The organism is Nocardioides sp. Soil805, assembly GCF_001429625.1.
GTDB lineage: Bacteria > Actinomycetota > Actinomycetes > Propionibacteriales > Nocardioidaceae > Nocardioides.
In genome coordinates this window covers 451,037-564,877 of sequence record NZ_LMSU01000001.1, presented here as the reverse complement: position 1 = coordinate 564,877, position 113,841 = coordinate 451,037, and the positions used below count along the sequence as shown (strand labels likewise).

At 72.7% G+C, this 113,841-nt stretch carries 108 protein-coding genes (2 of these 108 only partly in view); 70 read left to right on the top strand and 38 right to left on the bottom strand.

Annotated elements, in window-relative coordinates:
* The 6 genes from ASG94_RS02820 to ASG94_RS02795 form a co-directional block, all read left to right on the top strand.
* A protein-coding gene (locus tag ASG94_RS02820) for a ribonuclease HII (RefSeq protein ID WP_056926248.1) crosses the window boundary here: on the top strand, positions 1-126 show its final stretch. It extends 600 nt beyond the left edge of the window; the window shows 126 of its 726 coding nt (coding positions 601-726); its start codon lies off the left edge, out of view; it ends in the stop codon at positions 124-126.
* Positions 123-431: a DUF2469 domain-containing protein gene (locus tag ASG94_RS21575; protein ID WP_056885608.1), complete on the top strand. Its 309-nt coding sequence runs from the start codon at positions 123-125 to the stop codon at positions 429-431. Before ASG94_RS02820 ends, ASG94_RS21575 begins: the two co-directional genes overlap by 4 nt.
* A gap of 156 nt (positions 432-587) precedes the next feature.
* Positions 588-986 (top strand): YraN family protein, encoded by a 399-nt coding sequence (locus ASG94_RS02810; protein ID WP_056926247.1) that lies wholly within the window; start codon positions 588-590, stop codon positions 984-986.
* Positions 986-2,578 carry a YifB family Mg chelatase-like AAA ATPase gene (locus tag ASG94_RS02805; RefSeq protein ID WP_056924895.1) on the top strand — a complete coding sequence of 531 codons (1,593 nt, stop codon included), beginning with the start codon at positions 986-988 and terminating at the stop codon, positions 2,576-2,578. The genes ASG94_RS02810 and ASG94_RS02805 overlap by 1 nt, the downstream gene beginning before the upstream one ends.
* Positions 2,575-3,750 (top strand): DNA-processing protein DprA, encoded by a 1,176-nt coding sequence (dprA, locus tag ASG94_RS02800; RefSeq protein WP_056924894.1) that lies wholly within the window; start codon positions 2,575-2,577, stop codon positions 3,748-3,750. Before ASG94_RS02805 ends, dprA begins: the two co-directional genes overlap by 4 nt.
* Positions 3,743-4,690 (top strand): tyrosine recombinase XerC, encoded by a 948-nt coding sequence (locus tag ASG94_RS02795; protein WP_082623889.1) that lies wholly within the window; start codon positions 3,743-3,745, stop codon positions 4,688-4,690. Before dprA ends, ASG94_RS02795 begins: the two co-directional genes overlap by 8 nt.
* 25 nt (positions 4,691-4,715) lie before the next feature.
* Here ASG94_RS02795 and ASG94_RS02790 read toward each other — a convergent pair whose 3' ends face one another.
* Positions 4,716-5,348 (bottom strand): M23 family metallopeptidase, encoded by a 633-nt coding sequence (locus ASG94_RS02790; RefSeq protein ID WP_235537103.1) that lies wholly within the window; start codon positions 5,346-5,348, stop codon positions 4,716-4,718.
* 483 nt (positions 5,349-5,831) lie between these two features.
* On the opposite strand from ASG94_RS02790, the gene rpsB reads away from it, so the two are divergent.
* The 8 genes from rpsB (at position 5,832) to ASG94_RS02750 (ending at position 12,004) form a co-directional block, all read left to right on the top strand.
* Positions 5,832-7,037 carry a 30S ribosomal protein S2, sunset domain variant gene (gene rpsB, locus ASG94_RS02785; protein ID WP_082623887.1) on the top strand — a complete coding sequence of 402 codons (1,206 nt, stop codon included), beginning with the start codon at positions 5,832-5,834 and terminating at the stop codon, positions 7,035-7,037.
* Between the two features lie 48 nt (positions 7,038-7,085).
* Positions 7,086-7,898, top strand: a complete 813-nt coding sequence (tsf, locus tag ASG94_RS02780) for a translation elongation factor Ts (protein ID WP_056924893.1) — start codon at positions 7,086-7,088, stop codon at positions 7,896-7,898.
* A gap of 184 nt (positions 7,899-8,082) precedes the next feature.
* Positions 8,083-8,799 carry a UMP kinase gene (gene pyrH / locus ASG94_RS02775; RefSeq protein WP_056924892.1) on the top strand — a complete coding sequence of 239 codons (717 nt, stop codon included), beginning with the start codon at positions 8,083-8,085 and terminating at the stop codon, positions 8,797-8,799.
* A 65-nt stretch (positions 8,800-8,864) separates the two neighbouring features.
* Positions 8,865-9,419 carry a ribosome recycling factor gene (gene frr, locus ASG94_RS02770; protein WP_200958061.1) on the top strand — a complete coding sequence of 185 codons (555 nt, stop codon included), beginning with the start codon at positions 8,865-8,867 and terminating at the stop codon, positions 9,417-9,419.
* A 14-nt stretch (positions 9,420-9,433) separates the two neighbouring features.
* Positions 9,434-10,300: a phosphatidate cytidylyltransferase gene (locus ASG94_RS02765; RefSeq protein WP_235537102.1), complete on the top strand. Its 867-nt coding sequence runs from the start codon at positions 9,434-9,436 to the stop codon at positions 10,298-10,300.
* Positions 10,301-10,321: 21 nt separating this feature from the next.
* A complete protein-coding gene (locus ASG94_RS02760) occupies positions 10,322-11,095 on the top strand; it encodes a sugar nucleotide-binding protein (RefSeq protein WP_235537209.1) in 774 nt (257 codons plus the stop codon).
* Entirely contained in the window at positions 11,092-11,637 is a 546-nt protein-coding gene (locus ASG94_RS02755) for a histidine phosphatase family protein (RefSeq protein ID WP_056924888.1), read from the top strand. The genes ASG94_RS02760 and ASG94_RS02755 overlap by 4 nt, the downstream gene beginning before the upstream one ends.
* 4 nt (positions 11,638-11,641) lie before the next feature.
* Positions 11,642-12,004, top strand: coding sequence for a hypothetical protein (locus ASG94_RS02750; protein WP_056924887.1), 363 nt, complete (start codon positions 11,642-11,644; stop codon positions 12,002-12,004).
* A 13-nt stretch (positions 12,005-12,017) separates the two neighbouring features.
* Here the strand turns inward: ASG94_RS02750 and glpK (ASG94_RS02745) are convergent, their stop codons facing one another.
* Both glpK (ASG94_RS02745) and ASG94_RS02740 read right to left on the bottom strand, forming a co-directional pair.
* Entirely contained in the window at positions 12,018-13,523 is a 1,506-nt protein-coding gene (gene glpK, locus ASG94_RS02745) for a glycerol kinase GlpK (protein WP_056924886.1), read from the bottom strand.
* A complete protein-coding gene (locus ASG94_RS02740; RefSeq protein ID WP_082624058.1) occupies positions 13,520-14,278 on the bottom strand; it encodes an IclR family transcriptional regulator in 759 nt (252 codons plus the stop codon). The genes glpK (ASG94_RS02745) and ASG94_RS02740 overlap by 4 nt, the downstream gene beginning before the upstream one ends.
* 165 nt (positions 14,279-14,443) lie before the next feature.
* Here ASG94_RS02740 and ASG94_RS02735 point away from each other — a divergent pair, with 165 nt between their 5' ends.
* The 4 genes from ASG94_RS02735 (at position 14,444) to rlmN (ending at position 19,858) form a co-directional block, all read left to right on the top strand.
* Positions 14,444-15,277 carry an MIP/aquaporin family protein gene (locus ASG94_RS02735; protein ID WP_056924884.1) on the top strand — a complete coding sequence of 278 codons (834 nt, stop codon included), beginning with the start codon at positions 14,444-14,446 and terminating at the stop codon, positions 15,275-15,277.
* A 66-nt stretch (positions 15,278-15,343) separates the two neighbouring features.
* Complete coding sequence (gene glpK / locus ASG94_RS02730; RefSeq protein ID WP_056924883.1) at positions 15,344-16,861, top strand: glycerol kinase GlpK; 1,518 nt, start codon at positions 15,344-15,346, stop codon at positions 16,859-16,861.
* Positions 16,862-16,944: 83 nt separating this feature from the next.
* The gene (locus ASG94_RS02725; protein WP_056924882.1) at positions 16,945-18,660 is read left to right on the top strand and encodes a glycerol-3-phosphate dehydrogenase/oxidase; all 1,716 of its coding nucleotides are present in this window, start codon (positions 16,945-16,947) and stop codon (positions 18,658-18,660) included.
* A 61-nt stretch (positions 18,661-18,721) separates the two neighbouring features.
* Positions 18,722-19,858 (top strand): 23S rRNA (adenine(2503)-C(2))-methyltransferase RlmN, encoded by a 1,137-nt coding sequence (gene rlmN / locus ASG94_RS02720; protein WP_056924881.1) that lies wholly within the window; start codon positions 18,722-18,724, stop codon positions 19,856-19,858.
* Positions 19,859-19,912: 54 nt separating this feature from the next.
* Here the strand turns inward: rlmN and ASG94_RS02715 are convergent, their stop codons facing one another.
* Positions 19,913-21,016: an LOG family protein gene (locus tag ASG94_RS02715; RefSeq protein WP_056924880.1), complete on the bottom strand. Its 1,104-nt coding sequence runs from the start codon at positions 21,014-21,016 to the stop codon at positions 19,913-19,915.
* A gap of 45 nt (positions 21,017-21,061) precedes the next feature.
* Entirely contained in the window at positions 21,062-21,970 is a 909-nt protein-coding gene (locus tag ASG94_RS02710; protein ID WP_082623886.1) for a serine protein kinase RIO, read from the bottom strand.
* Positions 21,971-22,152: 182 nt separating this feature from the next.
* Between ASG94_RS02710 and ASG94_RS02705 the strand changes: the two genes are divergently transcribed.
* From ASG94_RS02705 to ASG94_RS02680, 6 genes are read left to right on the top strand one after another with little or no spacing between them, the layout of a single operon-like run.
* The gene (locus ASG94_RS02705) at positions 22,153-23,580 is read left to right on the top strand and encodes a M1 family metallopeptidase (RefSeq protein ID WP_056924879.1); all 1,428 of its coding nucleotides are present in this window, start codon (positions 22,153-22,155) and stop codon (positions 23,578-23,580) included.
* The gene (locus ASG94_RS02700; protein WP_056924878.1) at positions 23,577-24,284 is read left to right on the top strand and encodes an AMP-binding protein; all 708 of its coding nucleotides are present in this window, start codon (positions 23,577-23,579) and stop codon (positions 24,282-24,284) included. Before ASG94_RS02705 ends, ASG94_RS02700 begins: the two co-directional genes overlap by 4 nt.
* Positions 24,285-24,309: 25 nt before the next feature.
* Positions 24,310-25,416 (top strand): 1-deoxy-D-xylulose-5-phosphate reductoisomerase, encoded by a 1,107-nt coding sequence (gene dxr, locus ASG94_RS02695; protein ID WP_056924877.1) that lies wholly within the window; start codon positions 24,310-24,312, stop codon positions 25,414-25,416.
* On the top strand, positions 25,413-26,771 hold the full coding sequence (locus tag ASG94_RS02690) for a M50 family metallopeptidase (RefSeq protein WP_056924876.1): 1,359 nt from the start codon (positions 25,413-25,415) through the stop codon (positions 26,769-26,771). The genes dxr and ASG94_RS02690 overlap by 4 nt, the downstream gene beginning before the upstream one ends.
* Before the next feature lie 30 nt (positions 26,772-26,801).
* Positions 26,802-27,965, top strand: a complete 1,164-nt coding sequence (gene ispG, locus ASG94_RS02685; protein ID WP_056924875.1) for a flavodoxin-dependent (E)-4-hydroxy-3-methylbut-2-enyl-diphosphate synthase — start codon at positions 26,802-26,804, stop codon at positions 27,963-27,965.
* The gene (locus tag ASG94_RS02680) at positions 27,965-28,762 is read left to right on the top strand and encodes a transglutaminase-like domain-containing protein (RefSeq protein WP_056924874.1); all 798 of its coding nucleotides are present in this window, start codon (positions 27,965-27,967) and stop codon (positions 28,760-28,762) included. Before ispG ends, ASG94_RS02680 begins: the two co-directional genes overlap by 1 nt.
* A 120-nt stretch (positions 28,763-28,882) precedes the next feature.
* On the opposite strand, the gene ASG94_RS02675 is transcribed toward ASG94_RS02680, so the two are convergent.
* Positions 28,883-29,812: a transglutaminase family protein gene (locus tag ASG94_RS02675; RefSeq protein ID WP_056926244.1), complete on the bottom strand. Its 930-nt coding sequence runs from the start codon at positions 29,810-29,812 to the stop codon at positions 28,883-28,885.
* The gene (locus ASG94_RS02670; RefSeq protein WP_056924873.1) at positions 29,809-32,334 is read right to left on the bottom strand and encodes a circularly permuted type 2 ATP-grasp protein; all 2,526 of its coding nucleotides are present in this window, start codon (positions 32,332-32,334) and stop codon (positions 29,809-29,811) included. The genes ASG94_RS02675 and ASG94_RS02670 overlap by 4 nt, the downstream gene beginning before the upstream one ends.
* Before the next feature lie 58 nt (positions 32,335-32,392).
* Here ASG94_RS02670 and ASG94_RS02665 point away from each other — a divergent pair, with 58 nt between their 5' ends.
* Together ASG94_RS02665 and ASG94_RS02660 are read left to right on the top strand one after the other, a co-directional pair.
* Positions 32,393-33,265 carry a GNAT family N-acetyltransferase gene (locus ASG94_RS02665; protein WP_056924872.1) on the top strand — a complete coding sequence of 291 codons (873 nt, stop codon included), beginning with the start codon at positions 32,393-32,395 and terminating at the stop codon, positions 33,263-33,265.
* A 21-nt stretch (positions 33,266-33,286) separates the two neighbouring features.
* On the top strand, positions 33,287-33,658 hold the full coding sequence (locus ASG94_RS02660) for a DoxX family protein (RefSeq protein WP_056924871.1): 372 nt from the start codon (positions 33,287-33,289) through the stop codon (positions 33,656-33,658).
* A gap of 21 nt (positions 33,659-33,679) precedes the next feature.
* Here ASG94_RS02660 and ASG94_RS02655 read toward each other — a convergent pair whose 3' ends face one another.
* Entirely contained in the window at positions 33,680-34,663 is a 984-nt protein-coding gene (locus ASG94_RS02655) for a hypothetical protein (protein ID WP_056924870.1), read from the bottom strand.
* A 151-nt stretch (positions 34,664-34,814) separates the two neighbouring features.
* Between ASG94_RS02655 and ASG94_RS02650 the strand changes: the two genes are divergently transcribed.
* Positions 34,815-36,584, top strand: coding sequence for a proline--tRNA ligase (locus ASG94_RS02650; protein WP_056924869.1), 1,770 nt, complete (start codon positions 34,815-34,817; stop codon positions 36,582-36,584).
* Positions 36,585-36,592: 8 nt separating this feature from the next.
* Complete coding sequence (locus ASG94_RS02645; protein ID WP_235537101.1) at positions 36,593-37,300, top strand: HAD family hydrolase; 708 nt, start codon at positions 36,593-36,595, stop codon at positions 37,298-37,300.
* A gap of 244 nt (positions 37,301-37,544) precedes the next feature.
* On the opposite strand, the gene ASG94_RS21945 is transcribed toward ASG94_RS02645, so the two are convergent.
* Positions 37,545-37,973 carry a ferritin-like domain-containing protein gene (locus ASG94_RS21945; RefSeq protein ID WP_162260778.1) on the bottom strand — a complete coding sequence of 143 codons (429 nt, stop codon included), beginning with the start codon at positions 37,971-37,973 and terminating at the stop codon, positions 37,545-37,547.
* Entirely contained in the window at positions 37,970-38,494 is a 525-nt protein-coding gene (locus tag ASG94_RS21940) for a hypothetical protein (protein ID WP_162260777.1), read from the bottom strand. The genes ASG94_RS21945 and ASG94_RS21940 overlap by 4 nt, the downstream gene beginning before the upstream one ends.
* A 92-nt stretch (positions 38,495-38,586) precedes the next feature.
* Between ASG94_RS21940 and rimP the strand changes: the two genes are divergently transcribed.
* The 8 genes from rimP to ASG94_RS02595 all read left to right on the top strand — a co-directional run bounded on the left by rimP (position 38,587) and on the right by ASG94_RS02595 (position 47,050).
* The gene (rimP, locus tag ASG94_RS02630; RefSeq protein ID WP_056924866.1) at positions 38,587-39,087 is read left to right on the top strand and encodes a ribosome maturation factor RimP; all 501 of its coding nucleotides are present in this window, start codon (positions 38,587-38,589) and stop codon (positions 39,085-39,087) included.
* Positions 39,087-40,067 carry a transcription termination factor NusA gene (gene nusA, locus ASG94_RS02625; protein ID WP_056924865.1) on the top strand — a complete coding sequence of 327 codons (981 nt, stop codon included), beginning with the start codon at positions 39,087-39,089 and terminating at the stop codon, positions 40,065-40,067. Before rimP ends, nusA begins: the two co-directional genes overlap by 1 nt.
* Positions 40,068-40,214: 147 nt before the next feature.
* A complete protein-coding gene (locus tag ASG94_RS02620; RefSeq protein ID WP_056926243.1) occupies positions 40,215-40,508 on the top strand; it encodes a YlxR family protein in 294 nt (97 codons plus the stop codon).
* 176 nt (positions 40,509-40,684) lie between these two features.
* Positions 40,685-43,543, top strand: coding sequence for a translation initiation factor IF-2 (infB, locus tag ASG94_RS02615; RefSeq protein ID WP_056924864.1), 2,859 nt, complete (start codon positions 40,685-40,687; stop codon positions 43,541-43,543).
* A 138-nt stretch (positions 43,544-43,681) separates the two neighbouring features.
* The gene (rbfA, locus tag ASG94_RS02610; RefSeq protein ID WP_056924863.1) at positions 43,682-44,197 is read left to right on the top strand and encodes a 30S ribosome-binding factor RbfA; all 516 of its coding nucleotides are present in this window, start codon (positions 43,682-43,684) and stop codon (positions 44,195-44,197) included.
* Positions 44,194-45,075: a tRNA pseudouridine(55) synthase TruB gene (gene truB, locus ASG94_RS02605; protein WP_268788553.1), complete on the top strand. Its 882-nt coding sequence runs from the start codon at positions 44,194-44,196 to the stop codon at positions 45,073-45,075. The genes rbfA and truB overlap by 4 nt, the downstream gene beginning before the upstream one ends.
* 23 nt (positions 45,076-45,098) lie before the next feature.
* Positions 45,099-46,043: a bifunctional riboflavin kinase/FAD synthetase gene (locus tag ASG94_RS02600; RefSeq protein WP_056924862.1), complete on the top strand. Its 945-nt coding sequence runs from the start codon at positions 45,099-45,101 to the stop codon at positions 46,041-46,043.
* Positions 46,040-47,050: a hypothetical protein gene (locus tag ASG94_RS02595; protein WP_056924861.1), complete on the top strand. Its 1,011-nt coding sequence runs from the start codon at positions 46,040-46,042 to the stop codon at positions 47,048-47,050. Before ASG94_RS02600 ends, ASG94_RS02595 begins: the two co-directional genes overlap by 4 nt.
* Before the next feature lie 90 nt (positions 47,051-47,140).
* Here ASG94_RS02595 and ASG94_RS02590 read toward each other — a convergent pair whose 3' ends face one another.
* From ASG94_RS02590 to ASG94_RS02575, 4 genes are read right to left on the bottom strand one after another with little or no spacing between them, the layout of a single operon-like run.
* Complete coding sequence (locus ASG94_RS02590; protein ID WP_056924860.1) at positions 47,141-47,383, bottom strand: HPr family phosphocarrier protein; 243 nt, start codon at positions 47,381-47,383, stop codon at positions 47,141-47,143.
* Between the two features lie 32 nt (positions 47,384-47,415).
* The gene (locus tag ASG94_RS02585; protein WP_056924859.1) at positions 47,416-49,563 is read right to left on the bottom strand and encodes a PTS fructose transporter subunit IIABC; all 2,148 of its coding nucleotides are present in this window, start codon (positions 49,561-49,563) and stop codon (positions 47,416-47,418) included.
* Positions 49,560-50,513: a 1-phosphofructokinase family hexose kinase gene (locus tag ASG94_RS02580; RefSeq protein ID WP_056924858.1), complete on the bottom strand. Its 954-nt coding sequence runs from the start codon at positions 50,511-50,513 to the stop codon at positions 49,560-49,562. Before ASG94_RS02580 ends, ASG94_RS02585 begins: the two co-directional genes overlap by 4 nt.
* Complete coding sequence (locus tag ASG94_RS02575) at positions 50,510-51,277, bottom strand: DeoR/GlpR family DNA-binding transcription regulator (protein WP_056924857.1); 768 nt, start codon at positions 51,275-51,277, stop codon at positions 50,510-50,512. Before ASG94_RS02575 ends, ASG94_RS02580 begins: the two co-directional genes overlap by 4 nt.
* A 136-nt stretch (positions 51,278-51,413) precedes the next feature.
* On the opposite strand from ASG94_RS02575, the gene ptsP reads away from it, so the two are divergent.
* Positions 51,414-53,093, top strand: coding sequence for a phosphoenolpyruvate--protein phosphotransferase (ptsP, locus tag ASG94_RS02570; protein ID WP_056924856.1), 1,680 nt, complete (start codon positions 51,414-51,416; stop codon positions 53,091-53,093).
* A gap of 210 nt (positions 53,094-53,303) precedes the next feature.
* On the opposite strand, the gene ASG94_RS02565 is transcribed toward ptsP, so the two are convergent.
* Positions 53,304-54,350 carry a zinc-dependent dehydrogenase gene (locus ASG94_RS02565; protein WP_056924855.1) on the bottom strand — a complete coding sequence of 349 codons (1,047 nt, stop codon included), beginning with the start codon at positions 54,348-54,350 and terminating at the stop codon, positions 53,304-53,306.
* A 204-nt stretch (positions 54,351-54,554) separates the two neighbouring features.
* On the opposite strand from ASG94_RS02565, the gene ASG94_RS02560 reads away from it, so the two are divergent.
* On the top strand, positions 54,555-56,543 hold the full coding sequence (locus ASG94_RS02560) for a PTS mannitol transporter subunit IICBA (RefSeq protein WP_056924854.1): 1,989 nt from the start codon (positions 54,555-54,557) through the stop codon (positions 56,541-56,543).
* A 75-nt stretch (positions 56,544-56,618) separates the two neighbouring features.
* Here the strand turns inward: ASG94_RS02560 and ASG94_RS02555 are convergent, their stop codons facing one another.
* Complete coding sequence (locus ASG94_RS02555; protein WP_056924853.1) at positions 56,619-58,763, bottom strand: molybdopterin-dependent oxidoreductase; 2,145 nt, start codon at positions 58,761-58,763, stop codon at positions 56,619-56,621.
* Positions 58,764-58,842: 79 nt separating this feature from the next.
* Here ASG94_RS02555 and ASG94_RS02550 point away from each other — a divergent pair, with 79 nt between their 5' ends.
* The 3 genes from ASG94_RS02550 (at position 58,843) to ASG94_RS02540 (ending at position 60,592) form a co-directional block, all read left to right on the top strand.
* Positions 58,843-59,166, top strand: coding sequence for a PadR family transcriptional regulator (locus ASG94_RS02550; protein ID WP_056924852.1), 324 nt, complete (start codon positions 58,843-58,845; stop codon positions 59,164-59,166).
* Positions 59,163-60,200, top strand: coding sequence for a hypothetical protein (locus ASG94_RS02545; RefSeq protein ID WP_056924851.1), 1,038 nt, complete (start codon positions 59,163-59,165; stop codon positions 60,198-60,200). The genes ASG94_RS02550 and ASG94_RS02545 overlap by 4 nt, the downstream gene beginning before the upstream one ends.
* Before the next feature lie 128 nt (positions 60,201-60,328).
* Positions 60,329-60,592, top strand: coding sequence for a DUF6458 family protein (locus tag ASG94_RS02540; protein WP_056924850.1), 264 nt, complete (start codon positions 60,329-60,331; stop codon positions 60,590-60,592).
* 59 nt (positions 60,593-60,651) lie between these two features.
* On the opposite strand, the gene ASG94_RS02535 is transcribed toward ASG94_RS02540, so the two are convergent.
* The gene (locus tag ASG94_RS02535) at positions 60,652-61,776 is read right to left on the bottom strand and encodes a class I SAM-dependent methyltransferase (protein ID WP_156411388.1); all 1,125 of its coding nucleotides are present in this window, start codon (positions 61,774-61,776) and stop codon (positions 60,652-60,654) included.
* A 182-nt stretch (positions 61,777-61,958) separates the two neighbouring features.
* Between ASG94_RS02535 and rpsO the strand changes: the two genes are divergently transcribed.
* The 3 genes from rpsO to ASG94_RS02520 all read left to right on the top strand — a co-directional run bounded on the left by rpsO (position 61,959) and on the right by ASG94_RS02520 (position 66,143).
* The gene (gene rpsO / locus ASG94_RS02530; protein ID WP_056924848.1) at positions 61,959-62,234 is read left to right on the top strand and encodes a 30S ribosomal protein S15; all 276 of its coding nucleotides are present in this window, start codon (positions 61,959-61,961) and stop codon (positions 62,232-62,234) included.
* A gap of 299 nt (positions 62,235-62,533) precedes the next feature.
* Entirely contained in the window at positions 62,534-64,765 is a 2,232-nt protein-coding gene (locus tag ASG94_RS02525; RefSeq protein WP_200958004.1) for a polyribonucleotide nucleotidyltransferase, read from the top strand.
* A gap of 76 nt (positions 64,766-64,841) precedes the next feature.
* Positions 64,842-66,143, top strand: a complete 1,302-nt coding sequence (locus ASG94_RS02520) for a M16 family metallopeptidase (protein ID WP_235537100.1) — start codon at positions 64,842-64,844, stop codon at positions 66,141-66,143.
* Between the two features lie 940 nt (positions 66,144-67,083).
* On the opposite strand, the gene ASG94_RS21570 is transcribed toward ASG94_RS02520, so the two are convergent.
* The 3 genes from ASG94_RS21570 to ASG94_RS02510 form a co-directional block, all read right to left on the bottom strand.
* Positions 67,084-67,245 carry a hypothetical protein gene (locus tag ASG94_RS21570; protein WP_156411387.1) on the bottom strand — a complete coding sequence of 54 codons (162 nt, stop codon included), beginning with the start codon at positions 67,243-67,245 and terminating at the stop codon, positions 67,084-67,086.
* Positions 67,246-67,498: 253 nt separating this feature from the next.
* Entirely contained in the window at positions 67,499-67,654 is a 156-nt protein-coding gene (locus ASG94_RS21565) for a hypothetical protein (protein ID WP_156411386.1), read from the bottom strand.
* A 33-nt stretch (positions 67,655-67,687) separates the two neighbouring features.
* Positions 67,688-68,203 carry a class I SAM-dependent methyltransferase gene (locus ASG94_RS02510; RefSeq protein ID WP_056924846.1) on the bottom strand — a complete coding sequence of 172 codons (516 nt, stop codon included), beginning with the start codon at positions 68,201-68,203 and terminating at the stop codon, positions 67,688-67,690.
* 91 nt (positions 68,204-68,294) lie between these two features.
* On the opposite strand from ASG94_RS02510, the gene dapB reads away from it, so the two are divergent.
* On the top strand, positions 68,295-69,038 hold the full coding sequence (gene dapB, locus ASG94_RS02505) for a 4-hydroxy-tetrahydrodipicolinate reductase (protein WP_056926239.1): 744 nt from the start codon (positions 68,295-68,297) through the stop codon (positions 69,036-69,038).
* A gap of 109 nt (positions 69,039-69,147) precedes the next feature.
* Positions 69,148-70,779 (top strand): M4 family metallopeptidase, encoded by a 1,632-nt coding sequence (locus tag ASG94_RS02500; RefSeq protein WP_235537098.1) that lies wholly within the window; start codon positions 69,148-69,150, stop codon positions 70,777-70,779.
* Positions 70,780-70,847: 68 nt separating this feature from the next.
* On the opposite strand, the gene ASG94_RS02495 is transcribed toward ASG94_RS02500, so the two are convergent.
* Genes ASG94_RS02495 through ASG94_RS02470 form a run of 6 tightly spaced genes read right to left on the bottom strand, consistent with a single transcriptional unit; the run spans position 70,848 to position 79,392 of the window.
* Positions 70,848-72,614: an L-lactate permease gene (locus tag ASG94_RS02495; RefSeq protein WP_056924845.1), complete on the bottom strand. Its 1,767-nt coding sequence runs from the start codon at positions 72,612-72,614 to the stop codon at positions 70,848-70,850.
* Between the two features lie 31 nt (positions 72,615-72,645).
* On the bottom strand, positions 72,646-74,031 hold the full coding sequence (gene glcF, locus ASG94_RS02490) for a glycolate oxidase subunit GlcF (RefSeq protein WP_082623883.1): 1,386 nt from the start codon (positions 74,029-74,031) through the stop codon (positions 72,646-72,648).
* On the bottom strand, positions 74,031-75,287 hold the full coding sequence (locus ASG94_RS02485; protein WP_056924844.1) for an FAD-binding oxidoreductase: 1,257 nt from the start codon (positions 75,285-75,287) through the stop codon (positions 74,031-74,033). The genes glcF and ASG94_RS02485 overlap by 1 nt, the downstream gene beginning before the upstream one ends.
* Positions 75,287-76,783 (bottom strand): FAD-linked oxidase C-terminal domain-containing protein, encoded by a 1,497-nt coding sequence (locus ASG94_RS02480; RefSeq protein WP_235537097.1) that lies wholly within the window; start codon positions 76,781-76,783, stop codon positions 75,287-75,289. Before ASG94_RS02480 ends, ASG94_RS02485 begins: the two co-directional genes overlap by 1 nt.
* 3 nt (positions 76,784-76,786) lie before the next feature.
* Positions 76,787-77,218, bottom strand: a complete 432-nt coding sequence (locus tag ASG94_RS02475) for a GlcG/HbpS family heme-binding protein (protein WP_056924843.1) — start codon at positions 77,216-77,218, stop codon at positions 76,787-76,789.
* Positions 77,215-79,392: a malate synthase G gene (locus tag ASG94_RS02470; RefSeq protein WP_056924842.1), complete on the bottom strand. Its 2,178-nt coding sequence runs from the start codon at positions 79,390-79,392 to the stop codon at positions 77,215-77,217. Before ASG94_RS02470 ends, ASG94_RS02475 begins: the two co-directional genes overlap by 4 nt.
* Before the next feature lie 161 nt (positions 79,393-79,553).
* On the opposite strand from ASG94_RS02470, the gene ASG94_RS02465 reads away from it, so the two are divergent.
* Positions 79,554-80,321 carry an IclR family transcriptional regulator gene (locus tag ASG94_RS02465; RefSeq protein WP_056924841.1) on the top strand — a complete coding sequence of 256 codons (768 nt, stop codon included), beginning with the start codon at positions 79,554-79,556 and terminating at the stop codon, positions 80,319-80,321.
* 45 nt (positions 80,322-80,366) lie between these two features.
* On the opposite strand, the gene ASG94_RS02460 is transcribed toward ASG94_RS02465, so the two are convergent.
* The 4 genes from ASG94_RS02460 to ASG94_RS02445 form a co-directional block, all read right to left on the bottom strand.
* Positions 80,367-80,666 (bottom strand): AzlD domain-containing protein, encoded by a 300-nt coding sequence (locus ASG94_RS02460; protein ID WP_056924840.1) that lies wholly within the window; start codon positions 80,664-80,666, stop codon positions 80,367-80,369.
* On the bottom strand, positions 80,666-81,370 hold the full coding sequence (locus tag ASG94_RS02455; protein WP_056924839.1) for an AzlC family ABC transporter permease: 705 nt from the start codon (positions 81,368-81,370) through the stop codon (positions 80,666-80,668). Before ASG94_RS02455 ends, ASG94_RS02460 begins: the two co-directional genes overlap by 1 nt.
* 22 nt (positions 81,371-81,392) lie before the next feature.
* Entirely contained in the window at positions 81,393-81,605 is a 213-nt protein-coding gene (locus ASG94_RS02450; RefSeq protein WP_156411385.1) for a hypothetical protein, read from the bottom strand.
* Between the two features lie 109 nt (positions 81,606-81,714).
* Positions 81,715-82,263, bottom strand: a complete 549-nt coding sequence (locus tag ASG94_RS02445; RefSeq protein WP_056924837.1) for a GNAT family N-acetyltransferase — start codon at positions 82,261-82,263, stop codon at positions 81,715-81,717.
* A gap of 137 nt (positions 82,264-82,400) precedes the next feature.
* On the opposite strand from ASG94_RS02445, the gene paaA reads away from it, so the two are divergent.
* From paaA to paaE, 5 genes are read left to right on the top strand one after another with little or no spacing between them, the layout of a single operon-like run.
* Positions 82,401-83,411 carry a 1,2-phenylacetyl-CoA epoxidase subunit PaaA gene (gene paaA, locus ASG94_RS02440; RefSeq protein WP_056924836.1) on the top strand — a complete coding sequence of 337 codons (1,011 nt, stop codon included), beginning with the start codon at positions 82,401-82,403 and terminating at the stop codon, positions 83,409-83,411.
* The gene (paaB, locus tag ASG94_RS02435; RefSeq protein ID WP_056924835.1) at positions 83,408-83,692 is read left to right on the top strand and encodes a 1,2-phenylacetyl-CoA epoxidase subunit PaaB; all 285 of its coding nucleotides are present in this window, start codon (positions 83,408-83,410) and stop codon (positions 83,690-83,692) included. Before paaA ends, paaB begins: the two co-directional genes overlap by 4 nt.
* Entirely contained in the window at positions 83,689-84,519 is an 831-nt protein-coding gene (gene paaC, locus ASG94_RS02430; RefSeq protein ID WP_082623882.1) for a 1,2-phenylacetyl-CoA epoxidase subunit PaaC, read from the top strand. Before paaB ends, paaC begins: the two co-directional genes overlap by 4 nt.
* Positions 84,516-85,028 carry a 1,2-phenylacetyl-CoA epoxidase subunit PaaD gene (paaD, locus tag ASG94_RS02425; protein WP_235537096.1) on the top strand — a complete coding sequence of 171 codons (513 nt, stop codon included), beginning with the start codon at positions 84,516-84,518 and terminating at the stop codon, positions 85,026-85,028. The genes paaC and paaD overlap by 4 nt, the downstream gene beginning before the upstream one ends.
* Positions 85,028-86,083 carry a 1,2-phenylacetyl-CoA epoxidase subunit PaaE gene (gene paaE, locus ASG94_RS02420; RefSeq protein ID WP_056924834.1) on the top strand — a complete coding sequence of 352 codons (1,056 nt, stop codon included), beginning with the start codon at positions 85,028-85,030 and terminating at the stop codon, positions 86,081-86,083. The genes paaD and paaE overlap by 1 nt, the downstream gene beginning before the upstream one ends.
* Here paaE and ASG94_RS02415 read toward each other — a convergent pair.
* On the bottom strand, positions 86,071-86,727 hold the full coding sequence (locus ASG94_RS02415) for an alpha/beta fold hydrolase (protein WP_056924833.1): 657 nt from the start codon (positions 86,725-86,727) through the stop codon (positions 86,071-86,073). The two genes, paaE and ASG94_RS02415, sit on opposite strands and share 13 nt — an antisense overlap.
* Before the next feature lie 44 nt (positions 86,728-86,771).
* The gene (locus tag ASG94_RS02410) at positions 86,772-87,365 is read right to left on the bottom strand and encodes a DUF3043 domain-containing protein (RefSeq protein WP_056924832.1); all 594 of its coding nucleotides are present in this window, start codon (positions 87,363-87,365) and stop codon (positions 86,772-86,774) included.
* 138 nt (positions 87,366-87,503) lie between these two features.
* On the opposite strand from ASG94_RS02410, the gene ASG94_RS02405 reads away from it, so the two are divergent.
* The 5 genes from ASG94_RS02405 to ASG94_RS02385 are packed head-to-tail and all read left to right on the top strand — an operon-like array spanning position 87,504 to position 90,292.
* Complete coding sequence (locus tag ASG94_RS02405; RefSeq protein ID WP_056924831.1) at positions 87,504-88,301, top strand: PspA/IM30 family protein; 798 nt, start codon at positions 87,504-87,506, stop codon at positions 88,299-88,301.
* Positions 88,298-88,576, top strand: coding sequence for a PspA-associated protein PspAA (gene pspAA, locus ASG94_RS02400; protein ID WP_056924830.1), 279 nt, complete (start codon positions 88,298-88,300; stop codon positions 88,574-88,576). Before ASG94_RS02405 ends, pspAA begins: the two co-directional genes overlap by 4 nt.
* A 20-nt stretch (positions 88,577-88,596) precedes the next feature.
* On the top strand, positions 88,597-89,499 hold the full coding sequence (htpX, locus tag ASG94_RS02395) for a zinc metalloprotease HtpX (RefSeq protein ID WP_056924829.1): 903 nt from the start codon (positions 88,597-88,599) through the stop codon (positions 89,497-89,499).
* Complete coding sequence (pspAB, locus tag ASG94_RS02390) at positions 89,499-90,068, top strand: PspA-associated protein PspAB (RefSeq protein WP_056924828.1); 570 nt, start codon at positions 89,499-89,501, stop codon at positions 90,066-90,068. The genes htpX and pspAB overlap by 1 nt, the downstream gene beginning before the upstream one ends.
* Entirely contained in the window at positions 90,065-90,292 is a 228-nt protein-coding gene (locus ASG94_RS02385) for a histidine kinase dimerization/phospho-acceptor domain-containing protein (RefSeq protein ID WP_056924827.1), read from the top strand. The genes pspAB and ASG94_RS02385 overlap by 4 nt, the downstream gene beginning before the upstream one ends.
* A gap of 31 nt (positions 90,293-90,323) precedes the next feature.
* On the opposite strand, the gene nadA is transcribed toward ASG94_RS02385, so the two are convergent.
* Positions 90,324-91,508 carry a quinolinate synthase NadA gene (gene nadA, locus ASG94_RS02380; protein WP_056924826.1) on the bottom strand — a complete coding sequence of 395 codons (1,185 nt, stop codon included), beginning with the start codon at positions 91,506-91,508 and terminating at the stop codon, positions 90,324-90,326.
* 104 nt (positions 91,509-91,612) lie between these two features.
* Here nadA and ASG94_RS02375 point away from each other — a divergent pair, with 104 nt between their 5' ends.
* Complete coding sequence (locus ASG94_RS02375) at positions 91,613-92,842, top strand: glucose-1-phosphate adenylyltransferase family protein (RefSeq protein WP_156411384.1); 1,230 nt, start codon at positions 91,613-91,615, stop codon at positions 92,840-92,842.
* Between the two features lie 10 nt (positions 92,843-92,852).
* Here the strand turns inward: ASG94_RS02375 and ASG94_RS02370 are convergent, their stop codons facing one another.
* Both ASG94_RS02370 and ASG94_RS02365 read right to left on the bottom strand, forming a co-directional pair.
* Entirely contained in the window at positions 92,853-93,692 is an 840-nt protein-coding gene (locus ASG94_RS02370; protein WP_056926234.1) for a GNAT family N-acetyltransferase, read from the bottom strand.
* Positions 93,693-93,739: 47 nt separating this feature from the next.
* Positions 93,740-94,159 (bottom strand): SRPBCC domain-containing protein, encoded by a 420-nt coding sequence (locus tag ASG94_RS02365; protein ID WP_056924824.1) that lies wholly within the window; start codon positions 94,157-94,159, stop codon positions 93,740-93,742.
* Between the two features lie 146 nt (positions 94,160-94,305).
* On the opposite strand from ASG94_RS02365, the gene ASG94_RS02360 reads away from it, so the two are divergent.
* The gene (locus ASG94_RS02360) at positions 94,306-95,100 is read left to right on the top strand and encodes a DUF2785 domain-containing protein (protein ID WP_082623881.1); all 795 of its coding nucleotides are present in this window, start codon (positions 94,306-94,308) and stop codon (positions 95,098-95,100) included.
* A 9-nt stretch (positions 95,101-95,109) separates the two neighbouring features.
* Here ASG94_RS02360 and ASG94_RS02355 read toward each other — a convergent pair whose 3' ends face one another.
* Genes ASG94_RS02355 through ASG94_RS02345 form a run of 3 tightly spaced genes read right to left on the bottom strand, consistent with a single transcriptional unit; the run spans position 95,110 to position 98,680 of the window.
* Positions 95,110-96,498, bottom strand: coding sequence for a DUF1116 domain-containing protein (locus ASG94_RS02355; RefSeq protein ID WP_056924822.1), 1,389 nt, complete (start codon positions 96,496-96,498; stop codon positions 95,110-95,112).
* Positions 96,495-97,961 carry an FdrA family protein gene (locus ASG94_RS02350; protein WP_056924821.1) on the bottom strand — a complete coding sequence of 489 codons (1,467 nt, stop codon included), beginning with the start codon at positions 97,959-97,961 and terminating at the stop codon, positions 96,495-96,497. Before ASG94_RS02350 ends, ASG94_RS02355 begins: the two co-directional genes overlap by 4 nt.
* The gene (locus ASG94_RS02345) at positions 97,958-98,680 is read right to left on the bottom strand and encodes an oxamate carbamoyltransferase subunit AllH family protein (protein WP_082623880.1); all 723 of its coding nucleotides are present in this window, start codon (positions 98,678-98,680) and stop codon (positions 97,958-97,960) included. The genes ASG94_RS02350 and ASG94_RS02345 overlap by 4 nt, the downstream gene beginning before the upstream one ends.
* Before the next feature lie 79 nt (positions 98,681-98,759).
* Between ASG94_RS02345 and ASG94_RS02340 the strand changes: the two genes are divergently transcribed.
* From ASG94_RS02340 to ASG94_RS02290, 11 genes are all read left to right on the top strand, one after another.
* Positions 98,760-100,001, top strand: a complete 1,242-nt coding sequence (locus ASG94_RS02340; RefSeq protein WP_156411383.1) for a PucR family transcriptional regulator — start codon at positions 98,760-98,762, stop codon at positions 99,999-100,001.
* Positions 100,002-100,143: 142 nt separating this feature from the next.
* Complete coding sequence (locus ASG94_RS02335; protein WP_200958003.1) at positions 100,144-101,514, top strand: uracil-xanthine permease family protein; 1,371 nt, start codon at positions 100,144-100,146, stop codon at positions 101,512-101,514.
* 6 nt (positions 101,515-101,520) lie between these two features.
* Entirely contained in the window at positions 101,521-102,375 is an 855-nt protein-coding gene (locus ASG94_RS02330; RefSeq protein ID WP_056924818.1) for an FAD binding domain-containing protein, read from the top strand.
* On the top strand, positions 102,372-102,872 hold the full coding sequence (locus tag ASG94_RS02325) for a (2Fe-2S)-binding protein (RefSeq protein WP_056924817.1): 501 nt from the start codon (positions 102,372-102,374) through the stop codon (positions 102,870-102,872). The genes ASG94_RS02330 and ASG94_RS02325 overlap by 4 nt, the downstream gene beginning before the upstream one ends.
* Positions 102,869-105,250 carry an aerobic carbon-monoxide dehydrogenase large subunit gene (gene cutA, locus ASG94_RS02320; RefSeq protein ID WP_056924816.1) on the top strand — a complete coding sequence of 794 codons (2,382 nt, stop codon included), beginning with the start codon at positions 102,869-102,871 and terminating at the stop codon, positions 105,248-105,250. Before ASG94_RS02325 ends, cutA begins: the two co-directional genes overlap by 4 nt.
* Positions 105,247-105,879 (top strand): SRPBCC family protein, encoded by a 633-nt coding sequence (locus tag ASG94_RS02315; RefSeq protein WP_056924815.1) that lies wholly within the window; start codon positions 105,247-105,249, stop codon positions 105,877-105,879. The genes cutA and ASG94_RS02315 overlap by 4 nt, the downstream gene beginning before the upstream one ends.
* Entirely contained in the window at positions 105,876-107,270 is a 1,395-nt protein-coding gene (locus tag ASG94_RS02310) for an amidase (RefSeq protein ID WP_056924814.1), read from the top strand. The genes ASG94_RS02315 and ASG94_RS02310 overlap by 4 nt, the downstream gene beginning before the upstream one ends.
* 155 nt (positions 107,271-107,425) lie before the next feature.
* The gene (locus tag ASG94_RS02305) at positions 107,426-108,799 is read left to right on the top strand and encodes an FAD-binding oxidoreductase (RefSeq protein WP_056924813.1); all 1,374 of its coding nucleotides are present in this window, start codon (positions 107,426-107,428) and stop codon (positions 108,797-108,799) included.
* A 128-nt stretch (positions 108,800-108,927) separates the two neighbouring features.
* A complete protein-coding gene (locus tag ASG94_RS02300; protein WP_056924812.1) occupies positions 108,928-111,030 on the top strand; it encodes a hydantoinase/oxoprolinase family protein in 2,103 nt (700 codons plus the stop codon).
* Positions 111,027-112,943, top strand: a complete 1,917-nt coding sequence (locus tag ASG94_RS02295) for a hydantoinase B/oxoprolinase family protein (protein WP_056924811.1) — start codon at positions 111,027-111,029, stop codon at positions 112,941-112,943. The genes ASG94_RS02300 and ASG94_RS02295 overlap by 4 nt, the downstream gene beginning before the upstream one ends.
* A gap of 52 nt (positions 112,944-112,995) precedes the next feature.
* Positions 112,996-113,841 carry the 5' portion of a carbamate kinase gene (locus tag ASG94_RS02290; protein WP_056924810.1) on the top strand. Its footprint extends 99 nt past the window's final position, so the window shows 846 of its 945 coding nt (coding positions 1-846); it begins with the start codon at positions 112,996-112,998; its stop codon lies off the right edge, out of view.

Here is a 113,841-nt window from a genome sequence, read left to right as displayed (position 1 = left end):
TCGCCGGTGCACCGCATGCGGTTCGTCAACGTGCGCCGCGCGGCGGGGCTGGAGCCCGCCGTGGAGCCGGGCACTAGGGTCGACCTGGACGCCGGGACCGGAGCAGAGACGGAGGAGGACGCATGAGCGCGGAGGACCTCGAGAAGTACGAGACCGAGATGGAGCTCACCCTCTACCGGGAGTACCGCGACGTCGTCTCGATCTTCAAGTACGTCGTGGAGACCGACCGCCGCTTCTACCTCTGCAACCAGGTCGACGTGAAGGCCCGCACCGAGAACGGCGACGTGTTCTTCGAGGTCTCGATGGCCGACGCCTGGGTGTGGGACATGTACCGGCCGGCCCGGTTCGCTAAGAACGTCAAGGTGCTGACGTTCAAGGACGTCAACGTCGAGGAGCTCGCTCCCCAGGAGATCGACCCGCCCAAGGGCTGAGCGCCCGGCTCGGCCCCTGGGTCGCCAGAACCGGTTCGTCGCGAGCCGTCTGCCGTCCCCAGCCTGCGGCCGGGTCGCCCCTCTCCACAGGGGCGGCGGCTCCGCCGCCGGGTGTCCGCGCGCTCCGCTGTGCTGGTCTCCACGAAGGAGGCCGCCATGACCACAGCCCCACGACCCACGCCCGCGCCCGGCGCGCGGCAGACCAGCAGGCAGCGCCTCGGCGCGTACGGCGAGGAGCTCGCCGCCCAGCACCTGTCCCGGCAGGGCCTGACCGTGCTCGACCGCAACTGGCGCTGCGACATCGGCGAGATCGACCTGGTGCTGCGGGACGGGTCGACCCTCGTGGTGTGCGAGGTCAAGACGCGCACCTCGACGGCCTTCGGCACGCCGCACGAGGCGGTGACGCCACGCAAGGTGGCTCGCATGCGCTCCCTGGCCGCACGGTGGCTGCAGGCGCACCACGTGCGCCCCCTCGACGTCCGCCTCGACATGGTGTGCGTCCTGTCCCCACGCCGCGGCGCGGTCGAGATCGACCACGTCCGGGGGCTCACGTGATGCACGTCGCGACCGCCTGCTCGATCGCGCTCGTGGGCGCGGAGGGGCACCTCATCGACGTCCAGGTCGCCGTCTCCCAGGGCACGGTGGGCACCTTCGTGGTGGGCCGGCCGGACGCCTCGCTGCACGAGGCCCGTGACCGCGTGCGGATGGCCATCAACAACTCCGCGCAGGGTCCGAAGGACACCTGGCCGGCGACCTTCCGGGTCACGATCCTGCTGGCCCCCGCCGACCTGCCCAAGAGCGGCACCCACTTCGACCTCGCCATCGCGGTGGGGGTGCGGGCGGCGTGCGACGCGGTCCCGGCGTCGGCCCTGCTCGGCACGGTCTTCATCGGCGAGCTGTCGCTGTCGGGGAGCCTGCGCCCGGTGGCCGGGGTGCTGCCCATGGTCATCGCGGCGTCCGCCCGGGGCATCCGCCGGGTGTTCGTGCCCGAGTCCCAGGCGAGGGAGGCGGCCATGGTCCCGGGCATGGAGGTCTTCGGGATGCGCTCGCTGGCCCAGGTCGTGGCCGAGCTCCGCGGGGAGGAGGTGCCCGACGCGGCGCCCGTGGCCCCGCCGGTGCGCACCTCGCTGCTGCCGGCCGGTCGCGGGGCGGCGGAGCTGCTCGACCTCGACGACCTCGACGGGATGGAGGACGCCAAGTACGCGCTCGAGGTGGCGGCCGCGGGCGGGCACCACCTGATGCTCAACGGCCCCCGCGGGGCCGGCAAGACCAGCCTCGCCGAGCGGCTGCCCACGATCCTGCCCGACCTCACCACCGACCAGGCCCTGGAGGTGACCGCGCTGCACTCCCTGGCGGGGCTGCTCCGCGACGGCGACGGCCTGGTGCACCGCCCGCCCTACTTCGCTCCGCACCACGACGCCAGCAAGGCCAGCGTCGTCGGCGGTGGCACCGGCCGGGTCCGCCCGGGCGGCATCAGCCGTGCCCACCACGGCGTGCTCTTCCTCGACGAGTTCCCACTCTTCCGGGCCGACGTGATCGACGCGTTGCGCCAGCCCCTCGAGAGCGGTGAGATCACCCTCGCCCGGGGTGACGCGACGGCGACCTTCCCCGCCCGCTCGATGGTGGTGCTGGCCGCCAATCCGTGCCCGTGCGGCAACTACAGCGGCTCGGTCGACACCGCCTGCACCTGCCTCGAGCCGGCGCGCAACGCCTACCGACGCAAGCTCGTGGGCCCGATCGTGGACCGCATCGACATCTGGCGCGACGTGGAGCCGGTGAGCGCCGACGCGGGCCACGACGCGTTCGCCCCCCGGGTGGACTCCGCCACGGTGCGCGCCCGGGTCGAACGCGCGCGGACCGCCCAGGCCAGGCGCTACGACGGGCGCTCGTGGCAGCTCAACGGCGCGGTGCCCGGGCCCGTGCTGGCGCGCGAGTGGCCGCTCGAGCTGTCCGGACAGCGCCTGCTCGACGACCGCCTACGGGTCGGCTCGCTGACCCGACGCGGGGTCACGCGCGTCCAACGGCTCGCGTGGACGGTCGCCGACCTGCGCGGCGTCGAGCGTCCCGGCGTCGGGGAGGCGCGGCTGGCCCTCGACCTGCGCACCGCGGCGCCGCTGTCCGCCGACGACATCAGGCAGGCCGGATGAGCACCCTGCCGGACCGGCTGGCCCGCGTGGTGCTGAGCCGGATCGGGGAGCCGGGGGACCCGCGGCTGTGCGGCCTGGTGCGCGACCTCGGTCCCGCGGCCGTCCTCGACGGGCTGCTCGCCCAGCACGCCCTGGACGACGCCCAGCGTGATCTCGCGCAGCGGCTCGGGTCCGTCGACCCCGTGCTGGAGCTGGAGCGGGCCGAGCGCCTCGGTGTCCGGTTCGTCGCCCCGGGGGACGCCGAGTGGCCGGCGACGCTGGACGACCTCGCGCGGCCCGAGGCCCACCAGTCCGGGTTGGGTGGTCTGCCCGTCGGGCTCTGGCTCCGTGGTCCGCGCCGGCTCGACGCGCTCGCACCGATGGTCGCCGTCGTCGGCTCGCGATCCGCGACGACCTACGGCGAGCGTGTCGCCGCCGATCTCTCCGCCTCCGTCGCCCGGGCGGGGATGGTGGTGATCTCGGGGGCGGCCGCCGGCATCGACCAGGCGGCCCACCGCGGGGCGCTCGCGGCCGGGGGCACCACGGTGGCGGTGCTGGCCTGCGGTCCCGAGCGCGCCTACCCCACGGCCCACCGTGCCCTCCTCGACCACATCGGCGCGACCGGCCTGGTCGTCTCGGAGGTCCCGCCCGGGAGCGCCCCACTGAGGTCGCGCTTCCTCGGTCGCAACCGGCTCATCGCCGCCCTGTCGACAGGCACCGTCGTGGTGGAGGCCGCCCTGCGCAGCGGGGCGCTCAGCTCATCGCGCTGGGCCGTGCTCCTCAACCGCGTCGTGATGGGGGTGCCGGGCCCGGTCACCAGCGTGACGTCCCAAGGGGTGCACGAGCAGGTGCGCAAGGGTGCGATGCACCTCGTCACCGACGGCGCCGACGTCCTCGAGCTGGTGGGGGCAGCGGGGGAGCACCTCGTCGACGTACGCCGCGCTCCCACCAGGCCGCGGGACCGGCTCGACGTGCGCGACCGGCGGGTGCTGGACGCGGTCCCGGTGGGCCGCCCGGCCGGTGCCGACAGCATCGCGGTCGCCGCCGGCGTGGCCCTGCAGCACGTGCAGGGTGCGCTGGAGCGGCTCGCGTCTTCCGGCTGGGTGCGCCGCACGGAAAGCGGCTGGCGGCTGGCGCGCGACGAGCCTCACGGGCAGGACCCGGTCCCGGACCTACGATCGGTGGGTGAGTGAGCAGGCCGACGTCGCCGAGCCCGAGGGGCTCCCGGAGGCGTTCGTGCGACTCCTGGGCGACTACGAGCGCCACCTCGTCTCCGAGCGCGACCTGTCCGCGCACACGGTCCGTGCCTACCTCGGTGACGTCTCCTCGCTGCTCGAGCACGCCCACCGGCTCGGCTTCCACGACGTCGCGGACCTCGACCTGCGGGCGCTGCGCTCGTGGCTGGCCAAGCAGCAGAGCCTCGGCAAGTCGCGGACGACCCTCGCCCGGCGGGCGACCGCGGCCCGGGTCTTCACCGCCTGGCTCCAGCGCACGGGACGCGCCCCGACCGACGCGGGTGCCTCGCTGGGCTCGCCCAAGCAGCACAAGACCCTGCCGCCGGTGCTCCGCGCCGACGAGGCGGCGGACCTCATCCGCTCGGCGGCGGTGCTCGCCGACGACGGCAGCCCCGTCGGCCTGCGGGACGTCGCGATGCTGGAGCTGCTCTACGCCACCGGCATTCGCGTGGGGGAGCTGGTCGGCCTCGACATCGACGACCTCGACGACGACCGCCAGGTGGTGCGAGTCTTCGGCAAGGGCCGCAAGGAGCGCTCGGTCCCCTACGGACGGCCGGCCGCCCGAGCCCTGAAGTTCTGGCTCGAGCTCGGCCGGCCGGCGCTGCGGTCCGAGGGTGCCGGCGCGGCCGTCTTCCTCGGTGCCCGGGGGCGGCGCATCGACCAGCGGGTGGTCCGCGACCTCGTGCACCGCCGCATCGCGGACGTGCCCGGCGCCCCCGACATCGGCCCCCACGGCCTGCGGCACACCGCCGCCACGCACCTGCTCGAGGGCGGCGCCGACCTTCGTTCGGTCCAGGAGCTGCTCGGGCACGCCTCCCTGGCCACCACCCAGCTCTACACGCACGTCACCACCGACCGGCTCCGTGCGGCGTACCGCCAGGCGCACCCCCGCGCCTAGCGGAGCGCGGGCGGGGATCTCCGCCTCACGGAAGGTAGCCGGCGGTCCGTCCTCCCGGGGGAGGGACGGGGAGCGGGAGCGGCGCCGGTGCCACGGGACTCGGTCGCGTGGTGGACCAGGGTGCCCAGGCGGCGTACGGGTGCACGGGTGGCCGCCAGCCGCCGGTCGCCACCGGGGCGTCACGCCACAGCGGCAGCAACCGCACCGGCCCCCCACCGACGAGGTCGAGCGGGTCGAGGTAGGTCTCCCCGCGCCGCCACCCCCAGTGCAGGCAGGCCCGCGGGAAGCAGTGGCTGCCCGGCAGCTCCAGGACGCCGACGACGTCACCGGCCGCCACCGCCGTGCCGACCTCGACCGAGGCGACCACCGGTTCGTACGTCGTCCGCGTGTCACCGTGGGAGACGCTCACCACCGGCCTGCCGGCGATCCTCCCCGCGAAGGCCACCGTGCCCGGCAGGGCCGCGCGCACCGGCTGCCCGATCCTCCCGGCGAGGTCGACGCCCCGGTGCCCGGCGCCCCACGGGTCCTCGGGCGGGTCGAACGTCGCCACCACCTCGGGCCTCGGGTCCAGCGGCCAGGTGCCGACAGGCAGGGGCTCGTCGCCGTGGGCGGGGGATGGGATCACGAGCAGGACGACCGTCGCGACGGCGGACGCCACCGGTCGCCACCACCCAGGACGGGCCGGGCACCACCACGGGCGGCGGGCGGGAGGGTGACGGTTCGGCGCGGTCATCGAGCCAGCGTGCGGTCCGGGGCCTGGGGCGGCGGCGACCCTGCGTCGTACTGTGGAGGAGCGACCTGCCGACCGCCCCTGTGGACGGTGCGGGGACCGGCGCCACCTCGATTGGCCCGCCGCCCGGGACGTGGCCTACGATTCGCAGAGCGGCCCGTCACCACCAGATGCACCCGGGCCGACTTCGCACGCTCGCAGACCGCGACGGGCTCTCTCCGTGGAGGCCGGCCACCCGTGGGCGCGAATCCTCGGTTCCGCAGCACCACCGCGGATCGGATCGCGCGCGAGCGTCAGGGCAACCGACACCCGTCGGTTGCAGCAACTGAAACCAACCGGAGATCCGCTCCCGGCTCGGCCTGCCAGAAGGCCGGGCACAACGCGAGCGCCTCCATCACACAGGAGAACACCATGGCAGTCGTCACCATGCGCCAGCTGCTCGAGAGCGGCGTCCACTTCGGTCACCAGACCCGTCGCTGGAACCCCAAGATGAAGCGCTTCATCATGACCGAGCGCAACGGCATCTACATCATCGACCTGCAGCAGTCGCTGGCCTACATCGACCGGTCCTACGCCTTCGTCAAGGAGACCGTCGCCAAGGGCGGTGTCGTGATGTTCGTCGGCACCAAGAAGCAGGCCCAGGAGGCCATCGCCGAGCAGGCGACGCGCGTCGGGATGCCCTACGTCAACCAGCGCTGGCTCGGCGGCATGCTCACCAACTTCCAGACCGTGCACCAGCGGATCAACCGCCTCAAGGAGCTCGACGACGTCGACTTCGACACCGTCGCCGGCTCGGGTCGCACGAAGAAGGAGCTCCTGCAGATGAAGCGGGAGCACACCAAGCTCGAGAAGACCCTGGGCGGCATCCGCGAGATGACCAAGGTCCCCTCCGCCGTGTGGATCGTCGACACCAACAAGGAGCACCTCGCCGTCGAGGAGGCCCGCAAGCTGCGCATCCCGATCATCGGCATCCTCGACTCCAACTGCGACCCCGACCTCGTCGACTTCCCGATCCCGGGCAACGACGACGCCATCCGCGCCGTGGGCCTGCTGACCCGCGTGGTCGCCGACGCCGTCGCCGAGGGCCTCATGTCCCGCTCGGGCGCCAAGACCGGTGCCGCCGCGTCGACCGACGCCGAGCCGCTGGCCGAGTGGGAGCGCGAGCTCCTCGCCGGTGACGCCGAGAAGGCCGCCGTCGAGGCGACCGGTGGCGACGCCAAGACCGACGACACCCCGGCCGCCGAGGCCACCGGTGCCGCGTCCGAGGCCCCCGCCGCCGCCGAGGCCAAGACCGAGGCCAAGACCGAGGACAAGACCGAGGACAAGGCTGAGGCCAAGACCGAGGCCAAGACCGACGAGAAGGTTGACGCCAAGACCGAGGACAAGGTCGACGAGAAGGCCGACGACAAGGCCGACGCCCCGTACGGCGCCGACTCCGCCGCCGCGCTCGAGGACGGCTCGGCCCCCGAGGGCTTCGAGATCAAGGGCAACGAGAACTCCAAGAAGTTCCACGCGTCCACCAGCCCCTGGTTCGACCGCACCAACGCCGACGTGTGGTTCCGCACCGCCGAGGCCGCCGAGGCCGCGGGCTTCGTCAACGCCGAGAACAAGGACTGACCTCCTCCCGGCTCACCACCCACCTCTCGACTTCGAGGAAGAAGGAACATGGCGAACATCTCCGCCGCTGACGTCAAGAAGCTCCGCGAGCTCACCGGCGCCGGCATGATGGACTGCAAGAAGGCCCTCACCGAGGCCGACGGCGACTTCGACAAGGCCGCCGAGCTCATCCGCATCAAGCTCGGCAAGAAGATGGCCGAGCGGGGTGCCGAGCGCGAGGCCTCGGCCGGTCTGGTCGCCCGCTCCGGCGGCGCGCTGGTCGAGCTCAAGTGCGAGACCGACTTCGTGGCCAAGGGCGACGAGTTCGTCTCGACCGCCCAGCAGATCGCCGACGCGGCCGCCGAGGCCAAGGCCGGCGACGCGGAGGCCCTCAAGGCCGTCTCGCTCGGTGACAAGACCGTCGGCGAGGTCGTCGACAACCTGGCCATGACGATCGGCGAGAAGATCGAGCTCGGTCGCGTCGTGTTCTTCGACGGCGAGACCGTGGCCTACATGCACAAGCGTTCCGCCGACCTGCCGCCCGCCATCGGCGTGCTGGTGGAGTTCGACGGCAACGAGGCCGGCGCCGACGGTGCCGCCAAGCAGATCGCCGCGATGCGCCCGACGTACCTCTCCCGTGACGAGGTCCCCGCGGACGTCGTCGCCAAGGAGCGCGAGATCGCCGAGGCCACCTCCCGCGAGGAGGGCAAGCCCGAGGCCGCCATCGCCAAGATCACCGAGGGTCGCCTCAACGGCTTCTACAAGGAGGTCGCCCTCCTCGACCAGCCGTCGGTGACCGAGAACAAGAAGTCGGTCAAGGCCGTCCTCGACGAGGCCGGCACCACCGTGAAGCGCTTCGCGCGCTTCGAGGTCGGCGCCTGATCGGCTGACACGCCACCCGCTCCGACCACGGTCGGGGCACCCCGACGGGGCCGGTACGACGAGAGTCGTGCCGGCCCCGTCGTCGTACCCACCCCCATGGGCGCGGACGGGCGTCCGCGTTCGCCGGGAGGGGTGACCCACCGGTAGGTTTGCCCCGACCTGCCCGTCGTCGAAGGGAACACCCGTGACCGCCTACAACCGCGTCCTCATCAAGCTCTCGGGAGAGGTGTTCGGCGGTGGTGCGGTCGGGGTCGACCTCGACGTCGTGCAGAAGATCGCGCGGGAGGTGACCGCCGTCGTCCGGGAGGGCGTCGAGGTCAGCATCGTCGTGGGCGGCGGCAACTTCTTCCGGGGCGCGGAGATGCAGCAGCGCGGCATGGACCGCTCCCGGGCCGACTACATGGGCATGCTCGGCACGGTGATGAACTGCCTGGCCCTCCAGGACTTCCTGGAGAAGGGTGGGGTCGAGACCCGCGTGCAGACCGCCATCCAGATGGGCCAGGTCGCCGAGCCCTACATCCCGCGCCGGGCCATCCGGCACATGGAGAAGGGACGCGTCGTGATCTTCGGCGCCGGTGCCGGCATGCCGTTCTTCTCCACCGACACGGTCGCCGCGCAGCGCGCCCTGGAGACCCACTGCGACGTCGTCCTGATGGCCAAGCAGGGCGTCGACGGCGTCTACTCCGCCGACCCCAAGAAGGACCCGACGGCGACCCGCTACGACACCCTCACCTTCTCCGACGCCCTGCGCCAGGGCCTCCGGATCGCCGACGCCACGGCGTTCGCGCTGTGCATGGAGAACGACATGCCCCTCGTCGTCTTCGGCGCGGAGGACGAGGGTGCGATCCTGAGGATCGTGCGGGGTGAGAAGATCGGCACCGTGGTGAGCAGCGGGGCCTGACCCGCGCCACCCCTCCGGACCAGCACCAGAACATCAGTCACACCGACGGCAGGAGCCAGCACGTGATCAACGACGTCCTCAACGAGGCCGACCAGAAGATGGGCAAGTCGGTCGAGGCGACCCGCGAGGAGTTCGCCGCGATCCGTGCCGGCCGCGCCCACCCCAACATGTTCAACAAGATCGTCGTGGACTACTACGGCACGCCGACGCCGATCCAGCAGCTCGCGTCGTTCACCTCCCAGGACGCGCGCACCATCCTGATCTCGCCCTACGACATCGGCGCGATGGGCAACATCGAGCGGGCGATCCGTGACTCCGACCTCGGCGTCAACCCCGCCAACGACGGCAAGGTTCTGCGCTGCGGCTTCCCCGAGCTGACCGAGGAGCGCCGCAAGGAGTACATCAAGCTCGCGCGCGCCAAGGCCGAGGACGGCCGCGTCGCGGTCCGCAACCTGCGCCGCACGGCCAAGCAGGGCATGGAGAAGCTCGAGAAGGACGGCGAGGTCGGCAAGGACGACGTCACCGGCGGCGAGAAGAAGCTCGACGTGACCACCAAGAAGCACACCGACGCGATCGACGAGATGCTCAAGAACAAGGAAGCCGAGCTGCTCGAGGTCTGATGGCGTCCCCGACCATGCCCCCCTCCACCGCACCACCCCCCAAGGACCACGGCCGCGCCGGTCGCAACCTGCCGGCCGCGATCGGCTCCGCCGTGGTGCTGCTGGTGGCCATCGCCGTCTCGCTCGCGGTCTGGAAGACCGCCTTCATGGCGATCGTGGCGGCCGCCGTCGTGGTCGCCGTGTGGGAGCTGCGCAAGGGGATGCGCGCCAAGGACATCGACCTGCCCGAGCAGCCGCTCATGGTGGGCGGCGTGGTCATGGTCGTCGTCGCCTACTTCTGGGGCGCGCCCGCGCTGGTGACCGCCACGGCGGTCACGGCGCTGGTGATCATGTTGTGGCTGCTCCAGCGCGGCATCGACGGCTACGTCAAGAACGCCACCGCCGCCGTCTTCACGCTGGTCTACGTGCCGTTCCTGGGGTCCTTCGTCGCCCTGCTGCTCGCCGAGGGCGGGTCCACCGGCTTCGCTCGCTTCGACGAGGGCGTCAAGGGGATCGTCACCTTCATCCTGGTCACCATCGCCTCCGACATCGGCGGCTACATCGCCGGCGTGCTCTTCGGCCGGCACCCGATGGCGCCGGTCATCTCGCCCAAGAAGTCGTGGGAGGGGTTCGTCGGCTCGCTGGTCTTCTGCATCGCCGCAGGGGCGGCGCTGGTCGTCTACCTCCTCGACGGCGACTGGTGGGTCGGCGTCGCGCTGGGCCTGATCGCTGCGGTGATGGCGACGCTGGGGGACCTGTGCGAGTCGGTGATCAAGCGCGACCTCGGCATCAAGGACATGAGCCACGTCATCCCCGGCCACGGCGGCCTGATGGACCGGCTCGACTCCCTGCTGGCCACGGTCGCGCCGATCTGGCTGCTGCTGCACTACCTCGTCTTCTGAGGGGCCGTTGACGTGCGCCTGATGGTGACGGGTGGCCGCCACGGCTACCTGGGCGGGCACGTGGTCGACGCGGCCCGGGCGGCCGGGCACGACGTCGTACCGGTGGGCACGGCGGACGCCGACGTCCGCGACGCCGCCGCCGTCGACGCCCTGGTCGCCCGGGTCCGTCCGGACGCGGTCGTCCACACCGCCTACGTCCAGGCCGACTGGCACGTCACCGCCACCGGCAGCGCCCACCTCGCCGTCGCCGCGGCACGGCAGGGCGCCCGGATGGTGCTGGTCTCCAGCGATGCCGTCTTCTCCGGTGCGGACGGCGTGTACGCCGAGTCCGCGCCGCCCGACCCGATCACGGCCTACGGCGCCGCCAAGGCCGCCGCCGAGACCACCGTGCTCGCGGTGTGCCCTGACGCGGTGGTGGCCCGCACCTCGCTCGTCCTGGGCGACGGCCGCTCGAAGCACGAGGGGCTGGTGCACCGGCTGGCCGGGGGAGAAGAGGGGGCGCTCTTCGAGGACGAGATGCGCTGTCCGGTCCACGTCGGCGACCTGGCCGCAGCGCTGGTCGAGCTCGCGGCCCACGACGTCGCCGGTGTCCTCCACGTCGCCGGCGCCGACGCGACGAGCCGGCTCGAGCTCGGACGGCTCATCGCGCGCCGCGACGGCCTGGACGTGCAGGCGCTGCGGGGCGGCAGCCGTGCGGCGACGGGCGTGCCGGGACCGATCGACGTACGACTGGACTCCTCGCTGGCCGCCGAGGTGCTCCGGACCCGACTGCGCGGCGCCCGGGAGTTCCTGTGACCCTCTTCCTCGTCCGCCACGGCCTCTCGCTCGCGGACCCGGCCCGTCCGGCCAGCGAGTGGGACCTCGACCCCGCCGGCTTCGACGCCGTGTGGGCGCTGCGCGAGTCGGGGCGGCTCCCGGCGCGGGCCGCGTGGTTCTGCTCACCCGAGCCGAAGGCGCAGCAGACCGCCCAGCTGCTCACCGACGGGGACGTCGGGATCGTCGAGGAGCTGCGCGAGCACGAGCGGGCCGCGGGGTGGCTCGACGACTTCCCCGAGCGCGTCCGGGCCGCCTTCGCCGACCCGTCGACGCCCGCGGCCCCGGGCTGGGAGCCACTGGACGCGTGCCGGGAGCGGCTGCTGCCCGCCGTACGCCGGATCCTCGACGTGCACGTCGACCCGCCGGGGACGACCGGGGCAGCCACCGACGTGGTGCTCGTCGGGCACGGCACCGCGTGGACCCTGCTCGTGGCCGAGCTGACCGGCCGTGACCCCGACCTCACGAGGTGGGCGTCCCTCGGCATGCCCGACCTGATCGAGGTCCCCGCCGTCCTACGATGAGCGCATGAGCACCCCGGAGACGACCGAGACGCAACCCCTGGTCGAGCCGGCCGACGACCGCGGGTGGTGGCACCGCAGCCACCCGACCTTCGCGGGGATCACCGGCTTCTTCGCCGGCATGCTGTTCGTCACCGCCCTGCCGGGCGCCTTCGCCGGCGCGCTGCGCCTGACGTTCTCCGACGAGCGCGCCCGCGACCTGTTCCCCCTCGTCCTGGTCGCCCTCGTGCTGCCGGTCGTGCTGCTCGTCAAGCGCAAGACGCGCCGCTTCGCGATCTACATGGTGATCGGGATGGTCGTGACGGCGCTGGTCGTGCTCGGCGTGACGTCGCTGGTGCTGTGGTTCATGGTCCAGTACGACGTGACCTGACGCACGGCCCGCGTCAGGGCTGCTCGGCCCAGCGCAGGGTGCTCTCCACGGCCCTGGCCCACTCCGCGCGACCGCGTCGGCGCGTCGCGTCGCTCATCCCCGGCTCCCACACCGCGGCACGCCGCCAGTTGGCGCGCAGGCCCTCCAGGTCCGGCCAGTAGCCGACGGCCAGCCCGGCGGCGTACGCGGCTCCCAGCGACACCGACTCCGACACCAGCGGACGCTCCACCGGGACCGCCAGCACGTCGGCGACCATCTGCATCAGCAGGTGGTTGGACGTCATCCCGCCGTCGACGCGCACGGTGGTCAGCGCCGTCCCGGTGTCGGCGTTCATCGCCTCCACGACCTCGCAGCTCTGCCACGCGGTGGCCTCGAGCACGGCTCGTGCGAGGTGCGCCCGGGTGACGTACGACGTCAGCCCGACCATCACGCCACGGGCGTCGGGCTGCCAGTGCGGGGTGAAGAGCCCGGCGAAGGCCGGGACGATGTAGCACCCGCCGTTGTCCTCGACGCGCCGGGCGAGCGTCTCGATCTCCGGGGCCGAGCTGATCATCTCGAGCGCGTCGCGGAACCACTGGACCAGGGCGCCGGCCACCGCGATGGAGCCCTCGGCGGCGTACTGGGGCGCCGCTCCCGGCAGCGAGTAGGCGACGGTGGACAGGAGCCCGCGCGAGGAGGGCGTCAGGGACTCGCCGGTGTTCATGAGCAGGAAGGCGCCGGTGCCGTAGGTGCACTTCGCCTCGCCGGCGGAGAAGCAGGTCTGGCCGAACAGGGCGGCCTGCTGGTCGCCGAAGGCGCCGCCGATCGGCACGCCCGGCAGGCCCACCGCGCAGGTGCCGTAGACCTCCACGTTGGGCCGGATCTCCGGCAACAGCTCGGACGGGATGTCGAGCAGGTCGAGCAGCCGCTGATCCCAGGACAGGCTGCGGATGTCCATCAGCATCGTGCGGCTGGCGTTCGTGGCGTCGGTGACGTGGACGCCGCCGTCCGGACCGCCGGTCAGGTTCCAGATCAGCCACGTCTCCATGGTCCCGAAGGCGAGCTCGCCGGTGCGGGCGCGGCGCTGCAGCCCCGGCACGTGGTCGAGCAGCCACCGCAGCCGCGGGGCCGCGAAGTACCCGGCCGGGGCGATGCCGCACACCTCCTCGAAGAGGCTGGCGTGCGGCCCGTCGTCCAGCTGGGCGACGATCTCGCGGGAGCGGGTGTCCTGCCAGGTGATGGCCGGGGCGACGGGGCGACCGGTGGCCCGGTCCCACACGACGGTGGTCTCGCGCTGGTTGGCGATGCCCACGCCGGCGATGTCGGACACGTCCAGCCCCGCGACCGCCAGGGCCTCGGGCAGCACCCGCAGGGTGTTGGCCCAGATCTCCGTGGCGTCGTGCTCGGCCCACCCGGGCTCCGGGAAGAGCTGGGAGTGCTCGTGCTGGGCCACCGACACCATGCGGCCCGCGTGGTCGAAGACGAGGCAGCGCGTCGACGTCGTGCCCTGGTCGATCGCCGCCACGTAGCGGCCCTTCACAGGCGGTCCTGAAGGGTGCTGGCCGTGGCCTGGGCGGCGGCGACGACCTGTTCGGCGAGTCCCTCGTGCGGCTCGCCGGACGCCTGCAGCACCTGGTCGCGGGGCCCGACGACCGCCATCGCCCCGACGCCGACCCCGACGCGGTGGCAGATCGGCGCGGCCAGCGCGGCCGTGCCCGGCAGCACGCCGGCGTCCAGGCTGGCCCAGCCCTGGCGCCGTGCCCGCTGGAGCGCCCGGGCCAGGGTCGTGGCGGTGGTGGGCGTCCCCGGGGCGTACGACGTCAGCACCAGGTCGTGCAGCCGGGTGGCGACCGGCGACCAGGCGAGCAGCACGTGCCCCAGTGCCGTGGCGTGCGCGGGCTGGAGCTCTCCGACCCGCAGCCGCTGGGGTGAGCCGTCGGGACGGAAGACGTGTGCGATGAGCTCGACCGAGGGCCCCCGCAGGACGGCGAGCTGCACCTCCAGACCGGTGCGCGCGGCGAGCCCGTCGGCCCAGTTGGTGGCGCGCGAGCGGATCAGGTGCGGGTCGACGTGCTGGCCCAGGGTGGCCAGGCCCGACCCGAGGGAGTAGCGACCGGTGTCGGGGTCCTGGTCCACGAAGCCCACGTCGCACAGCGTGCGGACGATGCCGTGGGCGGTGGTCTTGGGGAGGTCCAGCATCCGTGCCAGCTCCCCGAGCGGCACCGGGTCGGGCACGGCGCCCAGCAGGTGCAGGACGGCGGCGGCGCGCTCGATGGACTGGATGGTTCCGGGCACCCGCTGACCGTAGGTGCTGCGCCCGCCTCGCGCCATGGGCGCAGCGTTCGACATCGTCGCGCCATCGTTCGAGATGGTCGAACGGGTGACGTGGCGTTCCGGGGCTCGCGACGGCACCGTGTGACGGGCGCCACAAGCGCCAGCCCACCACGAAGGAGCAGTCGCATGACCAGCAAGGGGAAGCAGCTCGCCGGCGAGATGTGCGCCGAGTTCGCGGGCACCATGATCTTGATCCTGTTCGGCGTGGGCGTCGTAGCCCAGGTCGTCACCAGCGAGGACGGAAGCCTCGGGGACCACGACTCGATCGCCTGGGCCTGGGGCCTGGGCGTGACGCTCGGCGTCTACGTCGCGGCCCGCCTCTCGGGGGCCCACCTCAACCCCGCCGTCAGCATCGCGCTCGCGGCGTTCACCGAGTTCGAGTGGCGCAAGGTGGCGCCGTACGTCCTGGCCCAGACCGCGGGCGCCTTCGTGGCCGCCCTCATCGTCCGGGCGTCCTACGCCGACCTCATCGGCGCCATCGACCCCGACCACACCATCGCCACCCAGGGCATCTTCTCGACCCTCCCGGGCAACGGGGCGGCCGACGTCAGCATCCCCACGGCGTTCCTCGACCAGGTCGTCGGCACGGCGATCCTCGTCTTCGTCATCTTCGCCCTGACCTCCGCGTGGAACAATCCGCCCATGGCCAACCTCGGCCCCGTGGTCGTCGGTCTCCTCGTCGTCGCGATCGGCATGGCGTGGGGCGCCAACGCCGGCTACGCGATCAACCCGGCCCGTGACTTCGGCCCGCGCCTCGCCTCCCTGATCACCGGGTACGGCGGTGCGATGCGCGACCAGAACGGCGACCTCTACTTCTGGCTCCCCATCGTCGCGCCGATCATCGGCGGCCTCGTGGGCGGTGCCCTCTTCAAGGTCCTCATCGGGATGCACCTCACGCCCACCGAGGAGGAGGACGTCGTCGTCAGCGAGCCCGTCACGGAGCCGACCACCCAGCGCTGAGCCCACCCGGGACCAGCCCACCGATCATCCGCAGCAGCGCCCAACCACCGCACGAAGGAGCACACCATGGCCGAGTACGTCGGAGCCGTCGACCAGGGCACCACCAGCACCCGCTTCATGATCTTCGATCACGCCGGTGAGGAGGTCGCCCGCCACCAGCTCGAGCACGAGCAGGTCATGCCCCAGGCCGGCTGGGTGGAGCACGACCCCGTCGAGATCTGGGAGCGCACCAGCTCGGTGATCCAGACCGCGCTGCGCAAGGCCGGGCTCAGCCACGACGACCTCGCCGCCGTCGGCATCACCAACCAGCGCGAGACCACCGTCGTGTGGAACCGGACGACCGGCCGCCCGGTCTACAACGCGATCGTGTGGCAGGACACCCGCACCGACCGCATCGCGTCCAAGCTCGAGCGCGACGGCCACGGCGACCTCATCCGCGAGCGTGCCGGACTCCCGCCGGCCACCTACTTCTCGGGCGGCAAGATCCAGTGGATCCTCGAGAACGTCGACGGGGCGCGCGAGGCCGCCGAGCAGGGCGACGTCATCTTCGGCACGACCGACTCCTGGTTGATCTGGAACCTCACCGGCGGCGTCGACGGCGGCGTCCACGTCACCGACGTCACCAACGCCAGCCGCACGATGCTGATGGACCTCGAGACCTGCGAGTGGGACGACGAGCTGATCGCCCTCTTCGACATCCCGCGGGCGATGCTCCCGGAGATCAAGTCCTCCAGCTGCCCGGAGGGCTACGGCAAGACCCGCGCCGACGGGCCCTTCCGCGGCGAGGTGCCGCTGACCGGCATCCTCGGCGACCAGCAGGCCGCCACCGTCGGCCAGGTCTGCTTCGAGCCCGGCGAGGCCAAGAACACCTACGGCACCGGCAACTTCATGCTGCTCAACACCGGCACCGAGCTGGTGCGCTCCAAGAACGGACTGCTGACGACGGTCTGCTACCGCTTCGGCGACGACGCACCTGTCTACGCGCTGGAGGGCTCCATCGCCGTCACCGGCTCCGCGGTGCAGTGGCTGCGCGACCAGCTCGGGATCATCTCCGGCGCCTCGCAGAGCGAGTCGCTCGCCCGGCAGGTGGAGGACAACGGCGGGGTGTACTTCGTGCCCGCCTTCTCCGGGCTGTTCGCTCCGTACTGGCGCTCCGACGCCCGCGGCGCGATCGTGGGCCTGTCGCGCTACAACACCAACGCCCACCTGGCGCGCGCGACCCTGGAGGCGATCTGCTACCAGAGCCGCGACGTCGCCGACGCGATGGAGCAGGACTCCGGCGTCAAGCTCGAGGTGCTCAAGGTCGACGGCGGCGTGACCGCCAACGAGCTGTGCATGCAGATCCAGGCCGACGTCCTCGGCGTCGAGGTCAGTCGCCCGGTGCTTGCCGAGACCACCTGCCTCGGTGCTGCGTACGCCGCCGGCCTCGCCGTCGGCTTCTGGCAGAACACCGACGAGCTGCGCAAGAACTGGAACGAGGGCAAGCGCTGGTCGCCGCAGTGGGACGAGGAGCAGCGCTCCACCGGTCATGCACAGTGGAAGAAAGCCGTCACCAGGACGTTGGACTGGGTGGACGTCGACTGAGGCGGGCCACCGCTCCCTCCGACGTACCGCCTGATCGTCCAGACCCCCCGCAGCCCCCCGCACCCCCCGAGAAAGGCACCGCCATGCGCGCCGTCCCGTTGTCCCCTGAGTCCCGTGAGGCGTCGCTGCGCGCTATGGCCACCGAGGAGCTCGACGTCCTGGTGATCGGCGGGGGTGTGGTGGGCGGCGGTGCGGCGCTGGACGCCGCCACCCGGGGCCTGCGGGTGGGTCTGGTCGAGGCCCGCGACTTCGCGTCCGGCACCTCGAGCAGGTCGAGCAAGCTCATCCACGGCGGCCTGCGCTACCTGGAGATGCTCGACTTCGCGCTGGTGGCCGAGGCGCTCAAGGAGCGGGGCCTGCTCATCCAGGAGCTGGCGCCACACCTCGTGCGCCCGGTGCCGTTCCTCTACCCGCTGCGCCACCGCGGGTGGGAGCGGCTCTACGCCGGTTCCGGGGTCGCGCTGTACGACGCGATGGCGCGGGTGTCGGGGCGTGCGGGGGTGCCGCTGCACAAGCACCTGACCCGGCGGGGCGCCCGGCGGCTGGTGCCCTCGCTGCGCAAGGACGCGCTGGTGGGCGCCCTGCACTACTACGACGCGCAGGTCGACGACGCCCGGCACACCATGTTCCTGGCCCGCACGGCGGCGGCGTACGGCGCGCACGTGGCTTCCCGGGCACGCGTCGTGGAGCTGACCCGTGAGGGGGAGCGGGTAACCGGCGCCGTGGTCCGCGACCTCGAGACCGGCGACAGCATCACGGTGCGCGCGCGCCAGGTCATCAACGCCACCGGGGTGTGGACCGACGAGACGCAGTCGCTGGGTGGTCAGCGCGGTGTCTTCAAGGTGCGGGCCAGCAAGGGCGTCCACCTCGTGGTGCCCAAGGACCGGATCCGCTCGGAGGTCGGGCTGATCCTGCGCACCGAGAAGTCGGTGCTCTTCGTCATCCCATGGGGCCGGCACTGGATCATCGGCACCACCGACACCGACTGGGAGCTCGACAAGGCGCACCCGGCGGCCAGCGAGGCCGACATCGACTACCTGCTCGACCACGTCAACGAGGTGCTCGAGCAGCCGCTGACCCGCGACGACGTCGAGGGCGTGTACGCCGGCCTGCGCCCCCTCCTGGAGGGCGAGTCGGACGCCACCTCCAAGCTGTCCCGCGAGCACGCCGTGGGGCACCCCGCCCCCGGGCTCGTCGTCGTCGCCGGAGGCAAGTACACGACCTACCGGGTGATGGCCAAGGACGTGGTCGACGAGGCGGTCGACGGGCTCGAGGACCTGGACCGCCGGATCCCGGCCTCGATCACCGAGAAGGTGCCGCTGCTGGGTGCGGACGGCTACCACGCGCTGTGGAACGCTCGGCACCGCCTGGCCACCGACACGGGCCTGCACGACGTGTGGATCGAGCACCTGCTGCAGCGCTACGGCACCTTGATCCACGAGCTGCTCGCCCTGGTCGCGGAGGACCCGTCGCTGGGGGAGCCGCTGACCGGCGCCGACGACTACCTGCGCGTCGAGGTCGTCTACGCCGCCAGCCACGAGGGCGCCCGGCACCTCGACGACGTGCTGACGCGGCGTACCCGCATCTCGATCGAGACCTTCGACCGCGGCCTGGGGACCGCCGAGGAGGCGGCGCGGCTGGTCGCGCCGGTGCTCGGCTGGAGCGAGGAGCAGGTCGCGATCGAGGTCGAGCACTACCGGGCCCGGGTGGCCGCGGAGCGGGAGAGCCAGCAGATGCCCGACGACGAGACCGCCGACGCCGCCCGGCTCGGCGCCGCCGACGTGGTGCCGCTCACGTGATGCCGCCGGGGCGGTCGCGCATTGGCCGGGGCCGCCCCGCGGGTGGGAGACTGGGGTCCTGATGTCTGCTCCCGAGACCGAACCCGTCAAGACCCTCCCGCTCGTCTTCAACGAGCCGCGGGGTCGCAAGAAGCCGCCGCGCCACCTCGCCGACCTCGACGAGGCGGGCCGCAAGGACCTGCTCACCGAGATGGGCCTGCCCGGCTTCCGGGCCAAGCAGCTCTCCACGCACTACTTCGGCCGCCTCGTCGACGACCCCGCCGAGATGACCGACCTGCCCGCCACCCAGCGCGACGAGCTGGTGGCCGCGCTGCTGCCCGACCTGATGACGCCGCTGCGAACGCAGGAGGCCGACAAGGGGACCACGCGCAAGACGCTGTGGAGGCTCTTCGACGGCGCGCTCGTCGAGTCGGTGCTGATGCGCTACCCCGACCGCGCGACGGTCTGCGTCTCCTCCCAGGCCGGCTGCGGCATGGCCTGCCCGTTCTGCGCCACCGGCCAGGGCGGTCTCCAGCGCAACATGTCCACCGCCGAGATCGTCGAGCAGGTCGTGGCCGGTGCCCGGTCGATGGCCCGCGGCGAGGTACCCGGCGGTCCCGGTCGCGTCTCCAACGTCGTCTTCATGGGGATGGGCGAGCCGCTGGCCAACTACAAGGCGGTCATCGGCGCCGTACGCCGCCTCACCGACCCCTCGCCCGCCGGTCTCGGCATGAGCGCGCGCGGGATCACGGTCTCGACGGTCGGCCTGGTGCCGCGGATCAACCAGTTGACCGAGGAGGGCATCCCGGTCACCCTCGCGCTGAGCCTGCACGCGCCCGACGACGAGCTGCGCAACGAGCTGGTGCCGATCAACACCCGCTTCTCGGTGGCCGAGACCGTCGAGGCGGCCTGGAACTACGCCCGCGTCACCAAGCGTCGCGTCTCCATCGAGTACGCCATGATGCGCGGCATCAACGACCAGGCCGGGCGCGCCGACCTGCTGGGCGACGTCCTCAACTCGTACGGCGACTGGGGCTGGGTGCACGTCAACCTGATCCCGCTCAACCCGACGCCGGGCTCGAAGTGGACGGCCAGCGACCCCAAGGACGAGCGCGAGTTCGTCCGTCGCCTCGAGGCCAAGGGGATCCCGACGACCGTCCGCGACACGCGGGGCCGCGAGATCGACGGCGCCTGCGGTCAGCTCGCCGCCGAGGCCTGAGCGCGCCGAGCGCCGACCGACGAGCGGGCGCGCCCGGGCGAGCGGGCGAGGGGGTCAGGTGTACGACGTGACGAGCTCGGCGGCCTCGGGGACCGTGTCCACGAGGTGCACGTGCTTCTCCATGGCACGTCCTCGTGACAGGGCCCGCAGCAGCGGCCAGGCCGGCACCGCCTCGGTCCAGTGCGCGCGCCCGACGAGCACCATCGGGGCGATCGAGGACTCGTCGGCGTAGTAGTTCTCGCAGGCGTCCTGGAAGACCTCCTGCACGGTGCCGCCGGCGCCTGGCAGGAACACGATCCCCGCGGTGCACACCTCGAGCAGCACCGCCTCCCGGGTGGCGTTGCGGAAGTACTTGGCGATCGCGGTGGCGAACGGGTTCGGCGGCTCGTGGCCGTAGTGCCACGTCGGGATGCCGAGCGACTCGACCGGTTCGCCCACCCGGTCGACCACGCTGAAGGCCGCCCGCGCCCAGGCCCCGACGTCCGGGGTGAAGGACGGCACCGCGGACAGCACCTCCAGCGCGTGGTCCAGGGCAGCGGGGCCCGAGGCGGAGAGCAGGGCCCCGAGGTTGGCTGCCTCCATGGCGCCGGGGCCACCGCCGGTCGCCACCGTGACCGCCGAGCCCACGGCGTGGCCGAGCCGGGCGGCGTCGGCGTACCCGGCCGAGCCGCGCTCGAGGGCGTGCCCGCCCATCACCCCGAGGACCCGCCGGCCGTCGACCCAGGCGGCGAGCGCCTGGTCGATGGAGTGGTCGTGCAGGGCGCGGGCGAGCGCCTCCTCCTGGGAGGGGGCGCCCCGGTCGGTACGACGCTGGGACCAGGCGTAGGCCCGGGCGTCGAGCGAGGAGCGGTAGTCCGGGGCGTCGTACAGGTCGCGGGGTGCGTAGAGCGTCGTGCGGTAGGTGTCGACGGGACTGGCGGCCAGGTCGGGGAGCACGACCGCGCCGCGACGGCGTACCTCCTCCTCGTCCCCGTCGGCGAAGGTGCAGCCGAGGAACAGCGCCGACGCCACCGAGCGCGAGAGCAGCGCGCTGCCGCGCCCGGTGAGGTCCACGCCGACGACCCGCCAGCCCTCCAGGGACCGCGCCCCACGCCCCAGCCGGGCGTCCAGGTCGGCCAGGGTGGTGATGTCGACGATGCGTCCGTGGGTGCGCCTCACGGGGCCAGCCAACCAGCAGGCGGACCGGCCCCGGGAGACGACCCGTCAGAACGCGTGGGCCATGAGGTCCCCGAAGAGCTCCTGCTCGTCGACCTCGAGCCCGCGCGCCCGGAACCACTGGCACATGTTGGTGCAGTCGCGGAGCAGGAAGTCCATGCCCCGGGGGTTGCCCACCAGGTCGACGATCTGCGGCAGGTCGATGACGACGAGGCGCTCACCCGCGGCCAGCGTGTTGTACGGCGAGAGGTCGCCGTGCACGATCCCCGCCTGCGCCATCGTGGCCAGCGCGTCGCGCAGCTGCTCGAAGTACGACTCGAGCAGGTCCCGCCCGGGTCGCACCTGGGCGAGACGCGGGGCCGTCTGGACCTCGCCGTCGACGACGTGGGTGATCCACTCCATCATGATCTCGGTCTCGTCGATCTGCACCGGGTAGGGGACCGGCACGCCGAGCTCCCAGAGGCGGCGCAGCGCACCCCACTCCGAGGTGGCCCACTCGCCGGCGGCCACGATCCGCCCCCACGTCGACTTGCGCTTGAGCGCGCGGTTGTCGCGGGACCGCTTCATCGAGCGGCCCTCGGTGTAGGCCGCGGCGCGGTGGAAGGTGCGGTGGTCGGTGTCGCGGTAGCGCTTGGCCGCCATCACCACCCCGTCCTCGGGCCGGTGCGGGTCGGCGCGCTCGACGAGGAAGACGTCGGCCTCCTTGCCGGTCTTGAGGATGCCCAGGTCGGTGTCGATCGCACCGCTGGAGGTGACCACCCAGTCGGGGCGCGGCTCGGGACCCTTCATCAGGGCCTCGAGGTCGTCCCACGGCGACCAGCGCTGGCCGGGAGGGAGGTCGTCGGCGTAGCCGGCGTAGTCGAAGACGAACTGCTCGTCGACGTCGGCGAGCCTGCCTTCGATGGGTAGAGCTGTGGTGCTAGGGGCGAGGAACCCCTCGGGAAATTCGGGTGTCATCGGTGCTCCGTGCGTGAGGAAGTCGGTCTGGGGACAGGCCGGGGACAGTCGTCGTCATGTCACGGCTCCTCTCGAACGGTGGTGCAGCGGTCAGCGCCGGACGCGGCGCCTCGTCCGCAACCGTGGCGGATGCCGTCCCCGGACGCAACCGGTTTTCGTCGGCGGAGCGGTACCTTGCACGGGTGACCCACACCCTCCGACGTACGACGGCTGCCCTGCTCGCCACCGTCGTGGTCGCTCCCGTCCTGCTCACCCAGGCCACCGCCTCCGGCGAGGAGTCCGCCGCGGTCGGCAGCAGCGGCATCGGCGACGCCTACTGGCCGCTGGACGGCAACGGCGGCATCGACGTGGCGTCGTACCGCATCCGGAACCGCTACGACCTGGCCACCCAGCGGCTCGAGGGGCGCACCGTCCTGGAGCTGACCGCGACCAGCGACCTCAGCAGCTTCCACCTCGACTTCCTGCTGCCGACGACCAAGGTGACCGTCGACGGCGCGCGCGCCGAGCACGCGCGACCCGACAAGCACGAGCTCCGGATCACCCCCGACGCCCCGCTGGTCGCGGGCTCGACCCACCGGGTCGTGGTGTCCTACGCCGGCAACCCGGACGGGAAGAAGTACGCCGGGGAGCGCAACTGGCTGGCCAACGACCGCGAGGTCGTGGCCATGAACCAGCCGCACATGGCGCCGTGGTGGTTCCCGGGCAACGACCACCCGAGCGACAAGGCGACCTTCGACGTCTCGACCACGGTCGAGCGCGGTCGCGAGGTCATCGGCAACGGCACCCTGGTCAGCAGGAAGAAGACCGAGCGGACGGTCACGTGGCGCTGGCGTGCCGAGGACCAGATGGCCACCTACCTGGCGTTCTTCGCGGCCGGCGACTTCGAGGTCGAGCGCGGCACCACGCACGGCATCCCCTGGGTCAACGCGGTCTCGCGCCTCCAGGACGACCGCCAGCGGGCCGGCTCGCTGCGAGCCCTGCGCACCAGCGCCTCGGTCGTGCACGGGCTCGCCCAGGACCTCGGGCCCTATCCGTTCGAGGTGACCGGCGGGCTCAGCACCGGACTGCCGGTCGGCTTCGCCCTGGAGAACCAGACCCGCCCGACCTACCCCACGCTCGGCGGCCCCGCTGAGGGCCTCATCGTCCACGAGCTCGCCCACCAGTGGTTCGGTGACGACGTCGCGGTGGCGCGCTGGAGCGACATCTGGCTCAACGAGGGCGCGGCGACCTTCATGGAGTGGCGCTGGACCGAGCGCAAGGGCGCCCGCAGCGCGGCCGACATCCTGCGCGGCTCCTACGACGGCCGCGACGCCTCGGACCCGTTCTGGGAGGTCACCATCGGCGACCCCGGCAAGGACCTGATCTTCGACGACGCCGTCTACGAGCGCGGCGCGATGACGCTGCAGGCGCTGCGCCAGCGGATCGGCGACGACGCGTTCTGGACGGTCATCCGCACGTGGCTCCAGCAGCGGGGCGGGGCCAACGGCACCACGCAGGACTTCGAGGCCCTCGCCGCCTCCACCAGCGGGCAGGACCTCACGTCGTTCTTCACCGCGTGGTTGCGCACCCCGGCCAAGCCGGCGCGGACGGCCGACAACGGGCTGGCGTGAGCACCCCCATGAGCACCGGCACCACGATCGACTGGTTCCGCAAGCCCGTCGACTCACCGGCCGACGGCACCCTCAACGCCTGCTACAACGCGCTGGACCGCCACGTGATCCGGGGCCGGGCCGAGGACGTCGCGCTCGTCCTGGACGCGCGGTCGTGGACGTACGCCCGCCTGCTCACCGAGGTGGGCGCGCTCGCCGGGGTGCTGCGCGCGTTCGGGACCGGCGTGGGTGACGTGGTGGCCGTGGGTCCGCTGCCCGCCTTCGAGGGGACCGTGGTCGTGCTCGCCGTCGCCCGGCTCGGAGCCGTCGTGGAGCACACCGACGACCTGGCCGCGCACGTGTCCGGGGCGACGGTCCTGGTCGCCGCCACCGACCCGGGTCTCGAGACGGGCGACGTCCCGGTCGTCACCGTCGACGACAGCACCGAGCTGTCCTGGGCGATGGTGATGCGTGCGGGTCGCACCGACCCGGCCGGCTGCGCCGACGTCGCCGGCGACGGGGTCCTGGCCCGGGCGGGGGACCGCGAGCTGCGGGTCCTCGACGCCCTCGGCGGCGGCGACCTCCCGGTGCCGCCGGGCGCCGGGCTCCTCGAGGTGGGCGGGCTCCGCCTCTGGTCGTACGACGCCAGCGACGCCAGCGACGCCAGCGACGCCAGCGACTCCGGCGGCGCCGCGGACGACGACCGGGCCGATCGGACCGGCTGACCGACCTGCCTGCCAAGATGGCGGCGTGAAGCGTCGCGACGTCGTCATCCTCGGGTCCACGGGCTCCATCGGCACCCAGGCCATCGACCTGGTCCGGGCCCACCCCGACCGCTTCCGCGTGGTCGGCCTGACGGCCGGCGGGTCCCACCCCGACCTGTTCGAGCAGCAGGTCGCCGAGCTCGCACCGGCGTACTCCGGGCTGGGGGAGCAGGCCTCGACCGAGGCCGCCGCGATGCCGTGCGACGTCGTGCTCAACGGCATCACCGGCGCCGTGGGCCTGCGCCCGACGCTGGCCGCCCTCGACGCCGGCACCGCGCTGGCCCTGGCCAACAAGGAGTCGCTCATCATCGGCGGTCCGCTGGTGCGCGACCGCGCCCGGCCCGGCCAGATCGTGCCGGTCGACTCCGAGCACAGCGCGATCGCCCAGAGCCTGCGGGCCGGCACGGCCGAGGAGGTACGCCGCCTGGTGCTGACCGCCAGCGGCGGACCGTTCCGCGGCCGGTCGCGCGAGCAGCTCGCCGAGGTGACCCCCGAGCAGGCGCTGGCCCACCCGAACTTCGCGATGGGCAAGGTCATCACCACCAACTCCGCGACCCTGGTCAACAAGGGCCTGGAGGTGATCGAGGCGCACCTGCTCTTCGACGTGCCGTTCGAGCGGATCGACGTGGTGGTGCACCCGCAGCAGCTGATCCACTCGATGGTGGAGTTCGTGGACGGCGCCGTGGTGGCCCAGCTCGGGCTGCCGACCATGCTGGTCCCGATCGCGCTGGGGATGGGCTGGCCCGACCGCGTCCCCGACGCGGAGACGCCCATCGACTGGACCAGGGCCGCCGACTGGCGCTTCGAGCCGCTGGACGACGACGTCTTCCCGGCGGTCCGGCTGGCTCGCGAGGCGGGGGAGCGGGGCTCCACCGCGCCCGCGGTCTACAACGCGGCCAACGAGGTCTGCGTCGAGGCCTTCCACGCCGGACGGATCGCCTTCACCGACATCGTCGACACGGTTGCCCGCGTCCTTGCCCACCACGACGTACCCTCGAAGGAGCACCTCACGGTCGAGGACGTCCTGGCGGCCGACGCCTGGGCCCGCGACGAGGCAGCCCGCACCATCCCAGACCCAGACGGAGAACCGTGACCGCGCTCTACTACACGCTCGGCGTGCTGATCTTCGTCTTCGCGATCCTCGCGTCGATCGGCCTGCACGAGTTCGGGCACCTCATCCCCGCCAAGAAGTTCGGCGGCAAGGTCACCCAGTGGTTCGTGGGCTTCGGGCCCACCGTCTTCAGCCGTCGGGTCGGGGAGACCGAGTACGGCGTCAAGGCGATCCCGCTCGGCGGCTACGTCAAGATCGTCGGCATGCTCCCGCCCGGCAAGGGCGAGGAGACCGTGGTCGACGAGCACGGCGAGACCCGCGTCCGGCAGTCCAACACCGGCATGTTCACCCAGCTGATCTCGGACGCCCGTGCGGCGGAGTGGGAGCACGTCAAGCCCGAGGACACCGACCGGCTGTTCTACAAGTTCCGCTCGTGGCAGAAGGTCGTCGTCATGGCCGGCGGCCCGATGGTCAACATCGCGATCGCCTTCTTCCTCTTCTGGGGCGTCTTCGCCACGGTCGGCCAGGTCGTCGACGCGAAGGTCGAGCCGGTGGTCGCCGAGGTGATCCCCTGCATCGTGCCCGCCAGCGAGGACGGTCGCGCCTGCACCGCCGAGGAGCTGCGGGACAACCCCAGCCCCGCCGCGGCCGCGGGACTCGAGCCGGGCGACCGCTTCGTGTCCTTCAACGGCACCCCGGTCACCGACTGGGAGCAGGTCCAGCAGGCCATCCGCGACAACGGTGACGGCACCGCGACGATGGTCGTCGAGCGCGACGGCGAGCGGGTCGAGCTCGAGGCCACCACACAGGTCCAGCCCCGCCCGCTCGACTCCGCCTCGCCCGAGGACCTGACGCCCGTGGGCTTCCTCGGCGTCATGCCGGTCGCCACGCCCGTCTACGAGACCGGCGGGCCCGTCTACACGCTCCAGCAGATGGGCCACATGACGGTCGACACCGTCCAGGCGCTCGTCCACCTGCCGGTCAAGGTGTGGGGCGTCGCCCGGGCCATCGTGGGCCTCGAGGAGCGAGACCCCCTCGGTCCGGTCAGCGTTGTCGGCGGCGGCCGCATCGCCGGCGAGGTCGCGTCCGCGGACGAGTCGACCTTCGCGATGCAGGACAAGGTCGTGTCCCTGGTCATGCTCGTCGCCGGCTTCAACCTGTTCATCGGGCTCTTCAACTTCATCCCGCTGCTCCCGCTCGACGGCGGCCACATCGCCGGCGCACTGTGGGAGGCCGCCCGGCGCCGTTTCGCGCGGCTGCGCGGACGTCCCGATCCCGGCTACGTCGACGTCGCCCGGCTGCTTCCGATCGCGTACGTCGTCGGCGCGGCGATGCTCGTCATGGGCATGGTCCTCATCGTGGGCGACCTGGTCGTGCCCCTCCACCTGGACGCCTGAGCCGCACCTTCCCCCCAGTACGCTGGCGCCATGACCTCCAACGGCTCCGCCATCGGGCTGGGCATGCCCGCGCTTCCCCCTCCGGTCCTCAGCCCGCGACGTCCCACCCGCCAGATCAAGGTCGGCTCGGTCGGCGTCGGCAGCGAGAGCCCGATCTCGGTGCAGTCGATGACCACGACGCTCACCTCCGACGTCAACAGCACCCTCCAGCAGATCGCCGAGCTCACCGCGACCGGCTGCGACATCGTGCGGGTGGCGTGCCCCAGCCAGGACGACGCCGACGCCCTGCCCGAGATCGCCCAGCACTCGCAGATCCCGGTCATCGCCGACATCCACTTCCAGCCCAAGTACGTCTTCGCGGCCATCGACGCCGGCTGCGCGGCCGTCCGGGTCAACCCCGGCAACATCCGCAAGTTCGACGACCAGGTCAAGGAGATCGCCCGGGCCGCCAAGGACCGCGGCACCTCGATCCGGATCGGCGTCAACGCCGGTTCGCTCGACAAGCGGATCATGGACAAGTACGGCAAGGCGACGCCCGAGGCGCTCGTCGAGTCCGCGGTCTGGGAGGCCAGCCTCTTCGAGGAGCACGACTTCCACGACTTCAAGATCTCGGTCAAGCACAACGACCCGGTCGTCATGGTGCGCGCCTACGAGCTGCTCGCCGAGGCCGGCGACTGGCCCCTGCACCTCGGCGTGACCGAGGCGGGCCCGGCCTTCCAGGGCACCATCAAGTCCAGCGTGGCGTTCGGCCACCTGCTCAGCCAGGGCATCGGCGACACCATCCGCGTCTCGCTCAGCGCCCCGCCGGTCGAGGAGGTCAAGGTCGGCCTCCAGATCCTGGAGTCGCTCAACCTCAAGCCGCGCCGGCTCGAGATCGTCTCGTGCCCGAGCTGCGGCCGGGCCCAGGTCGATGTCTACAAGCTGGCCGAGGAGGTCACCGCCGGGCTCGAGGGCATGGAGGTGCCGCTGCGCGTCGCCGTCATGGGCTGCGTCGTCAACGGACCGGGCGAGGCCCGCGAGGCCGACCTCGGAGTCGCCTCCGGCAACGGCAAGGGCCAGATCTTCGTCAAGGGCGAGGTCATCAAGACCGTCCCGGAGTCGCAGATCGTGGAGACCCTCATCGAGGAGGCCCTGCGGCTCGCCGAGGACATGGAGCCCGTGGAGGGCGCCGGGGCGAGCGTCAGCATCAGCTGATGCAGCGCACCGTCCGCAGCCGGATCGACCTGACCGTCACGGCCCCGGCCGACCTGGTGTTCTCCGTCGCGGTCTCCAGCGAGCTCGCGCCGAGCGAGGAGACGCTCACCGTCACCGTCGACGGCGAGCCCGTCGCGACGACCGAGATCCTCGACGGCACCACCCGGCTGCACCGGGTCCCCTCCGCCCCGGTCGGAGCGCTGCGGATGGCGTACGACGCCGTGGTCCCGCAGGCGCCGCCGACCGGCCCGGTCACCGACCTCGAGGCCATCGTCTTCACCCGGCCGAGCCGCTACTGCGACTCCGACCGGCTCTCGCCCGTCGCGCACTCCCACTTCGGTGACCTCGCCGGCCGGGAGCTGGTGCAGGCGGTCGTGACCTGGGCGCTCACGCACATCACCTACGCGCCGGGCAGCAGCGGCCCGGTCGACGGCGCGCTCGAGACCTACGTGAGCCGCCGCGGCGTCTGTCGCGACACCTCCCAGCTCGTCATCACCTTCCTGCGCGCCCTGGGCGTGCCCGCCCGCCTGGTGAGCGTCTACGCGCCGGGCCTGGTGCCGATGGACTTCCACGCGGTCACCGAGGTCGCGATCGACGGCGAGTGGTACGTCGTCGACGGCACCGGCCTCGCGCCCCGTCCGTCGCTGGCGCGGATCGCCACCGGCCGCGACGCCGCCGACACGGCGTTCCTGACCGTCAACTCCGGCCGTACGACGATGGGCCCGATGAGCGTCAGCGCCACCGTCGACCCCGCCCTGCCGTCCGACGACGGGCGCGCGCTGACCCGGCTGCGCTGACCCCGCTGCGCCGACCTCCCGGGGCGGCGTACGTCGATGCAGTGGGGTAGTCCGTGACGAACGGACCCCGGAACCGCGCGAACCGGGGTCCGATCGTCAGGGACTACCCCGGAACGAGGGTCAGGTCAGGTCGCCGGTGGACGGCAGCCGGGTCACGTCGACGGCGACGTCGAGGGACGAGCCGCCCGACTCGGTGAAGACCACGCCCTTGAGGGGCGAGACGTCGCGGAAGTCGCGACCCCAGGCGGTGACGACGTACCGCGAGTCGGCGAGGTGGTCGTTGGTCGGGTCCAGGTCGACCCACCCGCCGCCCGGCACCATCACCGACGCCCAGGCGTGCGAGGCGTCCGAGCCCTCGAGCTTCGCCTTCCCGGGCGGGGGAGCGGTCTCGAGGTAGCCGCTGACGTAGCGCGCCGGCAGCCCGACCGCACGCAGGCAGCCCAGGGCCAGGTGCGTGAAGTCCTGACAGACCCCCTGCCGCAGGGCGAGCAGCTCGGGCAGGGTCGTGCGCACGTTGGTGACGCCCGAGGCGTAGGTGAAGTCCTCGAAGATCGTGTGCGTGAGCCCCACGATCGCCTGCCCGAGGGGAGCGGCGGGGTCGAGCACGCTGCGGGCGTAGTCGGCGACGCTGTCGTCCACGGCCACCAGGCGTGACGGCAGGGAGTACGTCGCGTGCTCGACCGGGTCCGCGTCCTCGGCGAGCTCCGCGACCGCCTCGCCGACCGTCCGCGCGTCGAGGGCGTCCAGGTCGACCTGCGGCCAGTCGACGTCGAGCACGCTGGTCTTGGTCACCTCGAGCACCCGGTGCGGGGTGCGGACCTCGACGTAGGAGGACCGGTTGCCGAAGTGGTCGATGTGCTCGCTGACCAGGTCGGGCTCCGGGGAGATCCGGACGTCGTTGCTCACCACCCGCTGGGTGGGCGTCGGTCGGGGACCCAGGAAGCCGCGCTCGTAGCAGGACGTCACGTCGGCGCCGTCGTAGGTGTAGGTCGTGCGGTGCCGCACCTCGTAGCGGCGAGGTGTGAAGTCCTCGGGTCCCTGGCGGCTCATCCGCGACCGCCCCACTGGCCGAGCAGCACCCGCGACGGGGGCTTGCGACCGAAGTAGCGGGTGCCCAGCTCCGCGGACAGCTCCCGCAGGGTCCGGGCCACCGTGTCGAGGGCGGCCGCGAGGCCGGCCCGGTCGCCGGCGCACACCTCGTCGAGGTCGAGGGCGCCGAGCAGGGACACCAGGCCCTCGCACCGCTCGACGAGGACCGGGTCGCCGGCCAGGGCCAGGGCCTCGCCGAGCCGGGTGACCTGGAAGGCGACCGACCGGGGGTTGCCGGGGTCGAGCAGGAGCAGGGACGTCGCCGAGTGCAGCGGCCATGCCGGTCCCTCCCCGGACGTCGTGCGCCGACGGTGGGTGATGATGCTCTCGCTGGCTTCCAGCACCGCCTCGGTCACCTGGCCGTCGATGACCGGCGGACGCTCGGAGGTCAGCGTGGCCCGCAGCAGGGCCAGCGTGTGCTGCGCCCGCTCGACGCGGATGCCGCCGTCGAGGAAGCCCCAGGTCTGGTCGCGCACCATGCTCTCGTGGACGACCCCGGCGACGGCGAGCAGCGACTCCAGGACGTTGTCGAGCTGCGGGCGCAGCTGCGCGCGCGGCGACGGGGCCCGCTCCAGGGTGCGGTCGAGGCGGCTGAGGACGTGCCAGATGTCCTGCGAGAGCTGGTCGCGGACGCTCTCGGCGGCCAGGACCAGGCGGTGGCAGGCGTGGGCCACGGTGCCCGTGCGGGCCGCGTCGCCCACCATGGCACGCAGGTGGTCGACCGTCCCCTGGCCCGCGACCGGCGCCACGCCCGTGAGCGCGGCCGCGGCCTGCACCATCACCTCCATGGTGGTGGCGCCGGGGGTGCCGGGTCGCTGGGCGTGGTCCTCGGCGAGGTCGTCGGCGACCCGCAGGAGGCGCGCGGTGCCCTCGGCCCGCTCGGCGTACCGGCCCACCCAGTAGAGGTTGTCGGCGACGCGAGGGGCGACCGCCACCCGGCGCTGGAGGCGGACCTGGGTGGGCTGGGCCTCCGGGGTGGCACGGCTCCAGCCGCCGACGACGGCGGCGTCGTCGGAGAGCACCCAGACGTCCTTGGCCAGTGCCCCGCTCATGCTGGAGACCAGCGACGAGGAGGCGTCGGTGTTGACCCGGGCGAGGCCGCCCGGCATGACGTGGTGCCGCTCGGTGTCGGTGACGCCGAAGGTGCGCAGCACGAGCCGCCCGGGAGCCAGGCCGGCCGGTGTCACGACCGGTGCGGTGGACATCGGCACGGGCTCCTGGCCGACCCACGCCCAGGGGCGGGCCTCGACCTCGCGGCGCAGGTCGTCGCGTCCGGCCGCGTCGAGCTCCCAGCCGAAGCGTGCCGAGAGCACCGGTCCCCGTGCCACGGGCTTGACCACGAGGCGCTCGACGTTGGCCAGGACGTGTGAGCGGGCCGCGGAGTCGCCGCACCACCACGTGGCGGCCGAGGGCAGCAGCAGGTCCTCGCCGAGGAGCCGGTGGGCGACCTCGGGCAGGAACGCCACCAGGCCGGCGTTCTCGAGCACCCCGGCGCCCAGCGGGTTGGCGAGCCGGACGGCGCCGCGCCGCGTGGCCTCGACCAGCCCGGCGATGCCGAGCTGGGAGTCGGGCCGCAGCTCGAGGGGGTCGCAGTAGTCGGCGTCGACGCGGCGCAGCACCACGTCGACCTCCTCGCGACGGGCGGTGCTGCGGATCCACAGCCGGCCGTCGCGGACGCTCAGGTCGTCGGCCTCGACGAGGGGGAAGCCGAGCAGGGTGGCCAGGAAACCCTGGTCGTACGCCGTCTCCGAGCCCGAGCCGGGGGAGAGGAGCACCACGCGGGGCAGGTCGACGTCGACCGGGGCGGCACTGCCCAGCGCGGCCGCCATCGTGTGGAACCAGCCGCGGAGCCGGGCCAGCGAGGCGTCGCGGTGCACGTCGGCGAGCACCCGGCTCGTGACACGGCGGTTGGCCATCGCGTAGCCGGCACCGGAGGGCGCGGCGGTCTTGTCGGCCATCACCGTCCAGCGTCCGTCGGCGCCGCGGGCGAGGTCGGTGGCGCCCACGACGAGTCGCTGGCCGGGGACCCGGTCGACGCTGCGGACGAAGTCGGGGTGGCCCAGCACCACTGCCGCCGGGACGATGCGGTCGCGCAGCAGTCGGCGCTCGCCGTACAGGTCGTCCAGCACGAGCTGGAGGAGCTCGGCGCGCTGGTGCAGGCCCTGCTCGAGCGCGGCCCACTCCTCGCTGCCGATGACCACCGGCAGCGGGTCGATGACCCAGCTGCGGCCCCGGTCGGCCGCGTCGCCCAGCCCGCCGTAGCGGATGCCGTCGTCCTCGACGAGGCGGCGCGACTCCGCGCGTGCCTCCAGCAGTCCCGTCAGTCCCATCGACGCCACGGCCGAGGCCACCACGTCCTGCCCTGGACGAAGGACCGACCCGTCGTACCACTCGTCGACGCCGGTCGGGCCGCCGAGCCCGTCGACGAGGGCGCGATACCCCGCGAGCGGCCCCTCCGGTGAGGCACTGGCGGAGGCGGTCACGCGAGCACCCTAGCGAGCACGTCTGCGGGGGTGGTCGATCTGTGGCAGGCTCGCGGCCGTGGTCACCGAGCAGGAGACGGACAAGCGGACCGAGAGCGCGCAGGTGCGCCTGCTCGGCCCCGACGACCGCGACCAGTTTCTCGCGCTGGCCGGCCGCGACCCGGTGGTCAACGTCTTCGCCGACTACCGCGCGCGGGTGACCAACCTGGAGCCGCGCTGGCTCGGTGGGGAGGTCTGGGGACGCTTCCGCGGGTCGACCCTGGTGGCCGGGTGCCACATGGGCGCCAACCTCGTGCCGGTCGGGTGCACGGCCGACGACATGGCCGCCTTCGCCGACCGGGCGCTGTCCCGCGTCCGCTCGACCGCGACGATCGTGGGCCCGCACGAGCCGGTCGCGGCCTTCTGGGACGTCGTCGGCGACCGCTGGGGCCCGCCACGCGAGGCACGCTGGCGCCAGCCCCACCTGCAGATCGACACCGACCCCGCCGTGCGTCCGGACCCGCTCGTGCGGCTCACCACGCGCGACGACCTCCCGGCGCTCTACCCCGCGTGCGTGGCGATGTACACCGAGGAGGTGGGCGTCTCCCCGGAGTCGGGGGGCGGCAAGGACTACTACCGCGCCCGCGTCCAGCAGCTGATCTCCCGTGGCTGGTCCTTCGCACGGTTCGACGAGCACGGCCGCGTGGTCTTCAAGGCCGAGGTCGCGTGCGCCACGCCGTACGCCGCGCAGGTCCAGGGCGTCTACGTGCACCCGGACCACCGCGGCCGTGGCCTGTCGGTCAGCGGCATGGCCGCCGTGGTCGAGCTGGTCCGTCGACGCGTCGCGCCGACGGTCTCGCTCTACGTCAACGAGTGGAACTCCCCGGCGCGGGCGGCCTACGCGCGGGTCGGCTTCACCGAGTCGGCCCGGTTCTCGACGCTGATGTTCTGAGGGCCCCCTAGGGTCGCGGTCATGACCCCCTCACCGCTCACGCGCGACGTCCGGGCCCTGTCGGGCATCTTCGCGATCTCCGGGGCCCTGCACCTGCTCAAGCCGGAGGTCTACGAGCCGATCATGCCGTCGGCCGTGCCGGCCCCACGCCAGGTCATCTGGGCGAGCGGGGTGGCCGAGATCCTCTGCGCCGGTGGGCTGCTGCACCCTCGCACCCGGCGGGCCTCGGGCTGGGCCAGCGCGGCGCTGCTCCTCGCCGTCTACCCGGCCAACGTCAAGATGGCCGCCGACGTCCGGGACAGCCGGCGGACCGGGCTCAAGGCCGCGGCCTTCGCCCGGCTGCCGCTCCAGCTCCCGATGATCCGTACGGCGCTGCGGGCCGCTCGCGGCTGAGCGCGGCCCGCACCCGGCGTCTCAGCCGACCGGGCGCAGCTCGAGGGCGGGCTCGGGGTCGGTCGCGTTCTCGCACTCCGTGAGCCGGCAGCGCACCGTCGCGTACTGGGTGCCGTTGGTGTCGAGCAGCACGGTGTCGGCGTCCTCCCAGCCGATCGCGCCGAACCACTGCCCGGCGTCGTACCGCGCCAGCAGCGTCCCGCGCACGGTGCGCACGCTGACGCGTCCCGGCCCGACCCCGTCGCTGAGGATGTGGACCGTCGCGATGCCGGTGCCGTCGGGGTTGACGCTCTCCACGCGCTCGTGGCACGACGTCCAGAGCGTGCGCCCGGGCCGGGAGAGGCGGCTCAGCACCGTGCAGCCGTCGAGGTAGGGGTCGGCGGTGTACGTCGACAGCAGGTCGTGCCCGACGTCCGCGACCCCGCCGACGCGCGTGGTCACCAGCGGGGTGCGACCGGTGCGGAGGTCCCACCAGAACGTGCCGCGCTCCCACGTGCTCATCAGCACCCGCCGGCCGTCCATGCCCAGGATGTTCGGGTAGTCGGGGAAGCCGCGCTTCGCCACGAGGCGGCCGCTGCGGGCCGAGTGCACGCTCACCGGGGAGCTGCGCCGGTTGCCGTTGCGCAGCCGCACCAGCCTCCGCCCGTCCTCGGAGACGGTGATGCTCCACGGGCTGGCCTTCAGCAGCGGCGTGACGCTGTCGTCGGGCCGCAGCCGCACCACACGGTGTGGACCGAGGCCGTCCTCGCCGGACGTGCCGAGGATGAACGCGCGACCCGACCGGCCGAGCAGGGTGACCCGCTCGGCGTCGATCGCGACCCTGCGGTCGCCGTCGACGAAGGTCGTGCCGTCGAGGTGGGGGATCGCGATGTCGGGGCCGCGGGACAGGTCCGCGGGGTCCAGGTCGGTCGTGGGGACGGCGGCACCGGCGGGCGCGGCGGCCAGCAGTGCCCCCGCCGTACCGATGGCGACGGCGGTCCTGATGGTCCGGAGGCGGAGCGTCATGGTGTCTCTCCCGTGCGTGGCTGGAGCATGTCTGGGGCGCGTGGTGCGGCGGGGCACGATCGGTCCCTCGTCAGGGAGACGCACGGACCCGGCACCGGGTTGCACCAATCTGGGTCGCGGTGCCGCGAGGGGCGCCAGTAGCCTTCGCCCCATGATCCTCCGCATGTCGAGCCTGTTCGTCCGCACCCTCCGAGACGACCCCAACGACGCGGAGGTCCCGAGCCACCGGCTGCTGGTGCGGGCGGGCTACATCCGTCGCAACGCGCCCGGTCTCTACACCTGGCTGCCGCTCGGGCTGCGGGTGCTGCGCAAGATCGAGAACATCATCCGCGAGGAGATGGACGCGATCGGCGCCCAGGAGCTCCTCTTCCCCGCGCTGCTGCCCAGGGAGCCCTACGAGGCGAGCGGGCGCTGGACCGAGTACGGCGACAACATCTTCCGGCTCAAGGACCGCAAGGGCGGCGACTACCTGCTCGGCCCCACCCACGAGGAGATGTTCACCCTCGTGGTCAAGGACCTCTACAGCTCCTACAAGGACCTGCCGCTGTCGATCTACCAGATCCAGAACAAGTACCGCGACGAGGCGCGTCCTCGCGCCGGGCTCCTGCGTGGTCGCGAGTTCGTCATGAAGGACTCCTACTCCTTCGACGTCGACGACGCCGGCCTCGAGGCGTCGTACCAGAAGCACCGCGAGGCCTACGTCCGGATCTTCGACCGGCTCGGCTTCGAGTACGTCATCGTCAAGGCGACCTCGGGCGCGATGGGCGGCTCGGCCAGCGAGGAGTTCCTCGCCAAGGCCGCCGTCGGCGAGGACACCTACGTCCGCTGCACGCACTGCGACTACGCCGCCAACGTGGAGGCCGTCGCGGTCCGCCCCCCGGCTCCCGTCGCGTACGACGACGCTCCCGCCGCCCACGCGGAGCAGACCCCGGACACGCCCACGATCGACACGCTCGTCGACCACCTCAACGCCGAGCACGCCCGTGCCGACCGTCCCTGGGCGGCCGGCGACACCCTCAAGAACGTGCTCGTCGTGCTGAAGCACCCCGACGGCACCCGCGAGCCGCTCGCCATCGGCCTGCCCGGCGACCGCGAGGTCGACCAGAAGCGCCTCGAGGGCCAGCTCGAGCCCATCGAGGTCGAGGCCATGGACGAGGCGGAGCTCGCGAAGCACCCCGCGCTCGTCAAGGGCTACATCGGTCCGGAGGTCCTCGGCGAGGAGTCGAAGTCCGGCATCCGCTACCTCGTCGACCCGCGCGTCGTCGAGGGCACTCGGTGGGTCACTGGCGCCAACGTCCCCGGCTCCCACGTGCTCGACCTGGTGGCCGGTCGCGACTTCACCCCCGACGGCACCATCGAGGCCGCGGACGTGCGCGACGGTGACGCCTGCCCGAACTGCGCCGAGGGCACCCTCGAGTCCGCACGCGGTGTCGAGATGGGCCACATCTTCCAGCTCGGCCGCAAGTACGCCGAGGCACTCGACCTGAAGGTCCTCGACGAGAACGGCAAGCTCGTCACCGTCACGATGGGGTCCTACGGCATCGGTCCCTCGCGGGCCGTCGCCGCGATCGCCGAGGGCACCCTCGACGACAGCGGCCTGTGCTGGCCGCGTGACGTCGCGCCCGCCGACGTCCACGTCGTGGCCGCGGGCAAGGACCCCGCGATCTTCGTGGCCGCCGAGGAGCTCGCCGCCGCGCTGTCGGCGCAGGGCGTCGACGTGCTCTACGACGACCGCACCGGCAAGGTGAGCCCGGGCGTGAAGTTCAAGGACGCCGAGCTCATCGGGGTGCCCACCATCGTCACGGTCGGCCGCGGGCTGGCCGACGGCGTGGTCGAGGTGCGCGACCGGGCCAGCGACGAGCGGCGCGACGTGCCGGTGGCCGACGCGGCTGCCGACGTCGTCGCCCTCGTCCGGGGCTGACGCACGCCGTGGGCGACGTGCAGGCGGTCATCTTCGACTGGGGCGGCACCCTGACCCGGTGGCACGACGTGGACTTCCACGCCGAGTCCCTGGCGCTGGCCCAGGCGGTGGTCAACGCCGAGCACCACTCGCCCGCCGAGATCACCTCCCGGCTGCACCGGGCCGGCGACGTGGTCTGGGGGAGGAGTCGCGACCACCAGCAGAGCGCCACGATCGCCGACCTCTTCGCCGAGGCCGGCCTCGACCACGACCCCGCGCTGCTGCGCGCCTACTACGACTTCTGGGAGCCGCACACCGCGACCGACCCGGAGTGCCGCCCGATGCTCGAGGAGCTGCGGTCCATGGGCCTGCGGGTCGGCGTGCTGTCCAACACCATCTGGCCGCGCGAGTGGCACGTCGGCTTCTTCGAGCGCGACGGGGTCTACGACCTGATCGACGGCGACGTCTACACGAGCGAGGTCCCGTGGACCAAGCCGTCCGCCCGGGCCTTCGGTGCCGCGATGGACGCCGTGGGCGTCACCGACCCGGCCGCCTGCGTCTACGTCGGCGACCGGTTGTACGACGACATCTGGGGCGCCCGGCAGGCGGGGCTGCACGCGATCCACGTCCCCCTCAGCACGATCCCGGCCGACCAGGTCGGCCACACCGAGGGCGAGCCGGACGCCGTCGTGCACTCGCTCGCCCAGGTGCCCGACGCCGTGCGCGGCCTGGGCTGAGCCCACCCACTTTTGCAGGTTTACGCAGCGCAGAAAGATGCAACCGCACGGAGGTGGGCGCGGGCACTTCCGTGCTGCATAGTTCTGCATGTGGCCGCCTCCCCACAGGGCGTGCCACACGGGTGATGCTGACCAACCCCTTGGTCCGCGTCCTCACCGGCTGGGGGAGATCTCGGGACTTCCCCACTCGGTGAGGGCGCGGACTTCCTGCATTTCGGGGCCCGCCGCCGGGTGGCCCGGTCCCTCAGCCCAGCTCGGGTGCCCCGGGGAACGCCGCGGGGCGGCCCCCCAGGCGCAGCTGCAGGAGTGCCGACTCGGTGAGGGCGGTCGCGGCCCACCGGCGGCGCGGACCGGCGGACTCCGCCACCAGCGCGGCGTACGTCTCGGCGCAGGCCTGCTCGGTGAGCAGCGCGGCACGGGAGACGCTCCGGGCGCTCCGCAGGCCCTCCGGCTCGTCGTACGCCGCTCCGGCCGCGACCGGGTCCGCGCCCAGGTCCGCGACGGCCAGGCGCAGCTGGTCGCGGCGGGCCCGGTGGGCGCGGTAGCCGTCCTGCAGGGTGGCGAACAGCGACGGATCCGCCGTCTGGGACGTCCGGCCCCCGTAGAGGCCGTAGAGGTGCAGGGCGGCGTGCTCGGCCGACAGGGTGGCCTGGAGCGCCTCGAGGGTGCTCACGCGGCCGCCCGCCGGCTGTCGAGGACGCTCAGGTGCTGGGTGACCGAGGCGGCCATGCTGGCCAGCGCGCGGGCGAAGTCGCCGCTCTGGGCCGTGCCGGTGGCCGCGCGCAGGGCGCCGGCCAGGCGCGTCTCGGCGCGGCGTACGCGGTCCAGGGCCAGCTCCTGCCGACCGGGCACCGTGGGCACGTCGGTGGTGTCCTGCTCCACGTCCGCGGCCTCGTCGAGCACCGCACGGTGGGCCGCGTGGACGTCCACGAGGGGCTGGAGGTCTCCCGCGAGCCGCGGGTGCCGGGCCAGCGTCGCCGTGACGAGCGCCACGGTGTCGTCGAGCGCGGCCAGGACGGTGCCCAGCAGCAGGACGTCGGCGTCCGGCTCCGGGTCCTCGGGCGCACCGGCCGCCGGCTCGGCGGAGGGTGGGTCGAGGGTGCACCCGGCGAGGAGGCCCGAGGCCGCGAGGGTCCCGGTGAGGCCCAGGCCCACCGCCGTACGGCGGGAGACGGGGCGGGCGCGCTGTGACACGCCCGGAACCCTATCCGCCGCCGGTGGACCGGGCGCGGACAGCGGCTATCGTGGCTCCTCGAAGGACAACAGCACAAGGAGGTCGCACACTCGTGAGCAGCGCCAGGCAGGACGCCACCCGGGACCGGATCGAGGAGGCACTCGTCGGACCCCTCTCCGAGCAGGGCCTCGACGTCGAGGCGGTGGAGGTCACGCCGGCGGGCAAGCGGCGTGTGCTGCGCGTGGCCGTGGACAAGGACGGCGGGGTGACGCTCGACGACGTCGCCGACGCGACGCGTGCGGTCTCCGAGGTGCTCGACGCCTCCGACGTGATGGGGGAGATGCCCTACACGCTCGAGGTGACCTCGCGCGGCGTCGACCGACCGCTGACGCTGCCGCGCCACTGGCGCCGCAACGCCGACCGCCTGGTCAAGGTGACCCCCGTCGACGGGGAGCCGGTGACCGGCCGCATCACCACGAGCGACGAGACCTCGGTCACCCTCGACGTCGACGGCAGCCCCCGGGTCCTGTCGTACGCCGAGGTGGCCAAGGCCCACGTGCAGATCGAGTTCAACCGCAAGACCGACAAGAGCGACAAGAGCGAGGACGCCTGATGGACATCGACCTGAGCATCCTGAGGATGCTGGAACGCGAGAAGGAGATCTCCTTCGACGTGCTCGTCGAGGCGATCGAGCAGGCCCTGCTCACGGCGTACCACAAGACCCCCGGCGCGCAGGCGACCGCGCGGGTGGAGCTCGACCGCAAGAACGGCCACGTCAGCGTGCTCGTCCGCGAGGTCGACGAGGAGGGCAACGCCTCCGAGGAGTACGACGACACCCCCGCCGGGTTCGGCCGGATCGCCGCCACGACCGCGAAGCAGATCATGCTCCAGCGGCTGCGCGACGCCGAGGACGACATCCGCTTCGGGGAGTTCTCCGGCAAGGAGGGCGACATCATCTCCGGGATCATCCAGCAGGGCCGCAACCCCGACGACGTCATGGTCGACCTCGGCAAGCTCGAGGCACTCCTGCCCGTGGGCGAGCGGGTGCCGGGGGAGGAGTACAAGCACGGCGAGCGCATCAAGACCCTCGTGGTGTCGGTGCGCAAGGGGATGCGCGGGCCGCAGATCACCCTGTCGCGCAGCCACCCCAACCTGGTCAAGAAGCTCTTCGCGCTCGAGGTGCCGGAGATCGCCGACGGCACCGTCGAGATCGCGGCCATCGCCCGCGAGGCCGGCCACCGCACCAAGATCGCCGTGCACTCCACCGTCCCCGGCGTCAACGCGAAGGGCGCCTGCATCGGTCCGATGGGCCAGCGGGCCCGCAACGTGACCGCCGAGCTGCACGGGGAGAAGGTCGACATCGTCGACTGGTCGGCCGACCCGGCCGAGTTCGTCGCCGAGGCGCTGTCGCCGGCGCGGGTCAGCTCGGTGGAGATCGTCGACGCGACGACCCGCTCGTGCCGCGTGGTCGTCCCCGATTACCAGCTGTCGCTGGCCATCGGCAAGGAGGGCCAGAACGCCCGCCTCGCCGCGCGCCTCACGGGGTGGCGCATCGACATCCGCTCGGACGAGGCGCCCAAGCCCGAGGCCTGATCGTCGGGCCACCCGGAGCGTGGGCGGTTGCAGTGCTCCGAGCACCGGGACCGCCCACGACCTCGGGTCCGGGCCCGGAGGGGTGGGGCATCGGGCGGGGCCATTCGGGATTCAGCCGCGCAGGCGATAGAGTTTCCGTCGGTGACCATGACCGACGACCCGCGTGTGCCCATCCGCACGTGCATCGGTTGTCGGGCGCGGGCCACCAGGAGCGAGTTGTTGCGTGTCGTCATCGGCTCGGACGCGAGTGGTCACCCGGCCGCCTGCCCCGATCCACGCGGCACGGCTCCGGGCCGGGGGGCGCACCTGCACCCCACGACCCGGTGCTACGACCTCGCGGTGCGCCGGCGGGCGTTCTCCCGGGCCCTCAGGGCCAGGGAGGGACTCACCAGCACGCCCGTGGCGGACCACCTCGCAGCACAGCAGGCAGCACAGCACTGAGCACCACCAGTACCAAGACCCGAAGCAGCACCGACCAGATCAGTACCGATCAGAGACTGGAGCAGCAGCTCATGAGCACTCGATGAGTACTTCCCGATGAGTTTGCACACCCGCTAACGGTCCGAACCACCCCGCCGCACTCCTGCGACGACGGGTCTCGGGCCAGAAGGAGAATTGTGGCCAAGACCCGAGTCCACGAACTCGCCAAGGAGTTCGGCGTCGAGAGCAAGTTCGTTCTCGAGAAGCTCAAGGAGATGGGTGAGTTCGTCAAGTCGGCATCGTCGACCGTCGAGCCCCCCGTCGAGATGCGGTTCAAGAAGCAGTACGGCGAGCAGCTGAAGTCCGCTGCGGCATCGGCCCCGGCGGCCGAGCCCGAGGCCAAGCCGGCCGCGCAGGCCCCGGCCGAGAAGGCTGCCGAGGCTCCGGCCGCGGCTGCCGCGACCGCGGCCCCTGCCGAGGCGCCCGCCGCCGCCGCGTCGTCGTCGACCCCCGGTCCCCGACCGGGCCCCAAGCCCGGCCCCAAGCCGGCGCCCGCAGCCGAGCCCGAGGCGCCCGCCGCCGAGGCCCCGGCTGCCCCCGAGGCTCCGGCCGCCCCTGAGGCTCCGGCCGCTCCCGAGGCTCCGGCCGCGGCGGCTTCCGCGCCGGCATCGCCCAAGCCGGCCACGCCGGCTCCGCGGCCCTCGGCACGTCCCGGCGCCCCGCGCCCGGGCAACAACCCGTTCGCGTCCAGCCAGGGCATGGGTCGCCGTCCGGCGCCCGCCCCCGGTGGCGACGCGGCCCCCGGGGACCCGCAGCGTCCCCCGCGTCCCGCGGCGGCACGCGAGGGTGGCGCCCCGGGTCGTCCGGGCATGCCTCGCCCCAACCCGGCGATGATGCCCAAGTCCCCGGCCGCCTTCGGCTCGGGCCCCGGCGGTCGTCCCGGCCCCGGTGGTCCCGGTCAGGGTCGTGGTGGCGCCCCCGGTCGTCCGGGTGCTCCCGGTCGCGGCGGTGCCCCCGGTCGTGCCGGTGCCGGTGCCGGTGCTCCGGGTCGCCCCGGTGGCGCTCCCGGCGGCTTCGGCCCCAGCGGCGGCGGTCGTCCCGGCGGTGGCCGTCCCGGCCAGCGCGGCCAGACCCAGGGCGCCTTCGGTCGTCCCGGCGGCCCGTCGCGCCGAGGACGCAAGAGCAAGCGCGCCCGTCGCCAGGAGTTCGAGGCCATGGACGCCCCGACGCTGGGCGGCGTCCGCGTCCGCAAGGGCAACGGCGAGACCGTCCGCCTGCCGCGTGGCGCGTCCCTGACCGACTTCGCCGAGCGGATCAACGTCGATGCCGCTGCCCTCGTGCAGATGCTCTTCTCGCTCGGCGAGATGGTGACCTCGACCCAGTCGGTCGGTGACGAGACGTTCGAGCTGCTCGGCGAGGAGCTCAACTACGTCGTCCAGATCGTGTCCCCGGAGGACGAGGACCGCGAGCTGCTCGAGACGTTCGACCTCGAGTTCGGTGCCGACGAGGGCGAGGAGGCCGACCTGGTCGTCCGTCCGCCGGTCGTGACCGTCATGGGTCACGTCGACCACGGAAAGACCAAGCTGCTCGACGCCCTGCGCGACGCCAACGTCGTGGACAAGGAGGCCGGTGGCATCACCCAGCACATCGGTGCCTACCAGGTCCACACCGAGGTCGACGGCAACGACCGTCGCATCACCCTCATCGACACCCCGGGCCACGAGGCGTTCACCGCCATGCGTGCTCGTGGTGCCCAGGCGACCGACATCGCGATCCTCGTGGTCGCGGCCGACGACGGCGTCATGCCGCAGACGGTGGAGGCGCTCAACCACGCCAAGGCCGCCGGCGTACCGGTCGTGGTCGCGGTCAACAAGATCGACAAGCCCGACTCGGACCCGACCAAGGTCCGCGGACAGCTGACCGAGTACGGCCTCATCCCCGAGGAGTACGGCGGCGACGCGATGTTCGTCGACGTCTCGGCCAAGGCCGGGCTCAACCTCGACAAGCTGCTCGAGGCCGTGGTCCTCACCGCGGACGCCTCGCTCGACCTGCGGGCCAACCCCGACCAGGACGCGCAGGGCCTCGTGGTCGAGGCGCACCTCGACCGCGGTCGCGGCCCGGTCGCCACGGTGCTCGTCCAGCGCGGAACCCTCCGCGTCGGCGACTCGATCGTGGCCGGTCCGGCCCACGGTCGTGTCCGCGCCATGCTCGACGAGCACGGCAACGAGATCACCGAGGCCGACCCGTCGCGTCCCGCGATGGTGCTCGGACTCAGCGCCGTCCCGGGTGCGGGCCAGAACTTCATCGTGGTCGAGGACGACCGCATGGCCCGCCAGATCGCCGAGAAGCGCGAGGCGCGCGAGCGGGCGGCCATGCAGGCCAAGCGTCGCGTGCGTCGCAGCCTCGAGGACTTCATGGCCTCCATGGAGAAGGGCGAGAGCCAGGAGCTCAACCTCATCCTCAAGGGCGACGTGTCCGGCTCGGTCGAGGCGCTCGAGGACGCGCTGTCCAAGATCGACGTGGGCGACGAGGTGTCGCTGCGCGTCATCGACCGCGGTGTCGGTGCGATCACCGAGACCAACGTCGACCTGGCCGCGGCCTCCGACGCGATCATCATCGGCTTCAACGTCCGGCCCCAGGGCAAGGCGAGCCAGATGGCCGACAAGGAGGGTGTCGAGATCCGCTACTACTCGGTCATCTACCAGGCGATCGAGGAGATCGAGGCAGCGCTCAAGGGCATGCTCAAGCCCGTCTACGAGGAGTCGACCCTCGGTCAGGCGGAGATCCGCGAGATCTTCCGCTCGTCCAAGGCCGGCAACATCGCGGGCTGCATGGTCATCGACGGTCTCATCCGCCGCAACGCCAAGGTGCGCGTCCTGCGCGACGGCGCCGTGGTGGCCGACAACCTCGACCTGTCCTCGCTGCGCCGCGAGAAGGACGACGCCTCCGAGGTCCGCGAGGGCTTCGAGTGTGGTCTGGTGCTGCGCAACTTCCAGGACATCAAGATCGGCGACATCGTCGAGTCCTTCGAGATGCGCGAGATCGCGCGCAGCTGACCAACCGAGTGACCGGGCACTTTCGTAGCGCTCCGGGGCAGTGACCGGGCACGTCCGTCCTCCTACGAGGACGGACGTGCCCGGTCGGTCTCCGCGGGCGCACCGGAAGTGCCCGGTCGCGTTTGAGAGAGTGGAACCATGAGCAACCCCCGCGTCCGCAAGATCGCCGACCGCATCCAGGTCATCGTCGCCGAGATGCTCGAGCGCCGGATCAAGGACCCGCGCCTGGGCTTCGTCACCATCACCGACGTCCGCGTCACCGGTGACAGCCAGCAGGCGTCGATCTTCTACACCGTCCTGGGCGCCGACGAGGAGCGCGAGAGCACCGCCGCCGCGCTGGAGTCGGCCAAGGGCGTCATCCGCTCCGAGGTCGCCAAGCAGCTCGGCATGCGCATCGTGCCGACGCTGACCTTCATCCCCGACGCGCTGCCGGAGAGCGCGCGCGCCCTCGACGAGGTGCTCGCCCGGGCCAAGGCCCTCGACGAGGAGGTCGCGGCCCGCCGCGGCACGGCGTACGCCGGCGAGGAGGACCCCTACAAGAAGCCCCGCGAGGGCGATGACGCCGACGCCGACGCCGACGACGTCTGGGACGACGACGAGCTCGAGGACGAGCCCTTCGAGACGCCTCCTCCGTCGGCTCCTCAGGACAAGTGACCGGACGAGTGACCGCGCCCGTCGCCGACGGGCTGGTCGTCGTCGACAAGCCCGGCGGCATGACGTCGCACGACGTCGTCGCCCGGGTCCGGCGTGCCCTCGGGACCCGCAAGGTCGGGCACGCCGGCACGCTGGACCCGATGGCCACCGGCGTGCTCGTGCTCGGAGTCAACCGGGCGACCCGGCTGCTCGGTCACCTGATGCTGACCGAGAAGCGGTACGACGCGACCATCCGCCTCGGGGCGTCGACGACCACCGACGACGCCGAGGGCGAGGTCGTGTCGACCGCCCCGACCGGGCACCTCACCGAGGAGCAGGTGCGCGACGCGCTGACCGCGTTCGCCGGTGAGATCGACCAGAAGCCCACCGCTGTCTCCGCGATCAAGGTGGACGGCAAGCGCGCCTACCAGCGCGTGCGTGACGGGGAGGACGTCGACCTGCCCGCCCGCCGTGTGACGATCCACGAGCTCGACGTCACCGCGGTGCGCGGCCCCGACGTCGACGTGTCGGTGCGCTGCTCCAGCGGCACCTACATCCGGGCCATCGCCCGCGACCTCGGCGCGGCGCTCGGCGTCGGCGGGCACCTCGTCGCGCTGCGGCGCACGGCCGTCGGTCCCTTCGACCTCTCGGTCGCCCGCAGCCTGGAGGACCTGGCCGACGACCCGTCGGTGCTCCCGGTCGCGGAGGCTGCGCGAGCGACGTTCCCGTCGGTCGACCTCGACGAGGAGGCCGCCGCCCACGTGCGCGTCGGCCGGCGGCTCGACCTGGCCCTGCCCGGCGCGGGGGAGCACGCGCTCTTCGCGCCCGACGGCACCTTCCTGGCCCTCTACGAGCCGAGCGGCGCGGGAGCGCGCCCGGTGGCCGTCTTCGTCGGGTGAGCCCCGTCGGTAGGCTTCGGCCCGTGCAGATCTGGCGTTCCTTCGACGACGTGCCGGCCGACCTCGGCCGCACGGTCGTCACGATCGGCAACTTCGACGGCGTGCACCTCGGGCACCGGCACGTGCTGGCCCAGGCGCGCGCCACGGCCGGCGACCTCGGTGTCGACACCGTCGTCGTGGTGACCTTCGACCCGCACCCCATGGCGGTCCTGCGTCCCGAGCACGCGCCGCCGATCCTCACCTCGATCGAGACGCGCGGGCGGCTCGTCGAGGAGACCGGCGTCGACGCCGTGCTGGTGGTCCCGTTCGACCGGGAGATCGCGGGCTGGAGCCCGGAGGAGTTCATCGACCGGGTGCTCGTCGGCACCCTGCACGCTCGCGCCGTCGTCGTGGGGGCCAACTTCCGCTTCGGCCACCGGGCCGCCGGGGACGTGGCGCTGCTGCGCGAGGCCGGCGCGACGCGCGACTTCGACGTCGAGGGCATCGCGCTCGACGGTGGCCCCCAGGTCTGGAGCTCGACGTACATCCGCCAGTGCCTCGCCACCGGCGACGTCGCCGGTGCGGCCGAGGCGCTGGGCCGCTCGTTCACGGTGCGCGGCGTCGTCGTGAAGGGCGACCAGCGCGGCCGCGAGCTCGGCTACCCGACCGCCAACGTCCCCACGCCGGTCGACGGGGCCGCACCCGCCGACGGTGTGTACGCCGGCTGGCTGACCCGCCGCGACACCGGCGAGCGCTTCCCGGCCGCGATCAGCGTCGGCACCAACCCGACCTTCGACGGCGAGCGCGAGCGCCGCGTGGAGTCCTACGTCCTGGACCGCGACGACCTCGAGCTGTACGGCGTGGAGGTGGAGGTCGAGTTCGTCGAGCGGCTGCGGGGGATGGTGAAGTTCGAGGGCGTCGAGGCGCTGGTCGAGACGATGCACGACGACGTACGCCGCGCCCGGACCGTGCTGGAGCAGCGATCGTGACGTCCCGCCAGCGTCCCGGGGACCCGCTGGCGGCGACCGAGGCGTGGTTCCTCGAGCACGGGCTGTCCTACTTCGTCCCCGCCGAGCGCGCCGCCGCCCGCGAGGCGCTGACCCGGCGCCGGGTGCTGCCCGCGCTGGCCGTGGTGGCCGTCGTCGCCGCGGTCCTGGCCGGGCTGCTCGGCTGGCTGTCGAGCCAGGTGGCGGCGGCGCCCGCGGTGCTGCTGACCGTGGCGGGCGTCGGGGCGGTCGGCTACGCCCTCACCGCCCTGCGAGCCCGACCCATCGTGGGCTGGGCCCTCAAGCGCACGCTGTCGAGCCTGGGGTCGGTGGTCTCCACCGCCTCTCGCGCCCTGCCGCTGCTGCTGGTCTTCATCGCGTTCCTGTTCATCAACGCCGAGGCCTGGCAGATGACCTCCCACCTCGGCTTCGGCACGCTGTGGCTCACCGCCCTGCTGCTCCTCGGGCTGGGCACCGTCTTCCTGCTGGTGCGGCTGCCGGAGGAGGTCGACCAGGCCGACGACGCCGTCGACGACGCCTTCCTGCTGCGCGCCTGCCGCGGCACGCCGCTGGAGGGCGCGTGCCGGGAGATGGTCGAGGACCCGTCGGCCGACCCGGCGCGGCACGCCGAGGTCACCGGCTACGAGCGGTGGAACCTCATCGTGGTGCTGCTGGTGATCCAGGCCGTCCAGGTGGTCGTGCTCGTGGCGGCGGTGTTCGGTTTCCTGCTGGTCTTCGGGTCGCTCATCGTCAACGAGGACGTGCAGCAGCTGTGGACGGGTGAGGGCACCTCGCACCTGGCGTTCCTGACCAACGTCTCGGCCGAGCTGGTGAAGGTGTCGCTGTTCCTGGCGTCCTTCTCCGGGCTCTACTTCACCGTCTCCGCGATCACCGACGAGACCTACCGCGGCCAGTTCTTCAGCGCGGTGATGGTGCACCTGGAGCGTGCCGTGGGTGTGCGCGCGGTCTACCTCGCGCTGCGCGAGCGCCGCACCCAGGACGCTCCCTAGCCACGAGGCGCCAGCCGGCCACCCGTCGTACGACGACGGGCCGGCGCCCCGGAGGGACACCGGCCCGTCGTGCGGGTCATGCGAGGGCGCTCAGGCGTCGAGGTCCTGCTCGACGAGGGCGGCGATCGCGTCGAGCGCCGACTGGTCGTCGCTCTCCACCTCGACGGTGTCGCCGTTGCCGGCCCCGAGGGTCATGATCATCAACGACGAGCTGGCGTCGACGCCATTGATGGTCACCGCGGCGCCGAGGCCCTCAGCGGCCTCGGCGATGATCGCGGCGGGACGGGCGTGCAGGCCGACGGCCGAGCCGACGACGACGGACTTGCTGGGCATGGGTGCTCCTTCGTGGGGTGGGTCGAACAGGGTCAGACGGTGGTGACGTCGGCGTCGGACGGGCCGATGGACTTCAGGACGACGACGGCGGCAGCTCCGACGGCGACGCCGGCCGCGAGGGCGATGAGGTAGCCGAGGACGTTCTCGACGGCGAAGAGCACGAAGATCCCTCCGTGCGGCGCCCGCACGCTGACCTCCATCGCCATCGACAACCCGCCTGTCACGGCGCTGCCCAGCATGATCCCGGGGATCACACGCAGCGGATCGGCTGCGGCGAACGGGATGGCCCCCTCGGTGATGAACGACAGGCCCAGCAGCCAGCCGGCCTTGCCGTTCTCCCGCTCGGCGGCGTTGAACAGGCCGGGGCGAACGACGGTGGCCAGCGCCAGGGCGATCGGCGGCACCATGCCGGCGAGCATGACAGCGGCCATGATCTGGAGCTCGGGGGCGTCGTTGGCCAGTGCTGCGCCGCCGACCCCGACGGCGGCGAAGGTGTAGGCGACCTTGTTGAGCGGGCCACCCATGTCGAAGGCCATCATCAGACCCAGGATGATCCCGAGGAGGATCGCGCTGCCACCCGACATCGAGTTGAGCCCCTCGGTCAGCTGGTCCATGAGCCAGGAGATCGGCCTGCCGAGCACGATCAGCATCGCCAGACCGGCCAGCACCGACGCGAGCAGCGGGATGACCAGGACCGGCATCAGCCCGCGGGCCCAGGTCGGCACCTTCCAGCTCGCGATCCAGTGCGCGGCGATGCCCGCCAGGACGCCGCCGATCATCGCCCCGATGAACCCGGTGGCCGGGTAGGCGACACCGTCGGAGGTCTGCACGTTGAAGAGGTTGGCGGACAGCCCGCCCAGGACGAAGCCAGGCGCGATGCCGGGGCGGTCGGCGATCGCGTAGGCGATGTAGCCCGCCAGGGCCGGGAGGAACAGCGCGAAGGCGGTCTTGCCGATGATGAAGAAGAGCGCCCCGAGGTACGCCATCAGTCCTGAGTTGAACAGGGCGTGGTCGAGACCGAGCGCCTCGGGGTCGGGCAGGTTGAAGATGCCGTTGTTGACGGCGATGTCGCCGTAGGGGCCGACGATCTCGTATCCGCCCAGCAGGAAGCTCAGCGCGATCAACAGACCGCCGGCGGCGACGAACGGGATCATGTACGAGACGCCGGTCATCAGCACCCGCCGGACGCGGCCACCCCACGACTCCCCAGCGCCGTGGTCGGTACCTCCCGCAGAGGCCTCGCCCTCGACCCGTGGGGCGCTCGCGGGATCGGCCGCGTAGCGCAGCGCCTCGGCGATCATCGCGTCGGCGTCGTCGATCGGTCGCTTCACACTGGAGCTGACCATCGGCTTGCCGGCGAACCGGCTGCGGTCGCGCACGCCCACGTCGACGGCGAAGATCACCGCGCCCGCCTGGGAGATGGTCTCGTGCGCCAAGGGCGTGCTGCCGGCCGAGCCCTGGGTCTCGACCGCGATGGCGACCCCGGCCCGCGCGGCCGCGGCCTCGAGGGCCTCGGCGGCCATGTAGGTGTGCGCGATCCCGGTGGGGCACGCGGTGACCGCGACCAGGGACGTGGTTGCCGCGGTGGCCGGGGCGGTGGCCGTGGCCGTGGTGCCGGAGGCCGCTGCGGCGCCTGCCGGGGCAGCCGTGCCGCCGGCCGGTACGCCGGGGGGCGTGCCGTCGGGGGTGCCCGACGCGGGTGCGCCCGCCTTCGTGGCGGCCGGCTCGGAGACGCCGAGCGCCTCGTTGATGAGCCTCACGACCTCGTCGGCGTCCTCGGCGTCGCGCAGGGCGTTGGTGAAGGCCGGCTTGACGAGCGAGCGGGCGAGCTTGGTGAGCAGCTGGAGGTGGGTGGCGTCCCCGCCGGCCGGGGCGGCGATGAGGAAGGCCAGGTCGGCCGGGCCGTCCTTGGCGCCGAAGTCGACGCCCGGGCTGAGCCGGGCGAAGGCCAGCGTCGGCTCGTCCACGCCGGTGGTGCGGCAGTGGGGGATGGCGATGCCGCCCGGCAGGCCGGTCGAGGAGGTCTCCTCACGGGCGAAGGCGTCGGCGACGAGCTGGTCGGTGTCCGCGGCCCGGCCGGCGTCGCCCACGACGGCGGCCAGTCCCCGGATCACGTCCAGCTTGTCGTCGCCCCACGTCGTGTCGAGGCGCACCAGTTCCCTGGTGATCAGATCGGTCATGCGGTGCCTCCCAAGGCGGTGACGGTGACGAGCTCGGGGCGGAGGTGCGACGGCTCGGGGATCGTGGTGCCGGGCAGGGCAGCGGCGGCGCTGCCGTAGGCCACGGCGAGGGCCAGGCGCTGGGGCGGCGTGAGCCCCCGGATGTCGCCCAGGACGTAGCCGAACAGGCTGGAGTCGCCTGCTCCCACCGTGCTCACGACGGTGGTCGGCGGGGGTGTGGCGTGCCAGGCGCCCTCGGCGGTGACGAGCACGGCGCCGTTGCCGCCGAGGGTGGCGAGCACGGCCTCCACGCCCCGGTCGACCAGGGTCCGCGCGGCGGCAGCGGCCTTGTGGGGGTCGGCCTCGAGCACGTCGGCGTCGCCGCCCGTGAACGACGCGAGCTCCTCGCCGTTGGGCTTCATCAGGTGCGGTGCCGCCCCGGGCAGCGCCTCCACGAGCGCGCGCAGCGGGGCCTCGCTCGTGTCCACGGCGACCTTGGCGACGGTGCCGCGCAGGCGGCGTACGACGTCGGCATAGAACTCCGCGGGCGCTCCCGGCGGGAGCGAACCGGCCAGCACGGCCCAGTCCGCGCTGCCGGCGCGGGCCAGGAGCGCGTCGGACATGGCGTCGAGGTGGACCTGCTCGACCGTGGCGCCGGGCGAGTTGAGCTTGGTGGTGGTGCCGTCGGGCTCGGTGATGGTGATGTTGACGCGGACGTCACCGGCCGGGCGGACCGGGCGGCAGTCGATGCCGGCGGCCAGCAGCTCGATGACGAACGGGTCGTCCTTGGCGGCCGGGAGCACCGCCATCGTCGGGTGCCCGGCGCTGACCGAGGCGCGCGAGATGTTGACGCCCTTGCCCCCGCCCTGGGAGGTCACCGAGTCGACGCGCTGCACGGCCCCGCGCACCAGCTCGCCGGCCAGGGAGACGGTCCGGTCGATGCTGGGGTTGGGGGTCAGGGTCAGGATCATGCGATCACCACTTCCACGCCGGCTGCGTCGAGATCGGACTGGTCGTCGGGCTTGATGGCTGAGTCGGTGACCAGGACGTCGACGTCGTCCACGGTGGCGAACCGCATGGAGGACTCGACGCCGATCTTGGTGGAGTCGGCGAGGACGACGGTACGCCTCCCCGCGGCCACGATGGCGCGCTTGGTGGCCGCTTCCTCACGATCGGGGGTGGTCAGCCCGTGGCGGGGGCTGAAGCCGTTGGTCGCCACGAACGAGACGTCCGCCCGCAGGTCGGCGAGCGCGGCGACGGTGTCGGAGCCGACGGCGGCCTGGGTCGTGGGCCGCACCCGGCCGGGCAGCAGGTAGAGGTCGATCTGGGGGAGCCCGGCGAGCCGCGCGGCGACCGGCACGGCGTGGGTGACGACGGTGAGCCGGTGGTCGCGGGGGAGGAGCGTGGCCAGCCGGGCGGTGGTGGAGCCGGCGTCGATGATGACGATGGACCCCGGCGGCGGCAGCAGCGCGACGGCGGCGGCGGCGATGAGGTCCTTGGCGGTCGTGTTGGCCAGGTCCCTCTCGCTGAGGCCCGACTCGATGACGGCCAGCGAGCTCGACGGGACGGCGCCCCCGTGGACGCGCCGGATCAAGCCGATCCGCTCGAGGGCCGACAGGTCGCGGCGCACGGTCTCGGTGGTCACCGAGAACTCCTCGGCGAGGTCGGCGACGGAGACGCGGCCCTGGCGGGTGATGGCCTGGGCCATGGCCTGCTGGCGTTCCTCGGCGTACACCGTGCTCCTTCCGTCGCGGGTGCGGAGAGGCCGCCGGAGATCCCCGGGGACGGGGCCGTCGGCACCAATCTGTGTCTGTGTTGTTTTATCCCCGTATCTGTTGATTGTCAAGCACCGCCTGAACTACGGTGTGTCCATGACCACACCTGCTCACTCCGTGCTCCGCGGGACCCCCGTCGTCCCGGGAGTCGCCGCCGGACCTGCCCTGCTCGTGCGCGGGGAGGTCTCGCCCGACGCCATCGCCCGCTTCGGGGACGGGGACTTCGCCGACGCGGACGCCGCGATGGCGGCGTACGACGACGCGGTCGCTGCCGTCGCCGACGGCTTCGCGCGCAAGGCGGACCAGGCCACCGGCCCGGCCGCCGAGGTGCTGACGGCGAGCGCCGGCCTCGCCCGGGACAAGGGGCTGCGGGGTGCGGTGTCCAAGAACGTGGCCGCGGGCCAGGGACTGGTGACGGCCGTGGACGGGGCGGTCGAGCAGTTCGTCACCATCTTCACCAACATGGGCGGCTTGATGGCCGAGCGGGTCACCGACCTCGAGGACATCGAGCGGCGCGTGGTCGCGCACCTCGTCGGCGAGCCCGAGCCCGGCGTGCCCACGCCCGCGGAGCCGTCGGTGCTCATCGCGGAGGACCTGGCCCCGAGCGACACCTCCGGCCTGGACCCGGCGCTGATCACCGCGCTGGTGACCGAGCGCGGCGGCGCCACCAGCCACACGGCGATCATCGCCCGCCAGCTCGGCATCCCGTGCGTGGTGGGGACGGCCGGCATCACCGACGTCGGGCGCGGCACCTTCCTCGTCGTCGACGGCGAGTCCGGCGAGGTCGAGGTCGGGGGCGACCCCGCCGAGGCGCAGCGACGCGTCGAGGCCAGTCGGGCCGCCCGCGAGGAGCTGGCCCGGTGGTCGGGCCCCGCCTCGACGTCCGACGGGATCCCGGTCAAGCTGCTCGCCAACGTCGCCGACGGGCCCAGCGCCGTCCAGGCCAGCGCCGAGCCGGTCCAGGGCGTCGGTCTCTTCCGTACCGAGCTGTGCTTCCTCAACGCCACCGACGAGCCGTCGGCCGAGGAGCAGGCGGACATCTACGCCTCGGTGCTCGGTGCCTTCGGCGAGGGCCAGCACGTGGTCATCCGCACCCTCGACGCCGGCTCCGACAAGCCGATCGCCTTCGCCACGCTGCCCGGCGAGGAGAACCCCGCGCTCGGAGTGCGAGGCCTGCGGCTGTCGTTCGGCAACCCCGGGCTGATGGACCGCCAGCTCGACGGCATCCGGATCGCCGCCGAGCGCACCGGCACCGAGACCTGGGTGATGGCGCCGATGGTCGCCACCGTGGCCGAGGCCGCTGACTTCGCCGAGAAGGTCCGCGCCCGCGGGCTCAAGCCCGGCATCATGGTCGAGATCCCCAGCGCCGCCCTGCTGGCCCACCGGATGCTCGAGGTCGTCGACTTCCTCTCGATCGGCACCAACGACCTCACCCAGTACGCCATGGCCGCCGACCGGATGGCCACCGACCTGGCCCACCTCACGGATCCGTGGCAGCCGGCGGTGCTGCAGCTGATCGCGATCACCGCCGAGGCGGGCAAGCAGGCCGGCAAGTCCGTCGGGGTGTGCGGGGAGGCGGCCGCCGACCCGCTGCTGGCGTGCGCGCTCGTCGGCATGGGCGTGACCTCGTTGTCGATGGCCGCGCGGGCCGTGCGCCCGGTGGGGGCCCAGCTGTCCCGGGTCTCGATGGACACCTGCGAGGCCGCCGCCGAGGCCGCCCTGGGCGCGAGCGACCCGATGGCCGGGCGCGACGCCGTACGAGCGCTGCTGCACTGACGTCGGGGCCGGCGCCCCGCCACTCTCCTGACGCGACGAACCCGGCCGGTGCGGCACCGGCCGGGTTCGTGCGTGCTGCTGTGTCGTTCTGGGGCTACTGCTCGACGGTCGTGGGTTTCGAGACGGGTCGCTCGTCCGCCGCTGGCGCGGCGTGCGAGCCGACCCTCCTCAACCTCCCGGTCGACAGCCGTAGCAGCTCGTTCCTCGCTGCTACGGCTCGACCGTGACCTTGATGGCCTCGCCCTGGGCGACGATGTCGAATGCGGACATCACGTCGTCGAGGGGGATGTGCCGGGTGATGAGGTCCTTGACCGGCACCTGGCCGGTCGAGATGTACTCCAGCGCCCGCTTGTTGTGGTCGGGGGAGGAGCCGTTGGCGCCGTGGATGTGCAGCTGGCGGTAGTGCACCACGTTGGAGTCGCAGGTGATCGTCGGGTCGGTCTTGGGCAGGCCGCCGAAGAAGGAGATCCGGCCCTGGCGGGCGGCCATGGCGATGGCCTGCTCCTGGGTGATGTTGGCCGGGGTCGCCGTGATGATCACGTCGGCGCCGCGACCGTCGGTGAGCTCCATGACCTTGGCGACCACGTCGACCTGCGAGGCGTCGATGACGTGGTCGGGCTGGACGGCGTCCGCCGACATCTGCAGCCGCTCGGCGTTGACGTCGACGAGCACGACCGTGCCGACCTTGTGCACGCCGCGGGCGATGCGGATGTGCATGCAGCCGATCGGACCGGCGCCGAAGACGACGGTGAAGTCGCCCTCCTCGATGCCGAGCTGCTCCTGGGCGTTGATGGCGCAGGCGAACGGCTCGGCGGCCGACGCCTCGTCGTAGCCCACGTTGTCGGGGATGCGGTTGAGGCCGTCGACCTTGAGGACCTGGGCCGGGACGATCATGTACTCCGCGAACCCGCCGTCGTACTGGTAGCCGACGGACGTCTGGTTCTGGCAGACCTCCATCCAGCCCTTGCGGCACTCGTGGCACTCTCCGCACGGCACGGCGGCGATGCACTGCACGCGGTCACCGACGGAGAAGCCGCCGAGCGCGTCGGCACCGACCTCCACGACCTCGCCGGCCACCTCGTGGCCCATGGTGGTGGTGCCGGTGATGTTGACGTGGCCGTTCTTCTTGATCTTGACGTCGGTGCCGCAGGTCGAGCAGTTCTTGACCTTGATCTTCACCTCGTCGGGCCCGCACTCGGGCTCGGGCACGTCCTCGAGCCGGATGTCCTCGGGGGCGTAGAAACGCAGTGCCTTCATGGTCGGTCTTCCTCCACGGGTGAGTTGGCGCTCGGTCGGTGCGTGCTCACCACCGTAGCGGGCATAACGGGGCTAAAGCCACATTGTTTTGCCCCCACTTTCGCCCGAATGCTTGGCAACGTGCCCATTTGGGGGTTTACTGGGGGACCTGACTGTGACCCGGGTCACCCAGGGCTCGGCACTCGTCTCCTTCCGGAGGAATACATGTCCACACAGACGGAACCGCGCGGCGGCGCGCGCGTCCACGTGCAGAAGTTCGGGACGTTCCTGTCCAACATGATCATGCCCAACATCCCCGCCCTGATCGCCTGGGGACTCCTCACGGCGCTGTTCATCGACGTCGGGTGGCTGCCCAACGCGGAGATGGCGACCATGGTGGGCCCGACGATCCACTACCTGCTCCCGATCCTGATCGCCGCCACCGGCGGCCGGATGGTGTACGGCGACCGCGGGGCCGTCGTCGGCGCCTTCGCGGTGATGGGGGCGATCGCGGGCTCCGACCAGCTGATCGCCGACTTCAACGCCGACGCGCTGGCCGACTGGCTCGCCGCGGGCAAGGCCGCGGAGGACTTCGCCGAGCTCGGCCAGGTGCACATGTTCATCGGCGCGATGATCATGGGCCCGCTCGCGGCCTGGGTGATGAAGAAGCTCGACGCGCTGTGGGAGGGCAAGGTGAAGGCCGGCTTCGAGATGCTGGTCAACATGTTCTCGGCCGGCATCGTGGCCTTCGCGATGGCCCTGACCGGCTTCTGGGTCGTCGCCCCGATCGTCAACAAGATCATGGACGTCCTGGGCAACGGCGTCGAGACCCTGGTCAACAACAACCTGTTGCCGCTCACCTCCGTGGTCATCGAGCCCGCCAAGGTGTTCTTCCTCAACAACGCCATCAACCACGGCGTCCTCACGCCACTCGGCCTCACCGAGGCGGCGGAGACCGGCAAGTCGGTGCTCTTCCTGCTCGAGGCCAACCCCGGACCGGGTCTCGGCCTGCTCCTCGCGATCTCGGTCTTCGGCAAGGGCGTGGCCAAGGCGACCGCTCCCGGTGCGGCCATCATCCAGTTCTTCGGCGGCATCCACGAGATCTACTTCCCGTACGTCCTGATGAAGCCCAAGCTGATCCTGGCCACCGTCCTGGGTGGCATGACCGGTGTGGCCATCAACGTCGCCTTCGACGTGGGCCTGCGTGCCCCGGCCGCACCCGGCTCGATCTTCGCGGTCTACGCACAGACCGCGTCCGGGTCCTACGTCGGGGTGACGCTCGCGGTGCTCGGCTCGGCCGGGGTGAGCTTCGCGGTCGCGGCCTTCCTGCTCAAGCTCGACAAGTCCGAGGACGAGGGCGACCTCGCGGCGGCGACGGCCCAGATGGAGGCCAACAAGGGCAAGAAGTCGTCGGTGGCCGGCGCCCTGGCCGGCACCGCTCCCGCTGCGGGCCAGCAGGTGCACAGCATCGTCTTCGCCTGCGACGCCGGCATGGGCTCCTCCGCGATGGGGGCGTCGGTGCTGCGCAAGAAGATCCAGGCTGCGGGCCACGGCGACGTGACGGTGGTCAACAAGGCGATCTCCAACCTCGACGACAGCTACGACCTCGTGGTGAGCCACCAGGACCTCACCGACCGCGCGAAGCAGCGCACGCCCTCGGCCATGCATGTCTCCGTGGACAACTTCATGGCGTCGCCGCGCTACGACGAGATCGTGGAGCTGATCGACCGGACCAACGCGCCGGGAGGGGCGGCGGTCGCGGACCCGGTCGCGGACACCGCCAGCAGCGTGCTGGACGACGACGCGATCGTGCTGCGGGGCACGGCGACCTCGCGTGACGACGCGATCACCGAGGCGGGCCGGCTGCTCGTCGCGAGCGGCGCCGTCGAGGCGTCGTACGTCGACGCGATGCACGAGCGGGAGGCGTCGGTCTCGACCCACATGGGCAACGGGCTGGCCATCCCGCACGGCACCAACGAGGCCAAGTCGGCGATCAACCGGACGGCGATCTCGTTCGTCCGCTACGCCGACGGCGTCGACTGGAACGGCAAGCCGGTCGAGTTCGTGATCGGCATCGCCGGCGCCGGCGACGACCACCTGGCCCTGCTGCAGAAGATCGCGGGCGTCTTCACCGACCAGGCCCAGGTCGAGCGGCTCCGCTCGGCGGGCTCGGCGGACGAGGTGCGCGAGATCCTGGAGGGCGTGCGCGTCTGACCAGCGGCCCCCTGGGGACGCCCGGTCGGCCTGGAGACAGGTCGGCCGGGCGTCCTGCCGCGTCCGCGGCCCGGGTCAGTCGGGCGCCGACACGGTCACGGGTACGCCGCTCAGCGCGGCGTTGCCGGACACGTCGAGGCGCTCGGGGTCGGTCAGGTCGTTGATGGAGACGCCGGGCACCTCGCTGGCCCGCCGCATCCCGGGGTTGCGCGCGTGGCCGTAGCCGTGGGGGAGGCTGACCACCCCGCGCATGATGTCCTCGGTGGCCGCGACCTCGACCTCGACGCTCCCGACCCGCGAGCTCACCCGGACCACGGTGCCGTCCGCGAGCGAGCGGGCGGCCAGGTCGTCCGGGTGCATGAGGAGCTGGTGGCGTGCCTTGCCGCGGGTGAGGCGCTCGACGTTGTGCAGCCAGGCGTTGCAGTCCTTCTGGTGCCGCCGGCCGATGAGCAGCAGCTCGCCCTCGGCCGGAGCGGGCACGGCGGCGAGCCGGGCCAGGTCGTCGAGGACGAGCGACGGGGCGAGGTCGATGCGCCGGTCGCGGGTCTGGAGCCGCTCGGGCAGCAGGCCGGCCCGTAGTGGACCGAGGTCGATCCCGGCGGGCCGGGCCCGGAGCCGGCGCAGGGTGACGCCCGTGCGACCCGAGAGCAGCAGCAGCTGCACCAGCCGCGTCGGGCTGGTGCTCATCCGGGCCCGGAGGGCGAGCCGCTTGCGGCGAGTGGGCCTGCGCTCGAGGCGGGCGACGGTGCGCAGCGCGAGGGCGCGGTAGATCTGCCAGTCGTGGCGGGTGCCGGGGCCGGCGGGCAGCACCGCCGGGGTGAAGCGGGCGGTGTTGCGCACCGCCAGCGCCTGGAAGACCAGGTCGTAGTGGTCCCGCTCCAGGGCGGTGGTGGGCGGCAGGATGACGTCGGCATGCCGGGTGGTCTCGTTGAGGTAGATGTCGACCGAGGCCATGAAGTCGAGCCCGGCCAGGGCCTCGTCGAGGCGCGCCCCGTCCGGGGTGGAGAGCACCGGGTTGCCCGAGAGCGTCAGCATCGACCTGACCTGGCCCTCGCCCGGCGTCTCGATCTCCTCGCGCAGCGCCGACACCGGCAGCTCGCCCGCCGTCTCGGGCAGGCCGCGCACCCGGGAGCTCCAGGCCCCGTGGTGGCCCCGACCGATGATCCCGCGGCCGACGACGTCGATGGCCGGGCTGGTGAACATGGCCCCGCCCTCGCGGTCGAGGTTGCCGGTGAGGATGTTGAGCAGGTTGACCGCCCACTGGCACACGGAGCCGAACTCGTGCGTGGAGACGCCGACCCGTCCGTAGGCGACGGCGCTCTCGGCTGCGCCGAGCTCGCGGGCGATGCGCCGGATGTCGTCGGCCGGCACGCCGCTCATCGCCATGGCGTGCTCGGGGGTGAAGTCCGCGACCGCCCTCTCGACCGCCGCGAGCCCGTCGGCGTGCTCGGGTGCCGCGGCGAGCCCGTCGTCGAAGAGCACGTGGAGCATGGCGAGCAGCACCCACGCGTCGCTGCCGGGGCGCACGAAGTGGTGCTCGGTCGCGATCCTCGCGGTCTCGGTGCGCCGCGGGTCGAGCACCACCAGGTGTCCGCCGCGGCGCTTGAGCTCGCGGGCGCGCTGGGGGAAGTCGGGGGCGGTCATCAGCGAGCCGTTGGAGGCCATCGGGTTGGCGCCCACGACCAGGAAGTAGTCGGTGCGGTCGATGTCGGGGACGGGCAGCAACAGCTGGTGGCCGAACATCAGCTGCGCGAGCAGCTGGTGGGGGAGCTGGTCCACCGAGGTGGCGCTGTAGGTGTTGCGGCTGCGCAGCGCCTTGACCAGTGCGGTCCCGTGGGTCATCGAGCCCAGGCTGTGGACGTTGGGGTTGCCGAGGTAGATCCCCACGGCGTCCCGGCCGTGCGCGTTGATCGTCCCCGCCAGCCCGTCGGCCACGAGGTCGAACGCCTCGTCCCAGCCGATCTCCGTCCACTCGCCGGTGGCGCGGTCGCGGCGTACGGGACGACGCAGCCGGTCCGGGTCGGCGTGCACGTCACCGATCGCCACCCCCTTGGGGCAGATGTGGCCGCGCGAGAGCGGGTCGTCGGGGTTGCCGCGGACCCCGGTGACGGCACCGGCCTCGAGGGTGATCTGGAGGCCGCAGATGGCCTCGCACAGGTTGCAGACGCCGAGCCTCGTGACGGGGCCGTGCGACGCAGGGGAATTCGTGGCGGAAGGCACCTGCGGATCCTTGCACGACGACACGCCGCCGGAACGACGCTTGCTGCGGTAGTGCGCAATCCGCACTAGTCTGCACCGCATGGACAGCACACAGCTCCTCAAGGGGGTGCTCGACCTGGCCGTGCTCGCGGTGGTCGACGACGAGGACGGCTACGGCTACGACGTCGTACGGCGCCTGCGCGCCGGCGGCCTCGACGACGTGGGCGACGCCTCCGTCTACGGCACGCTGCGCCGGTTGTACGCCGCGGGGGCTCTGACGTCGTACGTCGTGCCCTCCGAGAGCGGCCCGCACCGCAAGTACTACGGGATCACGCCCGCCGGTCGTGACCAGCTCAAGACCCAGCGCGACGACTGGGCGCACTTCTCCACGACCGTCACCAACCTGCTCCAGGGGGCCCGATGAACACCGCACCGCTCGTCCGACCCGATGTCGAGCAGTTCGTGCTCGACGTGCGCGACCACTTCGCGGACCTCGATGACGACGAGCGCGAGGAGCTCCTCGGCGGACTCGAGGCCGACGTCGCCGAACGGGTCGCGGAGGAGGGGACAGGCGTGCTGGGGGACCCGGCCGCCTACGCCGCCGAGCTGAGGGCCGCTGCCGGCCTGCCGCCGCGGTCGCCCGGGCGGGCACCCTCCTGGGCGGGGGCGTCGCCGGGGGCGCTCCTCGACGCCGCGGCGACCCGCTGGTCGCGGCTGCTGGACGGGCTCCCGGGCGACGCGGGCGGCCTGCTGCGCGCCGCCCGTCCGGCGTGGTGGGTCTTCCGGGCCTGGCTGGCGGTGATGCTGGTGAGCGTCCACGTCTGGGTTCCGCGGCAGCAGGATGTGCCGTACCTCCCGACCCCGTCCGCCGGCGCGGGGGCGGCGGTGCTCGTGGTCGCCGCGCTCCTCAGCGTGCAGATCGGTCGGGGCCGCCTGTGGCCCGGCACGAGGTCGACCCTGGCGCGGGTGGTGCTGCTGGCCCTCAACCTCTTCGCGCTGGCGGTGCTGCCGAACACCGTGCAGAACGTGGAGTACACCGCCCAGGCGCAGTACTTCGACGACCTCGCGCCCAGCCTCCAGCAGCGGGGCGTGACGCTCGACGGCGAGCAGGTCTGCAACATCCAGCCGTACGACGCCGACGGCCGGCCGCTGACCGGCGTCCAGCTCTTCGACCGCCGGGGCAGGCCCCTGGACGTGCGCTGTCCCGACAGGTACGGCACCGGCGCCTACCCGTGGCAGCTGGGCGACGTGGCCCGGTGGAACGTCTTCCCGCAGGCCGAGCGGCGCCAGGGGGGCGACGACCGGGTGGTCCCGGACGCCTACGACTCGGCGCGCCCGCCGGCGTTCCCGACCCCCGAGCGGGCCGAGGTCCCGGAGGTGACGCACCCGCTGGTGGTCGAGGAGTCCTCCGGCGGGCGTCGCGTGACCGGAGGTGCGAGCGCCCGGCCCCGCCGGTAGGGGACCCCTGCGGGTGAGGTCGACGGGCGGGGGAGCGCGTGGCGCGTCACGATGTCGGCCGAGTGCCGTTAGGTTCCACGAGCACTCAATCCCCCCCACCACTCCACACACCACCGGGAGACAACACCATGGGTTACGGACTCGGCGTCTTCCTGCTGGCGCTCGGCCTCATCCTGGCCTTCGCCGTGCAGGACATGATCAGCGCGGTCGACCTCACGATGGTCGGCTACATCCTCTGCCTGGCCGGCATCCTCGTCATCGCGATCACCGCCATCCAGACCAACACGCGCCGTCGTGCCACGACGGTCGCCACCACCACCGACCACGAGGGTCGCTCCGCGACCACCGAGCGTCGTACCGAGACGGACCCGCCGGCCCCGCCGGCCGTCTGACCCCGGGTGCCGAAGGCCCCTTCCCCGCCGTCGGGGGAGGGGCCTTCGCCGTGCCCGGGTCAGGCCCGCCGCATCCAGAAGCCGCCGCCCACGAGGGTGGTCGGGTCGACGGAGGGGGCCGGCCAGTCCGCGGCCAGCGTCGCCGACAGCGAGGGGGTGGTCGCGACGTGGTGCACCGGGAGCTCGATGCGGTCGCCGGCGGCCCCGCCGAGCAGGTAGCTCATGAGCAGGTACTGCTCGGCGTAGAAGCGGTCGTTCCAGGCCTCGGGGTAGTCGTCGGGCAGGAAGATGTCGTGCAGGCCGTAGAGGACGCCGGAGGCCAGGTAGGGCAGGGACTCGGTGAAGAACACCGTCACGTCCGAGCTGGTGAAGCTGCGGTGGCTGTTGTCGACGAAGAGCATGTCGCCGCTGCCCAGCCGGTCGAGGACCCCGGGGTCCACCTGCTCGTAGGGCGTGCGGATCACCTCGTCGCAGAGCACGTCGACCTCCGCGCGCGGCTGGGGGTCGATGGAGATGATCCGGGTGTCGAGCCCGTGGTCGCGGACGGCGAGCCGGGCGAACTTGGTGGAGAAGCCCGAGCCGACCTCCATGTAGACCGACGGGCGGTGCTCGGCGATGAGGCCGTAGAGGGTGATGCCGTCCAGCGGGGGCAGCCACGGGTTGGACCAGAAGGGCAGCAGCGGGTCCGTCTCGGCCTCGGGGACCGCCGCGAGCGGGGCCAGGTGACCGGAGATCCGCCCCAGCAGCTCGGCGTACTCCTCGTCCCGGGCGCCCACGAGGTCCTCGAAGAACGTCCGCCCCGGACGGCCGAAGGTGCGCGGCTGAGGGTGGTAGGGATAGTCGAACAGCGCGGCCATGCCGCCCGCCACCCGGGCCTCGTGCTCGGTGTCCAGCGCCATGTAGTGGTCGAGCGCGGCGCGGGTCTCGTGCAGGTCGTCGTCGACCTCGGCCAGCCGGGCGTACGTCGCGTGCAGCTCGTCGCGCAGGTCGTCGGCGTCGGCCCGGGCCTCGCGCCCTGCCGCGCGCTCGGCCTCCAGGCGCGTACGGGTGCGATCGAGCCGCGCGCGCACCCTGGTGAGCCGCTCCCGGGTGGCGGCGAGCCTCGAGCGGGCCCGGTCCCGCTCCTGCTCGACCCGGCGGACCGGGCGCAGCCTCGTGGTCACTCGCTCGACGTGTCGCTGCACGCGTTCTCCCTTCGGGCCATGGCCGGGACCCTACTCGCCGCCGGCCGTCGTGGGTCGCGCAGTTTTGGGGCCTTGCTCCCTGCGCTGATAAGTTCTCGGACTGCCGTGCAACGGCCGCGGATCCACAGTGCCCGGGTGAACAGGCCCCGGCGCGCCGCGCAACGAGCCGAGAAGGAGCCCCCATGTCGATCGGAACCGACGCGGAGACCAAGAAGAAGATCATCGCCGAGTACGCCACGGCCGAGGGCGACACCGGTTCGCCCGAGGTGCAGGTCGCTCTCCTGAGCCACCGCATCAGCCACCTCACCGAGCACCTCAAGCAGCACAAGCACGACCACCACAGCCGTCGTGGTCTGCTGCTGCTCGTGGGCCAGCGCCGTCGCCTGCTGAACTACCTGCAGAAGACCGACATCGCGCGCTACCGCTCGATCGTCGAGCGCCTCGGCCTGCGTCGCTGACCACGCCTGGAGCGGTTCCCCGTCACGGGGAGCCGCTCCTGCTGGTTTGCGGGCCGTTCCGTTAGGCTCGACCCCGGCCCTCCGCGGGCCACGGTGCCCAGCTCGGGCACACCTCACGCACAACTGCACATTCACACCACCAGGAGTGGCCCGGAACGTCGGCTCGGTCCTCGGTAGTGGCCTCCGGATCGTTGCGCACAGCGCGACCCGTGGGCCTCGATCGAAGACCGGCAACATGCTCGAACGTCGAGCTGTTCGGGCGTTCCGCGGCTAGCTCCGCGAAGAGAAAGGGAACCCCTTTGAACGAGGGACCCATCATTTCTGCTGTCGAGACCGTGCTGGACAACGGCAAGTTCGGACAGCGCACCGTCAAGTTCGAGACCGGCCTGCTCGCCCGCCAGGCGGCCGGCTCCGTCACCGCCTACCTGGACGACGAGACGATGCTGCTCTCGGCGACCACCGCCGGCAAGACCCCGAAGGACCACTTCGACTTCTTCCCCCTGACGATCGACGTCGAGGAGCGGATGTACGCCGTGGGCCAGATCCCCGGCTCCTTCTTCCGGTCCGAGGGTCGCCCGGGCGAGGACGCGATCCTCACCTGCCGCCTCATCGACCGCCCGCTGCGCCCGACCTTCAAGAAGGGCCTGCGCAACGAGGTCCAGGTCGTCATCACCGTCATGGCGCTCGACCCGAACATGCCGTACGACGTGCTGGCCATCAACGCCGCGTCGCTCTCGACCCAGCTCTCCGGCCTGCCGTTCTCCGGCCCCGTCGGTGGCGTCCGCGTGGCGCTCATCGAGGGCCAGTGGGTCGCCTTCCCGACGCACTCGCAGCTCGAGGACGCCGTCTTCGACATGGTCGTCGCCGGTCGCGTCACCGACACCGGTGACGTCGCCATCATGATGGTCGAGGCCGAGGCCACCGAGGAGACCATCGCGCTCGTGCAGGGTGGCGCCCAGGCGCCCACCGAGGAGGTCGTGGCCGGTGGCCTCGACGCCGCGAAGCCCTTCATCAAGCAGCTCGTGGAGGCGCAGGCCGAGCTGGCGCGCGACGCCGCCAAGCCGGTCCAGGACTTCCCGGTCTTCCTCGACTACGAGGACGACGTGTACGCCGCCGTCGAGTCCGCCGCCAAGGCCGACACGGCCGCCGCGATGACCATCGGCGACAAGCAGGAGCGCGAGACCAAGGTCGACGAGATCAAGGCGTCGCTGCTCGAGAAGCTCGCGGGCCAGTTCGAGGGCCGCGAGAAGGAGATCGGCGCGGCGTTCCGCTCGCTCAACAAGTCGCTCGTGCGCGAGCGCGTGCTGCGCGACAAGGTGCGCATCGACGGCCGCGGCCTCGCCGACATCCGTCCGCTGCACGCCGAGGTCGGCGTGATCCCGCGCGTCCACGGCTCGGCGCTCTTCGAGCGTGGCGAGACCCAGATCCTGGGCGTCACCACCCTCAACATGCTCAAGCTGGAGCAGCAGCTCGACACGCTGTCCCCGGAGAAGCACCGCCGCTACATGCACAAGTACGTCTTCCCGCCGTTCTCCACCGGCGAGACCGGTCGCGTGGGCTCGCCCAAGCGTCGCGAGGTCGGCCACGGCGCCCTGGCGCGCCGCGCGCTCCTGCCGGTGCTCCCGAGCCGCGAGGAGTTCCCGTACGCCATCCGCCAGCTCTCCGAGGCCATGGGCTCCAACGGCTCGACCTCGATGGGCTCGGTCTGCGCGTCGACCCTGGCGCTGCTCCAGGCCGGTGTGCCGCTCAAGGCCTCCGTCGCGGGCATCGCGATGGGCCTCATCTCCGGCGAGGTCGACGGCGAGACGCAGTACGTCGCGCTGACCGACATCCTCGGTGCCGAGGACGCCTTCGGCGACATGGACTTCAAGGTCGCCGGCACGCGTGAGTTCGTCACGGCCCTCCAGCTCGACACCAAGCTCGACGGCATTCCGGCCGAGGTCCTCGCTGCGGCGCTGACCCAGGCCCGCGACGCCCGTCTGGCCATCCTCGACGTCATGGCCGAGGCCATCGACGCCCCCGAGGAGATGTCGGTCCACGCCCCGCGGATCATCACGATCAAGGTGCCCGTCGACAAGATCGGCGAGGTCATCGGCCCGAAGGGCAAGATCATCAACCAGATCCAGGACGACACGGGCGCGACCCTGTCGATCGAGGACGACGGCACGGTCTACATCGGTGCGACCAACGGCGAGGCCGCCCAGGCCGCGAAGGACGCCGTCAACGCGATCGCCAACCCGACGATGCCCGAGGTCGGCGAGCGCTACCTCGGCACGGTCGTCAAGACGACCAACTTCGGTGCGTTCGTCTCGCTGATGCCCGGCAAGGACGGCCTGCTGCACATCAGCAAGCTGCGCGCCCTCGCCGGCGGCAAGCGGGTCGAGGCCGTCGAGGACGTCCTGTCCGTGGGCCAGAAGGTCCAGGTCGAGATCGGCGAGATCGACGACCGCGGCAAGCTCTCGCTCGTGCCCGTGGTGGAGGAGTCCTCCGCGTCGGCCGTCGACGGCGACGAGGCCACCGACTCCGAGTGACCTGAGCTCCATCCGCGACCGGCCGGCAGCCACCTGCCGGCCGGTCGTGGCATTTCTCCTGCGAAAGGCATCCCCCGTGCAGAACTCCGGCACCACCCGCACCCTCCAGACGGTCAAGGACGCGGACGGCCAGGTGACCTCGCGCGTGCGTCGTACCGTGCTGCCCAGCGGCCTGCGCATCGTCACCGAGCAGATGGCCGGCGCCCGCTCGGCCAGCATCGGCGTGTGGGTCGGCGTGGGCTCGCGTGACGAGACCCCGGCCCTGCACGGCTGCTCGCACTTCCTCGAGCACCTGCTCTTCAAGGGCACCCGCGAGCGCAGCGCCCTCGACATCTCGGTGGCCCTCGACGCGGTCGGCGGGGAGTTCAACGCCTTCACCGCCAAGGAGTACACCTGCTTCCACGCGCGGGTCCTCGACGACGACCTGCCGATGGCCATCGACGTGCTCGGCGACATGGTGACCAACTCCCTCATCACCCCTGCCGACGTCGAGGCCGAGCGGGACGTGATCCTCGACGAGATCGCCATGCACGACGACGACCCGGACGACGTGGTGCACAACCTCTTCGCCCGCCAGGCGTGGGGCGACACCCCGCTGGGCCGTCCGATCGCCGGCACCCACGACTCCATCACCGCGATGAGCCGTGACCAGATCCACCGCTTCTACCGCCGGCACTACCGCCCCGGGACCATGGTGATCGCGGCGGCCGGCAGCGTCGACCACGCGACCGTCGTACGCCAGGTGCGCGCGGCCTTCGCCCGGCAGGGCTTCCTCGAGGGCGAGGGCGAGCCGGCCGCGGCCCGCATCACCGACAAGGCCCGCGCGGTCACCTCCGGCGAGGCCCGCACGACGCGACCCTTCGAGCAGGTCAACATCGTGCTCGGTGCCCAAGGCATCACCCGCACCGACGATCGCCGCTACGCCCTCGGGGTCCTCAACACCGCCCTCGGTGGCGGTACGTCGTCGCGGCTCTTCCAGGAGGTCCGCGAGCACCGCGGGCTGGCCTACTCGGTCTACTCGTTCGCCAGCCACCACGCCGACGCCGGGCTCGTCGGCGTCTCGGTCGGCTGCCTGCCCGGCAAGGTCGACGACGTGCTCGCCACCGTCCGCGCCGAGCTCGCGAAGGTGGCCGCCGACGGCATCACCGCCGAGGAGCTCGAGCGCGGCAAGGGCCAGCTCCGCGGCGGCCTCGTGCTCGGGCTCGAGGACTCAGGCTCGCGGATGTCGCGGATCGGCAAGGTGGAGCTCATGCGTGACGAGCTGCTCTCCATCGACCAGGTGATCGCCCGCATCGACGCCGTGACCCTCGACGAGGTCCGCGACGTCGCCGCGCTCTTCTCCCAGCCCGAGGTCCTCGCGGTCGTCGGCCCGCGCTGACGCTCGGCGCCGCTCCCTCGCCCGGGAACTGGCGGCGTCCGACGGGGTTCTCGCGGTTGCCCGCGCAACTGGCGGCGTACGACGGGGGTCACGCCGCCGCTCGCGCAACTGGCGGCGTACGACGGGTGGGGCGGGCTGTGAGCTGTCGTCTCCCGCCAGTTGCGGGGGGCTGCGGCGGGGGAGCCGGTCAAAGTGGCGGCGTACGACGGGGTTCTCGGGGTTCGGGCGGTCGTGTCCCGCCAGTTACAGCGAGCCCTCCCGCACGCCGTGCGGGTCAGGGAGCGTCCACAGGCAACTGGCAGGACGGCTGTGTCCACAGCAGGCGAGTCCGCGGTGGTGCTGATGACGCCGGCGGCTGGACTCTCGGTCCATGGCGGACTCCCACCCGACCCCGACCCCGATCTCGGGCGCGGATGACCTCGTCGATCCGACGGCTCTCGCGGTCAGAGGTCGACCGCGCAGCGCCGCCTACCGGTCCGTCACGCACGGCATCCACCGACGCCGACTCGACGGAGCAGGGCAGCGCGAGGAGTGGTTGGCCGACCTGCGGGGCTGGCAGCTGCTCCTCACCGGACACGGATGCTTCACGGCACTGACGGCCGCACGGATCCGTGGCTGGGAGCTGCCTCCGCTCCCTGCGGCGACCCCCGTCTTCGTCGCGATGCAGCTGGACGACCCGCGGCCGATCCGCGACGGGATCCGCACCAGCCGTCATCCGGACCCGATCGAGCACGAGACAGTCGCGGGACTCAGGTGCGCCACGGCAGCCGAGACGCTGCTGGCGTGTGCGCGATGGCTGTCACCGCTGGACCTCGTGGTCCTGGTGGACAACGCCCTCCAGGTCCGCGATGTCACCGTCGAGGAGCTCCGTGACGTCTGCAGGCCCAGACGCCGCGGACGCTCTGCGCTCCTGGCTGCACTGGTCCGGGTGGATGGCCGGTCAGAGTCCTCGTGGGAGACGCTCCTGCGACTGCTGCATGTCGCCGTGGGTGCCGATGTCGTACCGCAACGCGAGGTCCGGGATGCCGACGGAGTGCTCGTTGCACGGGTGGACCTCCACCTGGTCGGCACCACCTCCGTCCACGAGTTCGACGGGGGTCATCACCGGGAGCCCAACCAGCACCGGGACGACCTCAGGCGTGAGCGGCGACTCAGCACCCTGGGTCGGGTCCGCCGCGGGTACACCGCCTCCGACGTGGTCCAGCGGCCGATCGGCGTACTGCGCGACGTGGACGTGGCTCTGGGTCGGGAGCACGATCCGCGTCGCATCCGGCCGTGGCTCGCGATGCTGCGCGAGTCGCTCTACACCCCGTCTGGACGGGAGGCCTTCCTACGGAGGGTCGGGACCACGTCGGTCACTGGCGGGAGACGACGTCGAAGAGGGCGATGAGGCCGTCGTACGCCGCCAGTTGCACGGGAGAGCGGGCCAGGACCGTCGTACGCCGCCAGTATCGCCGCGGCGAACCGGGCCCCGCCGCGCCGCCCCACTCGCGCCGGCGTGCCGCCGACACACCGCCGAGCCCGGAGCCCGGAGAGCAGGCGACTCAGCGCCGGCCGATGATCCCGATGACGGCGGGCGCCTTCTGCTCGACGACCGAGACCCGGAACCCGGCACGGGCGAGCGCGTCGGAGGTCTTCTTCACGATGTTGGGGACCAGCTCGGAGCGGTTGGCCTCGTAGAAGAGGTAGACCGCCCCGCCGGGTACGACGCGCTCGTGCAGCAGGGCCACCTCGTCGTCGCAGTTGCGCACCCAGAACAGGTTGACGTTGAACGCGAAGACCTTGGTGAGCCGCTTGACCGGGACCCGGAGGGTGGCCAGGTCGATCTGGCGCACCACCAGGCGGCCGGCATCGACGGCCTTCTGGTTGCGGCGCTTGGTGCGGTCGACTCCGGACTCGGAGCGGTCGATGGCGAAGAGCTTGCCCGACTCGAGCTTGCTGACGATCAGCTCGGCCCCGGCACCTGGGCCGCACCCGATCTCCAGGACCTGGTCGTGGGGTTGGACGTCCATCAGCTCGACTGCCCAACGGATGCGGGGCGGGATCGTCTGCAACGGCATGGGTGACAGCCTGCCACTAGCGGGTTCACGAGTCAGCCACCGCCACTCACCGGACGCGCTTCGACGCTAGGTTGGTCCCGTGAACGAGCAGCTGTTGGTCGGTGTCCTGGGCGCGCGTGGCAAGGTCGGCGCGGAGGTGTGCGCGGCGGTCGAGGGGGCCGCCGACATGGAGCTGGCGGCCGCGGTGGACGCGGGCGACGACACCGCTGCGCTGGTCGAGGCCGGGGTGCAGGCGGTCGTGGACTTCACCCATCCCGACGTGGTGATGGACAACCTGCGGTTCTGCATCGAGCACGGGATCGATGCCGTGGTGGGCACCACCGGCTTCGACGAGGAGCGCCTCGACCAGCTGCGGGGGTGGCTCGGGGACGAGCCGCGTTCCGGCGTGCTGATCGCTCCCAACTTCTCCGTCGGGGCGATCCTGATGATGCGCTTCGCCGCGCAGGCCGCGTCCTTCTTCGACTCGGTCGAGGTCGTCGAGCTGCACCACCCCGACAAGGCCGACGCGCCGTCCGGCACCGCGCGGCGTACGGCGGAGCTCATCGCGGCCGCGCGCCGCGACGCCGGGAGCGCACCGATGCCCGACGCGACCTCGACCGGCCTCGACGGCGCCCGGGGCGCGGACGTCGACGGCGTACGCGTGCACAGCCTGCGGGTCCGGGGGCTGGTCGCCCACCAGGAGGTCGTCCTCGGCGGCGTGGGGGAGACCCTCACCATCCGCCACGACTCGCTGCACCGCTCGTCCTTCACCCCCGGGGTGCTGACCGGCCTGCGGGGCATCGGCGAGCGTCCCGGGCTCACCGTGGGACTGGAACACCTGCTCGACCTGGGGTGAGTCCTGCGAGTTTGTGCGATGCACAGACCTGACCCACGTCCGCGCTTCCCGGCGGGGGGAGTCCGGCCGAGACTTCTCGGGATTCGTCACCCCTCGGGAAGGACCCCACGTGAAGATCACGATGACCAGCCTCGCTGCCCTGGCGCTCGGCGCCGCGGCCCTGCCGGCCGTGCTGTCGCCCTCGGCCCAGGCCGCCGACCCGGCCGCCACCCCGGCCGCCACCCCAGCCGCCACCCCGGGCTCCCCGGTCGCGGCCGCGCTGCAGGGACTCGGCCAGCACGCCTCCGCGGCGCGGGCCGCCGCAGGCCAGGAGTTCGCGGCCTCGTCCGTGCACGTCGACGACGACGGCAGCACCCACGTGCGCCTCGACCGGACGCTCGACGGCCTGCGCGTGGTGGGTGGCGACCTCGTCGTGCACCAGGCCGCGGACGGCTCGTGGGAGGGCGTGAGCCAGACCCTCGGTGCACCGCTGCGGCTCTCGACGCGACCCGGGATCGGCAAGGCCGCGGCCGGGTCCGCCGTGGTGGCCCGCAACTCCACGGCCGCGATCACCGGCGACCAGGAGGTCGAGGGCGCCGAGCTGGTCGTCGACGCGACCGGCGCCACCCCGCGGCTCGCGTGGGAGGTCCTCACCGGTGGCGTCCAGGCCGACGGGACACCCAGTCGCCTCGCGACGTACGTCGACGCCCGCACCGGCTCGGTCATCCGCACCGAGCAGGGCATCCAGACGACCGACGGCTCCGGCCAGTCGCTCTACTCCGGCACGGTGCCGCTCCAGCTCACCCAGTCCGGCTCGGCGTACCTCCTCAAGGACGCGACCCGCGGCGGCACCTACACCACCGACCTGGCCAACGGCACCGACTCGATGCTGTGCCAGCTCTTCGGGTCGGGCTGCAAGACCGGGACGACGTTCAGCTCGCCCGACACGTCCTTCGGCAACGGCACGACCAGCAGCCGCGAGTCGGCGGCCGTGGACGCGCAGTACGGCACCAACATGACCTGGGACTACTTCAAGCTCGTCCACGGTCGCAACGGCATCTTCGGCAACGGCACCGGCTCCTACAACCGCGTCCACTACGGCCAGAACTACGTCAACGCGTTCTGGGACGGCACCAAGATGACGTACGGCGACGGGGACGGCGTCGGCTACGGCCCGCTCACCTCCCTCGACGTCGCGGGCCACGAGATGACCCACGGCGTCACCGAGAACACGGCCGGGCTGACCTACTCGGGGGAGTCGGGTGGGCTCAACGAGTCGACCTCGGACATCTACGGGACGATGGTGGAGTTCTACGCCGCCAACGCGAACGACCCGGGCGACTACCTGATCGGTGAGGAGTTCGACCTCAAGAACCACCGCGGCTTCCGCCGCATGGACAACCCCTCGTCGGACGGCAGCTCCCAGAACTGCTGGACGACCGGTACCAAGAACCTCGACGTGCACTACTCCTCGGGTGTGGGCAACCACTTCTTCTACCTGCTCTCCGAGGGCACCGGCACGAAGACCTTCGGAGGGGTGGCGCACACCTCGACCGCCTGCAACGGGGCCACTCTGACCGGCATCGGCCGGGACGCGGCGGCCAGGATCTGGTTCCGGGCGCTGACGGTCTACATGACCTCCGGCACGACCTACTCCGGCGCCCGCACGGCCACCCTCAACGCCGCGCGTGACCTGTACGGCGCCGGCAGCGCCCAGCAGTCCGCGGTCGCGGCGGCCTGGAGCGCGGTCTCCGTCGCCTGACCCCTGCGCCACGCCGAAGGGCCTGCACCCCACCGGGTGCAGGCCCTTCGTCGTGCGGGTCGGTCAGGTCAGGGGACCATCCAGCTGAGCACGGCCGTCGACTGCAGGCCGACCAGGATGCACATCAGCACCAGCAGACCGAGGCTCCAGCCGATGACCTTGCGGAAGATGTCACCCTCCCGGCCGGCCATCCCGACCGCGGCGGCAGCGATGGCGAGGTTCTGCGGGCTGACCATCTTGCCGAGCACGCCGCCCGAGGTGTTGGCCGCAGCCATCAGCACCGGGTCGAGGCCCGCCTGGGCCGCGGTCTGCACCTGCAGCGCACCGAACAGGGCGTTGGCGGAGGTGTCCGAGCCGGTGACGGCCACGCCGAGCCATCCCAGGATCGGGGACAGCAGCGCGAACGCCGCACCGGTGCCGGCGAGCCACGCGCCGAGGGCCGCGGTCTGGCCGGACAGGTTCATCACGTAGGCCAGGGCCAGCACCGCCATGACGGTGATGATCGCCGACTTGAGCTCGACGTAGGTGCGGCCGTAGGTGCGCAGGGCCTGGCCCGGGCTCACCTTGAGGATCAGCATGGTGATGAGGCCCGCGAGGATCATCAGCGTGCCGGCGGCGGGGAGCCAGTTGAAGGCGTACGTCGTCGTGGAGACGGGCTCACCCGCGGTGTTGAGGACCTCGAGGCCGGGCCACGCGAAGGCGAACGTGAACGGCTCCTGGGCCAGGAACTCCTTGACCGCCGGGATGTTGACGATCGAGAAGATCACGATGATGACGCCGTACGGCGCGTAGGCCTTGGCGACCTCGGCACCCGAGTCGTGCACCGGGGCGTCTCCCGACCCGGAGCCGGATCCCGACCCGGAGCCGGAGGTCGCAGCGCGACCCGTCGACGAGGTCACGGAGGTGGACACGCCGTGCGGCTGGCGACGCCCGGAGGCGGCCGTCCCGGCGCTCTCCAGCTCCTCCTCCTCGGCCACGGCCCGGTCGGCGGTGAGCACCTCGGAGGGCGTCCACACCCGCAGCAGCAGCACGACGGCGGCGGCCGCGACGAGGCTGGCGACGATGTCGGCCAGCGGCACGGAGATGTAGTTGGCGGCCACGAACTGAGCGAGCCCGAAGGCCGCACCACAGACCAGCGCGGGCAGCCACGTCTGGCGGACGCCGCGTCGGCCGTCGACGACGAAGACCAGGACCAGCGGCACGATGACGGCCAGGATCGGGGTCTGGCGCCCGACCATCGCGCCGAGGGTCTCGACGTTCAGCCGCGGGTCGTCGCTGGCGCCGGAGGAGACGGCGGCGAGGGTGACGATGGGGGTGGCCAGGGCGCCGAAGGCGACGGGCGCGGTGTTGGCGATCAGGGCGACCGCCGCGGCCTTGATCGGGCGGAACCCGAGAGCCATGAGCATCACGACGGTGATGGCCACCGGCGTGCCGAAGCCGGCCAGTGCCTCCAGCAGGGCGCCGAAGCAGAAGGCGATGATCATCGCCTGGATCCGCTGGTCCGGGCTCACCCTCTCGAACGAGCGTCGCAGCACGTCGAAGTGCCCGGACGCGACCGTGAGGTTGTAGACCCAGATCGCGTTGATGACGATCCACAGGATCGGGAAGAAGCCGAAGGCTGCGCCCTCGGTGCCCGCGAGGAGCGCCTGGCCGACGGGCATGCCGAAGAGCACGACCGCGACGAGGAGGGACACCCCCAGCGAGATCAGGCCCGCGACCCAGGCCTTGAGGCGCAGGCCGCCGAGGAGCACGAAGAGGGTCAGCAGGGGAATGGTCGCGCAGAGGGCGGACAGGGCCAGCGAGTCGCCGACCGGTGAGAGGTTCTGTTGGAACACGGGGTCTCCCGAGGGGTGGTGGGGATGGGGGTCAGGCGGGCGTGAACGTCGTCGCTGGAGCCCCCCGGATGGAGGCGTCGAGCACCTCGATGGTGTGGGCCATGCCCATCGGGTGACCGGAGCGCTCGATCGCCGACGTCACCTGCATCAGGCAGCCGGGGTTGGCGGTGACCAGCACCTGGGCGCCGGTGGCGACGATGTTGCGGGCCTTGCGGTCGCCGAGCTCGCGTGCCGGCTCGGGGTTGGTGATGTTGTAGATCCCGGCCGACCCGCAGCACAGGTCACCCTCCGGGATCTCCCGCAGCTCCAGGCCCGGGATCGCCTCGAGGAGGCGACGGGGCTCGGCGCGGACGCCCTGGGCGTGCGCGAGGTGGCAGGCGTCGTGGTAGGCGACGGTCATCTCGAGCGGATGGCGCGGCGCGACCGGGCCGAGCTCGTCGAGGATCTCGGAGACGTCGCGGACCTTGTCGGCGAACCCCTGCGCGCGGGCGGCGTACGCCGGGTCGTCGGCCAGCAGCGCGGCGTACTCCTTCATCGAGGACCCGCACCCGGCGGCGTTGACGACGATGCGCTCGACGCCGCTGGACTCGAAGGCGTCGACGAGGGCGCGGGCGTAGTCCTGCGCCTCCTTCTCCCGGCCGTTGTGCACCGACAGGGCGCCGCAGCAGCCCTGGGACCGCGGGACGACGACGTCGCAGCCCTCCGCGCGCAGCACGCGTGCGGTGGCGGAGTTGACGCCGGGGAAGAACGCGCCCTGCACGCAGCCGGTGAGCAGCCCGACCGTCATCCGTCGGGTGCCGGTCGCCGCGATGTGCTCCGGCAGCGGCTCGGGCCGGCCGAGGCGGGGGGCGAGGCTCTCCATGGCCGCGAGGTGGGGCGAGAGCCGGTCGAGCAGCCCGGTACGACGCAGGGCCCGGTCGAGGCCGGTGGCCTGGAGGGCGCGCAGGGGACCCCGGAGCAGCCGGAGCCGCTGCGGGTGCGGGAAGAGCGCGAAGATGAGGCCGCGCAGCGCCTTGTCCTGCGGGGCGCGGTCGTGGTGGCGCTCCACCTGGGCCCGGGTCTGCTCGATCAGGGTGTCGTACTGGACCCCGGACGGGCAGGCGGTCACGCAGGCCATGCAGCCCAGGCAGGCGTCGAAGTGCCCCACCATCGAGTCGGTCATCGGCTCGCCCTCGAGGCCCTCCTTCATCAGGTAGATGCGACCGCGGGGGGAGTCCATCTCCTCGCCCCACAGGACGTACGTCGGACAGGTCGGCAGGCAGAACCCGCAGTGCACGCAGTCGCCGATGAGGGCGGCGTCGGGCGGGTTGTGGTCGTCGAAGGCGCCGCCGGGGGCGGGCATGCCGAGGTCGACCGGATCCACGACGCCGCCCATCTCGCCCAGCGTGCCGTCGGTGTCGTGCTCGGTCGTGCTCATCAGATGCCTCCCACGAAGCGTCCCGGCGAGAGCCGGTGGTCAGGGTCGAACTGGTCCTTGACGCGGCGCATCAGGTCCAGCGCGGGGATGGGGCCCCACACGTCGACGGCCGCCTTCACCGCGGCGGGCGCGTCGACCACGACGGCCGTGCCGCCGTGCCCGGTGCAGGCCCGCCGCAGCCGGTCGAGCGCCGTCCGCACGTCGTCGAGCGGCGTGCCGGGCGGGAGGGCGGCGTACAGGACCCCGGACCCGGCCGAGCCGCGCACGACGGCACCTGTCGCGTCGGCCGCGGCGAGGACGTCGCCGACCCCGGAGAGCACGCAGGTGAGCTTGAGGGCGGTGCTGCGGTCGTCGCCGGTGGCCGACACGTCCCACGGGTACGTCGCCCCGCCGGCGGGCTCGCTGTCCGACTCGGTGGCGTCCGGGCCGAGGAGGCCGCGCACGACCTCGGCGCGGGCCGCCACGCTGTCGGCGCGGCCCTCCACCAGCACGCTGAGCGAGCCGGCCCCGCCGGTCCAGTCGACCTCGATCGCGGCCGGGACGAGCTGCGAGTGCACGACCGACTGCGCGACCTCGAGGGCCCGCGCGGGCGTCCCGACGGGTGCGACCACCCAGCGGTGGGCCGCGGGGAGCGGGTGCAGCCGGAAGGTGGCGTCGGTGACGACCGCGAGGGTGCCGCCCGAGCCGATCATCAGCTTGCCGAGGTCGTAGCCGGCGACGTTCTTGACCACCCGACCGCCGGCCTTGGCCACGACCCCGTCGGCGCGCACCATCGTGATGCCGATGAGCAGGTCGCGAGCCGTGCCGGTGGCCGTCCGGCGCGGACCGCTGGTGTTGGCGCCGAGCACTCCGCCGACGGTGGATCCGGGGACGGTCTCGTCGAGCGCCAGGCGCTGACCGCCCTCGGCGACCGTCCGCTGCACGTCGGCGAGCAGGGCGCCCGCCTCGGTCGCGACGATGAGGTCGCCCGCGGCGTGGTCGAGCACCCGGTCGAGCGCCGAGAGGTCCAGCAGCACGTCGGCGCTGGTGGGGGCGGTGCCCCACGAGAGCTTGGTGCCGCGACCGCGGGGCACGACCGTCAGGCCGTGGGCCGCGCAGGCCCGCATCACCTCGGCCACCTGTTCGGTGTCGGAAGGCCGGGCGACGAGGCCCGGGGGCACACCGTCGACGGCGTCGGTCTCCTGCGGGTCCTCGACCCGGGCGCAGGCGGAGGCGATCGCCTCACGCGCCGCGGCGGCGAGCGTGTCGGTCGCCATCAGAAGACCTCCGCGAGCCCGGCGTCCTGCAGGGGGTGCGCGCCCTTGTGTCGTCCGGGCACCTCCCCGCAGAGCCGGGGGGTGGGGAACACCTTGCCGGGGTTGGAGATGTTCTGGGGGTCGAAGGCGCAGCGGACGAGCTGCATCGTGTCGAGGTCCTCGTCGGTGTACATGCGGGGCATGTACTTCGACTTGTCCATGCCGACTCCGTGCTCGCCGGTGATGGACCCACCGTGCTCGATGCACAGGTCGAGGATCGCGCCGCTGACCCGCTCGGCCGCCTCGCCGGCACCCTCGACCTCGTCGTCGAAGAGCACGAGGGGGTGCAGGTTGCCGTCGCCGGCGTGGAAGACGTTGGCGACCCGCACGCCCGAGGACCCGGACAGCTCGGCGATCGCCGTCAGCACCTCGGGGAGGGCGGTGCGCGGGATGACGCCGTCCTGCACGATGTAGTCCGGGCTGATCCGGCCGACCGCGGCGAAGGCGGACTTGCGGCCCTTCCAGATGAGCGCGCGCTCGGCGGGGTCCGTGGCCAGGCGCTGCTCGAAGGCGCCGTGGTCGTCGCACAGCCGCCGGACCTCGGCGTACTCCTGTTCGACCTCGACGGCCGCACCGTCGAGCTCGATCACGAGGACGGCGCCCGCGCCGTCGGGGTAGTTGCAGTGGACGGCCGCCTCGGCCGCCTCGATGGCCAGGGCGTCCATCATCTCGATCGCGGCGGGCACGATGCCCGCGGCGATGATCGCGGAGGTGGCCGCTCCGGCCTGGTCGGTCGAGCCGAAGCCGACCAGGATCGTGCGCACCTCCTCGGGCAGCCGCACCAGCCGCACGGTGGTGGAGGTGACGATGCCCAGGGTGCCCTCGGAGCCGACGACGGCACCGAGCAGGTCGTAGCCGGGGGAGTCCGGTGCTGCCCCGCCGAGGGCCACGGTGTCGCCGTCCGGGGTCACGAAGTCGGCGCCCAGGACGTGGTTGGTCGTGAAGCCGTACTTGAGGCAGTGGGCGCCGCCGGAGTTCTCCGCGACGTTGCCGCCGATCGAGCAGATCTGCTGGCTCGACGGGTCGGGCGCGTAGTAGTACCCGAGGGGGGTCGCCGCCCTGGTGACGTCGAGGTTGATCACGCCCGGCTCGACGACCGCGCGCTGGTCCTCGCGGCGTACGTCGCGGATCGCCCGCATCTGCGAGGTCACGATCAGCACCCCCTCGGCATGGGGCAGCGCCCCGCCGGAGAGCCCGGTGCCGGAGCCGCGCGCCACGAACGGGACGCGCTGCTCGGCGCACGCCCGCACCAGGCCCGCCAGCTGGGCGGCGTCCTGCGGGATCACGACGAGCGCGGGCGTGACGCGGTAGTGCGCCAGCCCGTCGCACTCGTAGGTCCGCAGCCGGGTGCGGTCGGTGATGACGGCGTCGCCGGGCAGCAGCCGACGAGCGACGTCGGCGACCGCCGCGATGCGCGCGGGGCTGTCCGTGGCTGGGGTGCCACCCGGGTCCGCCACGACTCAGTCGACCTGCGGCGTCAGGCCGGCGCCGGTGATGCCGGCCACCGCGGCCGCCTCGTCGTTGTCGGAGGTGTCGCCGGTGACGCCCACCGCACCGAGCAGGTCGCCGCCCGCGTCGCGGACGAGCACCCCGCCGGGCACGGGCACGAGGGTCCCGCCGACGGCCGAGGTGACCGCGGCGACGAAGTAGGCCTGCTGCTCGGCACGGCCCATGATCGAGCGCGAGCCCATGCCCAGCGACAGGGCGCCGTACGCCTTGCCGAAGGCGATCTCGAACCGCTTCATCGACGAGCCGTCCTCCCGCTCGGCGGCGACCACGTGGCCACCGGCGTCGAGGACGACCACCGTGAGCGGCTTGAAGCCGGCCGAGCTGGCGTGCGCCCGGGCCCCGGCGATGATGGTGCGGGCGGTCTCCAGGTCGAGGCTGGTCACGACGGGGTCCTCTCGGCGGTCTTCCGCTGGGCTCGGCGGCGGTGCAGGATCGGCTCGGTGTAGCCGCTGGGTTGCTCCAGGCCCTCGAGGACCAGGGCCTTCGCGGCGGCGAACGCGTCGCCGTCGAAGTCGGGGGACATCGGTTCGTACGACGCGTCGCCGGCGTTCTGCTCGTCGACGACGGCGGCCATCCGGCGCAGCGTCTCGTCGACCTGCTCGCGGGTCACGACGCCGTGGTGGAGCCAGTTGGCGACGTGCTGCGCGGAGATGCGGCACGTGGCCCGGTCCTCCATCAGCGCCTCCCCGGTGATGTCGGGGACCTTGGAGCAGCCGACGCCGGCGTCGACCCACCGCACGACGTAGCCCAGGAGGCTCTGGAGGTTGTTGTCGATCTCGGCCTGGCGCTCCTCCGCGGACCACGAGGCGGGGTCGCCGAGCGGCACCTGCAGCAGCTCGGCGCGGTCCCGGCGGCGTCCGCCCGCACGCAGCTCCTCCTGGCGCGCGTGCACGTCGACCTGGTGGTAGTGCAGTGCGTGCACGGTGGCGGCGGTGGGGGAGGGCACCCAGGCACAGCTCGCGCCGGCCCGCGGGTGCCCGACCTTGGCGTCGTACATGGCGGCGAGGCTGTCGGGGGCCGCCCACATGCCCTTGCCGATCTGGGCGCGACCGAGCAGGCCGCACTCGAGCCCGATGTCGACGTTGAGGTCCTCGTAGGCCCCGATCCAGGTCTCGGACTTCATGTCGTTCTTGCGCACGACCGGACCGGCCAGCATCGAGGTGTGGATCTCGTCGCCGGTGCGGTCGAGGAAGCCGGTGTTGATGAAGGCGACCCGCTCGCGGGCCTCGGCGATGCAGGCCTTGAGGTTGAGCGTCGTACGCCGCTCCTCGTCCATGATCCCCACCTTGATGGTCAGGCGGGGGAGGCCCAGGAGCTCCTCGACGCGGCCGAACAGCTCGACGGCGAAGGCCACCTCCTCGGGGCCGTGCATCTTCGGCTTGACGACGTACATCGAGCCGGTGCGCGAGTTGGCCAGCTGTGACTGCCCGCGCAGGTCCCGCAGGCTGCCGAGCGCGGTCATGACGGCGTCAAGGATGCCCTCGGGCACCTCGTTGCCGTCGCGGTCCAGCACGGCGTCGGTGGTCATCAGGTGCCCGACCTGGCGGATGAAGAGCAGCGAGCGCCCGCGCAGCGTGACGTCGGTGCCGGAGGTCGTGGCGTAGGTGCGGTCGGGGTTCATCGACCGGGTGAAGGTCTTGCCGCCCTTGGTGACCTCCTCGGCGAGGGTGCCCTCGTTGAGGCGCAGCCAGTTGCGGTAGCCCAGCACCTTGTCCTCGGCGTCGACGGCCGCGACCGAGTCCTCGAGGTCCATGATCGTGGACACGGCCGACTCCAGCAGCAGGTCCTTGACCCCCGCTGCGTCGGTCGAGCCGATCGCGTCGTCGGGGTCGACCTGGATCTCGACGTGCAGGTGGTGGTGCACCAGCAGCACGGCCTTTGGCGAGCCCGCGTCACCCCGGAAGCCGACGAGCTGGGCGGGATCGGCCAGCCGGACGACGTCGTCCTTGACCGTCACGGCCAGTCCCTCGTCGTCCACGGCGTACGACGCGGCGTCGGCGTGCGAGCCCGCGGCGAGCGGGAAGTGCTCGTCGAGGAAGGCCCGGCCGCGGGCGATGACCTCGTCGCCGCGCGCCTTGTTGTACCCCTCCCCGGGGGCCAGGTCCCCGTCGGTGGGGATGACGTCGGTGCCGTAGAGCGCGTCGTACAGCGATCCCCAGCGCGCGTTGACGGCGTTGGTGGCGAACCGCGCGTTGAGCAGCGGGACCACCAGCTGCGGCCCGGCGATGGACGCGATCTCGTCGTCGACGCCGGCGGTGGTGACGGCCACGTCGTCCGGCTCGTCGAGCAGGTAGCCGATCTCGCGGAGGAAGTCCGTGTAGGCGGCGGCGTCCGGCGTGCCCGGGTGGGTCCGGTGCCAGTCGTCGATGCGCGACTGGAGCTCGTCGCGGCGCGCGAGGAGCTCGCGGTTGCGCGGCGCGAGGTCGCTCACGATCGCAGCGGCGCCGTCCCAGAAGGTCTGCGGGTCGAGCCCCGATCCCGGGAGCGCCTCCTCCTCGACGAAGCGGTGGAGGCTGGCGGCGACGCTGAGGCCCCCGGTCTGAACGCGGTCGGTCATGCCACTCCCTTGGTGGGAAACCCGAGATCGACAACCCTTGCCCGGATTTCCGCATTGTGGAAACATTGGTGGTCAATAATGGAAACTATGGAGTAGTCGCCTCCTGTGTCAAGGGTCACGCCGCCCGAGCGACGCCATCATCACGGCGCGAGGAGGGCTCCATGGCACCACCGTCGGACGCGTCCGGGCACACCCCTGGCGGGGTCCAGTCGGTGCATCGCGCGCTGGACCTGCTCGAGGTCGTGGCCGGCCGGGGCGGCACCCTCGCGATCGGGGAGATCGCCGCGCTCGCCGAGATCCCGCTGCCGACGGCCCACCGCCTGCTGCGCACCCTGGTCGACCGTGGCTACATGCGCCAGGCGCCCGATCGCCGGTACACCCTCGGGTTCCGGCTGGTCCCGCTCGGTGCGTCCGCGGGATCGATGGTGGGGGCCGGGACGGAGCGGGTGCTGGGCGGCGTGGTGGACGCGCTCGGGGAGACCGCCAACCTGGCGATGCTGGACGGCGACCGGGTCGCCTACGTCGCCCAGGCGCCCGGCAGGCACGCGATGCGGATGTTCACCGAGGTCGGACGACGCGTGCACCCGCACTGCACGGCGGTCGGCAAGGCGGTCCTGTCGGCGTCCTCCGAGGCCGACGTCAGGGCGCTGCTCGCGCGCACCGGGCTCCCGCGGCACACCGCGAGCACGATCACCGACGTCGAGGTCTTCCTGGCGCAGCTCGACGAGGTCCGCGCGCGCGGCTACGCGCTCGACGAGGGCGAGCAGGAGGTGGGCGTGCGCTGCGTCGCCGTGCGTCTGCCCGGCAGTGCCTCGCGGATGGGGATCTCGATCTCCGGGCCCGCACCGCGCATGACCGACGACCTGCTGGCGGAGGCGGTGCCGGTCCTGCGGTCGGCCGCGGAGGACCTGGCCGCGGCCATCGGCTGAGCGGTCGTTCCTGTCCGGACCGGGCGGTCCGGCCGGCGGGACCCCTCAGACGGCCAGGCGCAGCAGGGCGGCGGTGGCCGCTGCCCCGACCACCACGACGAGGAACGGCGCGCGCAGCAGCAGTGCGACGACGGCGAACCCGAGCCCGGCCGTACGGGCGTCCACCGTCAGCGACGACCCCTGTGACCACACCTGGACGGCGACGAGGGCCGCCAGCAGGGCCACGGGGACGAGGTCGGCCACGCGTTCGACGACCGGGTGGGCCAGCACCCGCTGGGGCAGCGAGAGGCCGGCGAGCTTGAGCGCGTAGCAGCCGGCCGCCGCCACGACGATCGCGATCCACATCAGTCGGGCGCTCCCGTCCGGTCCAGGGCCCCGGCCAGCAGAGCCACGCCGCCGGCCGCCAGCACCGGGACGCCCGCGGCCGTGAGCGGGACGAGGCCGAGCGCCACGCCGGCCGCGACCACGGCGACGAGGCGGTGGCGCCGGTCGGAGAGACGCGGCCAGAGCAGCGCCAGGAAGGCCGCTCCCACGGCGGCGTCGAGGCCGAAGGCGCGGGGGTCCCCGAGCGTCGTACCGACGAGGGCGCCGCCCAGCGTGGCGACGTTCCACAGGACGAAGACGGCCACCCCGGTCGTGAGGAAGCCCAGTCGGGCGGCCGCGGTGCTCCCGCGGTTGATGGCCATCGCGGTGGACTCGTCGAGCAGGACGTGCGCCGCGGCCACCCGCCGCCAGCCGCGGAAGGCCAGGAGCGGGGCCATCCGCAGGCCGTAGAGGGTGTTGCGGGTGCCGAGCAGCACCGCGGTCATGGCACCGCTGAGCGGAACGCCGCCCGCGGCCACCACGCCCACGAGGGCGAACTGCGACGCCCCGGTGAAGACGAGCAGGGACAGGGCGCAGGTCTGCAGGACGCTCAGCCCGGCGGCGACGCCCACCGCGCCGAAGCTGATGCCGTACGCGCCGGTCGCGACGCCGACGGCCAGGCTCTCGCCGACGATCGTGCGTCGCTCCTGGCGCGGGAGCGGGCGCGCGCGGGCGGGCGGGGACATGCCGCCAGCGTAGGGAGGCGGGTCAGCGAGCCTGGCGACGCCTGCGCTGCGTCGCCGCCGGCGTCGAGCCGTGGAAGTCGTGGAGCAGGACCCAGGCCGTCACGACGCCCGCCACGGTGCCGATCAGCAGCCCCGGACCCACCGACATCGGGACGTCTGGCATCAGGCCGGACCAGAGCCCCAGGCCGATCCACACCGCGAGGGCACCGACGACGATGGCGAGCCTGTGCAGCACGGGCAACGGACCGAACAAGGTGCACCCCCACGAGATCACCGGGCCGACACGGGCCGGGCCTCCATGATGCTCCGCGACCGCGGGAAAACAAGCCACCCCGAGGGGTGGGTCACCCGATGGCGGTGTGCAGGCGGACCTGCTTGACGGTGGTCTCGCCCGACCCGTCGAGGTCGAGCTCGCGGTGCGCCCCGTCGGCCGCCCAACCCGCCTCGGTCAGGAACCGGCGCTGGTCGTCGTCAGTGGCCAGCAGCCACGTGACCGCACGGGTGAAGCGGTCGGCGACCAGGGTGTCCACGCCCGCCTGCAGCAACCGCGAGCCGTGGCCCTTGCCGCGCTCGGCGGGATCGACGGTCATCTCGGCCAGCGTGCCGTCGGCGACCGGGTCGCAGTCCGGGTCGTCGGCCGGGCCGGTGAGGGCGAAGCCGACCACGCGGTTGCGCTCGAGCGCCACGAGGACACGGTGCCGGGCGTCCGCGGGCCGGGCGAGCGCCTGCCGCCACGCGGGGACGAGGTCGGCGGCGTCGGTGGGCAGCGCCTCGGCGGGGACCAGATCGGCGTACATCTGCCGCCAGGCGCGCACCTGCACGGCCGCGACGGCGTCGGCATCGTCGGCCCAGGCGATCCGGACGGAGACGTCGGCTGAGGGGGAGTGGCTCACCCCTCGAACGGTAGTCCGTGACGATCGGACCCCCGTGGCGGCCTCCGGAGGGCCCGATCGTCAGGGACTACGCCGCCGTATTACGAAGTCAGGTCGCAACGGCGGCAATCTGTCACAGAGGTGCTAGATTCGGAGTCGTGTACGGCAACGACTTCAGCGCCCCCGACGGCCCCCGGCCCGCCACCGACGCAGGCCCCGGCCCCGACGAGCCGGCCTCCTTCCTGGCGGTGCTCGCCGAGGAGGGGCGCATCGAGCCCCGCGACGAGATGCCCGAGGCCTACCGGCGCACGCTCGTGCGCCAGATCGCCCAGCACGCGCACTCCGAGATCATCGGCATGCAGCCCGAGGGCAACTGGATCTCCCGCGCCCCCAGCCTGCGCCGCAAGGGGATCCTGATGGCGAAGGTCCAGGACGAGGCCGGTCACGGCCTCTACCTGTACGCCGCCGCGGAGACGCTCGGCGTGGACCGCGCCGACCTGCTCGACCAGCTCCACGACGGCCGGCAGAAGTACTCCTCCATCTTCAACTACCCGACGCTCACCTGGGCCGACATGGGCGCGATCGGCTGGCTGGTCGACGGTGCCGCGATCGTCAACCAGGTGCCGCTGTGCCGCTGCTCGTTCGGTCCCTACGCGCGGGCGATGGTGCGGGTCTGCAAGGAGGAGTCCTTCCACCAGCGCCAGGGCTTCGAGATCCTGCACACGCTCTCCCACGGCACGCCGGCCCAGCGCGCCATGGCGCAGGACGCGGTCGACCGCTACTGGTGGCCCAGCCTGATGATGTTCGGCCCGACGGACACCGGACCCGACGCCTCGGCGGGGCACACCGCCCAGTCGATGGCCTGGGGGATCAAGCGGTTCTCCAACGACGAGCTGCGCCAGCGCTTCATCGACATGACGGTCCCGCAGGCCGAGGCGCTCGGGCTGACCCTGCCCGACCCGGAGCTGCGCTGGAACGACGAGCGCGGGCACTACGACCACGGTCGGATCGACTTCACCGAGCTCTTCGAGGTGATCAAGGGCAACGGCCCGTGCAACGCCGAGCGGATGGCCCACCGGGTCCGCGCCCACGAGGACGGCGCGTGGGTGCGCGAGGCCGCCGAGGCCTACGCCGCCAAGCGCACGCAGGAGCAGGAGCACGTGGCATGAGGACCCGGGAGCCGCTGTGGGAGGTCTTCGTGCGCTCGCGCCGCGGCCTCAACCACGTCCACGTGGGGTCGTTGCACGCCCCGGACGCCGAGATGGCGCTGCGCAACGCCCGCGACGTCTACACCCGCCGCCAGGAGGGGGTGTCCCTCTGGGTCGTCCCGGCGACCGCGATCACGGCCTCCAGCCCCGAGGAGCGCGACGCGTTCTTCGACCCGGCCGCGGACAAGATCTACCGCCACCCGACCTTCTACGACGTGCCGGAGGGGGTCGAGCACCTGTGACCACCCCACGCCCTTCTTCGCCTCCCCCGCTTCGCTCCTCCACCGAAGAGCGCCGCGGGGACCCCGGTCAGAGGACTCCCGACAACCACGTCGACCACGTCCTCGGCCTCGCCGACGACGCCCTCGTCTCCGCGCAGCGGATGGGGTGGTGGATCAGCCGCGCCCCGCAGCTCGAGGAGGACCTCGCGCTGGCCAACATCGGCCTCGACCTCCTCGGCCAGGCGCGCGCCCTGCTGTCGCACGCGGGTGCGCTCGAGGGCCAGGGCCGTGGCGAGGACGACCTGGCCTACTGGCGCGACGAGCGCGACTTCCGCAACGTCAAGCTCGTCGAGCGGCCGCAGGAGGACTTCGGCGTCGCGATGGCCCGCCTGCTCGTCCTGTCCACCTGGCAGTCCGAGCTGTACGCCGCCCTGCAGCGCAGCACCGACCCCGTGCTGGCCGCCGTCGCCGCCAAGGCCGCCAAGGAGGTGGCCTACCACCACGACCACGCCACCCGGTGGGTGCTGCGCCTCGGTGACGGGACCCCCGAGTCCCACGCCCGCATGCAGGCGGCGCTCGACGCCGAGTGGCCCTGGATCGAGGAGCTCTTCGACGAGTCCCACCTCGATCCCGCCCTGGTGACCGACGGCGTGGCCGTGGCTCCCTCGAGCCTGCGCGAGCCGGTGCTGCGGCGCCTGGGCGACGTCGTACGGTCCGCGACGCTGGAGGTGCCCGACGTCCCGGCCCGCGTGCCGGGAGGCCGCGCCGGCCTGCACACCGAGCACCTCGGGCGGATGCTGGCCGAGATGCAGCACCTGACCCGCTCCCACCCGGGAGCGACGTGGTGACCCGGCTGCCCGACGTCGGCACCGGCCGCGAGACCCGCGCCTGGCAGGTCGCCGCGCGCGTCCTCGACCCCGAGCTCCCGGTGGTCACCATCGAGGACCTCGGCATCCTGCGCGACGTCACCGAGGACGACCAGGGACGGGTGCACGTCCAGGTCACCCCGACGTACTCCGGCTGCCCGGCCATGGAGACGATCCGCACCGACCTCATCGACCGGCTCAGCGAGGAGGGCTACCTCCACGTCACGGTCGAGTTCGTGCTCTCGCCGGCGTGGTCGACCGACCAGATCACCCCGCAGGGCCGCGCACGGCTCGAGGAGTACGGCGTCGCGCCGCCCCCGACCGAGGCCGAGCGCCGCAGCGCCCCGGTCGGCCTGACCCTGTCGGTCCGCTGCCCGCAGTGCGGGTCGCCCGACACCCGCGAGTCCAGCCGCTTCGGCTCCACCGCCTGCAAGTCGCTGTGGGTGTGCCGTGCGTGCCGGGAGCCCTTCGACCACTTCAAGGCCCTCTGATGGACTTCCACTCCCTGCGGGTCGCGTGCGTCGACCCGCTCACCGACGACGCCGTCGCGATCTCCTTCGACGTGCCCGACGACCTGCGCGAGGCCTACGCCTTCACCCCCGGTCAGCACCTGACGATCCGGGGGGACGACGGCGAGCGTCGCAGCTACTCCATCTGCGTGCCGCCCAGCGCCGGCGTGCTCCGGATCGGCGTGAAGAAGCTGCCCGGCGGCGCGTTCAGCGACGCCGTCGTGGCGACGCTCGCCCCCGGCGACGAGCTCGACGTGATGACCCCGGCGGGGCGCTTCACCCACGTCCCGGACCCCACCGCCGAGAAGACGTACGTCGCCGTGGCCGCCGGCTCCGGGATCACCCCGGTGCTGTCCATCGTGTCCGCCCTGCTCGAGGGCGAGCCGGGCTCTTTCGTGACCCTGGTCTACGCCAACCGCACCCACCGGTCGGTGATGTTCCTCGACGAGGTCGCCGGCCTCAAGGACGTGTACGGACCGCGGCTCCAGCTCCTGCACGTGCTCTCGCGGGAGGCGACCGAGGTCGACCTGCTGTCGGGACGGCTCGACGGCGAGCGGCTCACCCGCATCCTCGACGCCCTGGTGCCGCGCGACGACGTGGACGCGTGGTTCCTGTGCGGCCCCCAGCAGATGGTCACCGAGCTCGGCGAGGTGCTGGCTGCGTCCGGCGTCGCGCGCTCGGCGATCCACACCGAGCTGTTCCATGCCGAGCCGGTCGAGCGGGCCCCGGTCGTCGAGCTGGCCGAGACCGCCGACGGCACCGCCGCCGTGACGGTCCGCCTCGACGGCCGCGCCTCCGACTTCGCGCTGCGCCCCGACGGCCCGTCGGTCCTCGAGGCCGCGCAGGCGGTGCGCTCCGACGTGCCGTTCGCCTGCAAGGGCGGGGTCTGCGGCACCTGCCGGGCGCGCGTCGTCGAGGGCACCGTGGCGATGGACGTCAACTACGCCCTGGAGCCCGAGGAGGTCGAGCGCGGCTACGTGCTCACGTGCCAGTCGCACCCCACCAGCCCGCGGCTGGTCGTCGACTACGACGCCTGAGCGAGCAGCGCCGCCAGCGCGGCCGGGCGTTCGAGCATCGGCAGGTGTCCTGTGGCGACGCGAACGGTCGTGGCCCCGAGCTCGGCGGCGTACCGCTCCTGCTGAGCGGTCGGGAACTGGTCGTCGCCGGTCGTGACGACGTACGACGCCTGCGGCCAGGTGCGCGGGGGAGTGCGGTCGAGGTAGACGCGGCGGCCCTCCGGCGCGAAGCCCTCGACGACCAGCGTCGTGTGCTCGTCGGAGAGCCCGCCGCACATGCCCCGCAGCACCGAGTCGGGCGGGCGCGTGCCCAGCACCCGCACCATCGCGCCCATGACGAGGCGGCCGGGAAGTGGCAGCGCCCCGGTGAAGGACGAGCCGGCGGCCGGGACGACGGCGGCGACCGCGGTCACGCGCGACACGCGGGCGGGATCGGCGGCGACGACGGCGGCGGCCACGGCGCCGCCCAGGGAGTGCGCGACGAGGTGGAACCGCGGCCAGCCCTCGGCCGTGGCGAGGGCGGAGCGAGTGTAGGACTCGAGGGTCCCTGCCCGGCCCGGTGACGGAACGACGCGCGACTCGGTGTCGAGGTGCGAGCGGACCTCGTCCCAGATGGAGGCGGGCAGTCCCGCGCCGGAGACGAACAGGAGGGGGTCGGTGGTCATGCGCCCACCCTCCCGCGCCAGGCGGACAGCTCCTGTCCGCTGGATCAGCGGTAGTGCTCGGGGAGCTTCTGGCCGATCTTGACCTGCGCCTTGGGCAGCCGCATGAACTTCATCTGCAGTGCCCGCATGACGGCGTAGTAGGTCGTGCCCTTGAGCGGCTCGTCCGGGAAGCGGCGGGTCAGCTCGCGGCGCAGCCGGAAGCGCAGCGTCAGCAGGTCGACGAGCACGAGCAGCAGCGTGCCGAGCAGGATCGTGTTGCCGACGTTGGCCAGGTAGGCGTTGCCGGAGTAGCCCAGGACCATCGTCACGATCAGCAGCGGCACCATCAGCTCGATGAACGAGAAGCGGGCGTCGACGAAGTCGCGGATGAACCGGCGTACCGGCCCCTTGTCGCGCGCCGGCAGGTAGCGCTCGTCGCCGGTCTTCATGGCCTGGCGCACCTTCGAGCTCGACTCGCCGCGGGCGGCACGCTGGGCGGCGAGCTGCTCCTTGCGGGTGCGGGGGGTCTTCGCGCGGGCCTTGGCCGCTGCCTCGGCCTCCTTGCGCGACGGCGTGGGCCGACCCTTGCCGCCCACCTTGGTGTCGGTGGCGTCGGTCTCGACGGGGGAGGTGGTCTCGGACTTGCTGCGACGGAACAACGGGGACCCTTTGGCGTGAGTGTGCTGGCAGGCACAAGCCTACCGGCGTCCGCCCGACCTACCTGCGCCTTGGGTTTGGTCCTAGGGTGAGGAGCACATACACGAGGGTGAACAACACACGAGAGGGGCCGCACCCCCATGAGCCTCATGAAGCGGATCAGCCTGATCTTCAAGTCCAAGGCCAACCAGGCGCTCGACAAGGCTGAGGACCCGCGCCAGACGCTGGACTACAGCTACCAGCGCCAGCTCGAGCTCCTGAGCAAGGTACGCCGCGGCGTGGCCGACGTCGCCACCAGCCGCAAGCGCGTGGAGCTGCAGATCAACCAGCTCGAGCAGCAGTCCGCCAAGCTCCAGGGCCAGGCCGAGAAGGCCATCGGCGCCGGCCGCGAGGACCTCGCCCGGGAGGCGCTGACCCGCAAGTCCGGCCTGACCAACCAGATCATCGACCTCCAGGCCCAGCACGCCAACCTGCAGGGGGAGGAGCAGAAGCTCGTCCTCGCCCAGCAGCGGCTCCAGGCCAAGGTCGAGGCCTTCCGCACCCGCAAGGAGACGATCAAGGCCAACTACACCGCCGCCGAGGCCCAGACCCGCATCGGCGAGGCCGTCTCCGGCATCGGCGAGGAGATGGGCGACGTGGGCATGGCCATCCAGCGGGCCGAGGACAAGACCGCCCAGATGCAGGCCCGGGCCGGGGCCATCGACGAGCTGATCGCCTCCGGCGCGCTCGACGACGCCACCGCGACCAACTCCGGCGACGACATCGCCCGCGAGCTCGAGGCCATGAGCAGCCAGTCCGACGTCGAGGCCGAGCTCGCCCGCCTCAAGGGCGCCTCGCAGCCGCAGGCGATCGAGGCCGGCGACGACAACGACATCCTCGAGGCGTCCCCGGTCGAGCAGCCCGCGCAGCGCCCCGTCAACGACGGCGGCCAGTCGTGATCGTCCGCATCCTCGGCGAGGGCCAGTACGACGTCCCCGACGACTCGGTGGCGGCCCTCAACGAGCTCGACCGTGCGGTCGAGACGGCTGTCGAGGCCGGCGACGAGCCGGAGTTCCGCGGGGCCCTGGAGGCCCTGCTCTCCGGGGTGCGCGACCACGGCACCCACCACCCCGACGACTCCCTCGACGAGTCCGACCTGATCCTGCCGCCCGGTGACGCCTCCATCGACGAGGTGCGCGAGCTCCTCGCCGACGACGGCCTCATCCCCGGCTGACGGGACCTCGACCACACCCCATGGCCACCAACCGCTTCATCAAGGACTCCGGCCTCACCGCCCGCATGACGCTGGTGATGTTCCTGCTGGGCGCGCTGTTCGTCGCGCTCGTCGTCGCGATGATGTACCTCTTCGCGGACTTCTGGCTCTTCATCGGTATCGCTGGACTGGGCGTCGCGTTCTACCAGTGGTGGTCCTCCGACAAGGTCGCGATGCGGGCGATGCGCGCCCGCGAGGTCACCCCGGAGGAGGCGCCCGAGCTGCACGGCATGATCGACCGGCTCTGCGCGCTGGCCGACATGCCCAAGCCGCGGGTCGGCATCGCCGACACAGCGCTGCCCAACGCCTTCGCCACGGGACGGTCTCCGGACCGGGCGGTCGTGTGCGTCACCACCGGGATCCTCCACACCCTCGACGCCGAGGAGCTCGAGGCGGTGCTCGCCCACGAGCTCAGCCACGTCGCGCACCGCGACGTGCTGGTCATGACCGTCGCCTCCTCGGCCGGCATCGCCGCCGGGATGCTGACCCGCGGTGCGCAGTTCGGGGCCCTGGGGCGGCGGAGCAACAACGGCGGCGCCCCCGCCGTGCTCATCGCGCTGGCGATCAGCCTGGTCGTGTACGCCGTCAGCTTCATGCTGCTGCGGCTCCTGTCGCGCTACCGCGAGCTGTGCGCCGACCGCTCGGGCGCCTACCTCACGATGAAGCCGCAGGCCCTCGCCTCGGCGCTCACCAAGATCGCGGGCGGCGCCGATGCCATCCCGCAGAAGGACCTGCGCTCCGCGAGCGCGGTCAACTCGCTCTTCATCGTCCCGGCCGTGCGCGGGGTCAGCCTCAGGACGCTCACCGCCACCCACCCCTCCCTCGAGCAGCGCCTTGAGCAGCTCGCCCGCATCCAGGCCGAGCTCGGCCGGCCCACCGCCTGATGCGCTGGCTGGACGCCGTCACCGGCCGCCGACGACAGGCAGCCAACGACCTCGACGCCCTCTTCCTCGTCCCCAGCGCCGCCATCACGCTGGAGACGGCCGCCGGCTTCACGCCCACCGGCGTCGGGTCGGTCTGCTACCGCTCGGCCGGGGGAGCCGCGTTCGACCGGACCCAGGACGAGATCACCCGGCTCATCGACGACGACCCCGACACGCCCGACGTCGCCGTCACCCGTGACGAGTTCGGCTTCACCTGGCTGGTCGTGCAGGGGGACCCGTCCGACATGGCCGGCCTGTGCACCGACCTGCACGCGGTCAACACGCTCCTGGAGGAGCAGGGCTTCGCCGGCGGGCTGCTGTGCTCGATGGTGGGCTTCTCCGGGCACGAGCGCCGCTTCGGGCTGGTCTACCTCTACAAGCAGGGCACCTTCTACGCCTTCGCCCCGACCGGCCCGCACCAGCGAGACAACCTCACCGAGATCGCCGTACGCGACCAGCTCGCGGCCGAGCTCCCCATGGAGCGGGACATGCAGCGCTGGCTCGCGCTGTGGGATGCTCCCGGACTGTGACCTCCCGCGAAGACCTGGTCGCCTTCTCCCGGAAGGCCCGCCACGACCTCCAGAACCCGGTGGCGGCGGTGACCCTCGCGCTCGAGCTGGCGCAGGAGGAGATCGCCGACGGTGGCGACGACGTGTCCGACCTCATCAGCCGGGCCCTGCGCAGCGCCGAGCGGCTCAGCGAGGCGCTCGACACCCTGCCCGGGCGCGCCGCCGACTGGCCGCTCGAGGACTGAGCGCCGCTGGGTCGCGGTGCGCTGCGCCCTTCTAGTCGCGGTGCGACTTGCCCGGCAGGTCCAGCATCCGCTGCAGCGCGACGAGGGCGTCGCGCTCGGTGTCGGGGTCGACGGTGATCTGGTTGACGACCTGCCCGGCCACCAGCGACTCCATAGCCCACACGAGGTGCGGCAGGTCGATGCGGTTCATCGTCGAGCAGTAGCAGACGTTGCGGTCGAGGAAGACGATCGTCTTGTCCGGGTGGGCGTCGGCCAGCCGCTTGACCAGGTTGAGCTCGGTACCGATGGCCCAGGTGGTCCCCGGCTCGGCCGCCTCGATGGTCTTGATGATGAACTCGGTCGAGCCCACCAGGTCGGCCTTGAGGACCACCTCGTGCCTGCACTCCGGGTGGACCAGGATGTTGATGCCGGGGTGCTGGACCCGCAGCTCGTCGACCACGTCCTCGCTGAAGCGCCCGTGCACCGAGCAGTGGCCCTTCCACAGGATCATCCGGGCGTCGCGCAGCTCCTCCGCGCTGAGCCCGCCGCCGGGCTGCAGGGGGTCCCACACGACGCAGTCGTCGAGGGACATCCCCATCTGCAGGACGGCGGTGTTGCGGCCGAGGTGCTGGTCGGGGAGGAAGAGGATCTTGGCTCCGTCGTCCAGGTGGGCCTTCTGGGCGAGCGCCCACTCCAGGGCGACGTCGGCGTTGGACGACGTGCAGACCACACCGCCGTTGCGGCCGCAGAAGGCCTTGATGTCGGCGCTGGAGTTCATGTAGGTGACGGGTACGACGCTGTCCTGGATGCCGGCGTCGGCCATCGCGTCCCAGGCGTCCTCGACCTGCGCCAGCCGGGCCATGTCGGCCATCGAGCAGCCCGCCGCCAGGTCCGGCAGCACGACCTTCTGCTGCGGGGAGGTCAGGATGTCGGCGGACTCGGCCATGAAGTGCACGCCGCAGAAGACGATGAACTCGGCGTCCGGCCGGCCGGCAGCGTCGCGGGCCAGCTTGAAGGAGTCGCCGGTGACGTCGGCGAACTCGATGACCTCGTCGCGCTGGTAGTGGTGACCCAGCACGAACACCCGCTCGCCCAGCGCGGCCTTGGCGGCGCGGGCCCGCGCGACCAGGTCGGGGTCGGACGCGGCCGGCAGGTCGCCAGGGCACTCCACGCCGCGCTCGGCGTCGAGGTCGCGGCCCTTGCCGAGGGGGAGGAGCGGGAGGTCGACGAGGCTCATGGCTCCATCCTAGGTGGCCCGCACCGACGTCCCGGCCCGCGTGCGAGGGTGTGCACACCACACCGGCGACGACCGCCGGCGGACCACGGCACGAGGAGATCACGATGGCGCGACGAGGCGAGGTCCTGGCCCTGGTGCAGGCGGGCGGGCAGGGCGGGCGGATGGACGTGCTCACCCGCGAGCGTGCCAAGCCCGCGCTGCCGTACGGCGGCGTCCACCGGCTCGTCGACTTCGCCCTGTCGGCCCTGGTCCACGCCGACCTGGTCGACGTGTGGGTGTCGCTCGAGTACCAGGTGACCTCCATCGACGAGTACCTGTCCGGCGGTCGCCCGTGGAGCCTGGACCGCAACCGCGGCGGCTTTCGTCGCATCGTCCCGCAGACCGGCACGGGGCCGGCCACCGAGAGCGGCTTCGCGCACGGCAACGGGGACCTGCTGCTGCGGATGTCCGCCGACCTGGAGGCCTTCGGGGCCTCCACGCTGGTCGTCTGCAGCGCCGACCACGTCTTCAACATGGACCTCGGCCCGGTCATCGACGACCACATCGCCGCCGGGCGGGTGGCCACGGTGCTCACCACGGAGGTGACCAAGAAGGACGCCTCCGACAACGTCGTCGTGCTGGCGCGGGCCGACGGCACCATCACCGGCATCGAGCACAAGCCGTCGAGCCCGTCGTCGGGGACCATCGCCACCGAGGTGTTCGTCTACGACACCGCGGTCCTGCTCAGCACCCTGCGCGAGCTGCGGGCCGAGCTCTCCGGCGACCAGGAGGGCGACGACAGCGGCCTCGGCGACTTCGGCGAGCACGTCCTGCCGCGGCTCGTCGAGAGCGGTCGGGCCGTGGCCGTGCCCATGACCGGCTACTGGCGCGACGTCGGCCAGCCCGGCCTCTACCTCCAGTCCCACCGCGACCTGCTCGCCGGACGGGTCGACGTCTTCGACCACGACACCATGCCGGTGATCTCGCACTGGCCGGACCGTCCCGCGGCCCGGGTCCGGGCGAGCGGAGTGGTCTCCGACTCGCTGCTCTCCCCGGGCTGCGACGTGTCCGGCGAGGTGGTCGGCAGCGTGCTCGGCCCCGGCGTGGTCGTGGAGAAGGGCGCCCTGGTGCGCGACAGCGTCCTCATGGAGGACTGCGTGGTCCGGGCGGGCGCAGAGGTCCAGACGGCGGTCCTCGACGAGCGCTGCGAGGTGCTGGCGGACGCCCGGGTGGGCGCCGTCCCGTCGGCCCGGCTGGCCCGTGGCGAGGACCTGGTGCTGGCCGGTCGCGACTGCCGGGTCGGCGGGGAGATCGCCCCGGGCGCCCGTCTGGAGCCGGGCACCGACACCCGCTAGGACGCGTGCGTCACAGCATGGACCCGTGGTGCACGTACGGCGCCGGCGGCTTCATCCCGCGCAGGCACAGGTACCCGCTGGTGTGCACCGAGAGCCGGGCCGCGAGCCCGACGTCGATCGCCCACTGGTTGGCGGCGGTGATGTGGCGCAGCGAGACCGTGGAGCCGGGGGCCGAGGACGCGAACGCCTCCCACACCAGGTCCGAGGCGGTACGCCGCGTGGTCGCCGCCACCAGGACGGGCGAGCCGTTGTCGTCGACGTACGCGTAGCCCTGGCTCGACGACGTCTCGGACACGAGCAGCCGGAACTGCGCCAGCAGCGCCTCGTGGTCCGACAGGTGCGCGGCTCCCCGCGTCTGCCGGTCGACCGAGTTCATCAGGTCGGTGTCGCCGGCGCTGCCCTCGCGGACCCGTTCGACCAGGGGCAGCGCGTCGCGGTCGACGGTGCCGGTGGCGAACATCTGCGGGTGCAGCGCGAAGCCGGCCAGCCGGTAGCGGCGTACGGCGGCCGGGTCGGCGCTCGCCGAGAACATCCCGCGCAGGCACCCGCGCCCGTAGGACAGGGCGGCCGCGAGCAGCTGGGTCCCGACGCCTCGGCCCTGCACCTCCGGCGCGACCGCGAAGGACGACAGGATCCACATCAGCTCGCGGATCCGCGACAGGACGCACCCCACGACGACGCCGTCGAGCTCGGCCACCCAGCAGCCGTCCGGGTCCGTGGACAGGGTGTGCGCGCTGCGCCGCACCCAGGCGGCGTCGCGCTCGGGCGAGCGTGGCCGGGGGTCGGCCCAGTCGCGCTGGAAGGTGCGCCGGTCGACCTCGGTGTAGGCGAGCCCGGTCAGTGCGGCCATGGCGGACAGGTCCGACTCCCGGGCCGGACGGACGACGAGCCCGCCGGTCACGACACGTGGGCGGCGAAGCGGGCGAGCATGGCGTCCCAGTGCGTGTACCTCGCCCGGACCTCCTCGGACCCGTCGGCCCAGCCGCCGTGCTCGAGGCGCACCGTCGTGCCGGGACCCGCGTCGGTGAAGGTCACGTCGAGCTGGGTGGGTTGCGCCTGCTCGTGCCCGAGCCAGAACTCCTGGCCGTAGTGCCCCAACGGCTCCCACGTCGTCACGCGGCCCCACACGTAGCGCTCGCCACCCTCGTGCACGGTCGCGACGTCGCCCTGCGGGTCGATCTCGATGCTCGAGTACGTCGCGGGGTCCGGGCTGAGCATGGGGTCCCACCACTCGCCCATCTGGGCGGTGAAGCCCACGAACGCCTGGGTCGGGGTCACCGGGACGACGGTCTCGCAGACGATCGGGTCGAGAGGCATGCGTCCATCCTCTCCCGGACCCGGGTGCGGGCCCGCGCGGCACGCGGGCGGCACGGCACTGCCGGATATTGCCTCGCGCCCCGGGCCCCGGTCCGGCACGCTGTCGCCGCGCGGGCACCGGTCCGCCTGACTGGAGAGGCTGTGGCGTGACGGACTGGCATGTGGTGGTGGAGACGGGCTGTGAGGTCCCGCACGGTGGCGACCTGCGGGGCATGCTCGAGGAGCTGTGCGACATGCTCGCCTCGCCCGACCCCGTCCAGCGGGACGACATCGCCTACTCGGTCGTGGCCACGTGGGTCAGCAAGGGCGTGCTGCCGCGGGACCTGTGCCGCTGGCTCGGCGACGAGATGGCTGCGCGGATGTCGGCCGACGACGTGTGGGTGCGCACCTTCGCGCCCCTGGTCCTGGACGTGCTGGTGTCCTTCGGGACCTTCGACCCGGCGTGGGTGCCGCCCTTCTCCCGGTGGTACGCGACGGAGACGGACCTGCGTGGCCATGAACCCGACCTCGGCTGGCTGCACGCGGTGGCCCACGGTGCCGACCTGCTCGGCGCCCTCGGGCTCCACCCGGAGGTCGCGCCCGCCTCGATGCTGGAGCTCGCCGGCCGCCGGCTCGTCGCGCCGTCCGACGCCGTGTGGCGCCACAACGAGGACGAACGCCTCGGCCACGCGATCGCGCTGACCCTGACCCGGCCCGAGCTCACGAGCGAGGAGTCCGTCGCCTGGGTCCAACCGGTCGAGGACAGCTGGACCTCACGTCCGTCCGGGCCGCCTGCGGCGTGGGTCCAGAACGCCTCGCGCACACTGCGGGTCGTCCTGGGGGCGACCCTGACCGGGACCCGCCCAGGTGGCGAGGGCCAGGCCCTTAGCCTGACGCACGCCAAGGCTGTGCAGGAGCGCCTGTTGTCGGCGCTGCACACCCTCACGCCCTGGATGTGGTGACCGCCCGGGTCATCGCGGCACGCGCGCCGCGAGGCCGGCCAGGGCGGCGGGGAAGATCTCGGCAGGCGGCGTGACGAGGCCGGCTCCCACCTGGCCGACGCCGGCCCGCCTGCCGGCCATCCCGGTGTTGATCTGCGGGAGGATGCCGGTGCGGCAGACGCGGGTGACGTCGATGCCGCTGGGGGTGCCCTGGAAGTCGAGGATCGGCACGGACCAGCGCGGGTTCGCGCCCAGGGTGATCTCGTGCATCCGGCGCGTGGTCGCGAGGGCGTCGGGCACCGTGCCGCCGACGAGCCGCACGATCGCCGGTGCCGTCGCCATCGCGAAGCCGCCGATGCCGGCCGTCTCGGTGATGGCCGAGTCGCCGATGTCGGGGTTGGCGTCGTCGGGGCCGTAGTCGCCGAGGAAGAGTCCCTCGGCGACCTGCGCCGGGCCGGTGAACCACTCGTCGCCGGTGCCGGAGACCTGGATGCCGAAGTCGGTGCCGTTGCGGGCCATCGCCACGACCATGGTCGAGCCCTCGATGTCGCGGGCCGCGTCGAGCGCGAGCTTGCACGCCGGCATGCCGAGGTTGAGGAAGAAGTGGTCGTTGGCGCCGATGAAGCGCAACGACGCGGCGATGTCGTCGGTGTCGGCGCCGCTGGCCGCCATCGCCGGAGCGAGGTCGCGCAGCAGCATCAGGGTGCCGGCGCGGTTGCGGTTGTGGGCCTCGTCGCCCATCTGGAGCATCTGGGTCAGGATGCCGGTCACGTCGACGGGCTCGCTGGCGCGCACCGCGGTGCGCAGCAGCGGGCCGAGCACCGCGGACATCCAGCGCAGCCGCTCGAGCACGTCCGGCCCGTAGGCGCCGTACCGCAGCACCTTGCCGAGACCCTCGTTGAGCGAGCAGTGGGTCCGCCGGCCGGTGGCCGGGTCCTCGAGCACGAACATCCACATCGACGGGGTGACCACGCCGGCCATCGGCCCGACGGTGGAGCGGTGGTGGCAGGGCTCGAGGCTCACCGAGCCCCCGTCCTCGAAGAGGGCGACGGCGTCCTCCGGTTCGGTGACCAGTCCCTCGAACGCCGCCCCGCCCATCAGCGCCCCCCGGAGCGGGCCGGCCGCGCGGGCCCACTCGACGGGTGGCCCGGCGTGCAGGAACTGCCCGCGCTCCAGGCCCAGCACCTCGGAGGCGGGTGCGACGTCGACCAGGGTGGCCGAGACACCGAGCACGGCCGCCAGCGCGCGCTCGTTGGCCGCCCGGCGGCGGGGGTCGGCGGCGACGGTGGCCAGGTCGTCCTCGGTGCCTGCCATCGGGGGGCGCCAGTCGATGCGGGTGACCGGCACGGCCTGGGCCTCCACGGCGTCGGCCAGCATCCCGGCGCCCGCGGCGACGACGTGGGTGGGGGCGGCGGTCATGCGGACTCCCCGAGGGTCAGGGCGACCGCTCTTCGGGTGGCGGCCGCGTTGGACAGGTGCACCTCGGCGCCGGCCCCGACCAGGGCCCGGACCTGGCGGTCGAGGTCCTGCGGGTCGTGGGCCGTGCCGACGACCGCGACGACGACCGGCTGGGTGATCGCCGCCAGCGCCGGGGCGAGGAGGACCGCCGGGTCGGGCTCGGCCCCGTGTCCGAGGACCACGTCGAGGAGCAGCACGCCGGTCGACGCGTCGGCCGCGGCCCGGGCGAGGTGCTCGAGGCGCAACGTCGGGTCGATCATCGGGTGCGGCCGTCCGGCCGTGAGGGCGTCGTCGCCGTAGTCGACCATCGTGGGGGCGTCGGCGGTGAGGTCGGGGCCGAGCGTGAGCCCGGGGGAGAGCGGGATGTTGCTGCGGATCGGCCCGAGCCCGGCCGTGGCGACGAGCATCGCCTCGTGGCACAGGGTGCCGCCGACGAACAGCCCGCGGAGGTGACCGCCCCCGGACGGCCGTGGGGCGGCGGGGAGGTGGGCCGGCCACGTCGGGACGGCGGTGCCCAGCCGGCGCAGCACCGCCTCGGCCGCGGCCGTCAGGTCGGGGCGCCCGGGACCCAGGAAGGCGAGCTCGACCGGGGTGGCGAGCCCGGCGGCGTACGCCTCGATGTCGGCGGCGACGTCGGCGGCGGGCGGCTTGGACACCAGCACGATGAGCTCGACGGAGTCGTCGGCGTCGAGCCGGGCCAGGGCGGTCCGGGTCGAGATCCCGCCCACTGCTGCCGTCAGGTCGCGACCACCGACGCCCAGGGCGTGGGTGACCCCGACGCCGGCATGGTCGAGCAGGCAGAGCAGCTGCTGGCAGCCCGTCCCGGAGGCGGCGACGATGCCGACCGGGCCGGGGGTCGTCGCGTTGGCGAAGCCGAGGCCGAGTCCCCCGACGATCGCGGTCCCGCAGTCGGGTCCCATCACGAGCACGTCGCGCTCGGCGGCGGCCCGCTTGAGCGCGACCTCGTGGGCCACGGGCACGTTGTCGCTGAAGACCATGACGTCGCGCCCGGCGTCGACGGCGTCCATCGCCTCCACGAGCGCGCTGGCACCCGGGACGGAGACGAGCACCACGCCGTCGGTCGTGCCGCGCAGGGCGGTCGCGGTCGTGCGGTGCGACGCGACGTCCTCGGCCGTCGAGGGGGTGCGGCTGGTGAGGGCCGTGGTGATGGCCTCCTCGGCGTCGGCGATCGCCGCGTCGGCGGTGTCGTCCGCGAGCCGCAGCGCGACCACCATCTCCTGGGCCGTGACACCGGACGGGACGGCGAAGCCCATCTGGGCGAGCACCTCGAGGTTCAGCGGGGTCGCCATGGCCACCTGGGCGGTCTCGACGCCGGGGATGTCCTGGACGGTGCGGCTCAGCTGGAGCAGCGCCACCGAGTCGGCGTAGGCGCCCCGGCGCACCTCGACGTGATGGCGGCTCATGCGGCGTACCCGTCGGTGTCGAGGAGGTGCCGGCGCGCGGCGACGGCGCCGGCCAGCAGGCCGAGGCCCGAGGTGTGCCCCACCGCGGTGAGAGCGGTGGTCGCGGCACCCTCGGCGGGGGTGCCGAGGGCGGCGACGTACGCCGCGAACTGCGGCAGCACCTCGCCCCTGAGGGCGCACTCCAGCAGCGCCGCCGAGAGCCGTGTGGTGCGGGGCAGCAGGTCCCGGACCCGTGCGTCGTGGTCGGGGGTGTGGAGGCCGGCGGCGCGGTGCATCGCCACCCACCCGCAGACCACGTCGTCGCCGAGGGGGGTGAGGCCGCTCCCACGCCCGACGAGCCGCTCGGGCTGCTGGGGGGTGACCGCCAGCTCGGTCACCAGCACCGGCGTGACCGGGGCGGCGCGGCCCGCGTCGGTGAGCCGGGGCACCGCGACGTCCACCGCGCGGCGTACGGGCAGGGCCGTCCCGTCGACCCTCAGCACCCCGTCGCGGACGACCGCGCCGTCGCCCCGCAGGCGCGCCACCGTGGGCGCGGCCAGCCGCAGCCCGTTCGGGACGGCGGTGGCGCGCGCGCCGAGGACGCCGACGCAGCCGATGCCCTCCACGTCGAGGTAGATCGCGTGGGCCCCGCGGTGCAGCACGGTCACGGTCGAGTCGGGGAGCCCGGCGACGAGGTCCCGGAGCCGCGCCGAGGCGCTCACGGGGAGTTCGGCCGTCATGCTGGCCCACGCTAGGTGGGGACACTACGGTTTGCCGATGTGAGGTGTTGCCAACGATCCCCACGACGAGGTGCAAGTCTTGATAGTCGCTGACGGGCCGGGACCCGCCTCCGCGCTGAACGACGCGCTCACCCGCCTCGTGGTCGACGGCGGCGACCCGGGCCGCGTGGCCACCGAGGTCGGCCGGGTGCTCGACGCCGGGGTGCTCGTCACCTCCACCGACGGACGGGTCCGGGACGGCGCCGTGCCCGAGCCCGTCGAGGCGGCCCTGGCGGCCGGCGACTGGACGGACCCCAGCGGCCGCTTCCGCGTGGAGCGCGCGACCTCCACCCCGGCGCCGCTGGGTGCGGGGGAGGTGCGCGTCGTGCGGATCGTCGCGGAGGGCGCGGACCTGGCCCGGCTGGTGGCCTGCCGGACCTCGGCGCCGTTCACCGACGGCGAGAGCGCCGACCTCGAGCTCGCCGCGGCGATCGCGGCCCTGCTGATCACGCGCGAGCACGCGGTCACCGGGGTCGAGAACAAGTACCAGGCCGACTTCCTGCGCGACCTGCTCCTCGGGCGGCCGGGGCCCGAGGCGTACGTCGAGGAGCACCTCGAGGCGTTCGACTGGGACCTCACCCGTCCCGCGGTCGTGGTCTGCGCCGAGATCGACCCCGCCGCGGCCGACGAGGGCCCGGTCTCCAACCAGCAGCACCGGCAGTGGCAGGAGCGCTTCGCCCGGGCGTGGCGCCAGGTGGTCCGCGAGGTCGCGGCGGCCAGCCCCCTCGCCGACTTCTCCTCCGAGGTGGTGTGCCTGCTGTCGGTGGACGACGCAGATCCGCGGGGCCACCACGTCGTACGCCGCGTGGTCGACGCCGTGACCGGCGACAAGGGCGGCGGCCGGCGCTCGTTCACCGTCGGTGTCAGCCGGGAGTCGACCTCACGGGCCGACCTGCCGCGCGCCTACGCCCAGGCTCGGCGGTCCGTCGAGATCGGCCGTCGCCTCCGCGGCCCGGGCTCCACGACGTACTTCGACGAGCTCGGTGTGCACCGCCTCATCGCCCTGGTGCCGGACCCGGCCGAGCTGCAGGCGTTCGCGAGCGACGTGCTCGGCCCGCTGGTGGGCACGACGACGGAGGCCGCCGACCTGCGCGAGACGCTGCAGGTCCTGCTCGACACCAACTTCAACGTGGCCGAGGCCGCCCGGCTCCAGTTCTTCCACTACAACACCATGCGCTACCGCGTCGGCAAGCTGGAGCGACTCCTCGGGCCGCTCTCGAGCGACCCGCACCTGCGCCTCGACGCGGCTCTCGCCCTCCGCGTCCTCGACCTCGTTCCCTGACGCGGCACCAACGTCTGCCACCCCGGACGGCGTTCCTTCGGCACTTCTCGCCCGTGAGGGTGTCTGATGGGCGCCACTACCTTGTGGAGCCACACGGCGTGGTCGTCGCGGGCCGCAGGACACGTGCCAGGGAGGGACCCAGATGTCGATGTTCAAGTGGGACGTGGTGGACCCGGCGCCGGGAGTCGCCGTCGCACCGCACCAGAGACTGCCGTGGGGCAAGACGGTCGGGCTCGGCGCCCAGCACGTCGTGGCCATGTTCGGGGCGACCTTCGTCTTCCCGCTGGTCATGGGGCTCGACCCCAACCTCGCCATCATGTTCTCGGGCATCTGCACGATCATGTTCCTGCTGATCTGCAGCAACAAGGTCCCCAGCTACCTCGGCACCAGTGCCTCGTTCGTGGCCAGCGTCGCGGCGATCCGCGGCCAGGGCGGCGACTCCAGCGACGTCACCGGCGCCATCCTGGTCGGCGGCCTCGTGCTCGCCCTGGTCGGACTGCTGGTCCACGTCGCCGGGGCCCGGTGGATCCACCGCATCCTGCCTCCCGCGGTGACCGGGGCCGTGGTCATGCTGATCGGCTTCAACCTCGCCCCCGTGGTGGCCGGCATCTACTGGCCGCAGGACCAGTGGATCGCCCTGCTCACCGCAGCCTTCATGGTGTTCGCGGCGGTGATGCTGCCCGGCTTCTGGTCGCGCATCGCGGTCTTCCTGACGCTGATCTTCGGCTACCTGCTCTCGTTCCTCGCCGACGCGGTCCTGGGCCCGATCACGTCCGTCCTCGGGGGTGCCACCGAGGCCACCGAGCACGACCGGATCTCGTGGGCCGGGGTGGAGGCCGCGAACTGGATCGGCCTGCCCAGCGGGACCCTGGCCGACGGGGTGTCCGTCGTGCACGCGCCGAGCTTCTCGCTGACCTTCGTGCTGCTCGTCCTGCCGGGTGTCATCGCGCTGGTCGCGGAGAACACCGGCCACGTCAAGGCGGTCGCCCAGATGACCGGCGAGGACCTCGACCCCTACATGGGGCGGGCGATCGGCGCCGACGGCCTCGCCACCGCCCTGGCCAGCGCCTTCGGTGGCTCGCCCACCACGACGTACGCCGAGAACATCGGCGTCATGGGCGCCACCCGGGTCTACTCGACCGCCGCCTACTACGTCGCCGCGGCGGTCGCCATCCTGCTCGGCCTCTGCCCCAAGTTCGGGGCCGTCGTCAACGCGACCCCGGGTGGCGTGCTGGGCGGGATCACCGTCGTGCTCTACGGGATGATCGGCCTCGTCGGTGCCAAGATCTGGGTGGAGAACCGCGTCGACTTCGGCGCGCCGCGCAACCTGGTCGGCCTCGCGGCCGGACTCATCGCCGGCATCGGCAACGTCACCCTCCAGGTCACCGACGACTTCGAGCTCGGGGGCATCGCGCTCGGCACGATCCTGGTCATCGTCTTCTACCACATGGTCAGCGCGCGCTCCGGCGACGAGACCGGGCACGTCGACCGGGCCGTCTCCCACCAGGAGTAGTCACCCGTGAAGCCGGCTCCCTTCGCGTACCACCGACCCGGGACGGTCGCCGAGGCCGTGCGTCTCCTCGCGGCCGACCCGGACGCGAAGGTGCTCGCCGGCGGGCAGTCGCTGGTCCCGCTGCTGTCGATGCGGCTCGCGACGCCGTCCGCCCTCGTCGACCTCGGCGGCATCCCCGGCCTGGACGCGGTCCGGGTGGACGCCGACGGCGTGCGGGTCGGTGCGCTCGCGCGCCACGCCCGGGTCCTCGCCGACGACGACGCGGCCGCCTGCCAGCCCCTCCTGCGCCTGGCGCTGGGGCACGTCGCGCACCCGACGATCCGCAACCGCGGGACCACCGTCGGCTCCGTCGTGCACGCCGACCCGGCGGCCGAGATGCCGGTGGTGCTGCGGCTCCTGGGCGGCTCGGTCGACGTCGAGGGGCCCGCCGGCCGCCGCACGATCGGTGCCGCCGACCTCTTCGTCGGGCCGCTCGAGACCTCGCTGCACCACGACGAGGTCGCCACGTCGGCGTTCTTCCCGGCGCTGCCGAGCGGCGGGGGCGTCGCGTTCGAGGAGATCGCGCGTCGCCACGGCGACTACGCCATGGCCGGCGTCGCGGTCGTCGTACGCCGTGAGGGCGAGCAGGTCGTGGACGTGCGGGCAGGATTCGTGTCGATCAGCGACACCCCGGTCGTCGTCGACCTCACCGACGCCGTCGCCCGCGGGGCCGACCCGGGCGACGCGGCGCTCGCCTCCCTCGAGCCCACGGCCGACGTCCACGCCACCGCCGACTACCGGGCCCACCTCGTCCGGGTGCTGACCCGCCGGGTCGTGGGTGCCGCCCTCGACGACGCAGCCTCCAGGAGCCTGACCCGATGACCGGTCGACCAGCAGCCGTGCGCCACGACATCACCCTGCGCGTCAACGGCGCCCCGCACACGATCTCCGTCGAGCCCCGCCGGCTCCTCTCCGACGCGCTGCGGCACGACTGCGGCCTCACCGGCACCCACGTGGGCTGCGAGCACGGCGTCTGCGGGGCCTGCACGGTGCTCGTCGACGGGTCGCCCGCGAGGTCCTGCCTCATGCTCGCGGTCGCCTCCGAGGACGTGGAGATCACCACCGTGGAGGGCCTGGCCGGGGCCGACGACTCGCTGAGCCCGGTCCAGCAGGCCTTCAGCGACTGCCACGGCCTCCAGTGCGGGTTCTGCACGCCGGGCTTCCTGACCACGATCACCGCCGGCCTGCGCGACAACCCCGACCCGACCCGTGAGGAGGCCCAGGAGATGATCGCCGGCAACCTGTGCCGCTGCACCGGCTACCAGAACATCGTCGCCGCGGTCCTGCGCGCCGCCGAGCTCCGGGACGGCCGCCCATGACCACCAGGCTCTTCGGCCAGCGGGTCCCGCGGGTCGAGGACCAGCGCTTCCTCCGCGGCCGCGGCCGCTACGTCGACGACGTGCTCGTCGGGCCGGGCACCCTGCACGCCGCGGTCCTCCGGTCGCCGCACGCCCACGCCCGGATCCTCGACATCGACGTCTCGGAGGTCCTCGACCTCGACGGGGTGCACGCCGTCTGGACCTACGACGACCTCGACGGCGTGATGGCCGACCCCCTGCCGCTGCTCATCCCGCACCCCGCCCTCACCCACGGCCGCACCCAGTTCGCGCTCGCCCGGGACGAGGTCAACCACGTCGGCGAGGCGATCGCCTTCGTGGTCGCCGAGGACCGCTACGTCGCCGAGGACGCCGTCGACCGCATCCGGGTCGGCTACGAGCTCCTGCCCCCGGTGGTCGGCATCGAGGCCGCCCGTGCCGCGACGCACCTCGTGCACGACGACGTGCCCGGCAACGTCGGCGCCCGGATGGAGCAGCACAACGGCGACGCCCCCGCGGCGATCGCGGCCGCTCCGCACACCCTCTCCCTCGACCTCACCATCGAGCGCAGCTCCTGCCAGCCGATGGAGGGCCGGGGCGTCGTCTCCCGCTGGGACCCCGACACCAGCCGGCTGACGGTGTGGACCTCGACCCAGACCTCCACGGGGGTCCGGGGCTGCGTGGCCGCCCGCCTGGGTCTCGACCTGGCGCAGGTCGACGTGATCACCCCCGACGTGGGCGGCGGGTTCGGCGTCAAGATCAACCACCCGTGGCCCGAGGAGCTGCTCGTCCCGATGGCGGCGCGGGCACTGGGCCGGCCGGTGAAGTTCACCGAGGACCGCCGCGAGCACTTCATCTCGTCGGCCCACGAGCGCGGGCAGGTGCACCACGTCGAGGTCGGCTTCGACGACGACGGTCGGGTGCTGGGCCTCGACGTGACGTTCTGGCACGACCACGGCGCCTACACGCCGTACGGGCTGATCGTGCCCATCATCACCGCGACCCAGCTGCTCGGCCCCTACAAGCCGGGCGCCTACCGGGTGCGCTTCGAGTCGCTGTTCACCAACACCGTGATGGTCACCCCCTACCGCGGCGCCGGCCGGCCCCAGGGCTGCTTCGTCATGGAGCGGACGATCGACGCGATCGCGGCCGAGCTCGGTCTCGACCGGGCGGCCGTGCGCGCCACCAACTTCATCCAGCCCGACGAGTTCCCCTACGACCACGGCCTGGTCTTCCAGGACGGCCGCGAGCTCGAGTACGACTCGGGCGACTACCCGGCCTCGCTCGACAAGCTCAAGGCGCTGATCGGCTGGGACGACTTCCCGGCGCTCAAGGCGCAGGCGGCCGCCGAGGGACGCCGGATCGGCATCGGCCTCGCCTGCTACGTCGAGGGCACCGGGGTGGGTCCCTACGAGGGCGCCCACGTCCACGTCGAGACGTCCGGCAAGGTCAAGGTCGCCATCGGCCTCACCACCCAGGGCCAGGGCCACGCCACCGTCTTCGCCCAGATCGTCGCCGACGAGCTCGGCGTCCCGCTCGAGGACGTCGAGGTCGTGTCCGGCGACACCCGCAAGATGCCGTACGCCGTGGGCACCTTCGCGTCGCGGGCCGCGGTGATGAGCGGGTCGGCCGTCCAGCTCGCCGCCCGGGCGGTCAGGGAGAAGGCGTTGCGCATCGCGGCGGAGGCGCTCGAGGCGGACGTCGCCGACCTCGAGATCGTCGACGGCCTCGTGCAGGTGCGCGGCACGGACGCGGCCCTCGCGCTGGGCACGGTGGCGGTGCTGTCCAACCCGCTGCGCTACGCGTTCGACGAGGCGTCCAAGGCGGCCACGCAGTTCGCGGTCGGCGACCCGGGCCGGCCGCCGGTCGCGGAGGACGACGAGCCCGGCCTGGAGGCCCGCGACTTCTACTCACCGCAGCGGGCGACCTTCGCCTCCGGCATGCACGCGGTGATCGTCGAGACCGATCCCGACACCGCGGAGATCAGGATCGTGCGCTACGCCGTGGTCCACGACTGCGGCCGGATCATCAACCCGATGATCGTCGAGGGACAGATCCACGGCGGTGTCGCCCAGGGCGTCGGCGGTGCGCTCTACGAGCGGATGGCCTACGACGACTCCGGTCAGCTGCTCAACGCCTCGTTCATGGACTTCCTGATGCCCTACGTCACCGAGGTGCCCGACACGATCGAGATCGACCACCTCGAGACGCCGTCGCCGCTCAACCGCCTCGGCATCAAGGGGGCCGGCGAGGCGGGTGTCATCCCCGTCTCCGCGGCGATCGCGGCCGCCATCGAGGACGCCGAGGGCCTCGTGATCACCGCGATGCCCATCTCCCCGTCCGAGCTCCACGCGCTGCGCCAGTCGAAGGAGACCCCATGAAGATGTCGGGCGAGAACGTCCTGCACGCGCCCGTCGAGCGGGTCTGGGACGCCCTGCTGGACCCTGCCGTGCTGGTGGTGGCCATCCCCGGCTGCTCCCGGCTCGAGGCCACCGGCGAGCACGGCTACGACATGACCGTCACGGCGGGCGTCGCCGCCATCCAGGGCACCTACGCCGGCACCTGCCGCCTCCACGACCTGCAGGAGCACCGGTCCCTGCGGATGGACCTCCAGGGCGCGGGCGCCTCGGGCACCATCGGAGCCGACGTCGCCGTGTCGTTCGCCGATGCGGGCGACGGCACGACCCGTGTGACGTACGACGCCGACGCCGTCGTGGGCGGCATGGTCGGGGGAGTGGGACAGCGGATGCTCGCCTCGGTGTCGCGCCGGATGGCGGCCGAGTTCTTCGCAGGTGTCGACGCCGTGCTCACCGGGGCCGCCCCCGCCGCCGCCCCGCAGGTGGCCCCCGTCGGCCTCCCGGTCCGGGCCGGGACCGCCCCGGGACAGGTCTTCACCGCCCCGGCCCCACCCGCGTCGCCGCAGGCCGACTTCCTCAGGGGGGTCGCCGTGGGAGCCGGCCTCGTCCTCGCCGGTGTCCTCGCCGGCGCGGTCGCCGCCCGCCGCCGATGAGCGACCTCACGGTCGACTCGACGGCGCGCACGATGGCGGCCGCGGTCGCCGACCGCGAGATCTCGGCGCGCGAGCTCCTCGACCTGCACCTGGCCCGCATCGCCGAGCGCAACCCCGAGCTCAACGCCATCGTCTCCCTCGACGAGGAACGGGCCCGGGCCGGGGCCGCCCGGGCCGACGAGGCGCTCGCCTCGGGGGCCGACGTGGGCGTGCTGCACGGGCTCCCGTTCGCCTTCAAGGACACGCACGCGGTCGCCGGCTGGCGCACGACGTACGGCTCGCCGATCTTCGCCGACCACGTGCCCGAGGAGGACGAGCTCGTGGTCGAGCGGGTCCGCCGCGCGGGCGTGGTGACGATCGGGCGGACCAACGTGCCGGAGTTCGCAGCCGGCTCGCACACCTTCAACCGCGTCTTCGGCACGACGCTCAACCCGGTCGACCCCCGCTTCTCGGCCGGCGGCTCCAGCGGGGGAGCCGCCTGTGCCCTCGCGTCGGGCATGGTGCCGCTCGCCGAGGGGTCCGACATGGGCGGCTCGCTGCGCAACCCCGCGTCGTTCTGCGGCGTGGTGGGGATGCGTCCCTCGCTCGGCCGGGTGCCGGAGTGGCCGCTCTACAACCAGTGGGAGTCGACCTCGGTCGCCGGGCCGATGGCTCGCGACGTCGGCGACCTCGCCCTCCTGTTGTCCGTGCTCGCCGGACCCGACCCGCGCGCGCCGCTCGCGCTCGGCGACCCCGGGGCAGCCTTCGCCCCACCGGTGGCAGGCCACCTGCGAGGGCTCCGGGTGGCCCTGAGCGTCGACCTGGGCGGAGCCTTCGAGGTCGACCACCGCGTCGCCGCCGTGGTGGAGGAGGCCGGCCGGACCTTCGCCCGCGCAGGGGCCGAGGTGTCGGCGGCACACCCGGACCTGGGCCTGGCCGACGACACCTTCCGCACGCTGCGCGCCTGGCACTTCCAGGCCCGGCTCGGACCGCTGCTCGCCGCGCACCCGGGCGCCTTCAAGCAGTCCCTCGCGGACAACATCCGCTTGGGCGAGCACCTGTCCGGCGCCGACGTCGCCCGCGCCTACACGCAGCGCACCGCCCTCGCCGAGACCATGCGCCTCTTCTTCACCGAGCACGACGTGCTGGTCCTGCCGGTGTCGCAGGTGCCGCCGTTCCCGTCGGACCAGGAGTTCCCCTCCGACATCAACGGCCAGCCCATGGGGACCTACCTGGACTGGATGCGGTCGGCGTACTTCATCAGCGTGACCGGGTGCCCCGCCATCTCCCTGCCGGCCGGTCGCACCCCCGAGGGGCTGCCGGTCGGGATCCAGGTGGTGGCCCCGCACGGGGCCGACCGTCGTCTGCTGGAGATCGCGGCCGCCTACGAGGCGGCCGGCCCGGTGGTCTGAACCAGCCCGGAGTGGCCCATCGGGAGGATGGTGCCGGTGAGGGGGCGAGGGCTAGTTTCGACTGCATCATCCTGTCGCGCCCCGTGCGCCTCGTGACGCCCTCCGACGCCCCTGTTGCCTCTGCGTGGCACCTGTTGCCTGCGAGGAGGCCCACGATGGAGAGTGCAGCGCTCGCGTCCTTGCGCGAGGACGTCAGAGGAACCGTGATCACCCCGGACGACGAGGCGTACGACGAGGCCCGTCTGGTCCGCAACGGCATGATCGACAAGCGTCCCGCCGTGATCGTGCGGCCGGCCAACGCCGGGGACGTGATGTCGGCCGTCCGGTTCGCCGGGGACAACGCCATGACCGTCGCGATCCGCGGTGGCGGCCACAGCGTCCCGGGGTACGGCACCAACGACGACGGGGTCGTGGTCGACCTCTCCTCGATGCGGGAGGTCCGCGTCGATCCGCTCACGCACACGGCACGGGTGTCCGGGGGTGCGACGTGGGGCGACCTGAACGCGGCGACGTACCCGTTCGGGCTCGCGACGACGGGCGGCATCATCTCGACGACCGGGGTGGGCGGGCTGACGCTCGGCGGCGGCATCGGCTACCTCGCCCGCGGGCTGGGCCTGGCCCTGGACAACCTGCTGTCCGCCGACGTGGTCGCCGGGGACGGCACCTTCCACGTGGCGAGCGAGAAGGACGACGCCGACCTCTTCTGGGCGATCCGCGGCGGCGGCGGCAACTTCGGGGTGGTGACGTCGTTCGAGTTCCGGCTGAGCCCGGTCAAGGACGTCTACGGCGGGCCGATGTTCTTCGAGCTCGACAGGGCCGGCGACCTCCTGCGCCTCTACCGCGAGTTCATCGCCGACGCCCCGGAGGAGTTCGGCGGCTTCCCGGCCTTCCAGGTGGCTCCGCCCCTGCCGTTCATCCCCGAGGACCGGCACGGCGACCGGCTCGCCCTCATGGTCGCGTGCTGGGCCGGCGACCTCGACCAGGGGGAGCGGATCCTCCAGCCCTTCCACGACCTGGCACCGGTCGTGGCCGAGCACGTCGGGCCGATGCCCTACCCGGCGCTCAACAGCGCCTTCGACGCGCTGTACCCGTCCGGGCTGCGCCACTACTGGAAGGCCAACTTCGTCCAGGAGCTGACCGACGACGCGATCGCCGCGCACGTGGAGCACGGGTCCCAGGTGCCGGAGCTGACCACGACCATGCACATCTACCCGATCAACGGCGCCTGCCACCGGGTGGCGCCGGAGTCGACCGCCTTCGCCTACCGCGACGCCAACTTCGCGACCGTCATCGCCGGGATGTGGCCGGACGCGGCCGACGACGAGGCCAACACCGCGTGGGTCCGCAACTACTACGAGGCGACGGCCCCGCACTCGCAGGAGGGGGGCTACATCAACTTCATGGCCGAGGACGACCAGTCGCGGATCCGCGACAACTACCGCGGCAACTACGACCGGCTCGCCCAGGTCAAGCGCACCTACGACCCGGGCAACCTCTTCCGCCACAACCAGAACATCGTGCCCGCCTGACCCGACCCGCTGGAGCCGTCCGGTCCGGGTCACCGTGACGAGCCGCTGGCAGGAAGTGACAGCAGGTCGCCGATCCGTCGGCAACATGTGACCTCGCCGGGCGGCACCCGGATCGTTTGAATGTCCGCATGCCCCCAGCACCCCGGCGCATCCGGATCGGCATCGACACCGGCGGCACCTTCACCGACGTGGTGGCCCTCGACGAGGACACCGGGGAGATGGTGACGACCAAGACCCCGTCGACGCCCGGCAACCCGGCGGACGGGTTCATGGCGGGCATCGAGAAGGTCCTCGACCTGCTCGAGCTGCCCCGTGGGAGCGGCGACGCGGTCACGGCGGTGAGCCACGGCACCACGGTGGCGACGAACCAGCTGCTCGAGGGAAAGGTCGAGGCGCTGGGCTACATCACCACGCAGGGCTACGACGCGATGCTCGAGATCGCGCGCCAGTCGGTGCCCGACGGCTACGGCAACTCCTACTTCTGGGTCAAGCCCCCGCGCATCGTGCCGCGCGACCTGGTCAAGGGAGTGGGCGGTCGCCTCGACTTCACGGGAGCCGAGGTGCGGCCCTTCGACGAGGCCGGCGCGCGCGAGGTGGCCCGCTGGTTCCGGGCCCGCGGCATCGACACCCTGGGCGTCTGCTTCCTGCACTCCTACGCCAACCCCGACCACGAGGAGCGGATGCGCGCGATCCTGCGCGAGGAGCACCCCGACGCGGTCGTGTCGCTGTCCAGCGAGGTGCTGCGCGAGTACCGCGAGTACGAGCGCGCGATGACGACCCTCGTCGACGCCGCCGTGAAGCCCCGGCTGAGCCGGTACGTCACCAGCATCAGCCGGCGCCTCGAGCAGTACGGCGGCCGGAAGGTGCCGTTCTACGTCATGAAGTCCAACGGCGGCGTGCTCTCCGCCGACGAGGTCGTCAACCAGCCGATCACCACCGTCCTGTCCGGCCCCGCCGCCGGAGCGCTCGGCGCCGCACTGATCGCGCGGGTGGCCGGCTTCGACCGGGTGCTGACCAGCGACGGCGGCGGCACCTCGACCGACGTCTCGGTCGTCATCGACGGGGAGCCCACGCTCACCACCGAGGGCTCGGTCGGTGCCTTCCCCTCCAAGATCCCGATGATCGACGTCGTCACCGTCGGCGCGGGGGGCGGCTCCGTCGCCCGGCTCTCGCCCGAGGGCACCCTCAAGGTGGGCCCGCAGTCGGCCGGGGCGGACCCGGGTCCGATCTGCTACGCCCAGGGCGGCAGCGAGGTCACCGTCACGGACGCGCACGTGGTCCTCGGCCGCATCCCGCCCCACCTGCTGGGCGGAGAGATCCCGCTCGACGTCGAGGCGGCCCGGGGCGGCATCGAGGCCCTCGCCACCCGGCTCGGCACGTCGCCGGAGGCGTGTGCCGACGGGGTGCTCGAGATCTCCGCCTGGAACCAGGCCAACGCGCTGCGCCAGGTCACCGTCAAGCGGGGGCTCGACGTCCGCGACTTCACCCTCACCACGTTCGGCGGCTCCGGGTCGCTCCTGCTGTGCCGCCTCATGGACATCCTCGGCATCCCCACGGTGCTCGTGCCGCCCGACCCCGGCAACGTCTCGGCGTTCGGGCTGCTGACGGTCGACGTCAAGAACGACTACGTGCAGACCCACGTGACCCTCCACCGGGCGCTCGACGTCGCGACCGTCCGGTCGGCGTACGACGCCCTGACGACCCAGGCGCGGGCGGCGCTGGACAAGGAGGGCTTCGCCCGCGAGGTGCACCGGTTCGTGCGCACGGCGGACGTCCGCTACTTCGGGCAGGCGTTCGAGGTGCGCGTCGGGGTGCCCGACGGCCCCCTCGACGCAGACACGGTCGACGAGGTCGCCCGGCGCTTCCACGCGGAGCACCGGGCCCTCTACGGCTACGACTTCTCCGGCGACGACTCCCAGCAGGTCGAGTGGGTCAACCTGCGGGTCTCCGGGATCGGGCCGATCACGCGGCCCGAGATCCGCAGGGCGGACGTCGCGTCCGACCGCGGGTCCCCGGTCGGTCGCACCGGGTCGAGGCCGGTGTGCTTCGAGGCCGGGGACGGGTACGCCGACACCCCGGTGCTGTGGCGCCCCGACCTGCCACCGGGGCACACCGTCGCCGGACCGGTGATCATCGAGGAGTTCGGCTCGACGGTGCCCGTCCACCCGGGGTTCGTCGCCCGCATCGACGACTTCCTCAACATCATCGTCACGCGGGAGGTCGACGCATGAGCCGCAGGGCACCCACCCGTTTCCCCTACGGGATGCTCACCGACGACGCCGGGGCGAGCGCCGACCCGGTGCTGGTCGAGATCGTCCAGGGCTCGTTGGCCAGCGTGGAGATGGAGGTCGAGACGGCCATCGGGCGCACCAGCCGCAGCCCGATGATCCGCGACGCGCACGACTTCCGCGCCGGCATCCACGACCGGCTGCTGCGCAAGCTCACCGGTCGGTCCTACTCCGCGCTCGTGCACCCGGTCGCCCGCGACTTCCCGATCGAGGAGATGCGTGAGGGGGACGTGTTCTTCCACAACGACGTCTACCGCTCCGAGGGTGGCATCGGCCACCTGCCCGACCTCTGCGTCACGGTGCCGGTCCTCGCCGAGGGCAGGGTCGTCGCCTTCGTCCAGGCCTTCGGCCACCACGACGACATCGGCGGCGCCGTGCCGGGCTCGATGCCCAGCCACGCCACCAGTGTGTTCGAGGAGGGGCTGATGGTGCCGCCCATCCGGTTGTGGGACGCGGGAGTGCCCAACCGGGCGGCGCTGGCGATCATGACCCGCAACTCCCGGATGCCCGAGTCGCTGGCCGCCGACCTCGACGCCGAGTGCTCGGCCTGCCTGATGGGTGCCCGCCGGCTCGGCGAGCTGTTCGAGCGGTACGGCGTCGAGGTGGTCGAGTCGTGCTTCGACGCGATCCTCGACCGCACCACCACGACGTACCGTCGCGAGATCCTCAGCCAGGTGCCCGTCGGGACGTGGACCTGGGAGGACTACGCCGAGCACGACGGCGTCGACGAGCCGCAGCTGCACACCCAGAGGATCACCCTGACCCGGACGACGGCCGACGACCCGGACGGCGAGCGGCTGGTCCTCGACTTCGACGGCACCGGTCCGCAGGCCCGGGGGCCGATCAACCACTGTGGCGACTACAGCGACGGCGTCTTCCTCAAGAAGTGGCTGGCGCCGATCCTGCGCAACCTGGCCGAGTCGCCCGAGCGGATGGCCGAGCTGGACGTCAACGAGGGGGTCGTGCCGCTCATCGAGATGCGCTTCCCCGAGCCGGGCACGCTGCTGACGCCCGTGTTCCCGGCACCGACCAACGCCCGCACCTTCGTCATCCTCCGGCTCCTCGGCGTGCTCGCCGGCGTCGTCGCCAAGGCGGTGGACGGCAGGATGCCGGCCGACCAGGAGACCATCCGCTACACCGGTGTGTACGGCGAGGACCGCGACGGCCGGCCCTACCTCATGCGCGAGGTGCTCGGCGGTGGCTCCGGCGGCCGCTACTACGCCGACGGCGAGGACACCATCCACGTGGTGCCCGACTCCCGCAACCTGCCCAGCGAGTTCACCGAGTCGCGCTTCCCGTTCCTCGTCGAGTCGCTCGGGCTGGCCGTCGACTCCGGGGGAGCGGGGGAGCACCGCGGCGGCCTCGGCTACGAGAAGCACATCCGGATGCTCAAGGACGCTCATTTCATGTCGATCGCCGACCGCTCGATCCTGGCGTGCTGGGGCGTGCGGGGAGGCAGGGCCGGCCAGCCGTTCTCGGTCACCATCGACCCGGGTGGCCCGCACGAACGTGAGGTCGACGCCCTGGCCGACGACGAGCCGGTGCGCGCCGGCGAGGTCATCCGGATCCGTACGACGGGTGGTGGCGGCTGGGGCGACCCGCTGGTGCGCGACCCGGCCCTGGTGGTCCGCGACGTGGTGTGGTGCAAGGTGTCGCCCGAGGCCGCGCTGGCCGACTACGGCGTGGTGCTGACCGGGTCCCTCGACGACGACTCGGTGTCCTTCGACGCGGAGGCGACACGCGTCGAGCGGGCGTCGCGGGCCGCCCGGACCGACGACGACCCGTTCTTCGACCGCGGCCCGGGCTACGCACGGCTCTCCGGCGGCGCCTCCTCCGCGGAGGTGGACCACCTGTGACGACGACGACCGCGTCCGCCGTGCCCCGCCGTCACTGCACCGAGGCGGCGCGATGAGGACCCTGGTGGCGCTGGGCGGCAATGCCATGACCGCCGACGGCCGGGCCAGGCCTGAGGACCAGATCGCCGCGGCCCGGACCGCGATGGAGTCCGTGGCCGACCTGGTCGCCGCCGGGGTCGACGTCGTGGTGACCCACGGCAACGGCCCGCAGGTGGGCAACCTGCTGGTCAAGAACGAGCTCGCCGCGGCCGTCGTGCCGCCCGTGCCGCTGGACTGGTGCGGAGCGCAGACGCAGGCGACGCTCGGCTTCGTGCTCATGGACGCGCTCGACGCGTCGCTGGCCCGCCGCGGCGTGGACCGGCGCAGTGCCGCCGTGGTCACCCGCACCCTCGTGGACGCCGACGACGCCGGCTTCACCACCCCCACCAAGCCGATCGGGCGCTACCTCCCGGCCGAGGAGGCCCGCCACCTCGTCGAGCACGGCGAGACCTGGGAGGACCGCGGCGAGAAGGGCTGGCGTCGCGTCGTGGCCTCGCCCGAGCCCCTCGAGGTGATCGACGCCCCGGCCGTGCACGCCCTCGTGGAGGCAGGCTTCGTGGTGATCGCCAACGGCGGTGGCGGCATCCCCGTCGTACGCCGGGACGACGGCGTGCTGGCCGGCGTCGAGGCCGTCATCGACAAGGACCTCGGCGCCGCCCTGCTGGCCCGGTCGATCGCCGTCGACGTGCTCGTCATCGCCACCGACGTGCCCCGGGCCGTGCTGCACTTCGGCACGCCCGAGGCGACCCCCGTCGGCCGCGTCACCGTCGCCGAGATGCGCGCGCTGGCCCGGGAGGGTCACTTCGCCAGCGGGTCGATGGGACCCAAGGTCGACGCCGTCTGCCGCTTCGTCGAGGAC

Excerpts from the sequence above, each read along its gene's own strand:
- ASG94_RS21575 (WP_056885608.1), top strand. The coding sequence starts at position 123 with ATGAGCGCGGAGGACCTCGAGAAGTACGAGACCGAGATGGAGCTCACC.
- ASG94_RS02810 (WP_056926247.1), top strand. The coding sequence starts at position 588 with ATGACCACAGCCCCACGACCCACGCCCGCGCCCGGCGCGCGGCAGACC.
- ASG94_RS02805 (WP_056924895.1), top strand. The coding sequence starts at position 986 with ATGCACGTCGCGACCGCCTGCTCGATCGCGCTCGTGGGCGCGGAGGGG.
- dprA (WP_056924894.1), top strand. The coding sequence starts at position 2,575 with ATGAGCACCCTGCCGGACCGGCTGGCCCGCGTGGTGCTGAGCCGGATC.
- rpsB (WP_082623887.1), top strand. The coding sequence starts at position 5,832 with ATGGCAGTCGTCACCATGCGCCAGCTGCTCGAGAGCGGCGTCCACTTC.
- tsf (WP_056924893.1), top strand. The coding sequence starts at position 7,086 with ATGGCGAACATCTCCGCCGCTGACGTCAAGAAGCTCCGCGAGCTCACC.
- ASG94_RS02765 (WP_235537102.1), top strand. The coding sequence starts at position 9,434 with ATGCCCCCCTCCACCGCACCACCCCCCAAGGACCACGGCCGCGCCGGT.
- ASG94_RS02760 (WP_235537209.1), top strand. The coding sequence starts at position 10,322 with ATGGTGACGGGTGGCCGCCACGGCTACCTGGGCGGGCACGTGGTCGAC.
- ASG94_RS02750 (WP_056924887.1), top strand. The coding sequence starts at position 11,642 with ATGAGCACCCCGGAGACGACCGAGACGCAACCCCTGGTCGAGCCGGCC.
- ASG94_RS02735 (WP_056924884.1), top strand. The coding sequence starts at position 14,444 with ATGACCAGCAAGGGGAAGCAGCTCGCCGGCGAGATGTGCGCCGAGTTC.
- glpK (WP_056924883.1), top strand. The coding sequence starts at position 15,344 with ATGGCCGAGTACGTCGGAGCCGTCGACCAGGGCACCACCAGCACCCGC.
- ASG94_RS02725 (WP_056924882.1), top strand. The coding sequence starts at position 16,945 with ATGCGCGCCGTCCCGTTGTCCCCTGAGTCCCGTGAGGCGTCGCTGCGC.
- rlmN (WP_056924881.1), top strand. The coding sequence starts at position 18,722 with ATGTCTGCTCCCGAGACCGAACCCGTCAAGACCCTCCCGCTCGTCTTC.
- ASG94_RS02710 (WP_082623886.1), bottom strand. The coding sequence starts at position 21,970 with ATGACACCCGAATTTCCCGAGGGGTTCCTCGCCCCTAGCACCACAGCT.
- ispG (WP_056924875.1), top strand. The coding sequence starts at position 26,802 with ATGACCTCCAACGGCTCCGCCATCGGGCTGGGCATGCCCGCGCTTCCC.
- ASG94_RS02680 (WP_056924874.1), top strand. The coding sequence starts at position 27,965 with ATGCAGCGCACCGTCCGCAGCCGGATCGACCTGACCGTCACGGCCCCG.
- ASG94_RS02675 (WP_056926244.1), bottom strand. The coding sequence starts at position 29,812 with ATGAGCCGCCAGGGACCCGAGGACTTCACACCTCGCCGCTACGAGGTG.
- ASG94_RS02660 (WP_056924871.1), top strand. The coding sequence starts at position 33,287 with ATGACCCCCTCACCGCTCACGCGCGACGTCCGGGCCCTGTCGGGCATC.
- ASG94_RS02655 (WP_056924870.1), bottom strand. The coding sequence starts at position 34,663 with ATGACGCTCCGCCTCCGGACCATCAGGACCGCCGTCGCCATCGGTACG.
- ASG94_RS02650 (WP_056924869.1), top strand. The coding sequence starts at position 34,815 with ATGATCCTCCGCATGTCGAGCCTGTTCGTCCGCACCCTCCGAGACGAC.
- nusA (WP_056924865.1), top strand. The coding sequence starts at position 39,087 with ATGGACATCGACCTGAGCATCCTGAGGATGCTGGAACGCGAGAAGGAG.
- ASG94_RS02620 (WP_056926243.1), top strand. The coding sequence starts at position 40,215 with ATGACCGACGACCCGCGTGTGCCCATCCGCACGTGCATCGGTTGTCGG.
- rbfA (WP_056924863.1), top strand. The coding sequence starts at position 43,682 with ATGAGCAACCCCCGCGTCCGCAAGATCGCCGACCGCATCCAGGTCATC.
- ASG94_RS02590 (WP_056924860.1), bottom strand. The coding sequence starts at position 47,383 with ATGCCCAGCAAGTCCGTCGTCGTCGGCTCGGCCGTCGGCCTGCACGCC.
- ASG94_RS02585 (WP_056924859.1), bottom strand. The coding sequence starts at position 49,563 with ATGACCGATCTGATCACCAGGGAACTGGTGCGCCTCGACACGACGTGG.
- ASG94_RS02580 (WP_056924858.1), bottom strand. The coding sequence starts at position 50,513 with ATGATCCTGACCCTGACCCCCAACCCCAGCATCGACCGGACCGTCTCC.
- ptsP (WP_056924856.1), top strand. The coding sequence starts at position 51,414 with ATGACCACACCTGCTCACTCCGTGCTCCGCGGGACCCCCGTCGTCCCG.
- ASG94_RS02565 (WP_056924855.1), bottom strand. The coding sequence starts at position 54,350 with ATGAAGGCACTGCGTTTCTACGCCCCCGAGGACATCCGGCTCGAGGAC.
- ASG94_RS02560 (WP_056924854.1), top strand. The coding sequence starts at position 54,555 with ATGTCCACACAGACGGAACCGCGCGGCGGCGCGCGCGTCCACGTGCAG.
- ASG94_RS02550 (WP_056924852.1), top strand. The coding sequence starts at position 58,843 with ATGGACAGCACACAGCTCCTCAAGGGGGTGCTCGACCTGGCCGTGCTC.
- ASG94_RS02545 (WP_056924851.1), top strand. The coding sequence starts at position 59,163 with ATGAACACCGCACCGCTCGTCCGACCCGATGTCGAGCAGTTCGTGCTC.
- ASG94_RS02540 (WP_056924850.1), top strand. The coding sequence starts at position 60,329 with ATGGGTTACGGACTCGGCGTCTTCCTGCTGGCGCTCGGCCTCATCCTG.
- rpsO (WP_056924848.1), top strand. The coding sequence starts at position 61,959 with ATGTCGATCGGAACCGACGCGGAGACCAAGAAGAAGATCATCGCCGAG.
- ASG94_RS21570 (WP_156411387.1), bottom strand. The coding sequence starts at position 67,245 with ATGACCCCCGTCGAACTCGTGGACGGAGGTGGTGCCGACCAGGTGGAG.
- ASG94_RS02510 (WP_056924846.1), bottom strand. The coding sequence starts at position 68,203 with ATGCCGTTGCAGACGATCCCGCCCCGCATCCGTTGGGCAGTCGAGCTG.
- glcF (WP_082623883.1), bottom strand. The coding sequence starts at position 74,031 with ATGAGCACGACCGAGCACGACACCGACGGCACGCTGGGCGAGATGGGC.
- ASG94_RS02485 (WP_056924844.1), bottom strand. The coding sequence starts at position 75,287 with ATGGCGACCGACACGCTCGCCGCCGCGGCGCGTGAGGCGATCGCCTCC.
- ASG94_RS02470 (WP_056924842.1), bottom strand. The coding sequence starts at position 79,392 with ATGACCGACCGCGTTCAGACCGGGGGCCTCAGCGTCGCCGCCAGCCTC.
- ASG94_RS02465 (WP_056924841.1), top strand. The coding sequence starts at position 79,554 with ATGGCACCACCGTCGGACGCGTCCGGGCACACCCCTGGCGGGGTCCAG.
- ASG94_RS02460 (WP_056924840.1), bottom strand. The coding sequence starts at position 80,666 with ATGTGGATCGCGATCGTCGTGGCGGCGGCCGGCTGCTACGCGCTCAAG.
- ASG94_RS02455 (WP_056924839.1), bottom strand. The coding sequence starts at position 81,370 with ATGTCCCCGCCCGCCCGCGCGCGCCCGCTCCCGCGCCAGGAGCGACGC.
- paaB (WP_056924835.1), top strand. The coding sequence starts at position 83,408 with ATGAGGACCCGGGAGCCGCTGTGGGAGGTCTTCGTGCGCTCGCGCCGC.
- paaE (WP_056924834.1), top strand. The coding sequence starts at position 85,028 with ATGGACTTCCACTCCCTGCGGGTCGCGTGCGTCGACCCGCTCACCGAC.
- ASG94_RS02415 (WP_056924833.1), bottom strand. The coding sequence starts at position 86,727 with ATGACCACCGACCCCCTCCTGTTCGTCTCCGGCGCGGGACTGCCCGCC.
- ASG94_RS02405 (WP_056924831.1), top strand. The coding sequence starts at position 87,504 with ATGAGCCTCATGAAGCGGATCAGCCTGATCTTCAAGTCCAAGGCCAAC.
- htpX (WP_056924829.1), top strand. The coding sequence starts at position 88,597 with ATGGCCACCAACCGCTTCATCAAGGACTCCGGCCTCACCGCCCGCATG.
- pspAB (WP_056924828.1), top strand. The coding sequence starts at position 89,499 with ATGCGCTGGCTGGACGCCGTCACCGGCCGCCGACGACAGGCAGCCAAC.
- nadA (WP_056924826.1), bottom strand. The coding sequence starts at position 91,508 with ATGAGCCTCGTCGACCTCCCGCTCCTCCCCCTCGGCAAGGGCCGCGAC.
- ASG94_RS02375 (WP_156411384.1), top strand. The coding sequence starts at position 91,613 with ATGGCGCGACGAGGCGAGGTCCTGGCCCTGGTGCAGGCGGGCGGGCAG.
- ASG94_RS02370 (WP_056926234.1), bottom strand. The coding sequence starts at position 93,692 with ATGGCCGCACTGACCGGGCTCGCCTACACCGAGGTCGACCGGCGCACC.
- ASG94_RS02365 (WP_056924824.1), bottom strand. The coding sequence starts at position 94,159 with ATGCCTCTCGACCCGATCGTCTGCGAGACCGTCGTCCCGGTGACCCCG.
- ASG94_RS02355 (WP_056924822.1), bottom strand. The coding sequence starts at position 96,498 with ATGACCGCCGCCCCCACCCACGTCGTCGCCGCGGGCGCCGGGATGCTG.
- ASG94_RS02350 (WP_056924821.1), bottom strand. The coding sequence starts at position 97,961 with ATGAGCCGCCATCACGTCGAGGTGCGCCGGGGCGCCTACGCCGACTCG.
- ASG94_RS02345 (WP_082623880.1), bottom strand. The coding sequence starts at position 98,680 with ATGACGGCCGAACTCCCCGTGAGCGCCTCGGCGCGGCTCCGGGACCTC.
- ASG94_RS02335 (WP_200958003.1), top strand. The coding sequence starts at position 100,144 with ATGTCGATGTTCAAGTGGGACGTGGTGGACCCGGCGCCGGGAGTCGCC.
- ASG94_RS02325 (WP_056924817.1), top strand. The coding sequence starts at position 102,372 with ATGACCGGTCGACCAGCAGCCGTGCGCCACGACATCACCCTGCGCGTC.
- cutA (WP_056924816.1), top strand. The coding sequence starts at position 102,869 with ATGACCACCAGGCTCTTCGGCCAGCGGGTCCCGCGGGTCGAGGACCAG.
- ASG94_RS02315 (WP_056924815.1), top strand. The coding sequence starts at position 105,247 with ATGAAGATGTCGGGCGAGAACGTCCTGCACGCGCCCGTCGAGCGGGTC.
- ASG94_RS02310 (WP_056924814.1), top strand. The coding sequence starts at position 105,876 with ATGAGCGACCTCACGGTCGACTCGACGGCGCGCACGATGGCGGCCGCG.
- ASG94_RS02305 (WP_056924813.1), top strand. The coding sequence starts at position 107,426 with ATGGAGAGTGCAGCGCTCGCGTCCTTGCGCGAGGACGTCAGAGGAACC.
- ASG94_RS02300 (WP_056924812.1), top strand. The coding sequence starts at position 108,928 with ATGCCCCCAGCACCCCGGCGCATCCGGATCGGCATCGACACCGGCGGC.
- ASG94_RS02295 (WP_056924811.1), top strand. The coding sequence starts at position 111,027 with ATGAGCCGCAGGGCACCCACCCGTTTCCCCTACGGGATGCTCACCGAC.